The 113,618-nt window shown below is 60.9% G+C and carries 113 protein-coding genes (1 of these 113 running past the window's edge); 66 read left to right on the forward strand and 47 right to left on the reverse strand.

The features are described from left to right. Positions 1 to 83 precede the first annotated feature (83 nt). Positions 84 to 1,196 (reverse strand): YeeE/YedE family protein, encoded by a 1,113-nt coding sequence (locus tag LC298_RS15660; protein WP_131571132.1) that lies wholly within the window; start codon positions 1,194 to 1,196, stop codon positions 84 to 86. Between the two features lie 123 nt (positions 1,197 to 1,319). On the opposite strand from LC298_RS15660, the gene LC298_RS15665 reads away from it, so the two are divergent. Beyond that, positions 1,320 to 2,234, forward strand: coding sequence for an MBL fold metallo-hydrolase (locus LC298_RS15665; RefSeq protein ID WP_223385702.1), 915 nt, complete (start codon positions 1,320 to 1,322; stop codon positions 2,232 to 2,234). On the opposite strand, the gene LC298_RS15670 is transcribed toward LC298_RS15665, so the two are convergent. The 3 genes from LC298_RS15670 to LC298_RS15680 all read right to left on the reverse strand — a co-directional run bounded on the left by LC298_RS15670 (position 2,235) and on the right by LC298_RS15680 (position 4,159). Beyond that, a complete protein-coding gene (locus tag LC298_RS15670) occupies positions 2,235 to 3,332 on the reverse strand; it encodes a YeeE/YedE family protein (protein WP_131571126.1) in 1,098 nt (365 codons plus the stop codon). 48 nt (positions 3,333 to 3,380) lie between these two features. Continuing rightward, positions 3,381 to 3,728, reverse strand: coding sequence for an ArsR/SmtB family transcription factor (locus LC298_RS15675; RefSeq protein WP_131571123.1), 348 nt, complete (start codon positions 3,726 to 3,728; stop codon positions 3,381 to 3,383). A gap of 71 nt (positions 3,729 to 3,799) precedes the next feature. Further along, on the reverse strand, positions 3,800 to 4,159 hold the full coding sequence (locus LC298_RS15680; protein ID WP_131571120.1) for a thioredoxin domain-containing protein: 360 nt from the start codon (positions 4,157 to 4,159) through the stop codon (positions 3,800 to 3,802). Between the two features lie 101 nt (positions 4,160 to 4,260). Between LC298_RS15680 and LC298_RS15685 the strand changes: the two genes are divergently transcribed. From LC298_RS15685 to LC298_RS15725, 9 genes are all read left to right on the forward strand, one after another. Further along, a complete protein-coding gene (locus tag LC298_RS15685) occupies positions 4,261 to 4,995 on the forward strand; it encodes a cytochrome c biogenesis CcdA family protein (protein WP_131571117.1) in 735 nt (244 codons plus the stop codon). Between the two features lie 10 nt (positions 4,996 to 5,005). Further along, positions 5,006 to 5,590, forward strand: a complete 585-nt coding sequence (locus LC298_RS15690) for a thioredoxin family protein (protein WP_131571113.1) — start codon at positions 5,006 to 5,008, stop codon at positions 5,588 to 5,590. Positions 5,591 to 5,761: 171 nt separating this feature from the next. Further along, on the forward strand, positions 5,762 to 6,226 hold the full coding sequence (soxX, locus tag LC298_RS15695) for a sulfur oxidation c-type cytochrome SoxX (protein ID WP_131571110.1): 465 nt from the start codon (positions 5,762 to 5,764) through the stop codon (positions 6,224 to 6,226). Positions 6,227 to 6,251: 25 nt separating this feature from the next. Further along, positions 6,252 to 6,707, forward strand: coding sequence for a thiosulfate oxidation carrier protein SoxY (gene soxY / locus LC298_RS15700; protein ID WP_131571107.1), 456 nt, complete (start codon positions 6,252 to 6,254; stop codon positions 6,705 to 6,707). 21 nt (positions 6,708 to 6,728) lie between these two features. After that, complete coding sequence (gene soxZ, locus LC298_RS15705; RefSeq protein ID WP_131571104.1) at positions 6,729 to 7,055, forward strand: thiosulfate oxidation carrier complex protein SoxZ; 327 nt, start codon at positions 6,729 to 6,731, stop codon at positions 7,053 to 7,055. 81 nt (positions 7,056 to 7,136) lie between these two features. Continuing rightward, positions 7,137 to 7,970 carry a sulfur oxidation c-type cytochrome SoxA gene (soxA, locus tag LC298_RS15710; RefSeq protein WP_131571193.1) on the forward strand — a complete coding sequence of 278 codons (834 nt, stop codon included), beginning with the start codon at positions 7,137 to 7,139 and terminating at the stop codon, positions 7,968 to 7,970. 106 nt (positions 7,971 to 8,076) lie between these two features. Beyond that, a complete protein-coding gene (soxB, locus tag LC298_RS15715; RefSeq protein ID WP_131571101.1) occupies positions 8,077 to 9,771 on the forward strand; it encodes a thiosulfohydrolase SoxB in 1,695 nt (564 codons plus the stop codon). Between the two features lie 189 nt (positions 9,772 to 9,960). Continuing rightward, a complete protein-coding gene (gene soxC, locus LC298_RS15720) occupies positions 9,961 to 11,139 on the forward strand; it encodes a sulfite dehydrogenase (protein ID WP_244596605.1) in 1,179 nt (392 codons plus the stop codon). Continuing rightward, on the forward strand, positions 11,123 to 12,223 hold the full coding sequence (locus LC298_RS15725; RefSeq protein ID WP_131571095.1) for a c-type cytochrome: 1,101 nt from the start codon (positions 11,123 to 11,125) through the stop codon (positions 12,221 to 12,223). The genes soxC and LC298_RS15725 overlap by 17 nt, the downstream gene beginning before the upstream one ends. A gap of 16 nt (positions 12,224 to 12,239) precedes the next feature. On the opposite strand, the gene LC298_RS15730 is transcribed toward LC298_RS15725, so the two are convergent. The 10 genes from LC298_RS15730 to LC298_RS15775 form a co-directional block, all read right to left on the reverse strand. Continuing rightward, entirely contained in the window at positions 12,240 to 12,350 is a 111-nt protein-coding gene (locus LC298_RS15730; RefSeq protein WP_131571090.1) for a DUF2474 family protein, read from the reverse strand. Then, positions 12,350 to 13,354, reverse strand: coding sequence for a cytochrome d ubiquinol oxidase subunit II (cydB, locus tag LC298_RS15735; protein WP_131571087.1), 1,005 nt, complete (start codon positions 13,352 to 13,354; stop codon positions 12,350 to 12,352). The genes LC298_RS15730 and cydB overlap by 1 nt, the downstream gene beginning before the upstream one ends. A 9-nt stretch (positions 13,355 to 13,363) precedes the next feature. Continuing rightward, the gene (locus LC298_RS15740) at positions 13,364 to 14,770 is read right to left on the reverse strand and encodes a cytochrome ubiquinol oxidase subunit I (protein ID WP_131571084.1); all 1,407 of its coding nucleotides are present in this window, start codon (positions 14,768 to 14,770) and stop codon (positions 13,364 to 13,366) included. Between the two features lie 135 nt (positions 14,771 to 14,905). After that, complete coding sequence (locus tag LC298_RS15745) at positions 14,906 to 16,009, reverse strand: YeeE/YedE family protein (protein ID WP_131571081.1); 1,104 nt, start codon at positions 16,007 to 16,009, stop codon at positions 14,906 to 14,908. 148 nt (positions 16,010 to 16,157) lie between these two features. Further along, a complete protein-coding gene (locus LC298_RS15750) occupies positions 16,158 to 17,918 on the reverse strand; it encodes a SulP family inorganic anion transporter (RefSeq protein WP_131571078.1) in 1,761 nt (586 codons plus the stop codon). A 17-nt stretch (positions 17,919 to 17,935) separates the two neighbouring features. Further along, complete coding sequence (locus tag LC298_RS15755; RefSeq protein WP_131571075.1) at positions 17,936 to 18,346, reverse strand: protein tyrosine phosphatase family protein; 411 nt, start codon at positions 18,344 to 18,346, stop codon at positions 17,936 to 17,938. Positions 18,347 to 18,360: 14 nt separating this feature from the next. Next, complete coding sequence (locus LC298_RS15760; RefSeq protein ID WP_131571072.1) at positions 18,361 to 19,245, reverse strand: MBL fold metallo-hydrolase; 885 nt, start codon at positions 19,243 to 19,245, stop codon at positions 18,361 to 18,363. Positions 19,246 to 19,275: 30 nt separating this feature from the next. After that, a complete protein-coding gene (locus tag LC298_RS15765) occupies positions 19,276 to 19,710 on the reverse strand; it encodes a DUF6691 family protein (RefSeq protein WP_131571069.1) in 435 nt (144 codons plus the stop codon). Between the two features lie 2 nt (positions 19,711 to 19,712). Beyond that, complete coding sequence (locus LC298_RS15770) at positions 19,713 to 20,141, reverse strand: YeeE/YedE family protein (protein ID WP_131571067.1); 429 nt, start codon at positions 20,139 to 20,141, stop codon at positions 19,713 to 19,715. Between the two features lies 1 nt (position 20,142). Next, positions 20,143 to 20,364 carry a YgaP family membrane protein gene (locus LC298_RS15775; RefSeq protein ID WP_223385703.1) on the reverse strand — a complete coding sequence of 74 codons (222 nt, stop codon included), beginning with the start codon at positions 20,362 to 20,364 and terminating at the stop codon, positions 20,143 to 20,145. A 79-nt stretch (positions 20,365 to 20,443) separates the two neighbouring features. Between LC298_RS15775 and LC298_RS15780 the strand changes: the two genes are divergently transcribed. Beyond that, positions 20,444 to 20,740, forward strand: coding sequence for an ArsR/SmtB family transcription factor (locus LC298_RS15780; RefSeq protein ID WP_131571065.1), 297 nt, complete (start codon positions 20,444 to 20,446; stop codon positions 20,738 to 20,740). A gap of 9 nt (positions 20,741 to 20,749) precedes the next feature. Here LC298_RS15780 and pcaQ read toward each other — a convergent pair whose 3' ends face one another. Then, the gene (gene pcaQ / locus LC298_RS15785; protein ID WP_131571063.1) at positions 20,750 to 21,670 is read right to left on the reverse strand and encodes a pca operon transcription factor PcaQ; all 921 of its coding nucleotides are present in this window, start codon (positions 21,668 to 21,670) and stop codon (positions 20,750 to 20,752) included. Positions 21,671 to 21,753: 83 nt separating this feature from the next. Here pcaQ and pcaD point away from each other — a divergent pair, with 83 nt between their 5' ends. The 7 genes from pcaD to LC298_RS15820 all read left to right on the forward strand — a co-directional run bounded on the left by pcaD (position 21,754) and on the right by LC298_RS15820 (position 28,887). Then, positions 21,754 to 22,563: a 3-oxoadipate enol-lactonase gene (gene pcaD / locus LC298_RS15790; RefSeq protein ID WP_131571059.1), complete on the forward strand. Its 810-nt coding sequence runs from the start codon at positions 21,754 to 21,756 to the stop codon at positions 22,561 to 22,563. Continuing rightward, positions 22,556 to 22,972, forward strand: coding sequence for a 4-carboxymuconolactone decarboxylase (pcaC, locus tag LC298_RS15795; protein WP_131571056.1), 417 nt, complete (start codon positions 22,556 to 22,558; stop codon positions 22,970 to 22,972). Before pcaD ends, pcaC begins: the two co-directional genes overlap by 8 nt. Next, complete coding sequence (pcaH, locus tag LC298_RS15800; protein ID WP_131571053.1) at positions 22,969 to 23,700, forward strand: protocatechuate 3,4-dioxygenase subunit beta; 732 nt, start codon at positions 22,969 to 22,971, stop codon at positions 23,698 to 23,700. The genes pcaC and pcaH overlap by 4 nt, the downstream gene beginning before the upstream one ends. After that, complete coding sequence (gene pcaG / locus LC298_RS15805) at positions 23,700 to 24,314, forward strand: protocatechuate 3,4-dioxygenase subunit alpha (RefSeq protein WP_131571050.1); 615 nt, start codon at positions 23,700 to 23,702, stop codon at positions 24,312 to 24,314. Before pcaH ends, pcaG begins: the two co-directional genes overlap by 1 nt. 42 nt (positions 24,315 to 24,356) lie before the next feature. After that, entirely contained in the window at positions 24,357 to 25,439 is a 1,083-nt protein-coding gene (locus LC298_RS15810) for a 3-carboxy-cis,cis-muconate cycloisomerase (RefSeq protein ID WP_131571047.1), read from the forward strand. Then, positions 25,436 to 26,614: a 4-hydroxybenzoate 3-monooxygenase gene (gene pobA, locus LC298_RS15815; protein WP_131571044.1), complete on the forward strand. Its 1,179-nt coding sequence runs from the start codon at positions 25,436 to 25,438 to the stop codon at positions 26,612 to 26,614. The genes LC298_RS15810 and pobA overlap by 4 nt, the downstream gene beginning before the upstream one ends. Before the next feature lie 293 nt (positions 26,615 to 26,907). Next, positions 26,908 to 28,887 (forward strand): methyl-accepting chemotaxis protein, encoded by a 1,980-nt coding sequence (locus tag LC298_RS15820; RefSeq protein WP_131571041.1) that lies wholly within the window; start codon positions 26,908 to 26,910, stop codon positions 28,885 to 28,887. Positions 28,888 to 28,997: 110 nt separating this feature from the next. Here LC298_RS15820 and betA read toward each other — a convergent pair whose 3' ends face one another. From betA to betI, 3 genes are read right to left on the reverse strand one after another with little or no spacing between them, the layout of a single operon-like run. Continuing rightward, complete coding sequence (gene betA, locus LC298_RS15825) at positions 28,998 to 30,659, reverse strand: choline dehydrogenase (protein WP_131571036.1); 1,662 nt, start codon at positions 30,657 to 30,659, stop codon at positions 28,998 to 29,000. A 16-nt stretch (positions 30,660 to 30,675) separates the two neighbouring features. Next, entirely contained in the window at positions 30,676 to 32,139 is a 1,464-nt protein-coding gene (gene betB / locus LC298_RS15830) for a betaine-aldehyde dehydrogenase (protein WP_131571033.1), read from the reverse strand. A 28-nt stretch (positions 32,140 to 32,167) separates the two neighbouring features. Then, positions 32,168 to 32,767, reverse strand: a complete 600-nt coding sequence (gene betI / locus LC298_RS15835; protein ID WP_131571030.1) for a choline-binding transcriptional repressor BetI — start codon at positions 32,765 to 32,767, stop codon at positions 32,168 to 32,170. Positions 32,768 to 32,882: 115 nt separating this feature from the next. On the opposite strand from betI, the gene LC298_RS15840 reads away from it, so the two are divergent. From LC298_RS15840 to choV, 3 genes are all read left to right on the forward strand, one after another. Next, entirely contained in the window at positions 32,883 to 33,815 is a 933-nt protein-coding gene (locus tag LC298_RS15840) for a choline ABC transporter substrate-binding protein (protein WP_131571027.1), read from the forward strand. A 97-nt stretch (positions 33,816 to 33,912) separates the two neighbouring features. Next, positions 33,913 to 34,752: a choline ABC transporter permease subunit gene (gene choW, locus LC298_RS15845; protein ID WP_131571024.1), complete on the forward strand. Its 840-nt coding sequence runs from the start codon at positions 33,913 to 33,915 to the stop codon at positions 34,750 to 34,752. Continuing rightward, positions 34,752 to 35,786 (forward strand): choline ABC transporter ATP-binding protein, encoded by a 1,035-nt coding sequence (gene choV, locus LC298_RS15850; protein ID WP_131571021.1) that lies wholly within the window; start codon positions 34,752 to 34,754, stop codon positions 35,784 to 35,786. Before choW ends, choV begins: the two co-directional genes overlap by 1 nt. A 6-nt stretch (positions 35,787 to 35,792) precedes the next feature. Here choV and LC298_RS15855 read toward each other — a convergent pair whose 3' ends face one another. The 5 genes from LC298_RS15855 to LC298_RS15875 all read right to left on the reverse strand — a co-directional run bounded on the left by LC298_RS15855 (position 35,793) and on the right by LC298_RS15875 (position 41,462). After that, a complete protein-coding gene (locus LC298_RS15855) occupies positions 35,793 to 36,794 on the reverse strand; it encodes a dipeptide ABC transporter ATP-binding protein (protein ID WP_131571018.1) in 1,002 nt (333 codons plus the stop codon). Continuing rightward, positions 36,791 to 37,798, reverse strand: coding sequence for an ABC transporter ATP-binding protein (locus tag LC298_RS15860; RefSeq protein ID WP_131571015.1), 1,008 nt, complete (start codon positions 37,796 to 37,798; stop codon positions 36,791 to 36,793). Before LC298_RS15860 ends, LC298_RS15855 begins: the two co-directional genes overlap by 4 nt. A 4-nt stretch (positions 37,799 to 37,802) precedes the next feature. Beyond that, positions 37,803 to 38,669 carry an ABC transporter permease subunit gene (locus LC298_RS15865; protein ID WP_131571187.1) on the reverse strand — a complete coding sequence of 289 codons (867 nt, stop codon included), beginning with the start codon at positions 38,667 to 38,669 and terminating at the stop codon, positions 37,803 to 37,805. Between the two features lie 78 nt (positions 38,670 to 38,747). Then, positions 38,748 to 39,752, reverse strand: a complete 1,005-nt coding sequence (locus LC298_RS15870; protein ID WP_131571011.1) for an ABC transporter permease subunit — start codon at positions 39,750 to 39,752, stop codon at positions 38,748 to 38,750. Positions 39,753 to 39,863: 111 nt separating this feature from the next. Further along, on the reverse strand, positions 39,864 to 41,462 hold the full coding sequence (locus LC298_RS15875) for an ABC transporter substrate-binding protein (RefSeq protein WP_131571008.1): 1,599 nt from the start codon (positions 41,460 to 41,462) through the stop codon (positions 39,864 to 39,866). Positions 41,463 to 41,855: 393 nt separating this feature from the next. On the opposite strand from LC298_RS15875, the gene LC298_RS15880 reads away from it, so the two are divergent. The 12 genes from LC298_RS15880 to LC298_RS15930 all read left to right on the forward strand — a co-directional run bounded on the left by LC298_RS15880 (position 41,856) and on the right by LC298_RS15930 (position 52,467). Then, positions 41,856 to 42,455, forward strand: a complete 600-nt coding sequence (locus tag LC298_RS15880; protein WP_131571006.1) for a TorD/DmsD family molecular chaperone — start codon at positions 41,856 to 41,858, stop codon at positions 42,453 to 42,455. Positions 42,456 to 42,543: 88 nt separating this feature from the next. After that, on the forward strand, positions 42,544 to 42,741 hold the full coding sequence (locus LC298_RS15885) for a twin-arginine translocation signal domain-containing protein (protein ID WP_131571003.1): 198 nt from the start codon (positions 42,544 to 42,546) through the stop codon (positions 42,739 to 42,741). Between the two features lie 53 nt (positions 42,742 to 42,794). Further along, positions 42,795 to 45,713 carry a formate dehydrogenase subunit alpha gene (locus tag LC298_RS15890; protein ID WP_131571000.1) on the forward strand — a complete coding sequence of 973 codons (2,919 nt, stop codon included), beginning with the start codon at positions 42,795 to 42,797 and terminating at the stop codon, positions 45,711 to 45,713. Between the two features lie 16 nt (positions 45,714 to 45,729). Continuing rightward, entirely contained in the window at positions 45,730 to 46,326 is a 597-nt protein-coding gene (fdh3B, locus tag LC298_RS15895; protein ID WP_131570997.1) for a formate dehydrogenase FDH3 subunit beta, read from the forward strand. 141 nt (positions 46,327 to 46,467) lie between these two features. Next, the gene (locus LC298_RS15900) at positions 46,468 to 47,643 is read left to right on the forward strand and encodes a formate dehydrogenase subunit gamma (RefSeq protein ID WP_131570994.1); all 1,176 of its coding nucleotides are present in this window, start codon (positions 46,468 to 46,470) and stop codon (positions 47,641 to 47,643) included. A gap of 19 nt (positions 47,644 to 47,662) precedes the next feature. Then, complete coding sequence (locus LC298_RS15905) at positions 47,663 to 49,027, forward strand: c-type cytochrome (protein WP_131571184.1); 1,365 nt, start codon at positions 47,663 to 47,665, stop codon at positions 49,025 to 49,027. Between the two features lie 27 nt (positions 49,028 to 49,054). Next, positions 49,055 to 49,180, forward strand: coding sequence for a hypothetical protein (locus LC298_RS18070; protein WP_263289235.1), 126 nt, complete (start codon positions 49,055 to 49,057; stop codon positions 49,178 to 49,180). A gap of 23 nt (positions 49,181 to 49,203) precedes the next feature. Further along, positions 49,204 to 50,163 (forward strand): S1C family serine protease, encoded by a 960-nt coding sequence (locus LC298_RS15910; protein WP_158284803.1) that lies wholly within the window; start codon positions 49,204 to 49,206, stop codon positions 50,161 to 50,163. Further along, positions 50,156 to 50,347: a DUF6494 family protein gene (locus LC298_RS15915; protein WP_131570989.1), complete on the forward strand. Its 192-nt coding sequence runs from the start codon at positions 50,156 to 50,158 to the stop codon at positions 50,345 to 50,347. Before LC298_RS15910 ends, LC298_RS15915 begins: the two co-directional genes overlap by 8 nt. A 17-nt stretch (positions 50,348 to 50,364) precedes the next feature. Next, positions 50,365 to 51,114, forward strand: a complete 750-nt coding sequence (locus tag LC298_RS15920) for a biotin/lipoate--protein ligase family protein (protein WP_131570984.1) — start codon at positions 50,365 to 50,367, stop codon at positions 51,112 to 51,114. Beyond that, entirely contained in the window at positions 51,107 to 52,153 is a 1,047-nt protein-coding gene (locus LC298_RS15925) for a DUF6352 family protein (RefSeq protein WP_131570981.1), read from the forward strand. The genes LC298_RS15920 and LC298_RS15925 overlap by 8 nt, the downstream gene beginning before the upstream one ends. A 14-nt stretch (positions 52,154 to 52,167) precedes the next feature. Continuing rightward, positions 52,168 to 52,467: a hypothetical protein gene (locus LC298_RS15930; RefSeq protein WP_131570978.1), complete on the forward strand. Its 300-nt coding sequence runs from the start codon at positions 52,168 to 52,170 to the stop codon at positions 52,465 to 52,467. 3 nt (positions 52,468 to 52,470) lie between these two features. Here the strand turns inward: LC298_RS15930 and LC298_RS15935 are convergent, their stop codons facing one another. After that, on the reverse strand, positions 52,471 to 54,513 hold the full coding sequence (locus LC298_RS15935) for a 4Fe-4S dicluster domain-containing protein (protein WP_131570975.1): 2,043 nt from the start codon (positions 54,511 to 54,513) through the stop codon (positions 52,471 to 52,473). Positions 54,514 to 54,596: 83 nt separating this feature from the next. On the opposite strand from LC298_RS15935, the gene LC298_RS15940 reads away from it, so the two are divergent. Genes LC298_RS15940 through LC298_RS18220 form a run of 3 tightly spaced genes read left to right on the forward strand, consistent with a single transcriptional unit; the run spans position 54,597 to position 56,306 of the window. Further along, positions 54,597 to 55,142 carry a DUF3305 domain-containing protein gene (locus tag LC298_RS15940; protein ID WP_131570972.1) on the forward strand — a complete coding sequence of 182 codons (546 nt, stop codon included), beginning with the start codon at positions 54,597 to 54,599 and terminating at the stop codon, positions 55,140 to 55,142. Further along, positions 55,135 to 55,821 (forward strand): DUF3306 domain-containing protein, encoded by a 687-nt coding sequence (locus tag LC298_RS15945; protein WP_131570969.1) that lies wholly within the window; start codon positions 55,135 to 55,137, stop codon positions 55,819 to 55,821. Before LC298_RS15940 ends, LC298_RS15945 begins: the two co-directional genes overlap by 8 nt. Positions 55,822 to 55,877: 56 nt before the next feature. After that, positions 55,878 to 56,306, forward strand: coding sequence for a GFA family protein (locus LC298_RS18220; RefSeq protein WP_131570966.1), 429 nt, complete (start codon positions 55,878 to 55,880; stop codon positions 56,304 to 56,306). A gap of 131 nt (positions 56,307 to 56,437) precedes the next feature. On the opposite strand, the gene LC298_RS15955 is transcribed toward LC298_RS18220, so the two are convergent. Then, complete coding sequence (locus LC298_RS15955) at positions 56,438 to 56,734, reverse strand: DUF3144 domain-containing protein (RefSeq protein ID WP_131570962.1); 297 nt, start codon at positions 56,732 to 56,734, stop codon at positions 56,438 to 56,440. 114 nt (positions 56,735 to 56,848) lie between these two features. Here LC298_RS15955 and apbC point away from each other — a divergent pair, with 114 nt between their 5' ends. From apbC to LC298_RS15975, 4 genes are all read left to right on the forward strand, one after another. Further along, the gene (apbC, locus tag LC298_RS15960; protein WP_131570959.1) at positions 56,849 to 58,018 is read left to right on the forward strand and encodes an iron-sulfur cluster carrier protein ApbC; all 1,170 of its coding nucleotides are present in this window, start codon (positions 56,849 to 56,851) and stop codon (positions 58,016 to 58,018) included. Positions 58,019 to 58,927: 909 nt separating this feature from the next. Continuing rightward, entirely contained in the window at positions 58,928 to 59,635 is a 708-nt protein-coding gene (locus LC298_RS15965; RefSeq protein ID WP_131570956.1) for an ABC transporter permease, read from the forward strand. Beyond that, positions 59,628 to 60,374: an ATP-binding cassette domain-containing protein gene (locus LC298_RS15970; protein WP_131570953.1), complete on the forward strand. Its 747-nt coding sequence runs from the start codon at positions 59,628 to 59,630 to the stop codon at positions 60,372 to 60,374. Before LC298_RS15965 ends, LC298_RS15970 begins: the two co-directional genes overlap by 8 nt. A 19-nt stretch (positions 60,375 to 60,393) precedes the next feature. Next, on the forward strand, positions 60,394 to 61,227 hold the full coding sequence (locus LC298_RS15975) for an ABC transporter substrate-binding protein (protein ID WP_131570950.1): 834 nt from the start codon (positions 60,394 to 60,396) through the stop codon (positions 61,225 to 61,227). 6 nt (positions 61,228 to 61,233) lie between these two features. Here LC298_RS15975 and LC298_RS15980 read toward each other — a convergent pair whose 3' ends face one another. Beyond that, positions 61,234 to 62,118 (reverse strand): substrate-binding domain-containing protein, encoded by an 885-nt coding sequence (locus LC298_RS15980; protein ID WP_131570947.1) that lies wholly within the window; start codon positions 62,116 to 62,118, stop codon positions 61,234 to 61,236. A 153-nt stretch (positions 62,119 to 62,271) separates the two neighbouring features. Here LC298_RS15980 and LC298_RS15985 point away from each other — a divergent pair, with 153 nt between their 5' ends. After that, a complete protein-coding gene (locus tag LC298_RS15985; protein ID WP_131570944.1) occupies positions 62,272 to 62,508 on the forward strand; it encodes an Lrp/AsnC ligand binding domain-containing protein in 237 nt (78 codons plus the stop codon). 2 nt (positions 62,509 to 62,510) lie between these two features. Next, the gene (locus LC298_RS15990) at positions 62,511 to 63,329 is read left to right on the forward strand and encodes an alpha/beta hydrolase (RefSeq protein WP_131570942.1); all 819 of its coding nucleotides are present in this window, start codon (positions 62,511 to 62,513) and stop codon (positions 63,327 to 63,329) included. Here the strand turns inward: LC298_RS15990 and LC298_RS15995 are convergent. The 7 genes from LC298_RS15995 to LC298_RS16025 all read right to left on the reverse strand — a co-directional run bounded on the left by LC298_RS15995 (position 63,326) and on the right by LC298_RS16025 (position 71,086). Continuing rightward, positions 63,326 to 65,020: a mechanosensitive ion channel family protein gene (locus tag LC298_RS15995; protein WP_131570939.1), complete on the reverse strand. Its 1,695-nt coding sequence runs from the start codon at positions 65,018 to 65,020 to the stop codon at positions 63,326 to 63,328. The genes LC298_RS15990 and LC298_RS15995 overlap by 4 nt on opposite strands. Before the next feature lie 81 nt (positions 65,021 to 65,101). After that, complete coding sequence (locus LC298_RS16000) at positions 65,102 to 65,431, reverse strand: DUF2160 domain-containing protein (protein ID WP_131570937.1); 330 nt, start codon at positions 65,429 to 65,431, stop codon at positions 65,102 to 65,104. Continuing rightward, complete coding sequence (locus LC298_RS16005) at positions 65,428 to 66,228, reverse strand: carbohydrate ABC transporter permease (RefSeq protein WP_131570935.1); 801 nt, start codon at positions 66,226 to 66,228, stop codon at positions 65,428 to 65,430. Before LC298_RS16005 ends, LC298_RS16000 begins: the two co-directional genes overlap by 4 nt. Beyond that, positions 66,228 to 67,091, reverse strand: coding sequence for a carbohydrate ABC transporter permease (locus LC298_RS16010; protein ID WP_131570933.1), 864 nt, complete (start codon positions 67,089 to 67,091; stop codon positions 66,228 to 66,230). The genes LC298_RS16005 and LC298_RS16010 overlap by 1 nt, the downstream gene beginning before the upstream one ends. Next, a complete protein-coding gene (locus LC298_RS16015; protein WP_131570930.1) occupies positions 67,088 to 68,164 on the reverse strand; it encodes an ABC transporter ATP-binding protein in 1,077 nt (358 codons plus the stop codon). Before LC298_RS16015 ends, LC298_RS16010 begins: the two co-directional genes overlap by 4 nt. 1 nt (position 68,165) lies before the next feature. Beyond that, positions 68,166 to 69,173, reverse strand: coding sequence for an ABC transporter ATP-binding protein (locus LC298_RS16020; RefSeq protein ID WP_199223336.1), 1,008 nt, complete (start codon positions 69,171 to 69,173; stop codon positions 68,166 to 68,168). A gap of 176 nt (positions 69,174 to 69,349) precedes the next feature. Next, positions 69,350 to 71,086 carry an ABC transporter substrate-binding protein gene (locus LC298_RS16025; protein WP_131570925.1) on the reverse strand — a complete coding sequence of 579 codons (1,737 nt, stop codon included), beginning with the start codon at positions 71,084 to 71,086 and terminating at the stop codon, positions 69,350 to 69,352. Positions 71,087 to 71,241: 155 nt separating this feature from the next. Between LC298_RS16025 and LC298_RS16030 the strand changes: the two genes are divergently transcribed. Next, on the forward strand, positions 71,242 to 72,033 hold the full coding sequence (locus tag LC298_RS16030) for a DeoR/GlpR family DNA-binding transcription regulator (protein WP_131570923.1): 792 nt from the start codon (positions 71,242 to 71,244) through the stop codon (positions 72,031 to 72,033). Here LC298_RS16030 and paaZ read toward each other — a convergent pair. The 7 genes from paaZ to LC298_RS16065 all read right to left on the reverse strand — a co-directional run bounded on the left by paaZ (position 72,030) and on the right by LC298_RS16065 (position 78,773). Continuing rightward, positions 72,030 to 74,111 carry a phenylacetic acid degradation bifunctional protein PaaZ gene (gene paaZ / locus LC298_RS16035; protein ID WP_131570921.1) on the reverse strand — a complete coding sequence of 694 codons (2,082 nt, stop codon included), beginning with the start codon at positions 74,109 to 74,111 and terminating at the stop codon, positions 72,030 to 72,032. The two genes, LC298_RS16030 and paaZ, sit on opposite strands and share 4 nt — an antisense overlap. A gap of 16 nt (positions 74,112 to 74,127) precedes the next feature. Then, positions 74,128 to 75,201, reverse strand: coding sequence for a 1,2-phenylacetyl-CoA epoxidase subunit PaaE (gene paaE, locus LC298_RS16040; protein ID WP_131570919.1), 1,074 nt, complete (start codon positions 75,199 to 75,201; stop codon positions 74,128 to 74,130). A gap of 15 nt (positions 75,202 to 75,216) precedes the next feature. Continuing rightward, positions 75,217 to 75,720, reverse strand: a complete 504-nt coding sequence (paaD, locus tag LC298_RS16045; protein WP_199223335.1) for a 1,2-phenylacetyl-CoA epoxidase subunit PaaD — start codon at positions 75,718 to 75,720, stop codon at positions 75,217 to 75,219. Between the two features lie 5 nt (positions 75,721 to 75,725). Beyond that, a complete protein-coding gene (gene paaC / locus LC298_RS16050; protein ID WP_131570917.1) occupies positions 75,726 to 76,481 on the reverse strand; it encodes a 1,2-phenylacetyl-CoA epoxidase subunit PaaC in 756 nt (251 codons plus the stop codon). Beyond that, positions 76,481 to 76,765, reverse strand: a complete 285-nt coding sequence (paaB, locus tag LC298_RS16055) for a 1,2-phenylacetyl-CoA epoxidase subunit PaaB (protein WP_131570915.1) — start codon at positions 76,763 to 76,765, stop codon at positions 76,481 to 76,483. The genes paaC and paaB overlap by 1 nt, the downstream gene beginning before the upstream one ends. Before the next feature lie 11 nt (positions 76,766 to 76,776). Beyond that, positions 76,777 to 77,775, reverse strand: a complete 999-nt coding sequence (gene paaA / locus LC298_RS16060; protein ID WP_131570913.1) for a 1,2-phenylacetyl-CoA epoxidase subunit PaaA — start codon at positions 77,773 to 77,775, stop codon at positions 76,777 to 76,779. A 179-nt stretch (positions 77,776 to 77,954) separates the two neighbouring features. Beyond that, positions 77,955 to 78,773 (reverse strand): PaaX family transcriptional regulator C-terminal domain-containing protein, encoded by an 819-nt coding sequence (locus LC298_RS16065; RefSeq protein ID WP_158284802.1) that lies wholly within the window; start codon positions 78,771 to 78,773, stop codon positions 77,955 to 77,957. 226 nt (positions 78,774 to 78,999) lie between these two features. Here LC298_RS16065 and ppsA point away from each other — a divergent pair, with 226 nt between their 5' ends. Both ppsA and LC298_RS16075 read left to right on the forward strand, forming a co-directional pair. After that, the gene (gene ppsA, locus LC298_RS16070; RefSeq protein ID WP_199223334.1) at positions 79,000 to 81,390 is read left to right on the forward strand and encodes a phosphoenolpyruvate synthase; all 2,391 of its coding nucleotides are present in this window, start codon (positions 79,000 to 79,002) and stop codon (positions 81,388 to 81,390) included. Between the two features lie 126 nt (positions 81,391 to 81,516). Continuing rightward, positions 81,517 to 82,452 (forward strand): 1-phosphofructokinase family hexose kinase, encoded by a 936-nt coding sequence (locus LC298_RS16075; RefSeq protein ID WP_131570909.1) that lies wholly within the window; start codon positions 81,517 to 81,519, stop codon positions 82,450 to 82,452. A 4-nt stretch (positions 82,453 to 82,456) separates the two neighbouring features. Here the strand turns inward: LC298_RS16075 and LC298_RS16080 are convergent, their stop codons facing one another. Continuing rightward, complete coding sequence (locus tag LC298_RS16080; RefSeq protein ID WP_131570907.1) at positions 82,457 to 83,437, reverse strand: glucokinase; 981 nt, start codon at positions 83,435 to 83,437, stop codon at positions 82,457 to 82,459. A 120-nt stretch (positions 83,438 to 83,557) separates the two neighbouring features. On the opposite strand from LC298_RS16080, the gene LC298_RS16085 reads away from it, so the two are divergent. Beyond that, positions 83,558 to 84,232 carry a phosphoribosyltransferase gene (locus LC298_RS16085; RefSeq protein WP_131570905.1) on the forward strand — a complete coding sequence of 225 codons (675 nt, stop codon included), beginning with the start codon at positions 83,558 to 83,560 and terminating at the stop codon, positions 84,230 to 84,232. A gap of 24 nt (positions 84,233 to 84,256) precedes the next feature. Next, positions 84,257 to 85,300 (forward strand): sodium:calcium antiporter, encoded by a 1,044-nt coding sequence (locus LC298_RS16090; protein ID WP_131570903.1) that lies wholly within the window; start codon positions 84,257 to 84,259, stop codon positions 85,298 to 85,300. 8 nt (positions 85,301 to 85,308) lie between these two features. Here LC298_RS16090 and LC298_RS16095 read toward each other — a convergent pair whose 3' ends face one another. From LC298_RS16095 to LC298_RS16105, 3 genes are all read right to left on the reverse strand, one after another. Beyond that, a complete protein-coding gene (locus tag LC298_RS16095) occupies positions 85,309 to 88,065 on the reverse strand; it encodes a cation-translocating P-type ATPase (protein WP_199223333.1) in 2,757 nt (918 codons plus the stop codon). A 59-nt stretch (positions 88,066 to 88,124) separates the two neighbouring features. Beyond that, complete coding sequence (locus LC298_RS16100) at positions 88,125 to 88,961, reverse strand: universal stress protein (protein ID WP_131570901.1); 837 nt, start codon at positions 88,959 to 88,961, stop codon at positions 88,125 to 88,127. A gap of 120 nt (positions 88,962 to 89,081) precedes the next feature. Continuing rightward, a complete protein-coding gene (locus LC298_RS16105) occupies positions 89,082 to 92,537 on the reverse strand; it encodes an indolepyruvate ferredoxin oxidoreductase family protein (RefSeq protein WP_131570899.1) in 3,456 nt (1,151 codons plus the stop codon). Positions 92,538 to 92,692: 155 nt separating this feature from the next. Between LC298_RS16105 and LC298_RS16110 the strand changes: the two genes are divergently transcribed. The 4 genes from LC298_RS16110 (at position 92,693) to msrQ (ending at position 96,174) form a co-directional block, all read left to right on the forward strand. After that, positions 92,693 to 93,148, forward strand: a complete 456-nt coding sequence (locus LC298_RS16110; protein ID WP_131571172.1) for an Lrp/AsnC family transcriptional regulator — start codon at positions 92,693 to 92,695, stop codon at positions 93,146 to 93,148. A gap of 157 nt (positions 93,149 to 93,305) precedes the next feature. After that, on the forward strand, positions 93,306 to 94,508 hold the full coding sequence (pcaF, locus tag LC298_RS16115; protein ID WP_131570897.1) for a 3-oxoadipyl-CoA thiolase: 1,203 nt from the start codon (positions 93,306 to 93,308) through the stop codon (positions 94,506 to 94,508). A 105-nt stretch (positions 94,509 to 94,613) separates the two neighbouring features. Next, positions 94,614 to 95,564 (forward strand): protein-methionine-sulfoxide reductase catalytic subunit MsrP, encoded by a 951-nt coding sequence (msrP, locus tag LC298_RS16120; protein ID WP_223385704.1) that lies wholly within the window; start codon positions 94,614 to 94,616, stop codon positions 95,562 to 95,564. A 4-nt stretch (positions 95,565 to 95,568) separates the two neighbouring features. Beyond that, a complete protein-coding gene (gene msrQ, locus LC298_RS16125; RefSeq protein WP_131570893.1) occupies positions 95,569 to 96,174 on the forward strand; it encodes a protein-methionine-sulfoxide reductase heme-binding subunit MsrQ in 606 nt (201 codons plus the stop codon). Positions 96,175 to 96,182: 8 nt separating this feature from the next. Here msrQ and LC298_RS16130 read toward each other — a convergent pair whose 3' ends face one another. Continuing rightward, entirely contained in the window at positions 96,183 to 96,917 is a 735-nt protein-coding gene (locus LC298_RS16130) for an anti-sigma factor (protein WP_131570891.1), read from the reverse strand. A gap of 124 nt (positions 96,918 to 97,041) precedes the next feature. Here LC298_RS16130 and LC298_RS16135 point away from each other — a divergent pair, with 124 nt between their 5' ends. Further along, entirely contained in the window at positions 97,042 to 97,896 is an 855-nt protein-coding gene (locus tag LC298_RS16135; RefSeq protein WP_131570889.1) for an amidohydrolase family protein, read from the forward strand. A gap of 23 nt (positions 97,897 to 97,919) precedes the next feature. Here LC298_RS16135 and gntR read toward each other — a convergent pair whose 3' ends face one another. After that, a complete protein-coding gene (gntR, locus tag LC298_RS16140; protein WP_223385705.1) occupies positions 97,920 to 98,945 on the reverse strand; it encodes an HTH-type transcriptional regulator GntR in 1,026 nt (341 codons plus the stop codon). 143 nt (positions 98,946 to 99,088) lie between these two features. Here gntR and LC298_RS16145 point away from each other — a divergent pair, with 143 nt between their 5' ends. From LC298_RS16145 to LC298_RS16165, 5 genes are all read left to right on the forward strand, one after another. Then, a complete protein-coding gene (locus tag LC298_RS16145) occupies positions 99,089 to 99,307 on the forward strand; it encodes a hypothetical protein (RefSeq protein WP_131570884.1) in 219 nt (72 codons plus the stop codon). A 62-nt stretch (positions 99,308 to 99,369) separates the two neighbouring features. Further along, on the forward strand, positions 99,370 to 99,642 hold the full coding sequence (locus tag LC298_RS16150) for a hypothetical protein (RefSeq protein WP_131570882.1): 273 nt from the start codon (positions 99,370 to 99,372) through the stop codon (positions 99,640 to 99,642). Between the two features lie 38 nt (positions 99,643 to 99,680). Beyond that, complete coding sequence (locus tag LC298_RS16155) at positions 99,681 to 100,697, forward strand: TRAP transporter substrate-binding protein (RefSeq protein WP_131570880.1); 1,017 nt, start codon at positions 99,681 to 99,683, stop codon at positions 100,695 to 100,697. Positions 100,698 to 100,758: 61 nt separating this feature from the next. Continuing rightward, entirely contained in the window at positions 100,759 to 101,334 is a 576-nt protein-coding gene (locus LC298_RS16160) for a TRAP transporter small permease subunit (protein ID WP_199223331.1), read from the forward strand. After that, entirely contained in the window at positions 101,334 to 102,659 is a 1,326-nt protein-coding gene (locus LC298_RS16165; protein ID WP_428977568.1) for a TRAP transporter large permease, read from the forward strand. The genes LC298_RS16160 and LC298_RS16165 overlap by 1 nt, the downstream gene beginning before the upstream one ends. Positions 102,660 to 102,680: 21 nt before the next feature. Here LC298_RS16165 and LC298_RS16170 read toward each other — a convergent pair whose 3' ends face one another. After that, on the reverse strand, positions 102,681 to 103,919 hold the full coding sequence (locus LC298_RS16170; protein ID WP_131570878.1) for an acyl-CoA dehydrogenase: 1,239 nt from the start codon (positions 103,917 to 103,919) through the stop codon (positions 102,681 to 102,683). 156 nt (positions 103,920 to 104,075) lie between these two features. On the opposite strand from LC298_RS16170, the gene LC298_RS16175 reads away from it, so the two are divergent. The 9 genes from LC298_RS16175 to LC298_RS16215 all read left to right on the forward strand — a co-directional run. Further along, on the forward strand, positions 104,076 to 106,370 hold the full coding sequence (locus tag LC298_RS16175; protein ID WP_131570876.1) for a bifunctional salicylyl-CoA 5-hydroxylase/oxidoreductase: 2,295 nt from the start codon (positions 104,076 to 104,078) through the stop codon (positions 106,368 to 106,370). Then, the gene (locus LC298_RS16180; protein ID WP_131570874.1) at positions 106,370 to 107,125 is read left to right on the forward strand and encodes an SDR family NAD(P)-dependent oxidoreductase; all 756 of its coding nucleotides are present in this window, start codon (positions 106,370 to 106,372) and stop codon (positions 107,123 to 107,125) included. The genes LC298_RS16175 and LC298_RS16180 overlap by 1 nt, the downstream gene beginning before the upstream one ends. Further along, positions 107,122 to 107,604 (forward strand): MarR family winged helix-turn-helix transcriptional regulator, encoded by a 483-nt coding sequence (locus tag LC298_RS16185; RefSeq protein WP_131570871.1) that lies wholly within the window; start codon positions 107,122 to 107,124, stop codon positions 107,602 to 107,604. The genes LC298_RS16180 and LC298_RS16185 overlap by 4 nt, the downstream gene beginning before the upstream one ends. Beyond that, complete coding sequence (locus LC298_RS16190) at positions 107,601 to 108,398, forward strand: enoyl-CoA hydratase family protein (protein WP_131570869.1); 798 nt, start codon at positions 107,601 to 107,603, stop codon at positions 108,396 to 108,398. The genes LC298_RS16185 and LC298_RS16190 overlap by 4 nt, the downstream gene beginning before the upstream one ends. After that, on the forward strand, positions 108,398 to 109,561 hold the full coding sequence (locus LC298_RS16195) for an acyl-CoA dehydrogenase family protein (RefSeq protein WP_131570868.1): 1,164 nt from the start codon (positions 108,398 to 108,400) through the stop codon (positions 109,559 to 109,561). Before LC298_RS16190 ends, LC298_RS16195 begins: the two co-directional genes overlap by 1 nt. Continuing rightward, positions 109,554 to 110,375, forward strand: a complete 822-nt coding sequence (kynA, locus tag LC298_RS16200; protein WP_131570866.1) for a tryptophan 2,3-dioxygenase — start codon at positions 109,554 to 109,556, stop codon at positions 110,373 to 110,375. Before LC298_RS16195 ends, kynA begins: the two co-directional genes overlap by 8 nt. 4 nt (positions 110,376 to 110,379) lie before the next feature. Further along, entirely contained in the window at positions 110,380 to 112,002 is a 1,623-nt protein-coding gene (locus tag LC298_RS16205; RefSeq protein WP_131570864.1) for an AMP-binding protein, read from the forward strand. A gap of 99 nt (positions 112,003 to 112,101) precedes the next feature. Further along, a complete protein-coding gene (locus LC298_RS16210; RefSeq protein ID WP_131570862.1) occupies positions 112,102 to 113,241 on the forward strand; it encodes an ABC transporter substrate-binding protein in 1,140 nt (379 codons plus the stop codon). Between the two features lie 52 nt (positions 113,242 to 113,293). Further along, positions 113,294 to 113,618 carry the start of a branched-chain amino acid ABC transporter permease gene (locus tag LC298_RS16215; protein WP_131570859.1) on the forward strand. Its footprint extends 593 nt past the window's final position, so 325 of the gene's 918 nt are visible here — the first part of the coding sequence; the start codon lies at positions 113,294 to 113,296; its stop codon lies beyond the right edge, outside the window.

The raw sequence follows: 113,618 nt of genomic DNA on the forward strand, positions 1-113,618 counted from the left end.
CGACATCGCCCACCTCGCATCCGCCCTGTGCGACCTCTGGTCCCAGTGCGCCCTCGCAAGAGCCGTCGCGTAATAACCCGGCCCTATTGCGCCGGACGCATGTCTGCAATGTGAGCAGGGGTTGCCGGTTCTCTTTCTGGCCGGTCGACAAGCCAGTGAGTCAGGCAGGCTGCGATCCAGATCGCAAACAGCGCAACCCATGCGGTCAGCGCAAAGACCGACGCTCCGGTGACGCCAGCGCCGACGGCACATCCGCCGGCAAGCATCCCTCCGAAACCCATCATCGAAGCGCCCGCCAGATAGCGTCGCATCGAGCGCCCGTCGTGAAACCCTTCCAGTTTCAGTTGGCCGGTTAAGGCTGCGGCAGCGAACGCGCCGACGAATACCCCGGGAACTAGACCGACATCGAAGTCGAGCCCTCCTTCGCTTGGAGTCAAAAACAGCATCAAGGTGTCGGCGGACGGGCCGGTGAACGATAGCGATTCCACCTGCACCGGATCGAACGCCACGCCGCTCATTGTGCCAGTGAGGAACCATGCGGCTGGTATCATGAGGCCGACGCAGAACGCCGCGACTGTGACGCGGCCGCCGACCCGTCGCCACGTCGCAAGAATGAGTGCGACCAACGCGGCAGCCAGACTAAGCCGCAGTGCGGTGGCGCTATCGATGCCTGTCAATGCGAGCAGATCGTTTCCGCCAGTGGATGCAGTCGTCAGGGGGCGAGCTAGGGACTCCCGTACAGGAGCTAAGAACCCACGCAAGCTGGCCTGCGCGACGATCGCAAATACAAGGCCGGAAAGCAGCGCGCGCAGGTTTCCGGTGGCTGAAAGGACTAGAAGCCGACTGGCGCAGCCGCGCGCCAAGATCATGCCGCACCCGAACAGGAGACCACCCAGCGCCGCGCCGGAGAGGCTCTGCGGCGATGCAATTTGACGCGCCTCCTGGGTGGCGAGCAGCCCGCCGAACGAAAGCGCCTGGGTACCGGTAAGTGCTGTCGTGAATACAATTAGCCACACTGCGGTTTTCTCACCGATACGGCCATGTGCAAACTCCACTGTCGCGGCACGGAGGCAAAACCGGCTCTGCTGTGCGAATGCGCCGAACAGGGCGCCAATAAGCGCACCGCCAAGCACCAGCGTCCAGTCTTCGCCGACAATGTCGGCGGCTGTGGCAAGTCCAGTTGCAATCTTTTCCATAGGCATCCCCTTTAAGGAAGACTGGAGGCCAGTCAGCGGTTGGGCGTTGACCTTGGTCAAGCGAACGCGCATACATTCAAAAAAATGTATGTTTTGAGGAGATATGGCATGCGGGATGTGTCGGTGAAACGCCGCGTTATCCTGGCGGGGTTTGGGGCGACTGCGATCTTTCCCTTCGAGGCGTTTCTCGCCCGGCCTGCGGTGGCGGACGTGCAACTTGGATCGAAGACGCTGACGACAGTGAGCGACGGTAATCTCGTCTTGCCGCTCGAGTTTGCCTATCCGGCGGTTCCGCGCGGTCAGGTGGTCGCATTGCTGGAAGCAGCCGGAAGGCCGGTGGAGCGACTGGAGCCTCCCTGTAACGTGACGGTGCTGCGGGATGGCGACAAAGTCGTGTTGTTCGACGTCGGTTCGGGTCCGAACTTCATGCCAAGCGCGGGGAGGCTGATGGAGAACATGGACGTCGCCGGAATTTCGCCCGAGGAGGTGACGGATGTCGTCTTCACGCACGCCCATCCGGATCATATCTGGGGCCTGCTGGACGATTTTGACGACTTCGTATTTCCTCAGGCGGCGTACCACATCAATCGGGCCGAGTGGGACTATTGGCGTGCGGACGACACGCTAGAAAATACGCCGGAAGCGCGCCAATCGTTCGTGGTCGGAGCACGGAACCGATTTGATGCGCTGGACGGTGTCATCAATCTGTTCGATTACGGTGACGAGGTAATCTCGGGCGTGGAGGCAGTGGATACAGCAGGCCACACCCCGGGCCACACCTCCTTCGCGGTGCATGATGACAGCGATAGCGTCATGATCCTCGGCGACGCCGTGACTAATTCGGCAGTTTCGTTTCCGCATCCCGATTGGCCGTCGGGGTCGGACCAGGACGTTGAAATGGCGATCGCCGCACGGGTCGCCCTGCTCGACAGGCTGGCGACCGAGAAGTCGAAATTGATCGGCTTTCATCTCCCGAATGGAGGGATCGGCCGGGCGGAAAAGGCCGGAAAAGGCTACAGGTTTATCGGCGAATACTGACTATTCGGCCGGGTGACCCGCGCTTGCGTGCGAGCGCATGAAGGCGAAAGGCGAACCCTCCAGCAGATATGCAAGGCCGATGCGCGCCCCGAAAGCGATGCTTATCCACGCAAGGGGTGCCGACACGGCCATGACCGAAACCGCGCTCACGCCCTGGCCGATGGTGCAGCCGAGGGCGAAAATCCCGCCCGTTCCCATCAGGAATGCGCCGGTCAGATGGCGGCCAAGTTCGCGTGCGTCGTCACAGGCCTCCCAGCGCATGTCGTTCGAGGTCCATGCGCATGCCGCCGCACCGAGGAACACGCCGATGACGAGACCGACGCCGTAGTCGGGCAGGGCGCCGGTGACGGTGATGATCTGCAGCATCGTGTCCCCGAGCGGCGCCACGAACGAGCCTGCTTCAAGCTGGACCGGTTCCAAGAGCCGTTGAGCTGCCATGGAGGTGACCAGCCAACCGGCTGCTATGCCGGCGCCGATGACAGCTCCTGCGGCGATCTTCTCGCGATCCATCCGGAAGGCACGGTCGCGAAATACCCAATAGAGCATTGCGGCTGAGATGACTGCAGCGAGATAGGGGGTCAGTGCAAGGCCGGTGGCGCTGGAAAGCAGGGCGCCCAGCGATTGGCCGCCATAGGCCGAGAGGTCTATCGACAGAGGATCAAGCACCGCAACGCGCAAATGGCCGGTTACGCCTCGTTGTGCAGCCAGTGCCGCCAATGCGATTCCGGTGAGAACAACCAAGGCACGGAGATTTCCGCCGCCAAGTCTGATAACAGCCCCAAAGCCGCACGTGCCGACCAGCGCCATGCCGATGCCGAACATCACGCCGCCGATAATCACGCCAGCGATGGGTAGGGGTTCGGCCAGATAAAAACTTGAAGACACGTCAATCCAACCCACCACCTGCATAGCTTGCGACAGGATCAGGGCGACCGCTGCGGCGAGAATCCAGGCTCGCAAGCCCCGACTGTCACTCGCATACCAATGACGCTCGAGCGCTGCCATGGTGCAGAAGTGATTTCGTCGCGCGACAAAACCGATTACCGATCCGATTACCAGTGCGGCCGCCGGAAGCGACCATGGGCTATCTAGCAGCATCCGTTCCTCCCGCGCCTGCGGCGGCGCTTCCTGCATCCGGAGAGGGGTTCAGCCCTGTTGACGAACCGGCCTGCAGAACAATTCGTAAAGCGTCTCCACAACCGACGAGACTTCCTTGTCGGCGACGCTGTAATAGATCATGCGGCCGGCCCTGCGCGTCTCGACAAGCCTGTCAAACCGCAGCCGTGCCAGTTGTTGCGAAACGGCCGCCTGAGGCATCGACAGGATCTCTTCCAGTTCGGAAACCGATTTCTCTCCTTCGGAAAGGATGCACAAAATGAGCAGCCGCGTCTCGTGAGAAAGCGCTTTCAGCAGATCGCTCGCCATCCGGGCCTGGTTCATCAGGGCGTCTACGTCGGCGGTTCTCATGTCCCGGTCGAACTTTGGCAGCGGCATGAATCAGTTCCGGTTTCACATTTGGGACGGAAGCATATCGTCTGGGCGAGGCATTGCACAGATGTCGTTCATCAACTCGCCTTGTCGTCGAGCTTTGATAGCATGTCGCTAAGAAGGAACCAAAAGAACTCGTCGCCGGGGTAACCGCGTATGCGGCCAATTTCCTTGCCGTCGTCAACCAGAACGAAAGTCGGCGTGAACCGTTCGACGGGTATGTACGAAATGTCGACCGGGATCTCCTGTTGAATGTCGACTCGACGCAGCGGTGCCCGTTTTCCTTCCTCTGTGTTCGCATATGCGGGACCGATCTCCCGGTCCCACGCTTCGCACCAGATGCAGCCTCTCTGCTCGAACATGACTAATTCGGCAGCCGAAGCGGATGTCGCGAAGGCTGTGATGGCGAATATGCCCGCAATGAGAAGACGGAACATGATGAGGACCTTTGCTTCGCTCGGTTGACACGTCTACATATATAGCATTCTCTGAATATTTACAGTGTGCGTTCACCAGTTTGCTCAAGAAGAGGTGAGGCGTGTTCGATATCGGATTTGGCGCTGCGTTTCTGGCCGGCCTTTTGTCGTTCGTCTCGCCGTGTGTTCTGCCGATTGTTCCCCCCTATCTTGCCTATCTGGCGGGGATAAGCTTCGCAGAGCTGCGTGAAACGGAATTTGAATCGGCACGCTCACGCCGTGTGGTTCTCTCAGCAATCGCCTTCGTTGCGGGTTTTACCACGGTATTTGTCGCCCTCGGCGCCACGGCGAGTTTCATCGGGCAAGCGGTCGCGCAGTACTTTGATATCCTGTCGATCATCGCGGGCGCGACAATCCTGATCTTCGGGCTGCATTTTCTCGGAGTGTTCCGAATCGGTTTGCTCTATCGGGAGGCGCGGGCAGGGGTCGAGCGTAAGCCGGCTGATCTTGCTGGCGCCTACGTCATCGGCCTTGCTTTCGCTTTTGGCTGGACGCCTTGCGTTGGCCCCGTACTCGCCGCCGTCCTGTTCATCGCCGGTTCCGAGGACACCGTGTTTCGCGGTGCGGCGCTTCTGGCTGTATACTCCCTCGGAATTGGGCTTCCGTTTCTGGCTGCCGCGCTGTTTGCAAGCCGCTTCATCGGCTGGTCGCAGCGCTTCAAGCGCCATATGCCGGTTGTCGAGAAGAGTACTGGAGTGTTGCTGGTCATCACGGGCCTGCTGTTCATGACCGGCCAGATGTCGCGCATCGCGCAGTGGCTGCTCGACACCTTCCCGGCGTTTGCCACCATCGGATAGGAGGAACATCATGACACGCTTTGTATTTCTTCTGGCGCTGCTGCTCATCGGACCCGCAGTTTCCACCTCTGCCGCGACCATGGGTGATGACGGGCTGCACAAGCAGGACTGGTTCGCGCTGACGTTCCGGGATATCGCCGAGGACCTGGACACGGCCCAGGAGCAGGGCAAACGCCTCGTTCTCCTTTTCGAGCAGCGTGGCTGCGTCTACTGCAAAAAGCTGCACGAGGAGGTTCTGAGCGATCCGGAAATCGCCAAGTACGTCTCCGATAATTTCATGGTGGTGCAGTATAATCTGCACGGCGATGAGGAGGTGATTGACCTCGACGGAGAGGTGCTGACCGAGAAGACCGCTGCACGCAAATGGCGATTGCTGTTCACGCCGACCATTCTATTCCTTCCCGAAAGCGCCTCCGAAAGGAAGCCGGTTCACGAATCGGCGGTCGCGATCATGCCTGGTGCGTTCGGCAAGGGCACCTTCAAGGATTTGTTCAAATGGGTCCGCGACAAGGGATATGAGACCGATGAAAGTTTTCAGCAGTACCATGGACGCATGGGACAAAAGCGCGTGGAGGCCGGCGTGATACCGGATTAGCGGTCGGTTTCTGTGCGTCATGGACAAAATATTCAAAAAATCATATTTGTGCATTGATCGTTGCCGGCATTTTCGCTAGCGTTCAAATTAGGGTAGTTGTAGCGACACGACCCACGGGAGGAACGGCTGCAGTTGATCAATGCACCCGTTATGAGGAGGAAACGGTAGCCAATGAAGTTCACTATCAAATCAGGCCTGGCCAGCGCTCTGGTATTGTTGGCGTCGACGGCATTCGCCGCCAGCGTCGTCGCCCCCGGAGATGTGGCGATCGAAGACGGGGCTGTATCCAAATCCTTGACCGGCGCTCCCGGCGACGCAGCCGAGGGCCGCAAGACATTTGCGGACCGCAAGCTCGGCAATTGCCTTGCGTGCCATGCGGTCACTGACCAGAGCGAGCAATTGTTCCACGGCGAGGTAGGTCCGCCGCTTGATGGTGTCGGTGACCGATGGAGCGAGGCCGAGTTGCGGGCCATTCTTGTAAACTCGAAGGCGATCTTCTCGGAAGATACGATCATGCCGGGTTTCTACACTCTCGATGTGGGTGTGGATGTCCGGGAGGACCTCGTGGGAAAGACGATTTTGACGGCAGAGCAGGTTGAGGACGTGGTCGCTTATTTGATCACGCTGAAAGAGTAGTCCTCACATGAAGGAGAAACGGATTATGACACTGACAAGGCGTTCAATGCTGACGCTATCAGCCGGGGCGGCGGTCGTGACGGCATTCGGCCTGCGAGCCGGCCCCGCATTCGCATCAGCGGAAGATGCAATGGCAAAGATCACGGATTTTGCCGGCGGGACCGAGCCGCAGATGGGCACGATTTCGCTGACCGCCCCCGAGATTGCGGAAAACGGGAACACGGTGCCGGTATCGGTTTCGGTGGATAGCCCGATGACTGAGGAGGATCACGTTGCCTCGGTCGCCATCTACGCCGACGGCAATCCGAATCCGGAAGTGATCACCTTCAACTTTACCCCGATGAGCGGTGAGGCGTCGGCGACCACCCGCATGCGGCTCGCGAAAACGCAGAACGTGATTGCGGTCGCCAAGACCAGCACCGGCGCGGTCTTCATGGACAAGAAAGAGGTCAAGGTGACCATCGGCGGCTGCGGCGGCTGATCGAACCCGGAGATATAGGACATGGCAAAAGTAAAACCACGCGTGAAGGTGCCGAAATCCGCTGCTGCGGGCGACGTCATCACCATCAAGACGCTGATCAGCCACCCGATGGAGTCGGGGCAACGCAAGGATAAGGAAGGCAATCCCATTCCGCGCAAGATCATCAATTCGTTCACATGCGAATTTAACGGTCAGACGGTCTTTTCCTGCGACATCGAGCCAGCGATTTCGGCCAATCCATACCTGGAATTCACCGCCAAGGTGGACGAGGCGGGGACCTTCAAATTCACTTGGGTCGACGATGACGGTTCGGTCTATTCAGATGAACAAGAGATTGCGCTGAAATGAGTGAGGATGCCGGTCGCCCGCGGAGGGTCGGCCGGTAATCTCTCGGGAGGAAAAACATTGAAGACACTATTTTCTGTTTCAATGGCGGCGATCATGTCAGGCGGCATGTGGGCGTCCGTTGTTCTCGCGGGGCCATCGGACGACAAGTTGGTCATCGACGAGCAAATCGAGATGACCACGCGAACGGCCGCGCCGGAAGGTCACCCGCTGGATGAGGTGATTTCCGGGTGGCACTACCGAACTCCCGAAACTCGAGCGCTCGAGACCGACACGTTCCAGAACCCGGGCATGCTCGCTGTCGAGGAAGGCGCGCAGATTTGGGAGACCGTCGAGGGAACGGAGGGCAAGTCCTGTGCGACGTGTCACGGAGACGCATCGGAATCGATGGCTGGCGTGGGCGCCAACTATCCCAAATGGGATGAGGACTCGGGTAAGCCCATCAACATCGAATTGCAGATCAACAAGTGCCGCGTCGAGAATATGGGGGCCGAGCCCTACAAGTTCGACAAGGATGGCCAAAAACCGCTGACGGCTTTCATAAAGCATCAGTCGCTCGGCCAGCCGGTGGCGCTCGATCTCTCCCAGGGTGACATGCAGACATGGTGGGACAAGGGCAAGGACCTCTACTATCGGCGGACGGGCCAGCTTAATCTGTCATGTGCGACCTGCCACGAGGACTATAATGGCTACCGCATTCGCGCCGACCATCTGAGCCAGGGTAATGCCAACGGCTTCCCGACATATCGGCTCAAGCAGGGTGCTCTCGTCTCTATCCACAACCGGTTCCGCGGCTGTATCCGGGATACGCGTGCTGAATATCCCGCCGCCTTCTCCGACGACTTGATGGCGCTCGAGGTCTACGTGACCTGGCGTGGGTCCGGACTTTCCGTGGAAACTCCCGCCGTTCGCCAGTAGCAATGCGCGCCGGCCGGAACTCGATGTTCGGGTCGGCGCGATTTCAAACCGAAACGCCGCTAGCGGATTTGTCCGCTCGGCGAAGCTTTGTCCGGAGTTGATCGGCATGTTTTCACGCCGCGAGTTTTTGATGGCTTCCGTCGCCGCAACGGCGGTGATGGGTCCGGGTATCGCCGGAAACTGGTCACGGGCGGCCGCTCAGCAGGCAATGACGGAAGACGACCTTTTGTCTTTCGACGCCACGGGAAATGTGACGCTGGTGCATATCACCGACATCCATGCCCAGCTCAAGCCGATTTATTTTCGCGAGCCCTCGATAAACCTGGGCGTGGGTGAGGCTCAGGGCTTGCCTCCGCATGTCACCGGCGATGATTTTCTGAAGCTGTACAATATCGACCCGGGCACGCCGCATGCCTATGCGCTGACGTCGGTCGATTTCGTGGCGCTCGCCAAGGCATACGGCAAGATGGGCGGTCTCGACCGGGTCGCGACAGTTATTAAACGCATTCGTTCCGAGCGGGGCGAGGATAGTGTGCTGCTGCTCGATGGCGGTGATACCTGGCAAGGATCTTACACGGCCCAGCAGACGCTAGGCGGTGACATGGTGGAAGTCATGAACGCGCTGCGTCCGGACGCGATGACGGGCCACTGGGAATTTACCTACGGGGCCGACAGGGTGACGGAACTAGTCGAAAGCCTGCCGTTCCCGTTCCTGGGTAGCAATATCTATGATGCTGAATGGAACGAGCCTGCGTTTGAGCCGTACAAGATCTACGACAAGGGCGGAGTGCGCGTGGCCGTGGTCGGACAGGCCTTTCCCTACACGCCGATCGCCAATCCGCGCTGGATGTTCCCGAACTGGTCGTTTGGCATTCGCGAGGAGGACATTGCTGCCAACGTTGCCGCCGCGCGCGAGGACGGTGCCGATGTTGTCGTGCTGCTGTCCCACAATGGTTTCGATGTGGACCGCAAGCTGGCCTCGCGGGTCGACGGCATCGACGTGATCCTGACGGGACATACGCACGACGCATTGCCGGAACCGGTGATCATCGACGGCACGCTCGTTGTAGCATCGGGCTCGAACGGTAAGTTCCTGTCGCGTGTCGACCTCGATGTGCGCGACGGTGAGGTGAAGGGCTACGAATATCGCCTGATCCCGATCTTCTCGGACGTGATAACACCCGATGCCGAGATGAATGCCCTGATCGAGAAGGTTCGGGCGCCTTTCGCCGATGAGCTTGCCCGGGAAATCGGCCGTACCGACAGCCTTCTCTACCGGCGTGGAAACTTCAACGGCACATTTGACGATCTGATCTGCGACGCCCTGTTGGCCGAGAGGGATGCGGATATCGCGCTGTCGCCTGGATTCCGGTGGGGGACGAGTTTGCTGCCGGGACAGGCGATCACCGTCGAAGACTTGCACAATGCCACGGCAATGACATACCCGGCAGCCTATCGCTCGATGATGTCCGGGGCGCTGATCAAGGATATCCTGGAAGATGTCGCCGATAACCTGTTCAATTCCGATCCATACTACCAGCAGGGCGGCGACATGGTCCGTGTCGGCGGAATGGGTTACACGATCGACGTCAACGCGGCGATCGGATCGCGCATCTCCAGCATGACCCTGATGAAGACCGGCGAACTGGTCGATCCCGGCAAGGAATATGCCGTCGCCGGCTGGGCATCTGTCAACGAGGGTACCGAAGGGCCGGCGATCTGGGACGTTGTAGAGGGTTATCTTCGGAAAAATCCGGTCGTCCAGTTGGGCGAAAACCAATCAGTTCAGGTCATCGTTTAATTTGCCGCAGGTTGCAATCGACAGCCGGGATGTGACCTGATATATATAAAAAAATGAATATATATATGTACGATCCGGGAGGAACGTGTGAGCGGAAGAAACAACAAATCCAAATCGGGCGTCGACACCTCGCGGCGCGGTTTTCTGACGGCGGGACTCGCGGGCGGGGCCGCCTTGGCGGCGACCGGAATGGCGAGGGCGAACGGCGATCCCCTGATTACCGAGATCCAGGACTGGAACCGCTATCTCGGTGACGGCGTCGATGCTGCGCCCTACGGAATGCCCTCTGAATTTGAGGCGCATGTCGTCCGGCGCGACGTTCCTTGGCTGACGGCAGATCCGGTCTCATCGGTAAACTTCACGCCGTTGCATGAACTTGACGGAATCATAACACCGAACGGGCTCTGTTTCGAGCGCCACCATGGCGGCGTCGCGGAGATTGATCCGGCCGATCATCGGCTGATGATTCATGGCCTGGTCGAGCGTCCATTGGTGTTCACGATGCAGGACCTGATGCGGTTCCCCCGTGAGAATCGCATCTACTTCCTGGAGTGCGCCGCCAACTCCGGCATGGAGTGGCGCGGATCGCAGTTGAACGGCTGTCAGTTCACACATGGCATGGTGCATTGCGTCGTCTACACCGGGGTTCCGCTGAAATACCTCCTCGACGAAGCCGGTGTTAAGACGAGCGGTAAATGGCTGCTGGCGGAGGGTGCCGACGCTGCGGCGATGACTCGCTCGATTCCGATCGAAAAGGCATTGGAGGATTGCCTCGTCGCCTTCAAGATGAACGGTGAGGCCCTGCGTCCGGAGCAGGGTTATCCGGTACGGCTCGTGGTTCCCGGTTGGGAAGGCAATATGTGGATCAAATGGCTGCGCCGGCTTGAAGTTGGCGACGAGCCGTGGGGTCAGCGCGAGGAGACGTCGAAATACACCGACTTGCTGGCCAACGGGCAGGCGCGGCGCCACACATGGGCAATGGAGGTGAAATCGGTGATCACCAGCCCGAGCCCGCAGGCACCAATCGCCCACGGGCCGGGTCGGACGGTTATCACCGGTCTCGCGTGGTCCGGTAACGGCCGGATTGACCGGGTGGACGTCTCACTCGACGGTGGCCGCAACTGGCGGCCGGCGCGGATCGACGGTCCGAGTATTTCGAAGGCGTTGCACCGCTTTTATCTCGATATCGACTGGGATGGTTCGGAGATGCTGCTGCAATCTCGAGCGATGGACGAAACCGGCATGATCCAGCCGATGAAGGACGAGCTCCGAGCAGCCCGCGGCGAGAACTCGATCTATCACAACAACGGAATACAGACCTGGCATGTCAACGGCGATGGAGTGGCGGAAAATGTCGAAGTTTCTTAAGGCGGGGGTGGTTGTCGCGGCCGTCGTCGGGAGCGCCGTAATTGCCGATATTGCCGAATCCGCCGAGATTGCCGAGGGTGAGAAGGTGTTCCGCAAATGTGCGGCGTGCCACACGGTGGGCGAGGACGCCAAGAGCCGGGTCGGGCCGCATCTGAACGACCTGTTCGGGCGGACGGCGGGAACCGTCGACGGGTTCAAATATTCCGCCGCGATGGTGGCTGCCGGAGAAGGCGGATTGGCGTGGGACGAACAGTCCCTGACCCAGTTCCTGGTCAAGCCGCGGGAGGTGGTCTCCGGCACCAAGATGGCGTTTGCCGGGCTGCGCAAATCCGTCGACGTCGCCAACGTGCTCGCGTATCTGAAGACGTTCGATGCCGATATGGCCGCCACGGTCGCCACGGACGAAGCGCCGGAAGAGGCGAGTGCGGCGGCCGAAACGGAAGAAACGCCGGCGCAGCCGGCCGAACTGCCGAGCGCCGATCATGACGGGCCGATGAAACTCGGCAGGCTGGCGACCGAAGACGAGATCGCCGCATGGGACATCGACATCCGACCCGATGGCCTGGGGCTGCCGCCGGGACGCGGAACCGTCGCTCAAGGCGAGCCGATCTACACCGACAATTGCGCGGTCTGCCATGGTGATTTCGGCGAGGGGATCGGCCGCTGGCCAGTTCTTGCCGGCGGACAGGACACGCTCACCAACGAGCGTCCGATCAAGACGGTTGGTTCATACTGGCCGTATCTCTCCACCGTGTACGACTACATCCGCCGGGCGATGCCATTCGGCAATGCGCGCTCGCTGACGGACGACGAGGTCTATGCGCTGACGGCCTATGTGCTCTACCTGAACGACATCGTGGATGACGAGGAATTCGAGCTGTCACCCGACAACTTCACAGAGATCGGCATGCCGAACGAGGATAACTTCATACCCGACACCCGGCCTGCCGAAGAGCATTACGCCGAAAAGACCGAACCGTGCATGAGCGACTGCAAGCCGGGGCCGGTCAAGATCACCATGCGGGCGCAGGTTCTGGACGTCACGCCTGATGGCGATGAGGAAGGCGGCGGCGCCATTGACTGATTGAACGGGATCTCAATCAGTTGATCGCCAGCCGGATGAAATAGGCCACCGCCGCGACGCAGGCGACGCCGGCAAGCCAGAGCGCAATGAACCACGCGATCTGGCGTGTCCGCCTGGCGAGGGCCATCAGTGATAGCCTTCGTTGGGGTCGATCTTCCCGCGGAACACCCAATAGGCGTATGCGGTGTAGGCGAGGATGATTGGCAGGAGTATCCCCGCGCCGACCAGCGTGAATTTCAGGCTGGACTCGGGGGCGGCCGCCTCCCAGATCGTCAGATCCGGCGGAACGATGTGCGGGTAGAAACTTACGCCGATTCCGGCAAAGCCGAGAATGAACAACCCGAGCGAGGCCAGAAACGGTGTGTAGTCGGCCATGTTCCGCAAGCCTGCGAACAGTAGCCACGATGTGAGCAGCACCAGCAATGGAACGAACAGGCTGAAGGTGATGGTCGGCCAGGCGAACCATCGCTGGAAATAGACCGCGTCCAGAAACGGCGTCCAGAGACTGACAAGTCCCATGGCGACCAGTGTGCCGATGGCCAGATAGACTGAATAGCCGCGCATCCGCACCTGCAGGTGGCTCGTCGTCTTCATCATCAGCCATGTCGAGCCGAGCAGCGCATAGCCGATCGTGACGGCGATACCGACCAGGATCGAGAACGGGGTGAGCCAGTCCCACCATCCTCCAGCATAGGCCCGGTTTTCGATCTCGATGCCTTGCACGAGGGCGCCGAGCGCGATGCCCTGCATCAGGGCCGCGACAAGCGAGCCGCCGAAAAAGGCTCCGGTCCAGACCGGTTTCCAGCGCTTGGTGCGCCAACGATATTCGAAGGCGACGCCGCGGAATACGAGCGCCAGCAGCATCAGGACGATCGGCATGTAGAGCGCCGGCAGTACGACAGCGTAGGCGAGGGGGAATACGGCGAAGAGGCCACCGCCCCCGAGCACGAGCCAGGTCTCGTTGCCGTCCCAGACCGGGGCGACCGAGTTCATCATGACGTCGCGCTCGTGTTCGCTTTCAGCGAAGGGGAACAAGATGCCGATGCCGAGGTCGAAACCGTCAAGGACGACATATAGCAGGACGGCAAAAGCGATCAGGGCGGCCCAGATGAATGCGTAATCGAGTTCCATGATCGCCCCTTACTCAACCGAATCGAAATCGCGATCGGCCTGCTGGACCGGCGTGATCCCCGCCGTGCGAAGCGGGCCCTCGCGCAGGCTTGCGTCCTGTGTCTCCGGAGGCCGGCTCATCAGTCGCAGGATATAGAATGTGCCGGCACCGAAGACGAAGAAATAGACCACGACGAAGGCCAGCAAGGATGCTCCAACCGCCGGAGCATCAATCGGAGAGAGCGACTCGGAGGTCCGCAACATGCCGTAAACCGTGTAGGGCTGACGGCCTACCTCCGTCGTAATCCACCCAGCGAGCACGGCGACGAAACCGGCCGGCGTCATAACGAGCGCGGCTCGCTGCAGCCAGCGTGCCTCAAAAAGCGTTCCTCGAAAACGGGCGAGCAAGCTCCAGAGGCCGACGCCGAGCATCGCGAAACCAAGCCCGACCATGATCCGGAAGCTCCAGAACACGATCGCCACCGGCGGTTCCTGATCGTCCGGCACGGTGTCGAGGCCATCCAGCGGCGCGTTCAGGTCGTGCTTCAGGATCAGGCTCGATAGTTTAGGAATTTCAATCGCGTAGTCGATTTTCTTCTCGGATGGATTCGGGATGCCGAAGAGGATAAGTGGCGCTCCTTCCGGGTGGCTTTCGTAGTGCCCCTCCATCGCCATGATCTTTACCGGCTGGTGTTCCAGCGTATTCAGGCCGTGGAAGTCGCCTGCCGCAATCTGGATCGGTGCAACGATTGCCGCCATCCACATCGCCATTGAAAACATCGTGCGTACCGCCGGCGTGCCCCGGTCCCGCAGGAGATGCCATGCCGCGACACCGCCGACCACGAACGCGGTGGTCAGATAGGCCGCCAGCACCATGTGGACCAGACGATAGGGAAAGGACGGATTGAACACGATCGCAAGCCAGTCGGCCGGGATGAACTGTCCCGCGTCGTTAACCGAGAAGCCCGCCGGGGTCTGCATCCAGGAGTTGACCGAGAGGATCCAGGTCGCGGACATCAACGTTCCGAAGGCGACCATCGCCGTTGCAAACATGTGCAGACCATTGCCGACACGCTTGCGGCCAAACAACATGATCCCCAAGAACCCGGCCTCGAGGAAGAAGGCGGAGAGCACCTCATAGGCCATCAGCGGTCCGAGGACCGGGCCGGTGCGGTCCGAAAAGACGCTCCAGTTCGTACCAAACTGGTAGGACATGACGATCCCCGACACGACGCCCATTCCGAAGGCGACGGCGAAAATCTTCTTCCAGTAGTTGAAGAGCTCAAGATAGCGGTCGTGACGTTTCCAGAGCCACAGCGCGTTCAGAACGGCGAGGTAGCTCGCCAGACCGATCGAGAAAGCCGGAAAAACGATATGGAAGGATACCGTGAAGGCAAACTGGATCCGGGCGAGAATTTCGGCTGTCGGTTCCAACATCGGTCGCGAGACGTCCCTGTTTCACAGACAGATGTTATCCTCTCGCGCAAAATGGCAACCACCGGGGGCGAATTGTCGCAATATTGCGTAACAAGCGGCTCGTCTGGCCCTTGAAGGCGGTTGAGGATATTTGGATTACTCGGCGGGTGCCGCGGCTCCGTGGGAGGGCGCAACGACCTTCGATGGCCGGTAATCGACGAGCCGATCGGTTGCGATCGCGCCGCCGATCATCGCTGCAAGGGCGATGATGCCGGTGATTGCGAGGGCGGCGCCGCCGGTGAAGCCGGCGCCGATGGTGCAGCCTACCGCCAAAATGCCGCCAAAGCCCATCAGCGCGCTTCCGGCGACGTAACGGAGCCAATGAGGGGTGCCCGGCTCGGCGAAGGTGCGGACCTTGAAGGAGCGGAACAGAAGGGAGGCGACGAAGGCACCGAGGAGCGTGCCGCCGACAAGTCCGACATCCATCGAGAGCTGCGATTGGTCGCCGCCGCTGCCGATATAGTTCAGCGTGTTGGCGAGCGGCCGCATGAAGGAAAGACTGTCCGCCTGCACGGGTTCGAAGACCTGAAGCGAGAACTGGTAGCTGAGATACCAGCCGGCCGGGATAAGCGCGCCGATGACCAATCCGCCAAGAATGAACAGGAGGGGAAGACGGCGCATCGCGACCACCGCTATCGCCAGAATTACCAAGGCGGCTCCGACGACCAGGCCTGTATTTGCGCCGATTCCGCTCGCAACGGCGATGTCGTTCGTTCCAAGCGGGACGGTGGTCAGCAGCCCTCCGGCGGCGTTTCGCAGCGGAACGAGCGGTCCTTGATAGGTTGCCCAGGCGACCAGCGTAATGATTGCGATGGAAAGAACCGCCCGCAGATTCCCGGATGCGCCCAGAACGACAAGACGGCTCGCACATCCGCGCGCCAGCGCCATGCCGATACCGAACAGGCCGCCGCCGACGATCGCACCAGAAATGCTTTGCGCCGTGCCGAAGAACCGTGTGTCCTGCAGGTCGATGACGCCCGCGAAGACAAGCGCCTGCGTGCCGGTTACGGCGGTTGCAAAGGCGATCAGCCACAAGGGCAGCATCCGGCCGGCCTTTCCGCGCGAAATCTCCAGTGCCGCCGATCGCGTGCAGAAGCCGGTCCGCTCGGCGAAGCCGCCGAAGACGATTCCGAGGACTAGTCCGATCGCGGCGAATGTCGCCGGTTCGCCGATCGTCTCGATAAGCGGTACGAAGTTCATGTGCCTGTTCCGTCAGTTTGCCTGTCGATAGCAGACCAATTGACGCGTCGCGTGGCACAGCAATGTGCCCGACCCAGCTTGCAGGGAAAAAATTTCCGTGCGAACCGCCCCGTTCGTGGAAAATGAATCCAGTTGTTCGGTGGCGGGCCTATTCCGCGGAAACGGGAAGGGGCTCCGCCACGTTCTGGCGCTTGATGGCCGTCATTGCCTGATGCTGGCTCAGGAAGACCTTTCCCGTCAGGTGGTGGAAGAAATTCGAACGGCGCAGACGGTCCATGACCGGCCCCTTGATCTCGCTGAGATGGAACCGCACGTCGAGCGCCTTCAGACGGTCATTGATCGCTTCCAGCGATTCGAGGGCGCTCATGTCGATCTCGTTGACCGCCGGACACATCAGGATCACATCCGTCACGGCCGGACGGGCGGCGACCATGTCGTAGATCCGGTCCTCCAGATAACGCGCGTTGGCGAAGTAGAGGCTTTCGTCGACACGCACGGCAAGGATGTTTTCGTCCGTCATGACCTCGTGGCGTCGAACATTCCGGTAGTGTTCGGTTCCGGGGACCTGGCCGACGACAGCCATATGCGGTTTCGACGTCCGGTAAAGATGGATCAGAACCGAGAGCGCAACGCCGATGGTGACGCCGATCTCGACGCCGAGACCGAGCGTCGCAAGAATGGTGGCCGAGACGGCGGCGAAGTCCGCGCGGGAGTAGGTCCACGTCTTGCGCAGGATGGAAAAATCCACCAGCGACAGAACAGCGACGATGATGGTCGCCGCAAGCGTCGCCTGGGGCAGGTAGTAGAGCAGTGGCGTCAGGAACAGCGACGCCAGCAGCAGACCGATAGCGGTGAACGCGCCGGCGGCAGGGGTTGCGGCCCCGGCATCGAAATTGACGACCGATCGGGCAAATCCGCCCGTGACCGGGTAACCGCCTGAGAAGGCGCCGCCGATATTTGCCATGCCGAGCCCGATCAGTTCCTGATCCGGATCGATCCGCTGGCGCTTCTTGGCGGCGAGTGTCTGGGCAACGGACACGGATTCGACGAATCCGATGATGGAAATGAGAACGGCCGAGCCGATCAGGCTGGCCCAGAGATCAGGCGAAAACGACGGTGCGGTGAGAGGTGGTAAGCCTTGCGGCACGGTTCCAACGGTTTTCACGCCCATCTCGTCGAGCGAGAACAGCCAGGCGATCAGGGTCGTAATGGCGACGACCGCAACGGGCCCCGCCTTCGACAGCACGTCGGCAAGACGCGGCCCCAGCCCCCATGCGATCAACAGGGGCTTCAACCCCTTGCGGACCCAGAAGAGAGCGGCTGCCGCGGGGACGCCGATCGCGACTGTGATCCAGTTGATCTGCGACAGGTTTTCCCAGAGTGATGCGACCAGTTCGACGAGGGTGTGTCCACTCGCCGGAACACCGAGGATGTGTTTCAGCTGGCTGGCAGCGATGATGATACCGGACGCCGTGATGAAGCCGGCAATGACCGGATGGGAGAGGAAGTTGGCGAGAAACCCGAGACGGAAAAGCCCGAGCGCCACGAGGAAAGCACCGGACATGAATGCAAGCGTGATCGCGGCGGTGATGTATTCGGGCGTCCCCTGTTCGGCGAGGTTGCCAACCGCAGCCGCCGTCATGAGCGACACGACGGCGACCGGACCGACGGCCAGCGCCCGGCTCGTTCCGAAAATCGCGTAGAGGATGATCGGGGCGATCGAGGCGTAAATGCCCATCTCCGCCGGGAGGCCCGCCAGCAGCGCATAGGCAAGCGACTGCGGGATGAGCATGATCGTCACGATCACCGCCGCAAGCATGTCGCTGCCAAAGGTGGCACGGCCGTAATCCCGGCTCCACTCAAGAATGGGCAGGCGTTTCGCGACCGCGTTCCTCAGTCCGGTTTTCATGAATGGTTTTCTTGTGGCTAGGCGTTGTCGAGAAGGCCGGACATGTCGTATCCGGCGCGCGCAGTGCTCTCGCGCAGGCGGTCTTTCGGATCGCCTTCCATAAGCCTGGAGAGCGTCCACAGGGCAGTGGAACGGGTTCCGGTTCTGCAATATGCGAGGACGGGGCCGTCGCTCCTGCCGATCGCGTCGGCAAACTGACGGGCGGCGGCGGGGCCTAGCGTGGCCCCTGTCACCGGCAGGAAAACAGCTTCCATGCCGGCTTCCCGGGCCTGCTCGGCGATCTCCTCGAAGCGCGGCTGACCGGGCGCTTCGCCGTCCGGCCGGTTGCAGATGAGGGTGGTGAAACCGCGTCTTGCGATTTCACCGATTTCGCCGGGGGCGACCTGACCGGATACGGAGACCCTGTCGTCGAGGGGTTTGAGGTCCATGACGCGATCTCCGCTCACAGTCCGTTGACCGGAACCTTGAGCATCGGCTTCCCGTCCTTGTCGGTCGGAACCTCGCCGGCGCGCATGTTCACCTGGAGCGACGGGATAATCAGCTTGGGCATGGCCAGCGTGGCGTCGCGTTCGGTGCGCATCTTGACGAACTCTTCCTTCGTCTTGCCCGCGCCGACATGGATGTTGTGCGCCTTCTCGTCTCCGACCGTGGTCTCCCACTGGATGTCACGGCCGTTCGGCCCGTAGTCGTGGCACATGAACAGACGCATGTCGTCGGGCAGCGAAAGCACCTTCTGGATGGAATCGTACAATTCGCCGGCATCGCCGCCGGGGAAGTCGGCGCGCGCCGAGCCGCCGTCCGGCATGAACAGCGTGTCGCCGACGAATGCCGCGTCGCCGATCACATGGGTCATGCAGGCCGGCGTGTGGCCGGGCGTGTAGATGGCGAACGCCTCCAGATTGCCGATATTGTAGGTGTCGCCGTCCTTGAACAGGGCGTCGAACTGCGATCCGTCGCGCTGGAACTCGGTGCCTTCGTTGAAGACCTTCCCGAAGGTGTCCTGGACGACCATGATCTTGTCGCCGATGCCGATCTTGCCGCCGAGCTTATCCTGGATATAGGGCGCGGCGGACAGGTGGTCGGCGTGGACGTGGGTCTCGATGATCCACTCCAGCTTGAGACCGTTCGAGCGGACATACTCGATGAGTTCATCGGCATGGTCGTAGGTGATGCGGCCGGCGGCATAGTCGATGTCCATGACGGAATCGATGATCGCGCAGGCGTCGCTGGACGGATCCTTCACGCAGTAGCTGATGGTGTTGGTCGCCGGATCGAAGAACGCCTTCACGTCCGGCTTGACGTTCATGTTGACGGGATATTCCGACATGTCTCGTCTCCTTTGAAATGATCGTGAAATTTACGCAGCGGCCGGCTTCAGAATTGTCATCTGAAGCGTCCGCGCGATGACGATGCCGCCGATCATCGCAGCGACGAAGATGAACGTCTGCGAATAACCCAGGCCCAGCGCCGGTATGGCGCCGCCCGGGCAGAAACCGGCGATGCCCCAGCCGACGCCGAACAGCGCGGAGCCGCCGACGAGGCGTGCGTCGATGACCTTGCTGGTCGGGACAATGAACGACTTGTCAAGCAGCGGCGCGGCGCGCGCGCCGAAGACGAGCCGGTAGCCGATGGCCGTGGTCACGAGCGCGCCGCCCATGACGAAGATCAGGCTCGGGTCCCAGGTTCCGGCGATGTCGAAGAAGTTCAGGACCTTCGCCGGGTTGGCCATGCCGGAGATGGCGATGCCGACACCGAAAATCATGCCGATGAGAAGTGCTGAGAAGATACGCATGGTCAGATGCCTCCAAGGACGTGGCGAACCACGAACACGGTTACGAAGGTGGCGAGCATGAAGACAATCGTCGCCGTGATGGAGCGGGGCGAGAGGCGGGCCATGCCGCAGACGCCGTGGCCGCTGGTGCAGCCGGAGCCGAAGAAGACACCGATGCCGACAATCAGCCCGCCAAGGATCAGGGCGAATGTCGAGACCGGGACGGCGAAGGGAATTTCCCCGCCGGCGACGATATAGAGTGCGGGCGCAACGATCGCTCCCGCGAGAAATGCGGCGCGCCAGGGCCAGTCGCTCGAAAGCGGCGGGATGACACCGGCCAGGATGCCGGTCATGCCGGCGATGCGGCCATGGAATGCCATGAGCAGCGTGGCGGCGAGGCCGATCAGAACGCCGCCGCCAAGCGACAGGAGAGGGGTGAATTCAGTTTCCATTTCAGTCAACCTTGCATGTGCTGATGCCGAAGAGACGGTAGAGCGGGCATACGCGCAGGACTGCCGTCCCTATCAGGATAATACCGATCAGCGGGATGCCCCAGCGCATGACCGGATTTTCGAACACTAGAGTCGGGAAGATATAGGGAAGCGCCACGAGCAACGTCCCCGCAACGAGGCGGACGATGCGATCGAGCGTACCGACATTCGCGATTTTCAACACCGGGATTCTCCAGCTTGCGGTTCGATGGAGGCACACATATATTTGCGGTCACAAATATTCAAGAGATCGAATATAACAAATGATGGACATGACCGAACTTGAAGAGAAGGTCCTCGATGCGTCGCGCCTGCTGGAGATGATGGCGCATCATCAGCGCCTGCGAATCCTGTGCCTGCTCATGGAAGGAGAGCGCAGCGTACTGAGCCTGGCGGCCGCGACGGGACTGACCCAGCCGGCAATCTCTCATCATCTCAAAAAGCTGCGGGACGCCGATTTCGTAAAGACCCGACGGGACGCCCAAACAATCTACTATTCACTGCAGGGCGGGGAGGTCGAAGCGGTTCTCCGAACCCTTCACGGCCTCTACTGCGCCTGAGGAAATCCCTCACGCTTGCCGCGTGGCAATGCGCCGGACAATCGTGGCGAGGAGTTCGGCGCCAGGCGAAAGTTGCGCGTCCGCACGCACATTCAGACCTACGGAGCCGAGCGTCGACGCCGTATCGATCGCGAGCACCGAGAATTCGCCACTGGCGATTTCCGATGCGACAACCCCATGGGAAATGACCCAGATCGCGTCTTTCCGTCGGAGGAAGGCGCGGCCGAATGAATCCGAAACGGTCTCGATCGCGCGTTCAGGAAACGGCAGCCCCTGTTCGATGAACATGCGCTCGACGAAAGGCCGGATGATCGAAGCGCCGGTCGGCACCATTACCGGATATGCACGCAAATCCTCCGCGGTAATTCGGTTTCGTCCCGCCAGTGGGTGGCCGGCCCGGACGACGAAGACCACTTTCTCGCGATAGAGCGGTTCGAAGAGAAGCCCCTGCATCGTCTCGGGAGACGGCAGACGGCCGATCACCATGTCGAGTTCGCCGTTGCGCAACTGATTCAGCAGAATGCGGTTCTCGCCGGTTACGATCGACAGCCGGTTTTGCGTGCCACTTTCCAGATACTCGGCCACCGCATCCGGCATGATTGAGACGGACACGGTCGGAAGAGCCCCGACGCGGACCACCGGACCGTCGAGTTCGGTGAGCTGTTCGAGAGCCGTAAGACCGCGGCGCGCTGCTGCAAGACTACGCCCCGCATGCCGCAGGAAAACCTCGCCATGCGGCGTGATGCGGATCCCGCGCCCCTCCCTGGCGACAAGCGCCTTCCCGCAAATCGCCTCCAACTCCCGGATGGTGCGTGTCACTGAAGGCTGGGTGAGGTTCAAGCTCTCGGCCGCGCGGCTGACGCTGTTATGGCGGGCGACTTCCATCAACGTCTCCAGGTGTCTGAAGCGAATGCGTGAAATTTCGTTCATATCGTTTCCGCTATGAATCAGAGCCGAGAACTCATTATTAAGTCCCAACTGGATATGCGATACTTGCTATCGGAGGAAGGCTTTTGCAGTTCGTCAGCCTGAACGGCGTCACCATTCATTATCAGATCATCGGCGCTCCTGAAGGCAAGCCGCTGCTCGTGTTCGCCAATTCGCTTGGAACCGATTTCAGGATCTGGCGCGATGTCATCGTCCGGCTCGCCGGGGATTTTGCGATCGTGACTTATGACAAGCGCGGCCACGGACTGTCCGATATCGGTGAGACGCCCTATTCGATGGATGACCATGTGACCGATCTGGAGGCGCTGCTCGACCATCTCGGCGTGAGAAATGCAATTGTCTGCGGGTTGTCGGTGGGCGGGCTGATTGCGCAGGGCCTGTATGCCCGGCGGCGTGATCTCGTCCGAGCGCTCATTCTTTGCGACACGGCGCACAAGATCGGCACCGACGAACTCTGGAACGCCCGCATCCAAGCGGTGAGGGAAGGGGGGATCGAGGCGATCGCGGACGGCGTGCTGGAGCGCTGGTTCACCGCCAAGTTCCGTGCAGCCGACAATCCCGACTTCGCAGGCTATCGCAACATGCTGGTTCGCACGCCGGTCGATGGCTACGCGGCTACCTCCGTTGCGATCCGCGATACGGACTATACGGAGCAGGCCCGGCAGATCGGTGTTCCTGCAATCTGCATCGTCGGCGAGGACGACAAGGCGACGCCGCCCGACCTGATGCTCGAAACGGCGAAGCTCATTCCGGCCGCCCGCTACGAGGTCATTGCCAAGGCGGGACATCTGCCCTGCATCGAGCAACCGGAGATGCTGGTCGACATCATGCGCGCTTTCATCGCGGACATGGAACGGGGAGGGGCCGATGACTGATTCCGAGCATGAGTCAGATGGTCGTGAACGCGGCATGCAAACGCGCAGGGAGGTTCTTGGCTCGCCACATGTCGATGCGGCGATCGCAGCCACGACCGACTTCGACGAGGCTTTCCAGGCTCTGATCACCGAGGCAGCCTGGGGGAGGGTCTGGTCGCGACCCCAATGGCCGCGCCGTGACCGGTCGATTGTCACCCTGGCGCTGCTGGCCGCGCTGGGACACGACGAGGAACTGGCGATGCATATCCGGGCGACGGCGCGCACGGGCGCGAGCCGTGAAGACATATGCGAGGCATTTCTGCACGTGGCAATTTATGCCGGCGTGCCCGCCGCAAATCGCGCCTTCAAAATCGCGAAGAAAACCTTCGACGAGATGGATGGCAGCGACATCGGAAAGGCCTGGACATGACGCAGGACGCAGGGGCGTTCTTTCCGCGCGATCTGGCCTGGCATCCGAAGGCCTACGCGCCCGAATACAAGACGTCCGTGCTGCGCTCGCCTTCACGGGCGCTGGTGTCGCTGCCGAGCACGCTGGGCGATACGACGGGCCCCGTCTTCGGGCAGAACATGATCGGCGAACTCGACAACGACCTGATCCTGAACTTCGCCCGGCCCGGGGAACTGCCGATCGGCGAACGGATCATCCTGCACGGTCATGTCATCGACGAGAACGCGAAGCCGGTTCCCCGCACCCTGGTGGAGATCTGGCAGGCGAATTCAGGCGGGCGATACCGGCACAAGAAGGACGGTTACCTGGCGCCACTCGATCCGAACTTCGGCGGGTTCGGCCGCACTCTGACGGACGACGACGGACGCTTCCGGTTTCGCACGATCAAGCCCGGTCCGTATCCATGGCCTAACAATGCCAACGACTGGCGGCCTTCCCACATCCACTTCTCCGTGTTCGGTTCGGGCTTCGCGCAGCGGCTCATCAGCCAGCTCTATTTCGAGGGCGATCCGCATATCCGGCTCTGTCCCATCGTCAACACGATCAAGGATCCGGCGGCGATCGAACAACTCACAGCGAAGCTCGACATGAACAACACCATTCCGATGGATGCACGCGCTTACCGTCTCGATATTGTGCTACGCGGCCGGCGCTCGACGATGTTCGAGAATCGCCCGGAGGGGAACTGATGGTTCCGTTTCCCGGAAATCTGAAGGAAAGCCCGTCGCAGACAGCGGGCCCTTACGTCCATATCGGCTGTACACCGAACGCTGTCGGGATCGGCGGTCCTTACGGGGAGGATGCCGGCGCGCGACTGGTGAACGACAAAACAAAAGGGGACCGTATATCGATCACCGGACGTGTCATCGACGGCGCGAACGCACCCCTGCGCGATGCGATGATCGAGATATGGCAGGCGGATGCCGACGGGCTCTTCAACAGCCCGCTCGAGAAGCGCGGTGCCGCCGACACGAATTTCCGTGGTTGGGGGCGGCAGGCGGCGGACGGCGAGTCGGGCCAATTCCGGTTTGAGACAGTCATGCCGGGCCAAGTGCCATTCGCCGCCGATCGGATGCAGGCTCCGCATGCGCAGTTCTGGATCGTTGCGCGCGGTATCAATCTGGGCCTCCACACTCGCATGTATTTTCCCGACGAGGCGGACGCCAACGCGGCCGATCCAGTGCTGCAGCGGATCGAGCCGCGCTGGCGTGTCGCGACGCTGATCGCCTCGGGCGCACGGCCGAACTACACCTTCGACATCCGCCTGCAGGGCGAAAACGAGACCGTTTTCTTCGATGTCTAGGATCGCCTGTGCTCCCATTTGGCGAAGGGGCTAGTCCAGCAGATGTCCTATACGCCATTCAATGCGCCGATCCTCTCGGGCCTGCTGGGGGATGCCGAACTCACGCCGTTCTTCTCGGTGCGAGAGGACATCAATGCGATGGTCCGCTTCGAGAGCGCATGCGCTCTGTGCGAGGGGCGGCATGGCTTGATTCCGGAGGACGCAGCAACGGCGATTTTTGCGGCCTGCAAGACGTTTGCTCCTGACCTGCGCTCGATCGGCGAAGCAACTGCGCGCGACGGGGTCGCGGTTCCCGAGCTTGTCCGGCAGCTACGCGAGCATGTGGGTGAACCGCATGCCGGGTACGTCCACTACCGTGCCACGAGCCAGGATGTGGTCGACACGAGTTTCGTGCTCCGCATGGAGGACGCGATCGCCGTGATCGAGGACCGCCTGAAACTGGTCGATACTGCGCTCCATGGGCTTGAGAAGAAAAACCTCGGCCGCAGCCTCATGGCCCGGACACGGATGCAGCCGGCTTTGCCCATTGCTGCGGAAGACCGCATCCGCGCATGGAGAGCGCCGATCACCGGGCATCTGGCCACGCTCGATGATGTGAAGACCCGCTTGCTCGTGGTGCAGTTCGGAGGGCCGGTCGGCACATTGTCGGGTCCGAGTAACGACAATGCGGCGTTCGCGAGCGACCTTGCTGCGGAGCTCGGGCTCGGCAGGCGCGACACCTGCTGGCACACCGACCGTAGTTCCATCGTTGCATTTGCCAACTGGTTGTCACTGGTGACCGGGTCCCTTGGAAAGTTCGGTCGGGACATTGCCCTGATGGCACAGAGCGGCGCCAATGACATCACGCTGGCGGGCGGCGGCGTCTCCTCGGCGATGCCGCACAAGCAAAACCCGGTGAAGGCCGAGGTTCTGGTGTCGCTGGCGCACTTCAACGCGGTTCAGGTGTCGGGGATGCATCATGCGATGGTGCACGAGCAGGAACGCTCGGGGGCGGCATGGACGCTGGAATGGATGCTGATGCCGCCAATGGTGGTCGCAACCGGTGCGGCGTTGCGGAACTCCCGGTCATTGATCGACGACATAGAGCAGATCGGCGGTGCAGCCGTGAGCGACGGTTCGCAATGACGAAGCGACGCACCCAGGTCTGCATTATCGGGTCGGGCCCGTCCGGGCTGCTGCTTGGACAACTCCTGAACGGTATCGGCATCGAGGCGATCATTCTCGATCGTGTCAGCAAGGACTACATCCTCGGCAGGGTGCGGGCAGGCGTGCTCGAACCGGGGACCGTCGCCTTACTGGATCAAGCCGGAGTGGGAAAACGCCTGCATTCCGAAGGGCTTGTCCACGATGGTTTCGACATTGCTTTCGATGGCACCTTACACAATGTCAGCCTGAAGGAACTGACCGGCAAGAGCGTCACGGTCTACGGCCAGACGGAAGTGACCCGTGATCTCTTCGATGCGCGGGAGGCCTGCGGTCAGATCAGCATCCATGGCGTAGAGGATGTGCGGCCGACCGATTTCGGCGGAGCCACTCCCCATGTAACCTTCCTGAAGGACGGGGTTTCCCACCGGATCGATTGCGACTTCATCGCGGGATGCGACGGTTTCCATGGCGTTTCCCGTCATGCCGTGCCGGATGAGGCGATCCGCACGTTCGAGAAGCTCTATCCGTTCGGGTGGCTCGGGATTCTGGCCGACGTACCTCCCGTTCGGCATGAACTCGTGTATGCCAATCATCCGCGCGGCTTTGCGCTTTGCTCCATGCGCTCATGCGACCGCAGCCGCTATTACGTTCAGTGCTCGCTGGAGGACAGGGTAGAAAGCTGGTCCGACGATCGCTTCTGGGACGAGTTGCGGCGCCGCCTTCCCGATAGCGTCGCCGAGGCTGTCACGACCGGGCCGTCATTCGAAAAATCGATCGCGCCCCTTCGCTCATTCGTGTGCGAACCCATGCGTTTCGGGCGTCTGTTTCTTGTCGGCGACGCCGCCCACATCGTGCCGCCGACCGGCGCGAAAGGACTCAATCTCGCGGCGAGCGACGTTCATTATCTGTTTGAGGGGTTGCGCGAGTTCTATGCCGAGGGGTCGAGCGGCGCTCTGGACGCCTACTCGATGCGGGCTCTGGACCGGGTGTGGAAGGCCGTCCGGTTCTCCTGGTGGATGACGATCATGTTGCACCGGTTTCCGGAAACCAGCGAATTCGACCAGCGCATCCAGGAAGCCGAGCTTCATTACGTCATGGAATCGCCGGCCGGACGCGCGTCGCTGGCGGAGAACTACGTGGGACTGCCTTTCTGAAACTGCCTTCCCAAAACCAACCTATTTGACCTTGGGTTATAGCAAGATTTGGTAGTGCTGCTTAACCCTGTCTTATACTTTCAAATCTTAGCTGGCAGGTGAAGATACCAGGGCTGTGCGCCCGGTATATTTACCGACATGACGTCGTTTCCCCTTTGTTGCGTGTCCAACAATAACGACGGCCTCATGCTTTCACTTTTCTTTTCATTACTGTCCACGCGAACGGATTCGGCCTTGGGGGGCCGGAGAGGCCTCCGTCGCGCGTGGCGCAATGTTCCAACTGGAGGGGCTCGATGAATCTCTTTTCGCGATTTAGCCTGGTACGTGTGGTTACCGCGTCTACGGCGCTGATGCTCACACTCGCGCTGCTGACGGTATCGGCGGCAGTCTACATGATCATCTCGGCGCGGATCGCGGACGAGGCAGTCGCCCGCCAGGACGCAAGCCTTCGCGTCGCGGCGACCATTGTTGAGCGCGACATTCCGGGAACGGAAGTGACATGGGATGCCGACGGCAACGTCCAGAAGATCGTGATGGAGTCAATTCCAACGGCCTTCGAGCAGCACGACATGATCGACACGATCGGCCGTATGACAGGCGAGACCGCGACGGTTTTTGCTTGGGAAGAAGAGTCGAGGGACTTCTGGCGGCGCACCACCAACATCATCAAGCCGGACGGCAATCGCGCCGTCGGCACGCAGCTTGGCCAGAACGGCGCCGTCTACCCGGTCCTGACCGCCGGCAAGACCTTCCGCGGCGAAGCGGTGATCCTGGGCACGCCCTACTTCACCATTTACGAGCCGATCTATTCGCCGGCCGGCAAGATCATCGGCATACTCTATGCCGGCGTTGAGAAGTCCGTCATCACCGCCCTCGCAAAGGACATGACCACCGCCCTGGAGATCGCTTCGCTGCTGGTGCTCGTCGCCTCCGTGATCGGCATGGCGCTGCTGTCGCGGTCGATCCTGCGCCCGATCCCGCAATTGACGGAAACCGCGCAGCGCCTCGCCGACGGGGATGTCGAGCTTGAGGTGCCCCATACCGAGGCCCGCAACGAGATCGGCGGCCTGGCACGTGCGCTCGAAGTGTTCCGCGAGAACGCTCTCGCCAAGGCGGAGATCGAGCGCGAGGCCGAGGAAGCCCGCTCGATGACCGAGTCCGAGCGCCAGGATCGCGAGACCTCGCGCCGGGAGCGCGAGGAGCGCACCAACGCGGCCGTAACGGCGCTGGGCGAAGGTCTGCGCAAGCTGTCGGCGGGCGATCTGGCGGTCCAGATCGACACGCCCTTCATGGAGGGGCTGGATTCGCTGCGCACCGACTTCAATGCGTCGGTCGAGCACCTTCGCAAGGCGCTGAGCGACGTTCGCGACACGTCGGAAGCGATCGAGGGCGGTTCGGCGGAAATGCGCAGCGCGATCGACGAATTGTCGCGCCGTACCGAGCAGCAGGCCGCTTCGCTCGAGGAGACATCCGCCGCGATCGAGGAGATCACCGCGACGGTCACCAGTGCCGCCGAACGGGCGCGCGAGGCGAGCTCGAAGGTCGGTGCAACCAAGACCGACACCGAAGCCTCAAGCCAGATCGTCACCGACGCGGTTGCCGCGATGGGACAGATCGAGAAGGCTTCCTCGGAGATCGCCAAGATCATCGCGGTGATCGACGAGATCGCCTTCCAGACCAACCTGCTGGCGCTGAATGCCGGCGTCGAGGCGGCGCGCGCCGGGGAAGCCGGCAAGGGCTTTGCGGTTGTCGCGCAGGAAGTGCGCGAACTGGCGCAGCGCTCCGCCAACGCGGCAAAGGAGATCAAGGAACTGATCACCAAGTCGACGAACGAGGTCTCGGTCGGTGTGGAACTCGTCAACAAGACGGGCGAGGCGCTGCGCGGCATCTCCGAGAAGGTCATCGACGTGAACGAGAACATCCAGTCGATCGCCAAGGCCGCTTCCGAGCAGTCGACAGGCCTGAAGGAAATCTCGGTCGCGATAACACAGCTCGATGAGGTCACCCAGCGCAACGCCGCAATGGTCGAGGAAACCAATGCGCTCACCCACCGCCTCGGGGATGACTCGACCGGCCTGCAGACGCTGGTCGCCAAATTCTCGATGGGCGAGCGGACTACGCAGAAAATGAGCGCGCCGGCAGTTCGTGCCGCGGAGGGCAAGACCGACAAGCCGGTGTCGTCACCCGCACGGGCGATGGTCGGAAATGTCGCCCGCGCATTCGGCGGCAACACGGCCCTCGCGGCCAACAACGACGAGTGGGAAGACTTCTAGAAAACCGATTTCGTTACGCCACAGCACCACGGCGGAAAGCGGCCGGACAGGGGGAAACGCCGGTCCGGCCGTCTCTTTTTCCGAGGTAGGGGATCGGCGCCCTGGACGCCTCAGCGATCGGAGTCGCGCCAGCGCGGATTGATCCACGGTTCGGCGTTCTCGGGTGGCAGCGGCGTGCGGCCGAGAATGTGATCCGATGCCTTTTCGCCGACCATGATCGAAGGGCCGTTGAGATTGCCGTTGGTGATCCGCGGGAAGACCGAACTGTCGGCGAGGCGTAGACCCTCCACGCCGATCACCCGGCATTGCGGGTCGACCACGGCCATCGGGTCATCGGTGCGTCCCATCCGGGCCGTGCCGCACGGGTGGTAGGCGCTTTCCACATGAGCGCGGATGAAGTCGTTCAGCTCGTCGTCCGACTGGACGGTCGCGCCGGGCTGAATTTCCTTGCCGCGGTATTCGTCGAAGGCCTGCTGCCCGAAGATTTCCCGCGTCAGGCGGATGCAGTGGCGGAAATCGGCCCAGTCCTGCTCGTGGCTCATGTAATTGAACCGGATGGCCGGCGCCTCACGGGGATCGGCCGACTTCAGCGTGACCGAACCGCGCGAGGGCGAGCGCATTGGACCGACATGTGCCTGGAAGCCGTGGCCCTCGGCCGCTGCCTGTCCGTCGTAGCGCACGGCGATCGGGAGGAAATGATACTGGATGTCCGGATATTCGACGCCCGCCTTCGAACGCAGGAAGGCGGCACTCTCGAACTGGTTGGAGGCGCCGGGGCCGGTCTTGGTGAACAGCCACCTTGCGCCCACCCATGCCTTGCCGAACAGGTTCCAGTATTTGTAGAGCGTGATCGGCTTGATGCAGGCCTGCTGGATATAGAGTTCGAGATGATCCTGCAGGTTCTGGCCGACGCCGGGCCTGTCGGCGACGACGCCGATGCCGTGTTCCGCCAGATGCGGGGCAGGGCCGATCCCCGACAGCATCAGCAGTTGCGGGGTGTTGATCGAGGACGCGGCGATGACGACCTCGCGACGCGCCTGGACGATTTCCGTCCTGCCGCCGCGCTCGATCTCGACGCCGGTGGCGCGGTTTTCCTCGAACACGATGCGGTTGGCGAGCGCGCGCACGAGCCGGCAATTGTCGCGCTTCAGCGCCGGCTTGAGGTAGGCATTGGCAGTGGACCAGCGGCGGCCTTTCCAGACCGTTTGCTCCATCGGCCCGAATCCTTCCTGCTTCTCGCCGTTGTAGTCCGGGGTGAGCTCGAATCCGGCCTGCCCGCCGGCTTTCACGAAGGTGTCGAACAGAGGGTTTTCCCGCGTGCCGCGCGACACGTGAAGGGGCCCGTTTCTGCCGCGCCAGTCGGGATCGCCCCCGTGACCGCCCGAATGCCAGTTCTCCATGCGCTTGAAATACGGAAGCACGTCGGCGTAGGCCCAGCCCGCGGCGCCTTCGTCGGACCAGTGGTCGTAGTCACGGGCGTGACCGCGTACATAGACCATGCCGTTGATCGAGGAGGAGCCGCCGATCACCCGGCCGCGCGGACAGGCGAGTTGTCGTCCGTCGAGATGCGGCTCGGGTTCCGACTGGTAGCCCCAGTCGTAGCGCCTCATGTTCATCGGGTAGGAGAGGGCGCCCGGCATCTGAATGAAGGGTCCCGCATCGGTTCCACCCGCCTCGAGCACGATAACCGAGTGCCGGCCGTCTTCCGAGAGCCGGTAGGCCATGGCCGATCCGGCCGAACCCGATCCGATGATGATGAAATCGGCTTCCAAGGCGTGTTCCATTCTCTCAGTAGGGGCTGTCGACCGGGCCGAGCCCGACATAGACGCTCTTCACCTGGCTATAGCTGTCAATCGCAGCGGCCGCGTTTTCGCGGCCGAAGCCGGACGCCTTGACGCCGCCGAACGGCATGCCGGCGGGCGTCAGATTATAGGCGTTGATCCAGCAGGTTCCGGCCTGAAGGCGCGTTACGGCGCGATGTGCACGTGTTATGTCGCGCGTGAACACGCCGGCAGCGAGCCCGAACTCGGTGGCGTTCGCGCGGTCGATCACCTCGTCCTCGCTGTCGAAGTCGAGCACGGACATCACCGGTCCGAATATCTCCTCGCGGGCGATCGTCATGTCGTCGGTCACGCCGGAAAAGACGGTCGGCTCGATGAAACAACCGTCTTCGAAGCCTTGGATGTTCGGGACATTTCCGCCGATCTCGAGCGTTGCACCCTCCGTCCGTCCGGTCTCGATATAACCCATCACCTTGTCGCGCTGCGCCGATGAGACCAGCGGTCCCATCTGAACCGCCTCGTCCATCGGGTCGCCTATCACGATGGCGCGGGTGCGTTCGACCAGCCGCTCGACAAATTTATCGCGGATGCCGCGCTCGACGAAAACGCGTGTGCCGTTGGAGCATATCTGGCCGCTGGAATAGAAGTTGCCCAGCATCGCCCCGCCGATGGCGTCCTCGATGTCTGCGTCGCCGAAGACGATGAGCGGTGACTTCCCGCCGAGTTCCATCGTGACATGCCGCAATCCTTCGGCAGCGCCGGCATAGACCTTCCGGCCCGTGGGAACCGAGCCCGTGAGCGACACTTTGGCGACGCGCGGATCGGAAATGAGCTTGCCGCCGACGTCGCCGAGTCCCTGAATAACGTTGAACAGGCCAGCGGGGGCGCCCGCCTCCACGAGGATTTCCGCGAGCCTGAGCGCAGAGAGCGGCGTCATCTCCGAAGGCTTGAAGACCATGGCGTTACCGCAGGCAAGCGCCGGGGCGGCCTTCCAACTGGCAATCTGAATCGGATAGTTCCAGGCACCGATGCCGACGCAGACGCCGAGCGGTTCGCGGCGCGTATAGGCGAAGTCGCGGCCGAACTCCTTCGCCTCGCCGGAAATCGCGTCGGCCAGGCTGCCGAAATATTCAAGCGCGTCAGCGCCGGATGCGGCGTCGGCAACGAGCGTCTCCTGAAGGGGCTTGCCGGTATCGAAGGTCTCCAGTTCGGAAAGTTCGCGGTTGCGTTCGCGCATGATGTCCGCGGCGCGCCGAAGCACCCGTCCGCGTTCTACGCCAGCCAATGCTGCCCATTCACGTTGAGCTTCGACCGCGCTCGCAATCGCCTTCTCGATGATTGCATCGGTTGCGCCGTGCAGGGTGGCGATGGTCTCTCCCGTTGCCGGATAGAGCGTCGGGATCGGCGCTCCTTCCGGGTCATCCAAAGGTTTTCCGGCGACAAAATGACTCGCTGCGACTTCGACACGCATTGGCTTGATTGATTCCTGCTGTTTGTCCTCAGGCCGCGGCCCGCTGACGTTCCCGTATCAAGGTGAGGTCCAGATAGTCGAAGACCATTGCCCGGGTGACTGCTTCGCTCTGGGCTTTGCCCGGCAGGGCGTGGCGCAGATAAATGCCATCAATCAGCGCGCCAAGTCCGGCCGCGATCCTTTCGGCCGCTGGCTTGTTCACCAGTTTGACGAGACAGGAGACAAGATTGGTGTGCAGGCGCTTGCGGTAGATGCGGAGCAGCCGTGCGACGTCCGGAGAAGTTTGCGCCTGAACATAGAACAAGAGCCAAGCAGCGATAATATCGGGATCAAACTGCTCGTCGGAGAAACAAGCATTGATGATCGCGTCCAGGCGCTCACGGGGTGTGTCTGCGGTGGCCAGCCTGACGCGCGCTTCTTCCCCGAACAGGGTCAGGATCTGCCGCATTGCCGCAAGAAATATGCGGTCCTTCGACCCGAAATAATGGTGGGCCAGCGCCGATGACATGCCGGCGCGGCCGGCGATCTGGCTAACCGTCACATCAAGCGAACCGGTACGTCCGATTTCACGGATCGTCGCGTCAATCAACGCCGTCCGGCGTATCGGTTCCATGCCGTATTTGGGCATCGCCTCACATCAAAAAGCGCTTCAACGGTTGCATTTCCGAAAATATCGTTTTTTATTGACCCGTCAATCAAGAAAAAATCCGCGATTGGACGGATTACCGAACGGGAGTGACGGTATGACCTTTTTCAAGACCACCTTGACCAGCCTGGCCGCGCTCGCCGCGAGCACTGGTATTGCCTTTGCACAATGCGAAGAAGTGACCTTCTCGGACGTCGGCTGGACCGATATCACGGCGACGACCGCGGCAACCAAGACTGTACTGGAAGCGCTCGGCTATGAAGTCGACGTGAAGGTTCTGTCGGTGCCGGTGACATACGCCTCGATGAAGTCGGGCGATGTAGACGTGTTTCTCGGCAATTGGATGCCGACCATGGAAGGCGATATCGCTCCATACCGCGAGGATGGCAGCGTCGTCACTGTTCGCGAGAACCTCGAAGGCGCGAAATATACGCTGGCGGTCAACAAGGCGGCCGCCGATCTCGGCATTGCCGATTTTGCCGACATCGCCAAACACAAGGACGCGCTGGACGGCAAGATCTACGGCATCGAGCCCGGGAATGACGGCAACCGGCTGATCATCGACATGATCGAGTCCGACGCGTTCGGCCTGAAGGGCTTCGAAGTGGCGGAAAGTTCGGAGCAGGGCATGCTGGCGCAGGTCGACCGCGCGTCGAAGCGCGACGAGCCGATCGTCTTCCTGGGTTGGGAACCCCATCCGATGAACGCCAATTTCGAAATGAGCTACCTCACCGGTGGCGATGATTATTTCGGTCCGGATCTGGGCGGCGCGACGGTCTATACCAACACCCGCGCCGGCTTTGCCGAAGAATGCCCGAACGTCGGCGCGCTTCTCGGCAATCTCAAGTTCACGCTCGAGATGGAAAACGAGATCATGGGCGCGATCCTCAACGACGGCACTGATCAGGACGAGGCCGCCGCGGCCTGGCTCAAGGCCAATCCCGGTGTTCTCGATACGTGGCTCGATGGCGTGACCACCATCGACGGCGGGGACGCTATGGCTGCCGTCAAAGCCGACCTGGGTCTTTGATGACCGATTTGACGCCCCGGGCTCTTGCCCGGGGCGTATCGAGCGTCGGGGCGCGATACCCCTCATCTCCACGCCGCATATCTGAAGGATACCGGGCATGGATTGGCTGACCGACTCAAAAATTCCCGTTGGGCAGAGCGCCAAGGCGGTGTTCGAGTGGCTCCAGACCCATGCCGGGTGGTTTTTCGACGGCCTCGCCGCCGCCATGGAAATGCTGATCGAGGCGCTGCTCTGGATCATGCAGACGCCCCATCCGCTGGTGGTCGTCGCGGCGATTGTGGCGATCACTTACGGTCTCCAGCGCAACTGGAAGACCGCCGCCTTCGTTCTGGTCGGATTTCTGTTCATCCTCAACCAGGGCTACTGGGAGGAGACGACCGAGAGCCTGACGCTGGTGCTATCGGCTTGCGTCGTTTGCATGGCCGTCGGAGTTCCGATCGGCATCGCCTCCGCGCACCGGCCGAGACTCTATCAATTCATGCGGCCGGTTCTCGACCTCATGCAGACCTTGCCGACTTTCGTCTATCTCATTCCGGCAATTGTGTTTTTTGGCATCGGGATGGTGCCTGGCCTGATCGCGACCGTGATTTTCGTCCTGCCCGCGCCCATCCGCCTTACCCACCTCGGCGTTTCCTCGACGCCGCAGCCCTTGCTCGAGGCGGCAGACGCCTTCGGCGCGACGCCGACCCAGAAGCTGTGGCGGGTGGAACTGCCGTCGGCGCTTCCGCAGATCATGACCGGCCTGAACCAGACGATCATGCTGTCGCTGTCGATGGTGGTCATCGCGGCGCTTGTCGGGGCCGATGGCCTAGGCGTGCCGGTGGTCCGCGCATTGAACTCGGTCAACACGGCGCTGGGCTTCGAAAGTGGCTTCATCATCGTCGTCGTCGCCATCATGCTGGACCGCATGTTGCGAATCGAGCAGGGGAGCAAGTGATGGGCGACGCGGTCATCTTCGACAAGGTTTCCATCGTCTTCGGCCGCTCGCCGGAAGATGCCCTGCCGTTGATGGACGAGGGCAAGGACCGCGCGGAAATCCAGCAGAAGACCGATCAGATTCTCGGCGTTCACGACTGCGATCTGAAAGTCCGGTCCGGCGAGATACTTGTGCTTATGGGGCTTTCCGGATCTGGCAAGTCGACGCTTCTGCGCGCCGTCAACGGCCTGAACCACGTCGTCCGGGGCAGGGTCCTGGTCGATGGCGGCGACGCCATGGTCGACATCACAAATGCCGATGCGGCGACGCTGCGTTCGATACGGCGCAAACGCGTCTCCATGGTTTTCCAGCAATTCGGTCTGCTGCCGTGGCGGAACGTTCTGGACAATGTCGCATTCGGTCTTGAGCTGTCCGGTGCTCCACATGCCGAGCGGGAAAAAAAGGCGCGCGCGCAACTGGACATGGTCGGCCTGACCGACTGGGCCGGCCACAAGGTGTCGGAGCTGTCCGGGGGCATGCAGCAGCGCGTCGGGCTGGCGCGGGCGTTTGCCACAGAGGCGCCGATCCTCCTCATGGACGAACCGTTCTCGGCGCTTGATCCGCTGATCAGGACGAGGCTGCAGGACGAGTTGGTGGATCTTCAGAAAAACCTGAAGCGCACGATCATCTTCGTCAGCCACGATCTCGACGAGGCATTCAAGATCGGCGACCGCATCGCGATCATGGAAGGCGGGCGGATCGTGCAGTGCGGAACGCCGCAGGAGATCATTCGCAATCCAGCCAACGACTATGTCGCCGATTTCGTCGCGCATATGAACCCGCTGGGAGTGCTGTGTGCCGAAGACGTGATGCAGGATGGCCAGGCGCCCGAAGGCGCGCCCAAGGTCGAGCACGACACGAGCGTCGCCGAGATCATGGATCTTTGTCTCGAGAGCGGCGGCTCGCTTCAGGTCATGCGCGATGGCGCGCCCGTCGGCGTGATCACGGCACGCAGTATCCTGAGCGGCGTTGCCGGCAATCAGAAGGTGGCGTGAAGCGCGCTACTCGTTGCCGTCCCGCTCGACCGGAAAAAAACAGGCATGCGACTGCGGCCCGTCGGGCATCAGCGGCGGCTCCTCGCGGATGCACTTTTCCTGCGCCTTCCAGCAGCGCGGATTGAAGCTGCATCCGGCGGGCGGGTTGAGCGGGGAGGGCAGTTCGCCCGTCAGCGCGATACGCTTCTTCTCGCGCCCCGGATCGGCGACCGGGGTCGCCGACAGAAGCGCCGCCGTATAGGGATGGCGCGGAGAATTGAAGACAACCTCGGAGGGTCCGAATTCGACCGGCTTGCCGAGATACATCACCATGATCTCGTCGGCGAGATGCCGCACCACCGAAAGGTCGTGGCTGATGAACAGATAGGCCAGCCCGAGCTCTTCCTGCAGATCCATCAGGATGTTGAGCACCTGCGCCTGAATGGAGACGTCGAGCGCGGAAACCGGCTCGTCGAGCACGAGGATCTTCGGGTTCAGCATCAGCGCCCGGGCGATGGCGATGCGCTGGCGCTGGCCGCCGGAGAACATGTGCGGATAGCGTTCGTAATGCTCGCTGCGCAGGCCGACCCGCTCCATCATGGCGATGGCCTTGTCCTTGCGGACGGATGCGGTGTCGCGCGTGTTGATCTTCAGCGGCTCCTCCAGGATCGCGCCGATCTTCTGGCGCGGGTTGAGCGAGCCATAGGGGTTCTGGAAGACGATCTGTATCTTGCGGCGCAATTCCGCAGTGGAAGCGGTCACCGGCTCGCCGTCGATCAGCAACGTGCCGGAGGTCGGCTTCTCGATCATCGTCACGAGCCGGGCGAGGGTCGATTTTCCGCAGCCGGACTCGCCGACCACCGCCAGCGTCCTGCCGGTCTGCAGCCTGAAGCTCACACCGTCCAGCGCCCTGACGATTCCGGCCTGGCTGAAGAGCCCGCCGGATATGTCGTAGTAGCGGCGCAGATCGCGGGCCTCGACCACCGTTTCGCCGGCGTCGGCAACCTTCTCCAGGACCGGCGCGCTCATCGGGCACTCTCCAATTCCGGCACGCCGGGATGGCCGGTCGGCACACCCTCCTTCAGCGGGTAGTTGCACAGCGCGTATCCGAATTCCGGACCCTGGCGCTCGACCGTCTGCCGGCAGAGATCGGTGGCGAACCGGCAGCGGGGCGAGAACAGGCAACCGGCCGGCCGGTCTCCCTGACCGGGCACGACGCCGGGGATCGAAGGCAGCCGGCCATGGCGGGTTGCGCGCTCGGGAAGGGCCGAGAGAAGCGCTTGCGTGTAGGGATGATGCGGGTCGTCGAAGAGTTCGCGCACGCGCTGTTCCTCGACCTTTTGCCCCGCATACTGGACCTGCACCCGCTCGGCGGTTTCCGCCACGACTCCCATGTCATGGGTGATCAGGATGAGGCCCATGTCGTTCTTCTTCTGGAGACCGATCAGCAGATCGAGAATCTGCGCCTGAATGGTGACGTCGAGCGCGGTGGTCGGCTCGTCGGCGATCAGCAGTTTCGGGTTGCAGGCGAGCGCCATTGCGATCATCACGCGCTGACTCATCCCGCCTGACAATTGGTGCGGAAACTGGGAGAGGCGTTTTTCGGGGGCCGGGATGCCGACCAGCTTCAGCAGCTCGATCGAGCGTTCGCGGCGCTCGGCGCGGCCCATGCCGAGATGCACCCGCAGGGTTTCGCCGATCTGGAAGCCGACCGTGAAACAGGGATTGAGGCTCGACATCGGCTCCTGAAAGATCATCGCGATATCGCGGCCGATGATTTCGCGGCGCTGCCGGTCCGACATCGACAGAATGTCCCTTCCGTCGAAGCGCATCGTGTCGGCGGTCACCGTGGCGGTCCACGGCAGCAACCCCATCAGGGCCAGCATCGAGACGGATTTGCCCGAACCGGATTCGCCCACGATCGACAGGATTTCGCCCCGGTCGCAGACGAGCGACACCTCGTCCACCGCCCTGAACTCCCCGCCGGAGGTGGCGAACGTGACGGACAGGTTTTCGATTTCGAGGAGGGCCATCGGATCAGCTCTGCTTGAGTTTCGGGTCGAGCGCGTCACGCAGGCCGTCGCCCATCAGGTTGATGGCGAGCACGGTGACCAGAATGGCGAGGCCCGGGAACGTGACCACCCACGGTGCGCGCAGGATGAATTCCCGCGCCTCGGCCAGCATCGTGCCCCATTCCGGTGTCGGCGGCTGGGCGCCCATGCCGAGGAAGCCAAGCGCTGCGGCGTCGAGAATGGCGTTGGAGAAGGCCAGCGTCGCCTGCACGATCAGCGGCGCCAGGCAATTCGGCAGGATGGTCACGAACATCAGTCGCAGCTTGCTGGCCCCGGCGACCCGCGCCGAAATGACGTATTCGCGGTTGCGCTCGGAAAGAACCGAGGCCCGCGTCAGCCGCACGAAATGCGGCTGGAGGATGAGCGCGATGGCTATCATCGCATTCATGAGGCCAGGCCCGAGGATCGCCACAAGCACGAGTGCCAGGAGCAGCGAGGGAAATGCCAGGATAACATCCATCACACGCATGATGGCGGTGTCGATCCAGCCGCCGAAGAAACCGGCAATGAGACCGACCACTACGCCGACGGTGACTGAAAGCGTCACGACGACGACGCCGATGAACAGAGAAAACCGGGCGCCGTAGATCAGCCGCGAGAGGATGTCACGGCCGACTGCATCCGTGCCGAGCGCATAGGTCCATGAACCACCGTCGGCCCAGATCGGTGGGAGGAGCAGCGCGTCGCGGTTCTGCAGCGTCGGGCTGTGTGGCGCCAGAAGAGGCGCGAGAACGGCAATGAGGACCACGATCGTGAAAATGGCCAGACCGATCACGGCTCCGCGGTTCTGGCGGAAGTAGAACCAGAACTCCCTGAGCATGGCGCCACGCATCGCCCAGGCGGTCGTGGGGCCTGCGGGCTTGGTTCCTGCTGCTGCTTCTTGCGCTTCGATATGAACCACTGGATTGCCTTACTTTCGGATGCGCGGGTTGATGAGGCCGTAAAGAACGTCGACAAGCAGGTTGACGATCATGATGAGGCTGGCAATCAGCAGCAGTCCGCCCTGGACCACTGCGTAATCGCGCTTGAACACCGAATCGACCATCCACTTGCCGATGCCCGGCCAGGAGAAGATGGTTTCGGTGAGGATGGCGCCGGCAAGCAGGACGCCGACTTGCAGGCCGATGGTCGTCACCACCGGAATAAGGGCGTTTCTAAGGGCGTGAAGGCCGATTACCCGGCGCGGTGCGAGGCCCTTCGAACGCGCCGTGCGCACATAGTCTTCGCCCAACACTTCCAGCATCGCGGAGCGCGTCTGCCGGGCAATCACGGCAAGCGGGATGGTGGCGAGCACGACCGTAGGCAGGATCAAATGGCTGACGGCCGACTTGAAGGCCCCGGCCTGGCCAGAAAGAAGACTGTCGATCAGCATGAAACCCGTGACCGGCTCGAAATAATAGAGAAGCGAGATGCGCCCGGACACCGGCGTCCAGCCGAGCGTGCCGGAAAAGAAGATTATCAGCAGCAGCCCCCACCAGAAGATCGGCATGGAATAACCGGTAAGCGCTGCTCCCATAATGGTCTGGTCGAGCCATGAGCCGCGCTTGACGGCAGCCAGAACGCCAGCCGGTATTCCGATGCCGACCGCCAGGATGATGGCGCAGAGCGAAAGCTCGATCGTTGCCGGGAATAGCGTGAAAAACTCCTCAAGCACCGGCCTCTTGGTAACGATGGACTGCCCGAAATCACCTTGGAGGATGCCCCAGGCATAGTCGAAATACTGGACAAGGTATGGACGGTCGAACCCGTATACCGCCTGCAACTCCTGATACCGCTCGGCGCTCATTCCGCGCTCACCTGCGAGCAGCATGATGGGGTCGCCCGGCAGCAGGCGGATAAATGCGAAGGCCACAATGGAGACGCCGATGAACGTCGGGATCAGAAGGGCGACACGGTAAAGGAAAAAACGAAGCATCAGCTGGGCGATCTGCTTTCCGGGACGGTCAGAGGATCAGGCAATTGCCGGTAGCAATACCATAAAAAAACTGCCCGGGTCAGAAACCCGGGCAGTTGTCTTCCGCAAGAATTATTCGGCGATGTCGACGCCCTCGAAATTGTGACCGCCCAGCGGGTCCATCACGTAGCCTTCGACATTGTCGCGCATCGGCATGAAGACCACCGAGTGAGCGATGGTGGCCCATGGCGCCTCGCGCTTGAAGACCTCCTGCGCCTGCTTGTAGAGCGCGGCACGTTCTTCCTGTTCGCCGCTCTTGGCCTTCATGACGAGATCGTTGAACTCGTCGTTGCACCACTGCGCGCGGTTGGAGCCTCCCACAGCATCACAGCCGAGCAGCACCGCGAGGAAGTTGTCCGGATCGCCGTTGTCGCCGGTCCACCCGAGCAGCACCGCGCCGTCGCGATCCGTTGCCTTCGAACGCTCGAGATACTCGCCCCACTCGTAGGAGACGATCTCGACGTCCACGCCGATCTTGGCGAAGTCTTCCTGGATCAGTTCGGCCATGCGGCGGGCGTTCGGGTTGTACGGACGCTGAACCGGCATTGCCCAGACCTTCATCGACAGGTCGCTCACGCCGGCTTCCTCGAGCATCTTCTTGGCTGCTTCCGGATCGTACGGATCGTCCTCAATGGTGTCGTCGTAGGACCACATGGTCGGCGGGATCGGGTTCTTCGCCGCCTGACCGGCGCCCTGGAAGACCGCATCGAGAATAGCCTGCTTGTTGATCGCCATGTTGAGGGCCTTGCGGACCTCCGGCTTGTCGAAGGGCGCCTGCTGGGTGTTGTAGGCCAGATAGCCGACGTTCAGGCCTTCCTGCTGCATGACCTCAACGCCGTCCGCACTCTTCAGCGACTCCACGTCGGCCGGATTCGGATAAGGCATGACGTGGCACTCACCCGCCATCAGCTTTTGCTGGCGCACGGAGGCGTCGGTCGTGATCGCGAACACCAGATCATCGATCGCCTGCTTTCCTGCGTAATAGTCCGGGTGCGCCTTGTAGCGGATCACGGCGTCCGGCTGGTAGGCGACGAACTGGAATGGGCCAGTGCCGATCGGCTTCTGGTTCAGGTCGGACTCGTTGCCCGCTTCGGCCAGCTGATCGGCGTATTCCTTCGAGAAAATCGACGCGAAGTCCATGCCGAGATTGGCGACGAACGGAGCCTCCGGACGGCTCAGAACGAACTTTACCGTCATGTCGTCCACCTTCTCGATCGATTCGATCAGGTCAGGCATCGACATGCCGTTGAAATACTCCCAGCTCGCGCCTTCGACATAGGCGTTATAAGCGTTCTCGCTGTCCATCTGGCGCTCGAACGAGAAGATCACGTCGTCGGCGTTCAGGTCGCGCGTCGGGGTGAAATAGTCGGTCGAATGAAACTTGACGCCCGGACGAAGCTTGAAGGTGTACTCCAGACCGTCGTCCGACACTTCCCAGCTTTCGGCGAGATCCGGCACGACGTTCGTGGTGCCGGGCTCGAACTGTACGAGGCCGCTGTAGATCGGCTTCGATGAAGCGTCGAATGTCGTGCCTGCGGTATAGAGCGCCGGGTCGAAACCCTCAGGCGATCCCTCCGAGCAGTAGACCAACGTCTTAGCGTTTGCCGCCGCGGCGAATCCCATGCTCAGTACCGTTGCGGCGAGCAACGTCTTCACGATTCTCTTAGTCATGATTGCTCCTCTTTCATCATGATATGCCCACCAGCCTCAATCTCCCGATCGGCTCGAATGAACCCGGCTGGGGCAATCCCGCACGAATTGCGGGGGAAGAACGCAAAAAATCGCAAAACGCGTTGTTTGGCAACGTGATTCTGCCGTGCCGCTAGGGCAGGGGAAGCGACTTTCTGCGGATGGGGCGGGCTTGCCGGAGGGAGCGGCGGCCATTTTATCCACCAACTTTATAATACCTTAGTCGCATAGCTGCGGCGGGTCGAGCCGCGAACCCCCCGTGGATGGGCTTCTCGGCGAAAATCGGCCCTGATTACCTTCCGCGGCGCAACATGGAAAACTGTTGTCATTCAAGGGAGTTGGTGCTTCATTTTGGAGGTGGAGGAAGCAAAGAGTTTGAGCCAGAATCAAACCGTCAAGACGATCGCGGAAGCCGATCTCCTCAGAGCGAATGTGTACCGACTGCTGGCCAGGGCATTGTCCGCGCCGGCAGACGAGCAATTCCTCGGGGTGCTGCGCGGCATGTCAGGTGACGGCACCGATCTCGGAACGGCGTTCGACGCGCTTCGCGGCGCGGCGTCTGCGGCGACTGTTGCCGACGCCCAGGATGAGTATCAGGATCTCTTTATCGGCATCGGCCGCGGCGAGCTTGTTCCCTACGGGTCCTACTACCTCACCGGCTTCCTGAACGAGAAACCGCTTGCCAGGCTGCGCAACGACATGGCGCCGCTCGGAATCGCCCGGGCAGAAGACCGCAAGGAGCCGGAGGATCACGCCGGCGCGCTGTGCGAGATGATGGCGGGGCTGATCGACGGCTCTTTCGCCGGCCCCGCTTCTCTTGCGACGCAGAAGGATTTTTTTACCAAGCATCTGGGTTCATGGATGCCGCACTTCTTCCGCGATCTGGAAAAGGCGAAGAATGCGAAACTGTTGAAGCCGATCGGTTCTATCGGCCGCATATTCATGGAGATCGAGGACGCTGCATTCGAAATGTAGCGTGCTGATTCACTGCCGTGACCGGTGAAGGCGCCCGGCCGGTTAGAGTGAAGATTGAGAGAGCGGGCGCCATGGAAGGAGAAGCAGGATGACGGCCAAGGTCGACGAGACGAAAACCGATCGTCGCGGCTTTCTGAAGATTGCCGGGCTCGGCACTGTGACGGGTGGCGTGGCGCTTGTTGCGGGCAAGCAGGCTGAGGCGACCGAACTGGCGGTCGATGAAGCCGCATCGGGGTATTCCGAAACCGATCACGTGAAGTCATTTTACAAGACCGCGCGTTTCTGACGCCGGTTGCATGAAAGGTCGCATCGACATGCGACGACACAACGGAGACGAAAATGCTTAGAAAGAAGGCAAATGGGGTTGCGAGAGGCCCCCGGTTGTCATCTGCGCTTTCGGAGCTGGGAAATCAGGCGGTTGACCGCCGGACTTTTCTGAAACGCTCAGGTCTCGCCATTGGCGGGGCGGCGGCGATTTCATCCCTGTCGGGTGGAATGGTCCGCAGGGCCGAAGCTGCGGGAGCCGCCGGCGCCGGAAACATTGAGATCAAGAAGTCGGTTTGCACCCACTGTTCCGTCGGCTGCACCGTTATCGCGGAAGTTTCCAACGGCGTCTGGATCGGCCAGGAGCCGGGTTTCGATTCTCCGTTCAATCTCGGAGCGCATTGCGCCAAGGGCGCATCGGTGCGCGAGCACGCCCATGGCGAACGCCGCCTCAAGTACCCGATGAAGCTCGTCGGCGGAAAGTGGCAGCGGATCAGCTGGGACGAGGCGATCAACGAGGTCGGCGACAAGATGCTCGAGGTGCGCGAAACCTCGGGGCCTGATTCCGTCTACTGGCTGGGTTCGGCGAAGCATTCCAACGAGCAGGCCTATCTCATCCGCAAGCTGGCCGCCTATTGGGGCTCCAACAACGTCGACCACCAGGCGCGCATCTGTCACTCGACCACGGTCGCGGGTGTTGCCAACACCTGGGGTTACGGCGCGATGACGAACTCCTACAACGACATCCACAATTCGCGCGCGATCTTCCTGATCGGCGGCAACCCTGCCGAGGCGCATCCGGTGTCGCTGCTGCACCTATTGAAGGCGAAGGAGGAGAACAACGCGCCGCTGATCGTCTGCGACCCGCGCTTCACACGCACGGCGGCCCACGCCGACGAATATGTCCGGTTCCGGCCGGGCAGCGACGTTGCGCTCATCTGGGGCATCCTGCACCACATCTTCGCCAATGGCTGGGAAGACAAGGGGTTCATCAAGAGCCGTGTCTGGGGAATGGACCAGATTCGTGCCGAGGTGGCCGAGTGGACGCCGGAGAAGGTCGAGGACGTCACCGGCGTTCCGGGATCGCAGTTGAAGCGCGTTGCCCGCACGATGGCCGACAACCGGCCCGGCACCGTGATCTGGTGCATGGGCGGAACGCAGCACACCAACGGCAACAACAACACCCGCGCCTACTGCATCCTGCAGCTTGCGCTCGGCAACATGGGAACCGCCGGCGGCGGAACCAACATCTTCCGCGGCCATGACAACGTTCAGGGCGCCACCGACCTCGGCGTGCTCGCCGATACGCTTCCGGGCTATTACGGCCTGACGGCCGGCTCGTGGGCCCACTGGGCGCGCGTGTGGGAAGAAGACCTCGACTGGCTGAAGGGCCAGTTCGCGACGATGAAGGGCAAGGACGGCAAGAACAAGCCGATGATGAACGAGCGGGGCATTCCTGTCTCGCGCTGGATCGACGGCGTGCTCGAAGCCAAGGAAAACCTGGAACAGCCCGACAATACCCGCGTGATGGTGTTCTGGGGCCATGCGCCGAACTCGCAGACCCGCCTGCCGGAGATGCAGAAGGCGATGGGCATGCTCGACATGCTGGTCGTAATCGACCCGTATCCGACCATGTCCGCGGTGCTGCAGGACCGCACCGACGGCGTCTACCTCCTGCCGGCCTCGACCCAGTTCGAGACCTATGGCTCGGTGACGGCGTCGAACCGTTCGCTGCAGTGGCGTGAAAAGGTGGTGGAGCCGCTCTTCGAGTCGCTGCCCGACCACACGATCATGTACAAGTTTGCGGAAAAGTTCGGCTTTGCCGATCGCATGTTCCGCAACATCGCGGTCGAAAACGGCGAGCCTCTGGTGGAAGACCTGACGCGGGAGTTCAACCGCGGCATGTGGACCATCGGCTACACCGGCCAGTCGCCGGAACGCCTCAAGTCGCACATGGCCAACCAGCATACCTTCGACAAGACCACGCTTCGCGGCATTGGCGGAGAGCATGACGGGGAGTTCTACGGACTTCCGTGGCCGTGCTGGGGTACGGCGGAAATGGGGCACACGGGTTCGGCGAACCTGTATGATGTCTCCATTCCGGTGGCCGAGGGCGGCATGGGCTTCCGCGCCCGCTTCGGTGTCGAGCGCGACGGCGATAACCTTCTGGCCGAAGGTTCGTGGCCGGTCGGCTCGGAGATCGAGGACGGTTATCCCGAGTTCACCGTCGGCATGCTGCGCAGCCTCGGCTGGGATGGCGATCTGACCGACGAGGAAATGGCGGCCATCAAGAAGGTCGCCGGCTCCGACGAACAGGAGAAGATCGACAAGGTGAACTGGAAGGTCGACCTGTCAGGCGGCATCCAGCGCGTCGCGATCAAGCATGGCTGCGCGCCCTACGGCAACGCCAAGGCCCGTGCTGTCGTGTGGACCTTCCCGGATCCGGTGCCGATCCACCGCGAGCCGCTCTACACGCCGCGCCGCGATCTGGTGGCGGAATATCCGACTTACGAGGACAAGACCTTCTGGCGCGTGCCGACGGCGTACGCATCCATCCAGAAGAACGACTTCTCGAAGGATTTCCCGCTGATCATGACGTCCGGCCGGCTGGTCGAGTACGAGGGCGGAGGCGACGAGACGCGCTCCAACCCGTGGCTCGCCGAACTGCAGCAGGACATGTTCGTGGAGATCAACCCGATCGACGCGAACGACCTCGGAATCCGCGACAAGGAAGCCGTCTGGCTGCACAGTCCGGAAGGCGGAAAGATCAGGGTCAGTGCCATGGTCACCGAGCGTGTGGGCAGGGGAGTTGTGTTCACCCCGTTCCACTTCGGCGGTTATTTCCAAGGCAACGACCTGAGATCGAAATATCCCGACGGCGCCGATCCGTTTGTTCTCGGAGAGGCCTGTAACACCGCTCAAACCTACGGCTACGACTCGGTGACCCAGATGCAGGAAACCAAGACAACGCTGTGCCGCATCGAGCGGGCCTGATCAGGAGGAATAGAAAATGGCAAGAATGAAGTTCCTCTGCGACGCGGAACGCTGCATCGAGTGCAATGCCTGCGTCACCGCGTGCAAGAACGAGAATGAGGTTCCGTGGGGGGTCAACCGCCGGCGCGTCGTCACCATCAATGACGGCAAGCCGGGCGAGCGGTCGATCTCGGTCGCGTGCATGCACTGCTCCGACGCTCCGTGCGCAGCGGTGTGTCCCGTGGATTGCTTCTACACCACCGACGACGGTGTGGTGCTGCACTCCAAGGATCTGTGCATCGGCTGCGGCTACTGCTTCTATGCGTGTCCGTTCGGAGCGCCGCAGTATCCGCAGGCGTCGAATTTCGGATCGCGCGGCAAGATGGACAAGTGCACCTTCTGCGCCGGCGGACCGGAGGAAGACAACTCCGCAGCCGAGTTCCAGAAATACGGCCGCAACCGGCTCGCCGAGGGCAAGCTTCCGCTGTGTGCGGAAATGTGCTCGACCAAGGCTCTGTTGGCGGGCGACGGCGACGTCGTCTCGGCAATCTACCGCGAGCGCGTCGTCGCCCGTGGATTCGGTTCTGGTGCGTGGGGCTGGGGCACAGCCTATGACCAGAAAGTCGGGGGATAAGCGCTCGCCCTATTCCGGCAAGGCAAGACAAGCGGCCCGCGTGGCCGCTTGTCTTTCTGGTGCGCGCTTGGCGAACGCATGTTCCGCCGCGCGATCATTCCTTTTCTTCAGTTTCCCAGCACCCGTGAGGGAGATCTTTCCATGTCCCGCCTGAACGCCGTCCGCGACTTCAAGACCCGCGCCGCGTCACTGCTTCCGGTCCTTGCCTTGGCACTCCTTCTCGCCGGCTTTGCGCCTGCCGATGCGTTTGCGCAAAGCTCCGTGCGTCCGCCCGACACGGCGGTCTCCTCGGAAGCCGGGGGGCCGGTCGGCGGTTCCGTTCCCGGCGATGCGCTTGGCACGACCTCCGATGCCGAGGTCTGGAGGGCCGTACGGCAGGGCGTTTCCGGCACAGTGTCCATTCCCGACAGCAAGGCCGGCGTGCTGGTGCAGTCCGACGGTGAGGACTGGCGCCTCATGCGAAACGGACCGCTTTACGACTATCTCGGCCTCGCAATGATAGCCACGTTGATCCTGCTGGCGCTGTTTTTTGCGATCCGCGGCCGCATCCGTATCGAGCACGGTAAGGCCGGCGTGACGATCAAGCGGTTCTCACTCATCGAGCGCACGGCGCACTGGCTGATGGCACTCTCGTTCATCGTGCTGGCGTTGAGCGGCCTCAACATTTCCTTCGGGCGCGATCTGGTGATGCCGCTTATCGGTAAGGAGGCGTTTGGTCCGATGAGCGGCTTCCTCAAGTTCACGCACAATTACGTCGCCTTCGCCTTCCTGCTCGGATTGGCCGTGGCCTTCGTCTTGTGGGTCGTTCACAACATTCCCAACAGGCACGATCTCGTTTGGCTTGCCAAAGGTGGTGGCCTGTTCTCGAAGAACGTCCATCCGCCCTCCCGTAAATTCAATGCGGGCCAAAAGATCATCTTCTGGCTCGTAATGATCGGCGGCCTGTCTCTGGGGGTTTCCGGCTGGGCGCTGCTGTTCCCGTTCGAACATGCATTCTTCTCCGATACGTTCGCGGCGCTTTCCTCGATCGGCCTCGACGTTCCTGCCTGGCTCGGTCTGCCCGAGCCGCCTTATTCGGTCATCCAGGAGCAGCAGTACAACTCGCTCTGGCACGCCATCGTTGCTGTGGCCATGATCTGCCTGATCTTCGCTCACATCTACCTGGGCTCGGTCGGGATGGAAGGCGCATTCGATGCGATGGGCAATGGCGACGTCGACCTGAACTGGGCAAAAGAACACCATTCGATCTGGGTCGAGGAGACTTTGGACGAAGGTAAAGCGCCGAGGGGAACCACCCACGCGCAGCCGGCGGAATAGTCCGGCTGGTTTGAGCGCCATGCGCTTCGGATTGCTCGCGACCGTTCTGCTCCTGTCGGTGGCAACGCAGGCGACGGCCAACGATGTTGCGTGGCCCGAGCGGCTCGTCGGCCATGGGGGCCCGGTAAAGGCCGTCGCGGTCGCCTCCGATGGATCGACTGCGCTGACCGCCTCCTTCGATTATTCGGTCATCTACTGGAAACTGGATGGGGCATCTGGGCAAGTGGCGGCGCGGCTGATCGGTCACAATGCCGGCGTCAATGACGTTGCCTTCGTAACGGGCCAAGAAAAGGCCGTTTCAGTTGCCGATGATGGAGCGCTGGCAATATGGAACCTGAAGGACGGTACGCTTGATGCGCTGCTCGAGGATACGGGCGACAAGGTGATCGACGTCGCGGTCGACGAGGCGGGCCGATATGCGGCAGCGGCGAGATGGGACGGTACCGCCCGTATCTACGATATCGCGGCAATGCGCGAGACCGGGCGCGCGGAGGGGCATGACGGCAATGTCAACGCAGTCGCGTTTTCGCTCGACGGCGCGTCGCTCTTTACCGCATCATATGACGGGACGATCCGCAGTTGGCCGATTGCGGACGGCAGGATCACCGGGGAGGCGAGAGTCCTCCATTCCAACGGATGGGGCGTCAACGTTCTTGCGCCGTTGCCCGGCGCGTCGCTGTTGGCGTTTGGTTCGCTGGACGGGATGGTCGGGGTGATCGAACTGCAAAGCGGCCGGATGAGCGAACTCAAGAAAGCCGAACATCCGATCCTGTCGCTCGACGTTTCCAAGCGGGCAGGACTGCTTGCGGCAGGCACGGCCAATGGCGAGATTTTCGTCTTCGATATCGAGACCGGAACGATGGTCGAGGATTACCATGACAGTTACGGGCCGATCTGGGGTTTGTCATTCGTGCCCGAGGGGGACCGTCTCTACCGGGCGGGGCTGGATGATTTCGCGATCGGATGGCAGGTCGCCCCGCGCGAGCAATTCGAGAAGAACCAGTCGGAGTACCCGCGCCGTTTCGAGGCGCGCGATGTCAGCGATCCGGGCGAAGCAGAGTTCCTGCGCAAATGTTCGGTTTGCCATACATTGACGCCGGAGGACCAGAACCGGGCGGGACCGACGCTCTATGGCCTGTTCGGACGAAGGGCCGGAACGGTCGAGGGCTATGCCTATTCGGAAGCGCTTGTGCGATCTGATATCGTGTGGGATGCCGATACGGTGTCGCAGCTTTTCGATGACGGACCGGATGTGGTGACGCCGGGAACCAAGATGCCCGTGCAGCGTCTCAAGAGCGTAGAGCGTCGCGACGCGCTGGTGCGGTATCTGCGCGACGCAACGCGTCCAAAGTCCACCATCCCGCCGCCGGGCGAGCGCGGTTAGACCCATGATTCTGGAGATTACAGCACCATGAAAGCCTTCCTTCTCAGCATCGTCGTCATGCTGGTTGTCGCCTTGTCTGCAGCCTATCTCGTCGATGATTACGTCGCGCGCGACGCGGACACGGAATTCGTGAGCGACAACGTCCGTCTGTAATGAAAAAACCGCGGCAAAACAGGATGTTGACGTCAGGTCTTGCCGCTGTCGTCCTGCTGTCCGCAGCGGGATTCTCGCACGGGGCTGAATGGCGGAATGACATCGCCGACCGAGCCAAGCGGTCGGTGGTCGCCGTCATTCCCGTTTTGCCGCGTGATGCGGTCAACAATGATGAACCGGAAGGAACGGGGTTTCCCGTCCGGGACGGAAATACCATCCTGACCGCTGACCATGTGCTCGGTCCGGCCACGTCCGTCCGCCTGCGGCTTTCGGATCGCCGTATGATGGATGCGGAGATCGTCGTGCGCGATCCGGAGACGGACATGGCCCTGCTGCGCATCTCCGAACGCATCACGCCGCTTCTTCTCGACGGGAAAGTCACTCCTGGTGATGACGTCTGCGTTGCAGGCAACGCGTTCGGTCTCGGCATCAGCCTGACATGTGGAATCGTTTCCGCCACGGAAATTCGCGGAATCGGGTTCAACCGAATCGAGGATTTCGTGCAGACCGATGCTGCAGTAAATCCGGGGATGTCGGGCGGACCCCTGTTCTCTCGGGCTGGCCGGGTGGCCGGCATGGCCAGCGCGATTTTCACCAAGGAGCGGGATGGCAATCTCGGCGTGAACTTCGCGGCGTCGATCCGCATGATCGAGGCATTCCTGGCAGACGGACTCGATGGCTCGATCGACCGCCGCCCGCAGGGTTTGCTGCTGAGGGCTGAGGAAAATCGCGGCGAGAACGGCAGGATGAGGGCCAAGATCGTTCGCGTCGTCGCGGGTTCACCGGAGGAGGGCGGCGGATTGCGGCAGGGCGATTTTCTGATTGCGATCAACGGGCTTGCCGTCAAAGGGCAGGCGGACTACCTGTTTGCCACCATGCTGTTTCCGGCGCCCGACACGCTGATCTATACGATCGTGCGGGACGGCAAGACGCAGTCAATCCCGATAACAAGTCAAATGGAGGAGGAAATCCGCGATGAGTGAAGAAGCCTTCAACATGTCGCTCCGCAAGTTCCTTAAGCAAGTCGGCGTGACGTCGCAGCGCGAGATAGAGGAGATCGTGCGTTCCGGAAACGCCGGCGGCGGGAAGCTCAAGGTCAAGATGGTCCTCACCGCCGAAGGAACACCACTGAACCATGTGGTCGAGGGCAACATCGAACTGCCATAGGCGTTCTCAGCAATCCGATGACAACAGACGCACCCGAACTCCCGCCGGCGTTCAACGGCATGCTCGTGCCGCCGGACATTGCTCCCATTGGCGCCGCCGCCGAAGGCGTGGCCGCGGGGCGTCTTAGCGCGGGCGATGTGCTGTGGTCGGCGCGTGACGACCGCGCATCCGCTGCCTTCGTCCTCGAACCGGACGTCCCGTTGGAGCGGGCAGCCGAGATGCTTCCGGTTCTTATGGTCGCCATCGGGGATGCGCTCGGCGCGATCGGGCCGCCTAACCTTGCACTGACGTTTCGCTGGCCGGGGACCATTCTTGCCAACGGCGCGGTCGCAGGGGAGGTTCAGGCTTTCGTATGGCCGGGCCGTGCACCCGAGGAGATCCCGGACTTCCTGGTCGTCGCATTCGATATCGCGCTGACGGAATCGGCAGACGGTTCCGAGCCGGGCCATGATCTGGGGTCGACATATCTGCACGTCGAAGGCTGCGGCGATCTCGACCGGACGATGGTTATCGAGGCGGTTGCGCGGCACTTCCTGTCCTGGATCGACGGATGGCAGCAGGATGGATTCGGTGCGGCGCATGCCTCGTGGACCGGGCGGGCGCATGACCGGAATGCGGACGTGACGGTTGATTTTTCAGGGCGGCAGGTGCACGGCAAGTGGCTCGGGCTGGACGAGAATGGCGGCCTTCTCGTGAAAACCGCGAACGGCGGACAGACGCTGGCGCTGTATGAGACAATCGGGGAAAACGAGAAGGCCGATGCCTGAAATGCTGACAGAGGAAAAGCCGAAGTCACTTGTCTGGAAGTCCTCGGGCCTGCACCTGACGCACCGGCTTGCCAATGGCTGGCTTGCGGTGACGCCCGATATCATGCGCGCCTACTACACCCGGCCGGAAATTCACCCAATCGAGGAAAGCTGCCCGGCCGAGCATGCGCTGTTCGAGAAACTGATGGACGATCCGATGGCGGCAGTCGACGAGAGCGAGATTCTCGCCATCGCCGACGCTGATGCGGCCGACAATTACCGCCTCGTTCTCAATTACAGGGACCATCTGGTGTCGCACGGTTCCGTCGAGGCCGGTTACCGGGCGTTTTTCGTGGCGGGCGCGCCGACAGTGCCGCCGCTTTTCCTCGAGCAACTGGCGCACATGATCGTCTCGAACATCCTCGACGGCGAGACCGACCCTTTCACGGTTCGGGCCGCTGAACTCTTCTTTCGCGAGCAAAAGGCGACGACTACCGACGGGCAGCTGATGCTGGCGGATGCGGAAGTCGTCGAGATGTATTCGAGGGACGGCGGCATGGGCGGGCTCGGCGCGCTGCTGGCCGAGGCAGGCACGCCGCTGCGCGAAGTCTCGCTCGACGTCATGACCGAAGAGAATGCGCCGCAGTACTGGGCGCGGGCAGACCAGTTCAATTTCGCCATCGATTTCCGCTTCACCGAGCGGGCGCCGGATGCACTCGCCGGCGTGATCGGGCGCTGGATCGGGCATTTTTACGGAACGCCGGTGCGTGTCCAGGCGATGCAGTCCGTGCGGGACGAGCGCTGGTCCTGGCATGTGGGGCTCGACGCGACCGCCTCGGCGATTCTCAACGCGCTCTACGAGGGCAAGACCCTGGACGAAGCGATGCAGGAGCGCATGGTGGCGCTTTTCCGGGTCGAGTTCCTTGACCCTTCGAGGCTCGTGGAATCGATGCGCGGCAAGCCGGTCTATCTCGGCCTTGCGATGAACGACGACAATCTGATCCGGCTGAAACCGCAGAACCTGCTGGTCAATCTGCCGGTCGAAACCATACGGCAATAGGGGCAACGAGCATCATGTCAGCACAAACCAAATCCACCTCCAGCAACCTGCTCGGCCGCCTGCTCGCGGTGGCGATCGCCATTGTGCTGGCGCTTGCCGCCTACTGGCTTTGGCAGACCCAGGTGGACAACCGCCCCGCCGAGCCGCTCCAGCCCCGCACGCTAGAGGAGATCGGGACGCCGGATGCGGTTACGGAATGCATCGTTGACCGTGTCGGCGAGATCAACGCGCTCGTCGCCGACGGCCTGATGAGCGACGAGGCCGCCGAAATCTCGCGCCAGCGGGCCCGCTCGCTCTGCAGCCAGCAAAACTGACGATCAGTCGTCCGACAGGAAATCGTCGACGCTCAGTCCCGCTTTCCCGGCATTGAGGTAGTCGTCGGTCGTGCGTATGCGCGGACGCTTGGCGATCTCGAACGGGTCCGCGCCGCCTTCCGACAACGCGTCGAGCCGGCACTCCTCGCACATGTGGATGAGGGAGCTGCGTTCCTCGCTCTCGTACATCCAGTGCTTGCCGCTCAGCTTTTCGGCCAGGCGGTCGAGCATGCCCTTGGCCGCGAACGGCTTGCCGCAGCGCGTGCATTCGGCCGGCTCGTCCTCGTTCAGGGTGACAGGCTGCATCGCCGACGGCGAAAGATTGTAGCGCGCCTCCAGCGTGATCGCCGTCTCCGGGCAGGTCGCCGCGCAGATGCCGCACTGGACGCACGCGGTCTCGACGAAACGCAGCTGCGGCTTTTCCGGATTGTCGCGGATCGCATCGGCCGGGCAGGCGGACACGCAGGCCATGCAGAGCGTACAGGCGGCGGTGTCGACGTGGATCGTGCCATAGGGCGCCGAGGCGGGCAGCGGCAGGAGTTCGCCCTTCGCCTTGCCGTGCTTGGCGAGGACCGCGATCGCGGCAGTCGCGACTTCGCGCTTCCCGCCGACCGGCGTCGAAGCGACCCGGGCGATCTCTCTTGCCGGCTTCAACTCATGGAGCGTTGCCTCCACCGCGTCCGGGTCGGTCTCAAACAGCACCTCGAGCCTGCGGGCGCCGAGGCCGATTCCGTCGAGCAGCGCGGTGGTCAACGCGATTTCTTCGCCAAGCGCATGGTATTCCTCGGGCTTGCGCGGATCGCCGAGCACAAGGACATCGCGGAACCCCGCCGCCAGCGCCGAGACGATCGCATCGTGGCCGACGCCCGACGCCGAGTGGATCTCGAAGGGCAGCACATTCACCGGCAGGCCCTTGCCGAAGCGCGCCATGGCGTTGATCAGCGGCGCGCCATGGCTCGCATCGTGCAGCAGCAGGACCGGCGATTTTCCACCGGCGTCGAGATAGGCTGAAACCAGCGCCTGCAGCCGCGCGATCAGGGTGGCGCGCGCCGGATAGTCGTAGGAAACGGCGCCGGTCGGGCAGTGGGCGGAGCAGTTGCCGCATCCGCCGCAGATCCCGGCGTCGATCTCGACGATATCGCCGTTCGGCACGATCGCGCCGGGCGGGCAGTTGTCGAGGCATTTCGTGCAGCCGGTGATCTTCGAGCGTTCGTGGGCGCAGATCGAAGGGTCGTAGCGCACATAGATCGGCTTCTCGAACTCGCCGACATACTCGCCGGCGTCGATGACCGCGCGCAGCACGGCGGCCGGATCGCCGGGATCGGCGCGGAAATAGCCGTCGCGCCCCTCGGTGCGGGCAAACAGTGGCGCGGACCCGGTGATGTCGAAGATCACGCTGCAGGTCGACTTCGCGCCGTCTCGCGGCATCGCGAATTCGGGCTTTACGCGCGACGACGGCAGCATGCCGGCATAGCCGTCAATCGACACTTCGAACGCGCCGAGCGAACCCGTCGCGGTCGTGATCCTTCCCGCGAAGACGGGGAAGTCGAGCACTTCCGGCAGGAGCACCTCGTCATGGCCGCCAGTCAGCAGCAGCGTGACCGACAGCGACCGGTTCAAAAGCGCGGCCGCATCGAAGGCGGACTGGCCGTCACCCATGACCAGACAGAGCCCGTCGCTCTCGATCGTCCGCAGCCGGGCCGGCTGGCCGGTCACATTGGCGGCGGCGAGCAGCGCGGCGATCTTCGGCGATGCGGCCTTCCGGTCTTTCGTCCAGCCCGCGTTTTCGCGTATGTTGACGTAGTCCGGCACCGGAAGGCCTGATTCCTCGGCGATCTCCGAGAAAAGCGGACTTTCCTGGGTGCAGGCGACGCAGAGCGGGCGGCCCGACTGCAGGTGTTTCTCGTAGGAGGCGACCTCGCTGCGGCAGAGGCGGGAGTGGAACTCGACCGCGCCATAGCCGGCCTGTTTCGCGAGCAGTTCATGGTCGAGAACCATGGTTTTCTCGCAATCGCAAAGCAGGAGGGTTTTGTCCTTGGAATCCATCGGGTTACTCTTGTTGTTCGGCTGCGCTAACTTATTGTTCCAGACGCAGGTGGCAATGTTTTTCGGCCACCGGGAGAAAACATTTGGCCCGTGAGCTTTCCATCATTGTCGGCGTCCTTGCCGAGAAGCGCAAATCCGCCTCCCGGTGGGCGGACGATTACTGGATTCCGGTCGGCATAATGCCGGCTCCCAAGGGGTTCTCGGCGGGCGATGTGCTGTTCAGCGACGAGACCGTGACACGTTACTTCATGGGGACCTCCGAACTCAATTGCCACGCGGCGGAGACCGAGGCTTATGTGCACAATTTCAACAGCCGCACGCCGGCGCTTTATGTCGTCCTCAGCGCCGATTCGGAAGGGAATCATCCGCTGCCCTGGTTCGTCCAGTCTGTCACGGCCTCGCCCTACCATGCGCAGGATTTCGAGGACAGTGCCGAAGACATCGTGGAGCGCGTCGCCATGCCGCCGGAAATCGCCGCCGCAATTCGCGAATTCACGGACACGTATCACGTTGAAGAACCGTTCAAGAAGCGCCGCCGCGACAAGCTGAAGGTCGAGGACCAGAAATTCGGCAAGGAGCCGATCTTCATGGATCGCTCCCGCGCGCCCGGAGGCAAGCTCGATGGCTGAGGAACCTGTCAGGGAGCGCGGTTTTCTCGCGCGCTGGTCCCAGCGCAAGCGGGCCGCTGTCGAGGAAGACGTTCCCACAGAGACAGGGCCGGACGCATTGCCGGCCGATGACACCGAAACCGAAAAGCAGCCGGAGGCCGTCGATGAGGCGCTGGCCGCCGAGCTTGAGGAGAACAGGCTTGCGGCGGAGGCCGTCGACATCGACAGCCTTTCCTACGAGGACGACTTCAAGGTGTTTCTCAAGAGGGGCGTGCCGGAGGCGCTCAAGAAACAGGCGCTGCGCAAGCTTTGGCGGTCCAATCCCATTCTCGCCAATCTCGACGGACTGAACGATTACGACGACGATTTCGGCGATCCCTCGGCCAACGTCTACAAGTCGCTATGGGCGCTGGGACGAGGGTTCCTCAGCGAGGCCGAACAAAAGGCGCAATACGCGGCGGGCCGTTTGACCATGCCGGAGCCAAGCGAAGACGCTGCGGAGGCGTTGGCCGGGACCGGCGAACCAGAGCCGGACTTTGAAGCTCCGGCGGAGTCGCCTGAAGCCGAGGACAAATCAGACGGTCACCAGGCGGAGGAGGTTGCGGTCGCCGAAGCGGAAGAGGCGGCCCCTGATTCGGAGCAGGAAGAGGAAGACGCCGCGCCGCGCCGCGTTTCCATTCGCCGACGTCTCGAAGGTTAAGCTCAGGACCTATTAATCCGGGCAAACCAGATACAATTCGGAGTTTGAGGTCACCTATGTCCGATATATCCGGCCGTTGCCTTTGCGGTGCATTGACTTGGAGTTCGAGCGGTCCAATTTTGTGGAGCGCCCTTTGTCATTGTGAAGATTGCCGCCGCGCGGCATCATCTGATTATGTAAGCTGGTTTGGCGTCTTGCGTTCAACCGTGTCTTGGTCGGGTCCCCGAAAATTTTATCGGTCTTCGCCAAAAGTCATGCGCAGTTTCTGCGGCCAATGCGGAGCTCCCGCCTCTTTCGAATCAGAGATTTTCCCAGACGAAACGCATCTGTATGCGGCAACACTTGATAAGCCCAATTTATACCGGCCTACAGCACACTTCTTCTGGTCGGAGCATCTCCCATGGGTGACAGTTCGTGATGATCTACCTAAGCACCAAAAGGGCCTCCAGCACGCGGCACAGTCTGGAAAGGATCTGCTGAAATAGTTCCCTTTACAGTGCGATCGGATTCACGATGGTGAGGAGGATCGCGCATGTCACGTTGTTTAGGGTCAGCAATCAATCTCGCCGCAACGATCATCTTTTCGATATGAGTCCTGATCCAGGGAAAGGGCCGTTCAGACCGAAGGGTCCGCAAGGTGATTGCGTAGCATCTCCTTATAGTTACCCGCCATTTCTTCGATGAATTTTTCCTGGTCGTCGACCTCCACGACATTCTTCGCGACGAAGGCATTGTAGCGCGCGGCCGCGAACAGGAACGCCATGTGGATTTCCGAGGCGAGCGTGGTCTTGTTCTCCCGGTTGGCAACGTCGATGAACTTGTCGGCCATCTTGAGGAAGGCAGTGGTGTCGAGTGTCGCCGCACCTTCCGCGCGCGCGGCGCGCCGTTCTTTTCTGTTTGGTGGTGTGGCCAAGCCGCGCTCCCCGATTTATCAGTCCCAATCGTCGTCTGCGACAGGGTTACCCCATTGGATGTGCATATCAAATGGCCTATCTGCAAAGACAAATGGAATTTGAAGGAAATGACCGTGGCAATCGACAAGGCGCTTATCGTTGAGCAGCTCAAGCGGGTGAAGGGCCCCGATCTCACCGGAAACATCGTCGATCTGGGATTGGTGTCGGAGATCGTCATCGCGGGACCGAAGGTTTTCTTTTCGGTCACCGTCCCGGCCGACCGCGCCGAAGACCTCGAACCTTTACGCGAGGCGGCCGAGAGGGCCGCCATGACTGTGGAAGGTGTCGAGAAGGCCTCGGTCGTGCTCACCGCCGCGAAGGAAGGCGGTTCGCCGGATCGTCCGGTGCGGCCGGCTCCCAAGCGAAGCCAGGCCGATGCGGTTCCGCCGCCAATGGCGGCGCACGCACGCGGTCAGGCATCCGGGCAGCCGAAGAAACCTGCCGGCGTGCCCGGCATCAACGCCATTATTGCGGTGGCGTCCGGCAAGGGCGGTGTCGGCAAGTCCACGACATCGGTAAATCTGGCGCTGGCCCTGCAAGGTCTCGGTCTGAAAGTCGGTATTCTCGACGCCGATATCTACGGCCCGTCCATGCCGCGCCTGCTGCGCATTTCCGGCCGGCCGCAGACAGTGTCCGGCCGGATCCTGAAGCCGATGGAAGGCTACGGCCTGAAGGTCATGTCGATGGGCTTTCTCGTCGACGAGGAAACGCCGATGATCTGGCGCGGACCGATGGTGATTTCGGCATTGAACCAGATGCTTTCCGAGGTCGAATGGGGCGAACTCGACGTGCTCGTGGTCGATATGCCGCCCGGCACCGGCGATGCGCAGCTGACGATGGCGCAAAATGTGCCGCTTGCCGGAGCTATCATCGTGTCGACGCCGCAGGATTTGGCGCTGATAGATGCCCGCAAGGGTCTCAACATGTTCCGCAAGGTCGAGGTTCCGCTTCTCGGCATCGTGGAAAACATGAGCTACTTCATCTGCGACAAGTGCGGCGAACGGCACGATATATTCGGCCATGGCGGCGCGAAGAAGGAAGCCGAGCGGATAGGGGTTCCGTTCCTCGGCGAAGTGCCGCTGACGATGGACATTCGCGAGAAGTCGGATGACGGAACGCCGATCGTCGTCTCCGATCCGGACAGTCCGCACGCCGCCGTCTACCGGTCTATCGCGGAGAAAGTGCAGGACAGGTTAAAGGAAGAGCGAGCCATGATGCCGGCGCCGAGCATCGTCTTCGACTAGCCTGCAGCATCTCTCTGCCGTCGGGCAGGGGCTCTCCGAGTCCGCCTTGGCCTTCTCGTGCCGGCCTCCCGAAGGGAGAAGGATTCCGGGACGTTGATAAGTTTTTGCCCGGGTTTCTCTAACCCTTTGTTCGGTCTCGTTATTTTATTTTTTCCGCCTGGTTTCCATCCACACCTCTGAAACTTCCCGCATACTTGCCGGACGTTCCTCCACGGGAAGCCGGGTTCATGGACCGGATGGCCAGGCGGAGGGATGCGGTGCCGGCTGGGGCGTGCGGTTCACGCCTGGCAAGAGCTTACGGCCGGGCCCTAGCCTTCAGCTTTTCGGCCGGTCCCACGGGACCGCGAGCCGTGGCCGGGAGGCGGGTGAGCAACCGGCTGGCGGTCGATCCGATCGCACCAAACCTATTCACAGAAGCGTGACGACGACCGCCCGCTTCCCATGAATGTTTCAATGGCCAGACTGGAGACAGGGCGTGGCAAGAAAGAGGCACGCCCGCAAGGGGCCCATCAGCGAGGGCGTAGCCCGAAGCTTAAGGATGGGACAGAAGACTCGGCCCATCAGCGACGAATGAAATGAGGAGCTTAAAGGTGGGACAAAGAACCGGCGTGGCAACGGAGAGGCATGTGTCGATACCTAAATCCCGGCCGCAGCCAAACCCAAGATCGTCATCCTCGGGCTTGACCCGAGGATCCATGGACCAAAGGCGCGGTTCAGCCGTGGATCCTCGGGTCAAGCCCGAGGATGACGGGGGGCGGGCATCAACGCGAAGCGGAGTAACGCTTAACGATGGGGCGGACCAACCGGGCGGAATTCTCTCAAGCAAATCCACCGATCAGGACGCGGACTGTCTTGTGCGCGGAGTCACGATGTGCAAAATTTACGTTCTGAGGAGTCAACACGTAAAAAATGCAGGATTTTGCAGAAGCCTTCACGGTCGCATTCGGCCTGGTCGGAGCGCTCGATGCCGATCTGGTCGAGATCGTCGTGCTTTCGCTCCGCGTCAGCCTGGCCGCGATGGTGGTGTCGTGCGTCATCGGATTGCCGCTCGGCGGCTGGCTGGCGATCTCGAGGTTTCGCGGGCGAGGGGTCATGCTGGTGGTCGTCAACGCCCTGATGGGCCTGCCGCCGGTGGTCGTCGGCCTGATGGTTTACTTGAATTTCTCTCGCGCCGGGCCGTTTGGCTGGCTTGGCCTCCTTTATACCCCGACCGCCATGATTGTCGCCCAGACGATTTTGATCACGCCGATCATCGCCGCGTTGTCGAGGCAGGTGCTGGAGGATCTGAACACCGAATATGCGGAACAACTGCGTTCGCTGAACGTAACGGGTTTCAGGGTCGTCCGGACGCTGGTGTGGGATGCCCGCTTTCCGCTGTTGACCGTCGCGCTTGCCGGTTTTGGCCGCGCGGTCGCGGAAGTCGGCGCCGTGATCATCGTCGGCGGCAATATCGACCACCTGACGCGGGTCATGACCACCGCGATCGCGCTTGAGACCTCAAAGGGCGATCTGCCGATGGCTCTGGCGCTGGGCATCGTGCTGCTGCTGATCGCGCTCGGGGTGAACGCGCTCGTCATGAGCCTGCGGGCAACGGCCGCGCGGTACGCCTATGCTTAGGGCGGTGATCGACCCTCCGGCCCCTGCTGCCCCCGAAGGGGCGGCATCCACTCGGCTGCGGACGCGCAACATCGTCCTGAAGATCGACGGCAAATCCGTGCTCGACGGTGTCACGCTCGATTTCGATCCGGACAGGCTCACCGTCATCATGGGCCCGAACGGAGCCGGCAAGAGCCTGCTGCTGCGCATCCTGCACGGTCTCCTGAAGCCCACTGGCGGTGAAGTGAGTTGGGGAGGCGGCCCTGCCGGACCGCCACGCCAGGCCATGGTTTTCCAGAAGCCGGTTCTCCTGCGCAGGTCGGTTGCCGCCAATATCGATTATGTGCTGCCGAAATCCGAATGTCGCGACGGCGAGGAGTGCGCCGGGCTCCTTGCGCGCGTCGGTCTTGCGCACAAGGCGCGGCAGGCGGCGCGTCTTCTCTCCGGGGGAGAGCAGCAGCGACTGGCGCTGGCAAGGGCGCTCGCCACCAAACCCGAGGCCTTGTTCCTCGATGAGCCGACCGCCAGCCTCGATCCGCCGTCCGTCCTCATGATCGAGCAACTGGTGAAAGAGATACAGAGCACGGGAACCAAGGTGCTGTTCGTGACCCATGACGTCGCACAGGCCCGCCGGCTGGCCGACGACGTGGTCTTCCTGCATCGCGGATGTGTGACGGATCACGCACCCGCCGCAGATTTCTTCGGCGGAGCCTGTTCGCCGGTTGCCGCCGATTTTCTGGCCGGCAAGATTGTCATCTGAAAGAACTCGGGGAGAAGGGATGAAAAAAGTCATTTCAGCAATGCTTGCGTCGCTGGGACTGGCGTGGGCTTTTCACAGTCAGGCGCCGGCCGCCGACAGGGCCATTCTCGTCCAGTCGACGACATCGACGGCGAATTCCGGTCTCTACGATCACATCCTGCCGATCTTCACGGAGGCCACCGGCATCGCGGTGAACGTAGTCGCGGTCGGAACCGGTCAGGCGATCAAGAACGCGCAAAACTGCGATGCGGACGTCCTCCTCGTTCACGCCAAGCCGGCGGAAGAGAAATTCGTCGCGGACGGCTATGGCGTGAAGCGCTTCGATCTCATGTACAACGACTTTATCGTTGTTGGTCCCAAGGACGATCCGGCCGACATCTCCGGAATGTCCGACGTTGGCTCAGCGCTCAAGAAGATCGCCGAAAGCGGATCTGTCTTTGCGTCGCGCGGGGACGATTCCGGTACCTACAAGGCGGAACTCGGACTTTGGAAGTCCGCTGCCGTGAACCCTGCTGCGGCGTCCGGCGCATGGTACAGGGAGACTGGATCGGGTATGGGCGCGACCCTGAATGCCGCCGTCGGCATGGGCGCCTATACTCTGGCCGACCGCGCGACCTGGATCAGTTTCGGCAACAAGGGTGACTTCGAGATCATGGTCGAGGGCGACAACCAGCTCTTCAACCAGTACGGCGTCATCCTCGTGAACGGAGATGTCTGCCCGAACGTGAAATCCGCCGAGGGAAAGAAGTTCGTCGACTGGCTGCGGTCGAAGGACGGTCAGACGGCAATCGCCGAATTCACCGTCGGCGGCCAGCAACTGTTTTTCCCCAATGCCGGAGACGGCGCGACGTAAGTCCGCTCAGTCCGCCGATCCGGCATTGAAATGCACGGTTGCGAAGCCCGAGAAATCGTAACCGGCAAGCGCTGCGGTCTTCTGTTGGAAGGCCACGCTCCGGCAAAACGCCAGAAACCGCTGAAACGGCGGCTCGAACCAGTGTGGCCGGCTGACGAGCAGGTCGAATCGTTCCTCGACGATGGGGACGAAGGGCAGTCCGTGCTGGTCGGCGACATGGCGGAGGCCGAAAGTGACGTCTGCCGCGCCATCCTGAACCGCCATCGCAGCATCGACCTCGGTTCGCGAGACGATGGATGCGTCTTCCTCACCGACGGAAACACCAGCCCTTTCGAGCAGATGGCAAAGCAGTCGCTGGGTCCCGGACATCGGCTGACGCCAGGCGATCCGGCGGCCACCCATATCCTCGAGGTTCTTGATCGCAGGGGCCGCTTCCGGATTGGCGATCAGTCCGCGTTCGCGCCGCGCCCATTCAACGAGCACCGCATCGGCATGTTTGAAGCGCTGTGCGACCAGCGGAATATTCCATTCCCCGCTGTCCGGCTCGAAAACGTGCAACCCCGCTGCAATCCCTTCACCGCCTTCGAAACGATCCAGCCCGTCGCCGCTGCCGTCGAAATAGGTCGCGATCCCACAGCCGGATTCGCGCAGCGCCCAGTCCAGGACCGGATCGTGGCTCCCGAGCAGAACCGGCGGCCGTGCCGTCGGATTTACCGTCTCGGGTACGGTGCTGCTCTGCTCGATCCATTGCTCGATTGCCTCGCGCGGAAACAGCAGTTTGCCGGTCGCCTTGGTGAAGGGCACCTTGGCGGAATTGACGAGGTCATAGACCTTGCGTTCCTTGATGCGCAACAACTCGGCGAGTTCGCGCGTGGTCAGAAAATCGGGCATTCATCCGTCCCGGTTGAATCTCGCCTGATGTTGCACAGCATGATCCGCGCGGCAATCCGGTCATGGGGATGCATCCTGCGGCAAAGCTTGAACTCGGGCATATTTTCATTAGGACTGAGGGCGTTCACCCCTGCCAGCCATGAGGTCCCATCGATGAACTGCGTTTTCGTGCAACTGCGGTGCATGCCGGGACAGACCTACAAGGTTGCGGAGAAGCTTTACGACCGCGAGATCGCATCGGAGCTTTACTCCACGAGTGGCGACTTCGATCTATTGATGAAGCTCTACATTCCGGAAGAAGAGGATGTCGGCAAGTTCATCAACGACAACATCCTCGACATAGACGGAATTTCCCGGTCTCTTACGACGCTCACATTCAGGGCATTCTGACGATGCCGCTCTTCCGTGTGGAGGACTGGGACGACGCCTATGCCAATGGCGCCAACATCCCGGGCGGAGACCGCTGGCCGGATGCATGGGTGCAGCCTGCCGCCGATTTTCGTGATCGTCTGGCCGACAAGATCCTTGATCTTCGCTACGGCGAGAACTCGCGGGAGGTCATGGACCTGTTCCGTCCCGCAGGCACCTCCAGAGGCCTGATGGTCTTTGTGCATGGCGGATTCTGGCTCCGGCTGGACAAATCCTACTGGTCGCACCTGGCGGGCGGAGCGGTGGCCCGCGGCTGGACGGTTGCCATGCCGTCCTATCCGCTTTGTCCGGAAGTTCGCGTGCGCGACATAGCGCGTTCGATCGCCCGGGCGGTTGAAGCAGCTGCGTCAGAGGTTGACGGGCCGATCCGTCTTTCGGGTCATTCCGCCGGCGGTCACCTGGTGACGCGGCTCGTCAGCGAGGGGACGGCCCTGGAGGCCTCCGTTCTCGGCCGTGTCGAGAGGATTGTTTCGATCTCCGGCGTGCACGATCTCCGGCCGCTGCTGCGCACGGCGATGAACGAGACAATCGGCCTCGACGCGGAGGAAGCCGCCGCGGAGAGCCCCGCGCTGCTGAAACCGGTTCGCGACATTTCGGTGATCTGCTGGGTTGGTGCAAACGAACGCTCCGAATTCGTCCGCCAGAATTCGCTGCTCGCCAATGTCTGGCGCGGCCTCGGCCTGGCCACCGAAGCGGTGGAGGAGCCGGACCGGCACCATTTCGACGTCATCGACGGGCTGGCCGAGCCGGACTCTCCGATTGCGAGCACACTACTGGATTAACTCTCGGAAGCTATCTGCGGCGCTTTGCCGTTCGCGCCCTGAAGCCGCAGACTAGGCCACCATTCTGGCTTGTTTTCGCGAATCCAGTCGCCCATCTTCTCGCTCAGCCTCACATGCATCAGCCATGCGTCCGTCGGATTGGACGCGGTTGCGTAAAAGCTGATCTTCTGGGTCGTCTGCGAATACTCTTCGACCGTGACCCTGAGCATTTCGTCGGGCATTACGTCCTCGTCCTCCTTTGTCAGATTTTCGAAGACCTCACGAAGGATTTGAGGTTCGGCCGAAAGATCGAGTTCGAGCGTGAATGTCCGGGTCGATTTGGCGTCGATCATCGTCCAGTTCTCGAAGGGCTGGGAGATGAAGTGCTTAACCGGCACGATAAGCCGCCGTTGGTCCCAGCAACGCAGCGTGATGTAGGTGTAGTAGATCGACTCCACATATGCCCAGCGGCCTTCATACTGAACCGCGTCCCCGATCCGGATCGGCTTGGCGATGGCGATCTGGAGGCTGGCGAGGATGTTTCCCAACACGGTCTGACCTGCGATCCCCAGCACAACCGTAGCGACACCGGCGGATGCAAGAAGCGAAAGGCCAATGTTATCGAACAGGTTCAGGTTGATGAGGATAAGCAGGATGCTGATGACGACCGCGGTCAGCAGGACATAACGGCGCAATGCATAGATGTTCGTATAGAGATGGCGCCGCTCCGAGTCCTCCTCGGCATCGATTTCCCCAACGTACCGCTCGGTGACTACCTCCAGTGTCGCGTCAATGGCGTTGAGCACGGCGAACGTGATGCTGAAGATTATTGTTGCTAGGAGCAGAGGAGACAGAACCGTCGAGATCAGGCTCGAAAAGGTGAAGAGCGTCTGGGAGGCGTACTGAAGCACGATCGCCGAGATCGCCAGGGCGAGCGGGGCCCGCGTCCGGTCCGCCGCCCGGTTGATCCACGGAATTGAAACCCTTGTGCCGATGGCCCCCACCGCGCGGCTCACGACAAAATAGATGCCTGCGCCGACGAGGAGAACGAGCGGAAGCGCGAAGATCTCCCAGAGACGCAGCCCGTCCGCAATCTCGCCCGTCAGGCCGGGCGGGATGTTGCGCTCGATCCATCCAGGGCCAAACCGTCGGTGCAGCCGCGGTATCTCCTTGACCGTCTGGTCCGCGAATACCCAGACCGGGTCGCCATCATTGGGCTTGACCCGGTTGAGCCGGATGACAACAGGTCTTTGTTCCGTTCGCAACTCCGCCAAGGAGATGCTCCGGCGCGACTTGCCGGCGAAGGGATGACTTTCCGGCAGGTCGTCATCGATCGCGTCGGGCCGGTCCGGAAGGTCTCCCCAGTCAATGACGACGCGGCGTTGTATAACCTCTGCCAGCATTCGCGCGAGACGTGCACCACGCTCCGCCTGAAGCTGTACGTCGACCCCGCTGAGATTCAGCGTATGCGCCGCGTCGCGGTATCGTCCCGAAGTTGTCAACCTAAGAAAACTGTCGACGGTGTCCCTCGGTGTCTGCAGAGCAACCGCGTCGGGGCGGTCGCCCAATCCCGGATTGAGTGCTTCGATTTCGAAAGCGAGGACCGGATCGCCTTCCGGCTGTGCGGTTGTGACGGCAGTCAGGACCAAGGAAAGCGTCAGTGCGACGCCAAACAAGAGAACTGTTCCTCGAAGCGAAAGCGCGAAAGTCACCACATAGCTCTCCTGCAGGGACGGACGATCGCGCGGAGTTCCGAGGCTGACGCGCGACCGTTTTCAACGCAGATAGCCTACCTAGGCGTATCTGAAAACGAAAACGGTCCAGATTGCGCAGAACGCCAGCGGCCACCAGAGCGGCGTCCCGAAAAAGAACAACCATGCGATGAAGATGAACGCGCTTCCGAGAAGGGAAATGAACAGGCGGTCGCCGCGCGTGGTGTCGATTGCAAATATCCCGCGGCGCGGGGCTCCGCCTGGCGCGTAGAACTCCCAGACACCCATCGCGGCAATGCTAAGAAAGATGAACAGGAAGAAGGCGATTGTCGCACGTGTCCAGGCCATCCAGGAGCCAAGCGGCTCCGTCCACCATTGAACGCTGAAAAGAACGGCGTCTTCCACAGTCATACCCTCCCCAGGGCGAAGCCCTTGGCGATGTAGTTTCGCACGAAGTAAATAACAATCGCACCGGGTATGATCGTCAGGGTTCCGGCCGCTGCGAGCAGACCCAGTTCGTATCCGGAAGACGATGCGGTCTTGGTCATAGTCGCCGCGATGGGTTTCGCCGCCACAGCGGTGAGTGTTTTCGCGAGGAGCAATTCGACCCACGAGAACATGAAGCAGAAGAAGGCTGCGACGCCGATGCCCGCCGCGATGGTGGGGATAAAGATTTTCACGAAGAAAGCCGGGAACGAATACCCGTCCACATAGGCCGTCTCGTCCAGTTGCTTCGGAACACCGGACATGAAGCCTTCGAGGATCCAGACCGCCAATGGAATATTGAACAGGGTGTGTGCAAGCGCGACCGCGAGATGGGTGTCGAAGATGCCAATTGCCGAGTAGAGCTGGAAGAAGGGCAGGGCGAACACTGCGGCAGGCGCCATGCGGTTGGTAAGCAGCCAGAAGAACAGGTGCTTGTCGCCGAGAAACCGGTAACGCGAGAAGGCATAGGCGGCGGGCAAGGCGACCGCGACCGACAGAACGGTATTGATCGTCACGTAAATGATCGAATTGACGTAGCCCATGTACCAGGTCGGATCAGTGAAGATCGTCCGGTAATTATCGAGCGTCACGCTCTGCGGCCAAAGAGTGAACGAGCCCAGGATTTCGTTTGTCGTCTTGAACGACATGCTGACCAGCCAGTAGATCGGCAGCATCAGGAAGATGATGTAAATGGTAGGGATAACCCACGAGAAGCGCTTCATCACTGGTCCTCGTTTCGCGTCATGACGGTGTAGAAAATCCAGCTCATCAGCAAGATCACCAGGAAGTAGACGAGAGACATTGCTGCAGCCGGACCGAGATCGAACTGGCCGAGCGCGATCTTCACCAGGTCGATCGAAAGCAGCGTCGTCGAATTGCCCGGGCCTCCTCCTGTTAGCACCGACGGTTCGGTATAGATGTTGAAAGAGTCCATGAAGCGCAGGAGGATCGCGATCGTGAGCACGCGCTTCATTTTCGGCAACTGGATGTAGCGGAAAATCGACCAACTGCTGGCCCCGTCAATCTTGGCGGCCTGATAGTAGGCGTCGGGGATGGAGACCAGGCCTGCATAGGCAAGCAGCACGACGAGCGACGTCCAGTGCCACACATCCATCAATATCAGCGTGAACCAGGCATCGCCCGGCTGACGCGTATAATTGTAGTCGAACCCCATGACGTTCAGTGTCTTGCCGAGCAGCCCGATTTCCGGGAGGCCGAAGATGTTCCACATCGCGCCGACGACGTTCCAGGGGATCAGCAGCGGCATCGCCATCAGAACAAGACAAACCGAAACCCAGGGTCCCTTGCGCGGCATGGCCAACGCAATGATCACACCGAGTGGAACCTCGATTGCCAGAATGGTGAAGGTGAAGGTGAGCTGTCGACCCAGTGAAGCGTGAAACCGGCTCGATGTGAGAACTTCTTCGAACCAGGCGATGCCCGCCCAGAAGAAGATGTTGTCGCCGAAGGTCTCCTGAACCGAATAGTTCACCACGGTCATCAGCGGGACGATTGCATTGAAGGCAACCAGCACCAGGACCGGAAGGACGAAGAACCAGGCCTTTTGGTTGACAGTCTTGTTCATGACGCCGCATTCCTCCCGCACAACCAGCCATCGCGGTACAATCGGGTGCTTGAGGGATCGAACGCGATCCTGGCGTTCTCCGCCGGAATTTCCGTTCCTTCGCGCACAAGCATCTTCAGTCTCGAGGCGCCACACTCAATGTCGGCAACGCTGAAGCGGCCGGCGTCGCTCACGCGTGTGACGCGGGCGTCTAGACCGTCGGGAGCGAAAGTGACGTATTCCGGTCGGACACCAAGTTCGGCTTGGCCTGGCGACACGCCCGCTGCATTTACAGCTTCGATTCTGCGGCCGGCAAAAATCGCCTCGCCGTTTTCGACAGTACAAGGCAGGACATTCATGCCAGGCGAGCCGATGAAGTGCCCGACAAACGTATGCTGCGGTACTTCGAAAAGTTCCTCCGGCGTCCCGATCTGCACGACTTCGCCGACATTCATTACGACCACCTTGTCGGCAAAGGTCAGCGCCTCGGTCTGATCGTGGGTGACGTAGATCATCGTGTTGCTGACACGGTGATGCAATTCTTTAAGCTTCGAGCGGAGCTGGAACTTCAGGTGCGGATCGATGACCGTGAGCGGCTCGTCGAACAGGATCGCGTTGACGTCCTCACGTACCAAGCCGCGTCCGAGCGAGATTTTCTGTTTTCCGTCGGCCGTGAGCCCCGAGGCCCTCTTGGACAGGGTCGCGGAAAGATCCGTCATCTCGGCGACTTCCTCGACCCGTTTGCGTACGATGTCCTCAGCCACTCCGCGATTGCGGAGCGGGAAAGCCAGATTATCGTAGACAGTCATCGTGTCGTAAACGACCGGGAACTGGAACACCTGCGCGATGTGCCTCTGTTCAGGAGGGAGCGCAGTTACTTCCACATCATCGAATAAAACAGCACCGTGCGATGGTGTGAGCAGGCCAGAAATAATGTTTAAAAGTGTGGTCTTCCCGCATCCCGAGGGTCCGAGAAGGGCATAGGCTCCCCCATCGTCCCACTCCAGGTTGAGCTCCTTCAGTGCCCAATCCGCATCAGATGAGGGATTGGGCATGTAGCTGTGGGCGAGACCGGAAAGATTGATTTTGGCCATGTCAGTGCTCTGTGTGCCCGCCGCCCGCGGCGACGAGTTTTCCGTTGGTGTCGAAATAGAAGCACCGCGAGACATCGGCGTAGAGGACGGCACGCTCTCCAGCGTCAAACGGGTGCACACCGTGCGAGAGCGAAACCCAGGAATCGCCGTAAGCATCGAAATGGATCATGCTTTCCGAACCACTGAGTTCAGCCACCTTTACAGTGCCCTCGATGGCGACCGCCTCAGGGTCTCTCGTAATCGGCGAAATGTGATGAGGCCGGATGCCGATTGTGTAGGCTCCATCGGGAAGTCCGGCGGGCGCCGTCCAAGTGACGTTCTCATTCATCAGAATGCGCCCCTCGGTTTTGCGGACGTTCGCGGTGTTGATCGGCGGTTCGGAGAAGACCATAGCGCTGGTGAGGTCGCGGGGATGGCGGTAAATCTTTCCGGTCGCGCCAAAATCGGTGACGCGTCCTTCGTACAAAGCTGCGGTCTTGCCGCCGAAAAGCAGTGCCTCGGATGGTTCTGTCGTGGCGTATACGACCACGCAATTGCGCTGGCCGAAGATGCGGGGAAGTTCGTCGCGCAACTCCTCCCGTAGTTTGAAGTCGAGATTCGCCAACGGTTCGTCGAGCAGGATCAGGTCTGAGTCCTTGACCATCGCACGAGCCATTGCAGTGCGCTGCTGTTGGCCACCGGAAAGTTCGGAGGGGCGGCGATCGAGCATTGCGGAGATTTTCATGAGTTCGGCCATCGCGCCGACACGTTTTTTTATCTCGTCCTCCGAATGGCGCGCCACGCGTAAAGGGGATGCGATGTTATCGAAGACGGTCATGTTCGGATAGTTGATGAACTGCTGATAAACCATTGACACGTTGCGCTTTTGTACCGGTCTTCCGGTCACATTCACGTCGTCGAACCAGATTTCGCCGGTGGTCGGTTTCTCAAGTCCGGCCATGAGCTGCATGAGGGTGGTCTTGCCAGCGAGGGTGGTGCCGAGGAGGGTATTGAAGCTACCGCGTTCCAATACAAGATCGGTGGGATAAACATGCGTTTCCCCGGCAACTCGTTTCCCAACCTGTTTCAACTCAAGCGCCATCAATGCCCCCAACCGGCCGGTCGTCCAACTATAACAGATGTTTTGGATCGCGTTCGCCCGGCGCAAGGCTGCGCCGGGCATGATTTATAGCGTACTGGCTGCGATTACTGGTTCCAGCGCGCAACGAGGTCGTCGTAGTTGACGGTCTCGCCTTGGGGTTTTTCGTTGTCGAGCTTGGCCTTCGGGCCGTCCGGTTTGCCAAGCCATTCGGAGGGGTCCTTCGGTTCGTTCAGCCGAGGGCCACAGCCGCCATAGACATTGCCGGCCTCATCCGCGCGCTGCATGCGCGCCATAGTGATATCCATCTCTTCAGCGAGACGGTCCATGGCTTCCTGAGGCGTGAAGGCCCCCGAATTCACGTCGCCGATCTGCTGCCACCAGATCTGGGCGAGCTTCGGATAGTCGGGGACGTTGATCCCTGTCGGCGACCAGCGCACTCGGTCCGGCGAGCGATAGAACTCGACCAGGCCGCCGAGCTTCGGCGCGCGCTCCGTGAAGCTTTCGTGGCGAACAGTGGAATCCCGGATGAAGGTCAGCCCGACATGGGACTTCTTCGTATCGACGGTTTTCGACGTGACGAACTGAGCGTAGAGCCAAGCCGCCTTTGCCCGATCGACAGGGGTCGATTTCAGAATTGTCCAAGATCCGACGTCCTGATAGCCGACCTTCTGGCCTTCCTCCCAATAGGGACCATGCGGGGAGGGTGCCATCCGCCACAGGGGATTGCCTTCATCGTCAACGGTATTGTTGCCAGCGGACTTCGGGGCCACCATGTCGGCGGTAAAGGCCGTGTACCAAAAGATCTGCTGAGCGACGTTGCCTTGGCTCAAGGCGGGCAAAGACTGGTAGAAGTCATAGTCCGCGGCTCCGGGAGGCGCATAGTTGCGCAGCCATTCGTCCCATTTGCGTATGGCGTATACCGATGCGGGGCCGTTGGTTTCGCCACCACGAGAAACGCTTGCGCCGGCGGGGTTGCACGACCCCTCTTCCATGCGGATTCCCCACTCGTCGATCGGGATGCCGTTCGGCTCGCCCTGGGAGCCGGTACCAGCCATCGAAAGCCATGCGTCGGTCATCCGCCAGCCGAGGTCCGGAGCACGCTTGCCGTAGTCCATATGACCATAGATGCGCGTACCGTCGATCTCCTTCACGTCGTTGGAGAAGAATTCGGCGATATCTTCGTAGGCCGACCAGTTGACCGGAACGCCGAGCTCGTAGCCGTACTTCTCCTTGAATGCGGACTTCAGATCTTCGCGGTCAAACCAGTCCTTGCGAAACCAGTAGAGGTTCGCAAACTGCTGGTCGGGCAGTTGATAGAGATCGCCGTCAGGTCCGGTGGTGAACTGTGTGCCCATGAAGTCTTCAAGATCAAGGGTCGGCGAAGTCACGTCGGATCCTTCGCCTGCCATCCAGTCGGTCAGATTGTAGGCAAGCTGGAGACGCGAGTGGGTCCCGATGAGGTCGGAGTCGTTGACATAAGCGTCGTAAAGGTTGCGACCGGTCTGCATCTGGGTCTGAACAGCCTGAACAACTTCCCCTTCGCCGAGAATCTGGTGATTCACCTTGATGCCGGTGATTTCCTCGAACGCTTTCGTCAGCGTCTTGGACTCATAATCATGCGTCGGAATCCCTTCGGAAAGAACGTTGATCTCCATACCCTGGAACGGCTGAGCAGCGTTGATGAACCACTCCATCTCCGCCTTCTGCTCATCCATTGAAAGCACGGAGGGTTGGAACTCCTCGTTGATCCACTTTTCCGCCTCTTCCATTCCGGCGAAAGCCGGGAATGCAGCGGCGTTCAAGGCAACGGCGGCGGCCGATGCCATCAAAATCTTCTTCATGATGTTTCCTCCACTGGATGCTCCGCCATATCGCCGATACGGCTCAATCGAGCGGCCTTTAGAGAATTACGAAAAAAAGCGAAAGTCAATAGGTACGTTATTGAAAAAAGCGAAAATAAGCGCAAATATGGATGCCATTTCCGGGAGGATGGACGATGCAAACCCTACCACCGAGGCAAATGGATATTCTCGACATTGCGCGCCGCGAGGGGCGCGTGGATGTCGAGTCGCTCGCAACAAGTTTCGGGGTCACGCCTCAGACGATTCGCAAGGATCTGAACGACCTCTGTGACATGGAGAAACTGAGCCGGGTGCATGGCGGAGCCGTGTTCCCGTCGAGTACAGTCAATCTCGCCTATCAGGCGCGCCGGGAGATCGCTGCGTCAGAGAAGGCGCGGATAGCCGAGGCCGTGGCGGAACTCATTCCGGACAATGCATCGCTTATCCTGAATATCGGCACCACCATCGAGCAGGTCGCCTATGCGCTGAAGCGGCACCGGGGCCTGATGGTCATAACCAACAATTTGAACGTAGCGATGATCCTGGCTGAAGCCGACGGCATCGAGGTGGTGATCTCAGGCGGAATGGTGCGCAAAACCGACGGCGGAATCGTCGGCGCCGCAGCCGTCGACCTTATCCGTCAATTCAAAGTCGACTATGCGATCATCGGAGCATCGGCAATCGACGAGGACGGCGCGCTTCTCGATTTCGATTATCGCGAGGTTCGCGTCGCGCAGGCGATTCTCGGTCAGGCGCGCCGGTCCATCCTCGTCGCGGATCATACGAAGTTCGAGCGTCGGGCGCCTGTCCAAATCGGCAAGCTGAGCGATCTCGACGTTTTCGTCACGGACGAGCAACCAATGCCGGAGATCGTCGAAATATGCCGTAATGCCGATGTCGAATTGATTACGACTGGCGGAGAGGAGGTCGAAGCCGCAGCGGGTTAGACCGGCCGCTCCTTTGCAACCAGCGTGAGCACGTCATAGCTCGCGACCAGATCGTTGTCCTGATTGGTTATGACGCAGTCCCAACGTACTTCGCCATATTCCTCGGTTTCGCGCGGGCTGATTTCCTTGCACGTCAGGATTACCTGCATACTGTCGCCGGGGTAGACGGGGGTCATGAAACGCAGATTGTCCACTCCGTAATTTGCCAGGACCGGTCCTGACGCGGGGTCGACAAAGAGCCCGGCCGCAAACGACACTATCAGATAGCCATGGGCAACACGGCCATCAAAGAACGGATTGGCCTTTGCGGCCTGTTCGTCCATGTGGGCGTAAAAGGTGTCGCCGGTAAAGTCGGCGAAGTGCTCGATGTCTTCGAGCGTGACTTTCCGCGCGCCTGTGACCAGTTGATCGCCGATCTTGAGTTCGGCAAGCGATTTGCGGAAGGGATGAATCTCCTCCGAATTGCCCTGCGCCCCATCGATCCACCGCCCGGCAATTTCGGCCAACATATCGGGCGAGCCCTGCATGGCGGTCCTTTGCATGTAGTGTTTGACGCTGCGGATTCCCCCGAGTTCCTCGCCGCCGCCGGCGCGGCCCGGCCCGCCATGCACCAGAACGGGGAGGGGCGAGCCGTGACCGGTCGAGGTCTTCGCGTTGGCGCGATTGGCGATCAAGATGCGGCCGTGCCAGGGAGCGAGTGAACCGACGATCTTGCGGGCGACGCCGGGATCGTTGGTAAAGAGGGACGAAACCAGACTGCCACGGCCGCGCACCGCGAGAGCCGCGGCCTCTTCCGGCTCATCATAGGGCATGACAGTCGCGACAGGACCGAACGCCTCCACATCATGGACCAATGACCACTCCATTGGCTTGTCGCAAAAAAGAAGAGTCGGTTCGACGAATGCTCCGGCATCCCAATCGATGTTTGCGGACTGGGCCACGTTCCGCCCACCCGAAACCACTTCCGCCTCTTGAGACAAAAGTGCGACCCTGGAGCGGATTTCCTTCCGCTGCTCGAGACTCGCAAGCGGGCCGAGGCGGGTCTCCTCATCAGAGGGGAGCCCGATCTTCGCTCTGGCGAGCCTGTCTTTCAGTGCTTTGACGAGTGCCTCAGAGCGTTCACGAGGAACGATGACCCGGCGTATTGCCGTACACTTCTGCCCTGCCTTGACGGTCATTTCGCGTACAATCTCGCGTACGCACAGTTCAAACTCCTCGCTTCCCGGGTCACTATCCGGCCCCAGAATGGCGCAATTCAGGCTGTCGGCCTCCATGGTGAAGCGGACAGAGTTTTCGATTACCGCAGGATGCGTTTTTAGTTTTCGTCCGGTCGAAGCCGAACCGGTGAATGTGACCACATCCTGTGGCGTCAGATGGTCGAGCAGGTCGCCGACCGAGCCGCAAACCAGTTGCAGTGTGCCATTGGGCAATATTCCGGAGTCGATCATTCGCCTGACCATCAACTCGGTCAAATAAGCGGTCTGACTGGCGGGCTTGACGATGGCCGGCATGCCGGCAAGCCATGTCGGCGCAAGTTTTTCGAGCATGCCCCAGCAAGGGAAGTTGAAGGCGTTGATGTGAACGGCAACGCCTTCAAGCGGGTTCATCACATGGACCCCGCTGAATGAATTATCTTTGGAAAGAGGTTCGACGGGGCCATCGACGAGCATGTGCGTGTTCGGGAGTTCACGGCGGCCTTTCGAGCCGTATGACAGCATCGTTCCTATCCCGCCCTCAATGTCGATCCACCCATCCTGTCGCGTCGCTCCGGTGGCGTAGGAAAGAGCATAGAACTCATTCTTCCGCTCCATAAGCCATAGACCCATCTGCTTGAGCATGAGGGCGCGCTGGTGGAAGGTCATGGCTCGCAGTGCGGGTCCTCCTACAGCGCGCCCGAAGTCCAACGCTCCGGCCATGTCGAATCCGGTGGCGTCGATCATGGCAACGGGAGCGCCCGTCGCGGCATCGCGCAAAAGCCGGGCTTCGCCGCTTCCTTTCAGCCACTCGCCGCCGAGATAGCTCTCGAGCGGGCGCGGGGTCACCTGTTCGCCGGAGCGCTGGTGCGTTTGAACGTTCATCTAGGCGCTCTACAACTCAGTGGTGATCGTAATCGACGACGATTCGATCCGTGATCGGATGGCTCTGGCAGGTCAGCACATATCCCGCTCGAACCTCGTAGTCTTCCAGAGCGTGGTTAGCATCCATTTCGACTTCCCCTTCTGTGACTCTTGCCCGGCAGGTGCAGCAAACGCCCGCACGGCAGGAGTAGGGCGCATCGAAGCCGGCGGCGCTTGCCGCTTCAAGCACGGTCTGGCCCGCGACCACGTCGATCTCGCGTGTCGTGCCGTCCAGCGTGACGACAGCCTTCGTCGTAACGCCCGCATGGATGGGATCGATAGGGGCGCGTTTCGCGGCGCGACCGGACTGGGTGGCGTTGAACAACTCAAACTTGATGCTGTCCGCCGGCATGCCGTGCGCCTTCAGCGAAGCAGACACCGTTTTCATCATATCTTCCGGCCCGCAAATGAATGCCATGTCGGCTGTCGAAACGTCGATCCAGCTCTTAAACAGCATTTCGCATTTTCCCGCATCGATACGCCCGGTGAAAAGGTCGATCTCCTGGGCATCGTTCTTGAGAATGTGAATGATGTTGAACCGACCAAGATACGTATTCTTGAGGTCCTGCAATTCCTCCCGGAACATGATGGAATGGATCGAGCGATTGCCGTAGACGAGCGTAAACCGGGAAAGCGGCTCGCGGGCCAGAACCGTCTTGAGGATGCTGAGGACCGGAGTGATCCCGCTGCCGATGGCAAATCCGAGATAATGTTTCTCGCGGGCAGGCTCGATTGGCGCAAAAAAGCGGCCCATTGGCGGCATCGCTTCTACTACGTCGCCGGGCTTGAGGTCCTCGTTTGCCCAGGTTGAGAACGCACCGCCATCAACCTTCTTGATTCCAACACGGAGAATGCCCTCATCCTTCCCCGCGCAGATCGAATAGGATCGACGTAATTCCTCGCCGTCGAACTGCTTTCGCAAAGTCAGATACTGGCCTTGGGTGAAATCGAATGCGTTCGCAGCATCCTCTGTCGGAGCAAGCGTTACAGCTACCGCGTCGCGGGTTTCATGCTTCACGTCGGTTACGCGGAGTTCGTAGAACTTCGCCATCTCATACCTCGGATCTCAGATGCATTTGAAATAGTCGAACGGTTCGAGACACTCTGTGCAGCGATAGCTCGCCTTGCACGGCGTCGAACCGAACTGGCTGATCCGCTCGGTGGTCTTCGAACCGCAACGCGGACATTCGACAACGCGGCCCAGCAATGCGCCATAGCTTCCGTGTTCGCCGTCTTTTGGCGGTGGTGCGATGCCGAATTTCTGCAGATTTCGCCGCCCTTTCTCGGAGATCCAGTCGGTCGTCCAGGCTGGCGACAACTGTCGTTCGAGGACCAGCTTGTCGATGCCATTGGCGCGCAAATGCTGTTGGATATCGAGATTGATGACAGCAGTTGCCGGACACCCGGAGTAGGTCGGCGTCACTTTCAGGTGCAACGTGTCGCCTTTCCAGAGCGCATCGCGAATGACGCCAAGGTCGACCAGTGAAATGACCGGAATTTCGGGATCCGGAATTTGGTCGAGCCAGGCCCAGATCTGATCCAGCGTCGGCCGTTCCATAACAGCGGTCATGACGATCACCAGGTTGCGCCGGGGTGCGCCCGGTGTGTGACCTGCATTTCAGCAAGCAAGAATCCGAGATGTTCCGTGTGGACACCCGCCTTGCCGCCCTTGTGCGCATACTCCCGCTCGGGCCTCACCAGCGTTGCGGCCGAGAGCACGCCGTCGACGTGTGTCTTCCATTCCCCCTCCAGCGACGAGGGTAGGGGGATAATCCCCCGGTCCGACAACTCGCGATCAGTCTCGTCGTCGGTGAAAAGTTCGCCGGTGTAGGGCCAGAGAATATCGACGGCGTGCTGCATTCGCCGATGGCTCTCCTCGGTCCCGTCACCGAGACGGACGACAAGGTCGGTGGAACGTTCGACGTGGTAGGCGACCTCCTTGGAGGCCTTCTCCGCGATCTCCGAAACGCGCTGGTCGGACGACTCTTGCAGCGAGATCAACATCAGCCGATGCCAGGCATCAAACAGGAATTGCCGCGTGATCGTTACCGCGAAATCCTCATTCGGTCGTTCGACTAGCAGATAATTGCGAAACTCGTGCGCCTCACGCAGGAACGCCAGATCGTCTTCGGTTCTGCCTTTCCCTTCGACTTCGCCAGCGCGCGACAGCCACATCCGTGTGTGCCCGATTAGATCGAGCGCGGTATTGGCAAGAGCGATATCCTCTTCCAGCGCGGGGGCATGGCCACACCATTCGGAGACGCGGTGTCCCAGCACGAGCGTGGTGTCCCCTATGCGGGTGAGAAACTCGAAGAGTGCTTTGTCAGCCATCACATATGTCCGGCTTCATCGGGAATGTCAAAAAAGGAGGGATGCCGATAAATCTTCGAGTCGGCGGGGTCGAACAGCGGACCCTTTTCGGAGGGCGAACTGGCCGTGATCTCAGATGACCGCACCACCCAGATCGAGACGCCTTCCTTGCGTCGCGTGTAGACGTCCCGCGCATTGCGTATCGCCATTTCCGCGTCCGGCGCATGCAAGCTTCCGACGTGGCGGTGGTTCAGCCCGTGCTGACCGCGAATGAAAACTTCCCAGAGAGGCCACTCGCTGCTCATTGACATCTACCTTACTCTGCTGCGGCGAGCGTCGTGCGCCTCGCGTGTTTTCTGGCATGCGCCATCAACCCTTCGCGGACCCAAGCGCCGTCGTCCCAAGCCTTCACGCGCGCGCCGAGACGCTCTTCATTGCAGGGTCCATTGCCGCTGATGACCTGGAAGAACTCATCCCAGTCCGGCTCGCCAAAGTCGTAGCTGCCACGTTCTTGGTTCCACTTCAGGTCGGGATCGGGAACCTTAAGGTCGAGAAAATCGGCCTGTGGAACCGTCTGATCGACGAATTTCTGGCGCAACTCGTCATTGGTGTCCTGCTTGATCTTCCACGCCATGGACTGCGCGGAATGCACGCTGTCGCCATCTGCCGGCCCGAACATCATCAGTGACGGCCACCACCATCGTTCGAGCGCATCCTGGGCCATTTTCTGTTGCGCCTCGGTGCCTTTGCAAAGCTTCATCATGATGTCGAAGCCTTGACGCTGGTGAAAGCTTTCTTCCTTGCATATGCGGATCATTGCGCGCGAGTAGGGCCCGAAGCTGCAACGCTGCAGCGGCACCTGGTTCATGATCGCGGCACCATCCACAAGCCATCCGATCGCGCCGATGTCGGCCCAGCTGAGGGTCGGATAATTGAAGATCGAGGAGTATTTCGCGCGACCCGAGTGAAGCTGCTCGAACATCTCGTCGCGCGAAATACCAAGCGTTTCGGCGGCACAATAGAGATAGAGCCCATGACCAGCCTCGTCCTGAACCTTGGCGAGCAGGATCGCCTTGCGCTCGAGGGTGGGCGCACGCGTGATCCAATTGCCCTCGGGCAACTGGCCAACAATCTCCGAGTGGGCGTGCTGGCTTATCTGGCGGATAAGCGTCTTGCGATAGCCTTCCGGCATCCATTCCTTCGGCTCGATCTTCTCGCCTCGATCGATGCGCCCCTGGAACGCCCGTTCTTGAGGGTCCATTTCGCCAAGAGACTTCAGGCGCTTTTCGTCAGTCTTCACAAGCTGTGCATACATCGGGCAGCGCTCTCGGTTGAGGTTCGTGTAACGATAATCGCAGCACCGCTGGCCGGCCCTGGTCAAACGACCAAACCAGCTTAGACGCACAAATGGCGTTCAACTAGGCTAACAATTAAAGCATCACACGTCAATCAAAAATATGGAAACTCTGTGATGTTTGGTTGTCTGGAGAGATTTCAGATACCGCCGATCCGCTGTTCTACGATCACGCGGTCAACGGTCAGCAACCCTTCCGGCCCACGCAGTTGTGCATCCAGAAACGGCTCAACCGCCCGGGACAGCGCAGCATAGAGAATGGTGAATTTTTCCCGGGCCTTTGTTCCGATCCATTCGCCGTCCAGTGCTTCGGCAGGAAGCGCAGGATCTTTCAGCGCAGCCTTCCGGAATGCGTGGACAAGCAAAAGGCGAAGGGCGACGGCGTCCCATTCGGAAGCTTCCGGGCAGGTGAGTGCGCCGAAGAGGTTTATAAAGGTGGCGTATTCTGCCTCGAGCTGTTTGAGCGGCCAGTGCGCTTTGCCGAACTCGCGCAGAGCGCCGGCATGGCCGGAGTGCTCCAATTCGGCGCGGAAAACAAGCTTTGCCGAAAGCGCGGCCCCCAAGGTCGACCGCGCACGGGCGGCCGCGGTCTCCGATGCGATGAATGTGCCCGAGCCGAGATGTGCAAAACCGTAGCCACTCAACATCTCCGCATCTCCTTCAGCGGCGATGACCCAGTCAGCGGCGGCGCCTTCTTCGAGGCCGTAGATACGCCTTGCCGCATCATCGAATTCGCGCCGGGCGGCTTGCGTCAATCCATAGTAGCTCCGCCGGCCGTGACGTTCGCCCTCCAGCCTTCCGGACGCGACAAGCCTTGAGACAGCGGTACGAACAAGCGTCTCGCTGATGCCAACCCGCTCACAGATCTCGATGATGTTTCCGGTCCAAAGCGGCCCCTCGCGGGGTACCACCGCGTCGCCATACAGCGTGACGATAAACGAGCCCGCGTTCAGATTCATCCTCGATGCAATATCCAGCGGTCGCATTTCGTTTTTTGGTTCTCGCGGCGCATTTTCGGCGCGCGATATTTACGAGATGTCGCGGCTCCCCGCAAACGGGTCTCTTCGCTTGATGTCGGTCAACGCGCCGATACGTCACCGATGTTTCACTCCCGCATCAAAGCCGGATGCTGGAGAGAACACTCCTCGATCTCCGGTTGGGACGCTTTCAACGGGAACAACCATCATGCCGCAGTCAGCAAATGTCATCTGGTTGGACGAGGCCGGCCGCACCGATGTGCCAAGGGTGGGTGGAAAGAACGCCTCCCTCGGCGAGATGATCAATACGCTCGGTGCCAAGGGCATCAGCGTTCCCATGGGCTTTGCCACGACGTCGGCTGCCTATTGGTGGTTTCTGCAGGCGAACGATCTGGAAAGCGCGATCCGTGTCGCAATTGGCCACTATGTCGACGGCAACGTGTCGCTTGCCGAGACGGGCAGGGCCGTGCGTTCGCTCGTTCTGAAAGCGAGTTGGCCGGATGAACTGGCGATGGAGATTGCATCCTTCTATCGGACACTCTGCGAGAATTCCGGCAAAGAAGATGTCGCCGTCCGCTCGAGTGCGACCGCGGAGGACCTGCCGGACGCAAGTTTCGCAGGCCAGCAGGAGACCTATCTCAATGTGAGGGGGGAACGTGAACTGCTCGCAGCCTGCAAGCGGTGCTTTGCCTCGCTTTTCACCGATCGCGCCATCAGCTACCGGCAGGTTAAAGGCTTCGATCACATGAAGGTTGCGCTTTCGATAGGCGTGCAACCGATGGTGCGGGCGGACAGAGGCGGGTCCGGCGTGATGTTCTCTATCGATACAGAGACCGGTTTCAACAAGGTCGCTGTGATCAACGCCGCATGGGGGCTGGGCGAGAACGTCGTGCAGGGCGCGGTCGATCCAGACGAGTATGTTGTATTCAAGCCTCTGTTGAGCGACGTGGCTCTCTCGCCGATCATCGAAAAGAGGCTTGGCGGCAAGGAGATCAAGATGATCTACCAGGAGGGCGAGGCGAAGACCCGCAACGTACCCACCTCGAAGATCGAGCGTTCGTCCTTCGTCCTCGACGATGAAGATATTCTGACGCTCGGGCGCTGGGCCGTGGTCATTGAAGAGCACTACGGTTGTCCAATGGACATCGAATGGGCGAAGGACGGAGACACCGGTGGTCTTTTCGTGGTTCAGGCCCGACCCGAAACGGTTCAGGTGGGACGAGATCTCTCCGTTCTGAAGTCCTACGAGATCAGGTCACGGGGGGCCGTCCTGGCAAAAGGCCTGAGCATTGGCGATTCTGTGATCACCGGTCGGGTCTGCCTCATTGAAAGCCCCGAACAGATCGAGGATTTCGTCGATGGCAGCATTCTTGTGACCGGAACGACTGATCCCGATTGGGTGCCCATCATGAAGCGTGCAATCGGTATCATCACCGATCATGGCGGTCGTACCTCACATGCGGCGATCGTCAGTCGTGAGCTCGGGCTTCCGGCGATCGTAGGATCTCACGACGCGACACAGCGTTTGCATAGCGAGCAGGAGATCACGTTGTCCTGCGCGGAGGGTGACGAAGGTTTTATCTATGAAGGTGCTGCGGAATATGATGTCAAAGAGGTTTCGTTGCGGAATCTGCCCGAGACTGAGACCCAGATCCTTCTCAATCTCGCCAATCCGTCTGCAGCCTTCCGCTGGTGGCAGATCCCGGCGGACGGAGTCGGTCTGGCACGGATGGAGTTCGTCATCAGCAACCACATCAAGGTTCATCCGATGGCGCTCGTCGAGTTCGATCGCGTCCAAGATGATGACACTCGCCGGAAAATCGAGAGCTTGACGAGTGGCTATGGCGACAAGACCGAGTATTTTGTCGACAAGCTTTCACGCGGCCTCGCCCGCCTCGCGGCGGTAGTGCATCCAAAGCCGGTGATCGTGCGCATGAGCGATTTCAAAACGAACGAATATGCCGGGCTGCTCGGCGGAGAGACGTTCGAGCCAGAGGAGGAGAATCCGATGATCGGATTCCGTGGCGCTTCGCGCTACTACTCGCCCTCTTACCGCGCCGGATTCGCGCTCGAGTGCCGTGCCATTGAAAGGCTTCGTAACACGTTGGGATTTGACAACGTGGTCGTCATGATCCCGTTCTGCCGATCGGTCGCCGAAGCAGATCGAGTCCTTTCTGTCATGGCTGAGAATGGTTTGGAGCGTGGCGTCGACGATTTGAGGGTTTACGTGATGTGCGAAATCCCCTCGAACGTCATACTCGCCAAGGACTTTGCTTCACGGTTCGATGGTTTTTCGATCGGTTCGAACGACCTGACGCAACTTACGCTCGGCATTGACCGGGACTCCGATCTTTTATCGGATTTGTTCGACGAACAGGATGAAGCGGTAAAGTGGATGATTTCCAATGTGATCCAGGAGGCGCATTTGGCTGGCGCCAAAGTCGGTCTGTGCGGTCAGGCGCCAAGCGACCATCCAGAGTTCGCCGGCTTTCTGGTCGACCAGGGGATCGACACGATTTCTGTGACTCCGGACAGCTTTCTGGCAGTCAAGCGAGAGGTCGCGGCTGCCGAGAGAGCACATTCGGAAAGCGCCGCATAGAAGCAGCTAGCGGTATCGGGCGCTTCCCGGCTTGTCCGCAGGAGCGGAGCCCAAGTACATTAGCTCGCTTCAGTCCCATTCAGGTGCGGCCGATCGGGCCGGTCGGCCAAGAGGAAGTTCCAAAGAATGAGCAACGTTCTTGCGATAGCACTCAATCCGGCAATCGATGTTGCTTGCGACGCGCACAATGTAAGGCCCACCTTCAAGACGAGGACATGGAACCAGAGACATTTCGCGGGGGGCGGGGGCACGAACGTTGCGCGTGTCATCTCTGAACTGGGAGGCGCTCCCGAACTGCTTTACCTTTCCGGTGGAGAGACCGGATCCTTGTTCGAACACTGTCTCTCGCGGCATTCCATACGTTCGCACCGCTTCGAAATCGAAGGTTCGACCCGCATTGCGTTGATGGTGCATGAGGAAAATACGGGGTTCGAGTACCGCTTCGTGCCTGATGGGCCGCGGGTTGAAGGGGCTGAAATTGAGCCCGTCCATGCATTTGTTGAAAACCACCATGCCGATTATGTGGTCGCGAGCGGGAGCCTCCCCAGGGGCGCGCCGGCCGATACTTATTGCCGAATGGCGGATTCGGTTCATCGCCGGGGTGGCCGACTGGTACTCGACACCTCGGGAGATGCCCTCAAGATCACGTTGGACCAATCCCACGTGTTTCTGCTGAAACCGAGCATGAGGGAACTCGAAAGGCTCGTCGGCGAGGAACTTGACCAAGCGGGTGCGGGTGACGCGGCAGCTTCTCTCATCAAACGCGGCGCAGCAGAAAACGTGGTAGTTTCCATGGGGCAGCAGGGTGCGATTTTCGTTAACTCGGATGGTGTGGTTCGCGTCCCATCGATCCGCGTTCGGGAAAAATCGGCGGTAGGCGCCGGTGACAGCTTCGTGGGTGCAATGGTGTGGTCGCTGATGGAGGGCCGTTCAGTCCTTGATGCGTTTCGGTTTGGCGTGGCGGCCGGATCGGCGGCGGTCATGACGCCAGGAACGGAATTGTGCAGGCGCGCCGATGTTTTACGTCTTTTTCAGGAGAATTTCGGAAAGCAGTCTCTGTGACATTTCAAACAGACAGGGAATGCATGGGAAATCGGTCCGAGAGGGCAAGCGCGACGCCCCGGAGGCCTACGTCGTAACTGAGGATTGCATGAACGGGAAGATCCGTCAGGTAGTTTGATCTGCCTCCGCTACCGTGCAAGCGCTTTAGAAATCCCGGTTTCGCAAGGGCCGGCAGTATTTTGGGTACGATGCCTCCGGCCAGGTAGATGCCGCCGCTGGCGCCCACGGTGAGTGCCACGTCGCCGGCGTAGCGCGCGAAAATGGATATGAAGCAATCGAGGGTCTCGACCGCACTTTCGTCCTCTTCTTCCGCCGCCTTGATAATTTCGATTGCAGGTATCGCCTCACCACCGCGTCCTGTCAGACGGTTGCGAACACGGTAGATGGTTTCCAGTCCGCGCCCCGAAAGGACCTCGTGGAGGGGCGCATCGTCGTAGGCAGCCGCGACCTCGTCCCTGATCGCGAGTTCCCATTCGTCCGTCGCGCCGAATGATGCATCTCCCAGAAAGCCGGGAATTGATTTCCAGCCGCGACCGGCGGGTGAAAGCGTCGCGCAACCAAATCCGCTGCCGGGTCCGAGGACAAGTCTTACGCCACGCTCATCGCGATCCCCACCGGCGATCTCATGCAGGTCATGTTTCTTGAGATAGGGCAGGGCAAGCGCAAGTGCTTCGAAGTCGTTCAAAAAATGGATGTGAGGAGTGCCACAGACGTCGGCAATATCAGAGCGCGCAAAGGTCCAGGGCGCGCGTGACAGGCGAATAGTTTCGCCGGACACACTGCCCGCGATTGCGAAACCTGCAGTGGGGGGACGGGTCGGAACTGAAGCAAGATAGTGACGGACGGCATCTTGCAACGAGTCGAACATCTTCGTTTCGAAAACCGCAAAATGCTCGACCGAAAGTTCGTCGATATCACTGATCGCAAAACGGGCGTGCGTTCCGCCTATATCGCCGATTAGAGCCTTGCGCTTCGCGGTCTGCATTTGATCCTCCACAATGCTGCTTTCTGTCGAATACAAACACGGCTGCAGGCTCGTCGGGTTGATCGCAATCAATGTTGGGCGTCCAATGCTCGTGCACTGAGTGCATTTTGGGGAGGGCGGATGATGATCTTCGAGGACCGCGCCGACGCGGGACGGCAATTGGCCGAGAAACTCGCGAAGCTGGAATTGCAAGATCCGGTCATTGTCGCTCTGCCACGAGGGGGCGTGCCTGTAGCTGCCGTGATAGCTCGTGCGTTGCATGCGGATCTGGACGTAATGATGGTGCGTAAAGTCGGCGCTCCAGGCCAACCCGAATTGGCGGTTGGCGCGATTTCCCGGCGCAAACGCACACACATCTCCGTCAACGATGACATTGTGGAGGAACTGGGCCTCTCCCACGAAGATGTAGCCAGACTGGCGAGTCGCCAAGAATCGTTGCTGGATCGACGCCAGAAGCTCTATTTCGGTGATCGGGAGCCAACGGCCTTCGCGAACCGAAACGTCGTGATTGTTGACGATGGGGTCGCCACCGGCGCTACCCTGAGTGCGGCCTTGGAGATGACACGATGGGAACACCCGACGCGAGTTGTCGTTGCTGTGCCAGTGGGGCCGGCTGATACGATCCGCCGTTTGAATAAGGAGGCCGATCAGGTCGTGTGCCTTGCAGAACCCGAACCGTTTCTCTCCGTCGGCACATATTATCGTGATTTCTCCCAGGTGGGAGACGAAGAGGTTCTTGCTGCCTTAAGTGCATTTTCGAACAATTCAAAAGGCGATCATGCGAGAGGTGGCTGATAGGCGCGCGAGGGACCGGGTGAAATGCTGCCTGACATGGGTCTGTTTTCGACTGCTGTGATTTTCGCTACGGCCGGCGCCTTGGTCTGGCTCAGTGGCAGTCGCTTGGTGGTCTACGCCGACGAGATTGCGGACCGCTTGCGGATTGGCCGCGCCATGATGGGCTTCATATTTCTTGCGGCTGCGACTTCACTACCCGAGATTGTTACGACGGGGATCGCATCAGCGTCGGGTTCTTCATCTCTTGCTCTCGGCAACCTCTTCGGCGGAATCACGCTGCAGTTCGTAATTCTGGCGATCGCTGACGGGTTTGTCCGACGCGGGCCGATTACCTCATGTCCCCGAAAAACGACCGCCGTACTCGAAGGAACCATCTTAGCCTTATTACTGGCGCTGCTGCTTTCAGTTCTAGCGCTTGGCGAACGCGAGTACGCGTGGAACATGGGAGCGGGCGCCTTTCTGCTGGGGTTGTTGTATGTCGCAGCCGTGGCTGTCTTGCGCCGGCATGATGAAGATGATCCATGGACCCCTGTCCAGGTTCCCGAGCCCGGGGACACGGAAAGCGAGAGCATTTTCGTGAGCAGTTTTCCCGATCTTTCTACAGCAACGCTAAATCTTCGATTTCTCCTGTTCGGGGCCGCGATATTGGGGGCAGGGGCGGTGACTATCGCTACGGCCGAACGGTTGGCAAGCCAGACAGGGCTGGGCACCGGTTTAGTCGGCGTGACCCTGCTGGCCGGGGTGACGTCGCTCCCGGAACTAAGCACTACGATCGCCGCAGTGCGGCTCGGTGCATACACCCTCGCAATCTCCAACATTTTTGGAAGCAATCTGCTGATGCTGGCGCTGGTCTGGCCAGCTGATATTCTCTTCACCGGCGGTCCGATCCTCAATGAATTTGAACTGGTTCATGAACTCGCCCTGATTTCGGGGCTGCTAGTCACGCTGGTGTATGTCGCGGGCGTGGTCTTGCGCAGCAGACGCCAAGTGCTGGGCTTTGGATATGACTCGCTCTGCGTCCTAGGAATTTTCGGCGTGACGCTCGCACTATACACGGCGCGAAGTTGAGTTTCTGGCTACGCCTTTCCGACCGTGCGATATCGGCGAAACCGGATAATTGCGATGCTCACCTCGCGGAAAACAACAGGCACAAAGCTCAGGATCACTGCCGTCAACCAGACCTCGGATGGCAGCGAAACGAGTTGCAACGCAGCGGCGATTGCCGGTTGCAGATTGGCCACCAAAAGGATCCCGATACAAAGCGCTATTGCCAGCCACACGTAGGTGTTTCGCGTGACCATGCTGGTCAAAAAGCGCTCACGCCAGTTGCGCATGTTGAAAACGTGCCAGAGTTGGGCCAAGGCGAGCGTGTGGAAGCACATCGTCGTGACGGCGCTGCCTTGCAGATCGAAGACCGTCAGGGCGAGGCCGAGCGCGGTTAGCGTAACCGCAGCGATACTTGCGCCATGCGTGACGATCGCAATCCATTGAGGCCGGGCCAGAATGGGCTCGATCGGGGGCCGCGGCGGGCGTGATAGGACGTCGCGATCAGCCTCCACCGTCCCCAGAGCGAATGCCGGGAACACGTCTGTCACGAGATTAAGAAAAAGGATCTGCAGTGGCAGCAAGGGAAGGGGAAGCCCGCTGAAAACCGCAAGTCCGACGACAAGGATCTCGCTTAAGTTGCATGAAAGTAAATAGGTCGTGAAGCGGCGAATGTTCGTGTAGATGAGACGCCCTTCGCGCACGGCGTGGATGATTGTCGAAAATGCATCGTCGCGCAGGATGAGATCGGCCGCTTCGCGCGCCACTTGCGTCCCGCGAAGTCCCATTGCGATCCCGATATCAGCCTTTCTCAACGCCGGCGCGTCGTTCACGCCATCTCCTGTCATAGCGACCACTTCGCCCGCTTGCTGGTGCAACTCGATTAGATCCAGCTTCTGTTCCGGATCGACACGTGCGAATATGCGTTTCTCGCGTAGCGAAGCCTTGTCTTTCTCGGGCAGGGAGGAAATCGCGCCGAGTTCGCGTCCCTCGACGGTTAGGTCAGAAGGCGACGATAGGCCTACGGCCTCGGAGATATGTTGAGCTGTCGCGGCATGATCTCCAGTGACCATGATCACCGTAATGCCAGCGCGCCGGGCATCGGCTACTGCGGCACGAATGTCCGCACGGGGCGGATCCTGGAATCCGATGACACCGTACAGGGTGAGATCCTCGTAGGCGGCGGCATTAGATTGATCGACGGTCTTTCCAGCAACTGCGAGCAGGCGTAGACCTTGGCGTGCAAGCGCATCGCAGGCAGTGATCCAATGTTCGCGGAGCTCCTTGTCGAAATGCCGGACGCAAGAGCCTTGTTGAACGCTGCTTATCCGCTCCAGAACTGCTTCCGGTGCGCCCTTGACGGCAACAAGATACTTTCCGTTTTGCACATGAACGGTCGCCATCATACGCATCGTCGTGTCGAATGCGTGTTCTGTAATTTCCGGCATTTTCTCGAGCAGCAGAACACGCTCCATCCCTGCCGCTTTACCAAGTTCGAGGAGCGCGACTTCCATCGGGTCGCCGATCGACGCAGTGTGTTCATCGCCAAGCGATGCGTTGTTGCAGAGGACGGCGGTCCGGATAAGCGCGTGCGTATCTTCACTTGCTTCTGGATGAAATAAGCGTCCGTCGAGGAGGAACTGGCGGTTGTGCCGGGAGAATTTGATTTCTCCCGACGATGTCACGAACCGGTCTACGTGCATGCGGTTCTCGGTGATCGTCCCGGTCTTGTCGGTGAGGATGACGGTGGTGGCACCGAGCGTCTCCACGGACGAAAGTTGTTCGATCAGCGCATTGTATTTGGCCATGCGAAGCATGCCACGGGCGAGGGCGAGTGTTGCGACGACCGGAAGGCCCTCTGGAATGGCCGCGACAGCAAGCGCTACGGCTGATTTCAGCATCAGCGCCACGTCCTGGCCGGAAGCGACTCCCCCTGCACCGACCAGGGCCGTCACACTCAGAGTGAGCCAGATCAGATGGCGGCTAAGGAGAGCGAGTTGGCGTTCGAGCGGCGACCGTTCCGGTTCAGCCTCATCGACGAGACGCGTGATGCGGCCAAGCTCCGAATTCATGCCCGTGCCCGTGACCATCGCCTCGCCGGTGCCGCGAGTGATGGCGCATCCTTTGAACAGCATAGATGTCCTATCGGCGAGGCTGGCGTCGCGCTCGACGGGATCTATCCCCTTTCCGACCGGCAACGACTCTCCGGTCAGCGCCGATTCGTCGGCAGCGAGATTTGCCGAACTGATGATGCGCATGTCGGCGGCAACGAGGTCTCCCGCATCCAGAACGGCGATGTCTCCGGGCACCAGTTCTTCCGCGGGGAGGGCAACGACGTTGCCGTTGCGTTTCACGAGTGCGGACCGGGTGGACAGCCCACGGAGCGCCTCCATTGAACGGACCGCACGCAATTCTGTCGTGAAGCCGATTACGCCATTTAGAAGAAGGACTGCCCCGATCGCCACGAACTCGACTCTCTCTCCGAGAAGCAGGGCCAGGGCAGCCGCGGCAACCAGAAGAAAGACAATGGGGCTGTTGAACTGACCGAGCAGAATCCAGATGAGACTGGCGCGGCGCCGGTGGCGGAGAAGGTTCGGGCCATGTTTTTGCAGGCGTTCTGCCGCATCCCCATCGGTCAGGCCCTTGGCGGCGTCGACACCATAGGCCGCCAGAACCTCCTTGGTTGAAGCGCTGTGAGGGGCATCCAGCACCATCTCAGGGGATACATCCCACGCAGTGAAAACACTGTGGTGGGCCGGATTACTTTCACCGGTCTTCGTGTCGGTCATCTTTGCCCAATGGTATCTCGTCGGCTCGTCGTTAGAGCGTCCAGGTATGTGCTCTTCTATCAGTGGGCCATAATGATCGGGAATCTGTCGTTGGCCACGAGATCGCGGGTTATGCCCCCAAATAGGAACTCACGCAGGCGGGAGTGGCCATATGCGCCGGCCACAATCAATTCGGCAGAGATATCGTTCGCGTGTCTTAGCAATACTTCCGAAACCGCCGTGCCTGCGGATGGAAGCCTGTCGACCCTCACATCTATACCGTATCGCGCCAGATATGATGCGATGTCGTTTCCCGGTTCCTCCCCCTGATCGAACTCTCCAGCCACCGGGTCGACCATGGTTACGTGGACGCGGTTCGTACGGGTGAGCGTGTCAAGCGAGAGGTGGACTGCACGTGCCGCCTCCTTGGTGGCATTCCAGGCGATCATTACCGTCGATGGTGAGAGCGTGACTTTTGCTTCAGCGGGCATGAGCAGGAACGGTCGCGCGCTGTGGTAGATGAAGCCTTCCAGGGCTTTTCCCGCCAAGCGTTGATCGAGGCCACTTGCAGGCATCGCCAGCCCGAGATCCGAATAGCGCGCCCGGTCACCAACAACCGTGGCAATTTGCCCTTCGTCGCAATAATAGGAACACACATCACCAGAAACGGAGGATTTAGCGAGCATCGCCTCTACCCGCTCACCTTGCTCTGTGGTGGCCTTCTTTCCGGCTTCCCGCTCTTCGGCCCAAGTGTCGGCCGGTATGGCACCATAAGCGGTGGTACTCGCCGCAATCGCGATTCCTATAACCGCGACCGACAAATGGCAGTTGTTGGCACTGGCAAGTTCGATGGGCCGGGTGAGTCTTTGTAACGGCTGATCTGCGCCGATGACTGTAAGCAGCGTCTTGGGGGTCATAATGATGCTCCTTGGCCGAACCACTGTCTTCACGCGGGAAGCATCATTGTACGCCGAATTGCGGAAGCGCGTTGACCCCGATCAACAGGACATCGGCAGCCGCATCAGGCTTGCGCGCAGCTATGTTCGTAGGTTTTCGAATGCGACCAAGGCATTCTTCATTCTCTCCCGAACCTTGGCGGCCGCTTCGTCCTTTACCGGGCCGTATCCGCGGATTTCCATTATCATCGCGGCGATCGCGGCCGCATCAGCGTTATTTTCAGGTGTAAGTTCCTGGACCAGTCGGTCAATCGTCGCCTCGAATTCGACGATCAATTGGCGCTCCATGCGGCGTTCGGCGGTATAGCCGAACGGATCAAAGAGCGTGCCGCGAAGGCCCTTCATTCCGGCCAGCACTTTCATTGGGGTGCGGACCCATCCCCCGAACTCTCTCTTGCGCGGCCGCCCGCGAGCCTCCGTTCCTCCGGGCAGAAACGGTGGTGCAAGATGATGACGCACGGAGAATTCACCCTCGAACCGCTTGCCAAGGCTTTCGATGAATCCGGTTTGCGTATGAAGCCGGGCGACCTCATATTCATCCTTGTAGGACATCAGCTTAAACAGGCTGCGGGCCACCGCGTCGGTGAGTGCGCCGCCCTTGCCGATTTCGGCCAGTTCACGCGTCCGCACCTTTTCGACGACGGCGCGGTACTTTTTCGCCCAAGCGGTATTCTGGTATTCGGCAAGGAATTCTTCGCGTCGCGCGATCACATCGTCCAGACTCGCATCCGATTTCAGCTCCGGCTCCATCAGACCGGCAAGCGCGGCAGGATCGTGGGCGGCGATACGGCCCCAGGCGAAAGCGGCCTTGTTCTTTTCCACGGCAACGTCGTTCAGCTCAATGGCACGGAGGATTGCATCCGCCCCGACCGGGACAAGACCCTGCTGCCACGCCGCGCCTAGCATCAAGATGTTCGCGAAGACGGCATCACCAAGAACTGTTTCGGCGGCGCCGTTCGCGTCGAGCGATGTCACGTTCTCCGCGCCGACGACATCAGTAATCCTGCCAATCCGGACGCCCGATTTGAGATCGGCATCACGGTTACGGGTGAAATCCCCCGTCGGCATCTGGGCGGAATTGACGACCACGCGTGTCTTGCCAGCAACGTAGGTTGCTGATGCCTTCGGCGACGAACTGACGACCAGATCGCACCCAATCACCGCATCCGCCGAACCGTTCTCGATCCTGACCTGATTAATTGCCGCCTCGCTTGCACCGATCCTCAAGTAGCTCAGGACTGGCCCGAATTTCTGCGCGAAACCCATGAAGTCCAAGACTGATGATCCCTTGCCCTCGAGGTGTGCGGCCATCGCGATGATCTGACCGACGGTAACCACCCCCGTACCTCCGACGCCTGTTACCAACAGATCGTACGGCTCATCGAGGGCGGGAAGCCCGGGAAAAGGCAGCCCGGCGCTTAACCGGAGGAACAGCGCCGTCGCGTCGGCGGAAGGCGTCTTCTTTAGTGCTGCGCCTTCAACAGTCACGAAGGATGGGCAGAAGCCGTTCAGGCAGGAGAAATCCTTGTTGCAGGAATTCAGATTGATCTGGCGTTTGCGACCGAATGGAGTTTCCTTCGGCTCGACCGACAGGCAATTGGACTCGACAGAGCAATCGCCGCACCCCTCGCAAACGAGTTCGTTAATGACGGCGAAACGTTTCGGGTCGTTCAGCTTGCCGCGTTTGCGCAACCGGCGCTTTTCAGTGGCGCAAGTCTGCTGGTAGATGAGGACAGTGACGCCGGAGATATTGCGCAACTCCCGCTGGATGGCGTCCAGTTTGTTGCGATGATCGATCGAGACGTTCGGCGGGAAATCGGCCCGCTTAAAGCTTTCGGGGTGATCCGAGACGACCGCGATACGCGAGACGCCTTCGGCGCGGACTTCCTGGGCGATTGCTTCTACCGACAAGGGGCCGTCGACGGCTTGTCCGCCGGTCATAGCCACCGCGTCGTTGAAAAGGATCTTGTAGGTGATGTTGGTATTCGCCGCGATTGCCTGCCGGATCGCCATCAAACCCGAGTGATGATACGTGCCTTCGCCGAGATTCTGGAAGATGTGCTTGCCTCCATTGAACATCGAGCGGGCGCTCCAGTTCACTCCTTCGCCGCCCATCTGGATGAGCGACGAGGTTTCCCGGTCCATCCAACTCGCCATGAAATGGCATCCGATGCCGGCGAGCGCCTTGCTGCCTTCCGGAACCTTCGTAGATGTAGAATGGGGACAGCCCGAGCAGAAATAGGGTGTGCGCGTCGCTCCCGCGACGGTGATCGGTTCTGAGGGCCGGGCGATGTGCTCGGCACGCGCCTGAAGATCAAGGCCAGGGAACACCGCGTCGAGACGCGTGGCTACAATTCCGGCAAGCTGGATGGGGGAGAGTTCGCCGGTCCACGGGATCAGGCGATGGCCATTTTCGTCACGCTTCCCGACCATGCGTTCGGGCTTGCGGCCCGGATTGTCGTAGAAATACTCCTTGAGCTGGCTTTCGATGATGCCGCGCTTCTCCTCGACGACGAGCAGTTCGCGCTTGTTCTCGGCAAACATCAGCGCTGCGCGATGCTCCAGCGGCCAGACCATGCCGACCTTGTAAACGTCGACGCCGATCTCGCGTGCCCGGCCTTCATCTAAGCCGAGAAGCCTCAGTGCTTCCATCAAATCGAGATGGCCCTTGCCGGTGGTAACGATACCGTATGAGGCTCGTTGATTGTTGAAGACAGCGCGGTCGATCGGGTTCGCGTGGGCGAAGGCGAGGGTTGCCTCTTTCTTCGCCTCCATGCGGTCCTCGATCTGCGGACCGGGAAGGTCTGGCCACCGGTAATGGAGGCCCGACACGGGCGGGGTGTAATCCGGAACCTCGAAATGCCTGAAAGGTTTGAGTTCAAAACTCATCGCCGATTCCACGGTTTCCGAGATCGCCTTGAAGCCGACCCACATGCCGGAGAAGCGTGAGAGTGCGTAGCCATACTCTCCAAAAGTCAGTAGTTCTTCGACATTTGCCGGATTGAGCGTCGGCATGAAGAACGTCATGAAGGCGACGTCGGACTGGTGCGGCATCGAGGACGAGACACATCCGTGGTCGTCGCCGGCAACAACGAGGACGCCTCCTGTGGGCGAGGAGCCGTAGGCGTTGCCATGCTTGAGCGCATCGCCGGCGCGGTCAACGCCAGGTCCCTTGCCGTACCACATGCCGAAAACACCCTGGACCGTCCGGTCGGGATCGGTTTCGACCTGTTGGCTGCCCAGCATGGCGGTTGCCGCGAGATCCTCGTTGATCGCCGGGAGGAACCGGATTTCGTGTTCTTCGATGAGAGAGCTGACGCGGAAGAATTCCTGGTCGACCCCGCCGAGAGGCGATCCGCGGTAACCCGATACGAACCCTGCTGTATCGAGGCCCGCCGCGCGATCCCGCCGCCGCTGGTCGAGAACGATACGCACCAGCGCCTGGGTCCCCGTCAGAAAAACGCGGCCCGAACTGCGCGCGTATCGATCCGACAGTTCGTAACCGTCAAGGCTGGCGATATTCTGATGAAGTCCCATTCCGTGGCTCCTCCATTCAGCAAGCATAGCCTGTAACGACCGGAATTTATTGCCATACATTCTTATCCATGGCGATCTTTTGGGAGGTTGTTCCGAAATTCACGTTATAGTGGTACAGCTTCACGAAAATCTGTCGGATGGTGGAATTGACGCAAATGATTAGCGATGCGGACAGATCGATCCTCAAGCAACTGCAGACCAATTGCAGGCTGACAAACCAGCAACTCGCCGCGGAGACGAACATGTCTGCGTCCGCTTGTTGGAGACGGGTTCAGTCGCTGGAGAATTTGGGGGTTATCGGAGCATATGTTGCGCGGATTGATCCGCGCAAAGCAGGACTCGATTTCATGGCGCTCGTGCATGTGTCCTTGTCACGCCACGAGGCGTCCGCGGTTCGAGCATTCGTTCGGTCTGTGCTCGATCAGCCGGAAGTGCTTCAGTGTTTCGCCACGACCGGCGAGTCGGATTACATTCTACGGGTCGTGACCAGGGACATGAGCGCGTATCACGAGTTCCTGAACCGCTTCCTGTTCCAGCAATCCGTCGTTGTGCAGGTGAATACGAGTGTGGTCATGCATGTCGAGAAAGACAGTTGCGCGCTTCCGCTGTGACTGGCTTAACATCCTCCTTCCTTTGCTATGGCGGTTGTGGCGGTTGCATTTCGACCGGGATTGGGGCAGGGCCGCGAAACCTGAGCTTGTGCCTACGCGTATAGCCGCCGATTGCGGATAACGGGTCGGGAACGACAATCAGAGAGGTAGCTCCAAATTGCCAGAAGCATTCATCTGCGACTACATCCGAACACCTATCGGGCGGTTCGGCGGGGCGCTTTCTTCGGTGCGGACTGACGATCTGGGCGCCGTGCCTTTGAAGGCACTGCAACAACGCAACCAAAGCATGGATTGGGAAGCCGTCGAGGAAGTCTTTTACGGTTGCGCCAACCAGGCCGGCGAAGACAACCGCAATGTTGCCCGGATGAGCCTGCTTCTAGCGGGCCTGCCGGTAGCCGTGCCGGGGACTACGATCAATCGGCTCTGTGGCTCTGGTATGGACGCGGTCATCTGCGCCGCGCGGGCAATCCGGGCCGGCGAAATGGACCTTGCCATTAGCGGCGGCGTGGAGAGCATGAGCCGCGCGCCTTTCGTGATGCCGAAGGCAGACACCGCGTTTTCCCGCAATGCGGAAATTTACGACACCACCATCGGCTGGCGCTTTGTGAATCCGGTGTTGAAGAAGCAATATGGCGTCGATTCTATGCCAGAGACCGGCGAAAATGTTGCCGAGGACTTTACGGTCAGCCGCGCGGATCAGGATGCATTCGCCCTGCGTAGCCAGGAGAGGGCTGCGGCGGCCCAGTCCAGGGGACGGCTCGCAAGGGAGATTGTCCCCGTCGAGATTCCACAACGCAAGGGCGAGGCAATCTTCGTTGATCAAGATGAACACCCGCGTGCGACTAGCCTCGACAAACTCGCCGGATTGCCCACACCCTTTCGCCGGGAGGGGACGGTTACGGCCGGCAATGCGTCCGGCGTGAACGACGGAGCGGCTGCGCTCATAATCGCGTCCGAGGCTGCCGCCAAGGCGCATGGACTGACGCCTATCGCGCGCATTCTTGGCGGCGCGACAGTAGGCGTCGAGCCTCGCATAATGGGGATCGGGCCGGCGCCGGCGACCTTGAAGTTATGCGATCGCCTTGGGCTGAAGCCGAAAGATTTTGGAGTAATCGAGTTAAACGAAGCGTTTGCCAGCCAAGGTATCGCCGTGCTGCGGGCGCTAGGAATTTCGGAGCAAGCAGAACACATCAATCGCAATGGCGGCGCCATCGCGCTTGGGCATCCCTTGGGTATGTCGGGGGCCCGAATCACCGGGACGGCCGCGTTGGAGATGCATGAGAATGGCGCCGTTCGTGCGCTTGCGACAATGTGCGTAGGTGTCGGGCAGGGTATTGCGGTCGCACTGGAGCGGGTATGAAACCGTTCACCAAGGCGTGATCGGGCTCACCCATCATTTGAAGGCCATGGTCCGGGGCGAAGTGTAGATTGCGCCGCAAACACCGTGCTTCCGATGGAGACTGTCTTGTCCGGCTACAAATATCCGATTCCTCGATCATCCGAGATAACACCCAGGGCGGCGATTCTCGATCGCCGTCGTTTCATCGCAGGCATGTCGGGCTTGGCGCTTGCTGCCGCGGTCCCAACTCCCGGGAAAAGCGCCACCCGCGAGAAGCTGGATGCCATAGCGAGTCCGCTGTCGACAGACGAGGAACCCAATTCCTACGATGACGTCACGAGTTACAACAATTACTATGAGTTCGGGACAGGTAAATCCGATCCAGCGAAACACGCCCATGAGCTGACGACACGACCTTGGGCGATCAAGGTCGGAGGACTGGTCAACAATCCGGGGGAAATCGGGATCGAGGACCTGCTGTCCGCGTACACGCTGGAAGACCGCATCTACCGGCTTCGCTGCGTGGAGGCGTGGTCGATGGTGATCCCGTGGGTAGGCATTCCTCTCGCCGACATTATCGACAAGTTTGATGTGCAGGGCAGCGCGAAATATTTGGCGTTCGAAACATTGGTGCGGCCCGAGGAAATGCGTGGGCAGCGCTCGACCTTTCCCATCCTGCCATGGCCCTATGCGGAGGGCCTGCGTCTCGACGAAGCCAGGCATCCGCTGTCCATTCTGGCGGTGGGACTTCACGGGGAGGTCATGCCGAACCAGAATGGGGCCCCGGTGCGTCTGGTCGTGCCATGGAAATACGGCTTCAAGAGCATCAAGTCGATCGTCTCGATGCGGTTTACTGAGGAAGAGCCGACATCGACATGGAATGTTCAGAACCCGAGGGAATACGGCTTCTATTCCAACGTCAATCCAAATGTTGATCACCCCCGCTGGAGCCAGGCGACCGAGCGGCGGATCGGCGGGGGGCTGTTCGCTAAGCGGATAGAGACGCAGATGTTCAATGGATATGGCGAGCAGGTGGCCTCCCTCTACGACGGCATGGACCTGACGAAGTTCTACTGACGCAATGGCGCAATCCCGCTACTGGACGCTGATGCCGGAATGGCTCGTTTACCCGATTGCGCTGCTCCCCGCGGCACATCTTCTCTGGGGGGCCGTGAGTAATACGCTTGGCCCCGATCCGCTCAAGGTGTTGGAGAACGGACTTGGCGAGTGGGCGTTGCGGGTTTTGATCGCGGGGCTCGCGATCACGCCGATAATGCGGTTTTTGCGGATAAACCTGATCAAGTACCGCCGCGCGATCGGTCTCGTCGCGTTCATTTACGTGATCCTCCACCTGAGCGTCTATCTGGTGCTCGACAAGCAACTCGACTGGGCGGCGATCGGGGCCGATATCGTCAAGCGGCCTTACATCACAATCGGGATGGCGGCCTTCGTGATGCTCGTTCCGCTCGCGGCGACGTCGAACAAATGGTCGGTCCGCAAACTCGGCAGCGCAGCCTGGCGCAGACTGCACCGACTGGTCTACGTCATCGCGGTTTTCGGCGCGATCCATTATCTCCTGCTGGTCAAGGCGTGGCCGCCCGAGCCAATCATCTATCTGCTGATCATTGTTGCGCTGCTGGCGGTCAGGCTGGTGCGGCCGCAACGAAGACTGCGAACCGCCTCGTAGGGGCGCACTCAGCGCAAGGCCTGAAGCGCCTCCTCCTCCTGTCGGGCCGTCAGAGGCGCCCCCGCGTGGGTGATGCGACGAAACTCGCCGAGGACGCTCAGCGAAGACGGTGACGCGTCGCCGTTCTCTTCCGCCGAGACGATCGCGAAACGCACTTCCCAGCGATTGTCCAGATTACAGGCCACGGCGACGACAGAGGATCCGGACGCCGCCACATAGGAAAATTCGCGGCACAAAGCTTCGTCCTGCCCACGATAGCTGGCTATCATTCGGAGGCGGTCGCCATTCGTCAGAAAGCGGTCGTCGCCGCTCGGAACCGTTTCCAGGGCATCGAGAATGACCGGATGTTCCAGGGCGGCCACCTGAAGCCTGGTGCCGCCGGGAGGAACGACCGCCGCCGCGAAATAGCCGGCCGTACCGAGGAACAGTATGAGCAAGGCGACGAAGATAAGGCGCGGGGGAATGGCGTGAGCCTTGCCCCGAGGCGACGGCCAGCGGGAGCGGTTCGAGCGAAGAGGCGAGGTGGTGCGCTCAGCCGCGAAGGCGCGGACGCGCTCTTTCAGCGCTTCCGGCGACTCGGCGGGTTGCCTCGCGTCTGCGGACACAGGCGATTTTCCTATCTCGGCGAACGCGGCGACCCGTTGTCCGATGACGGGATCGATTTCCATCGCCCGCTCGACCAGATGCTCCGTTTCCGAATCGAGCGTCCCGTCCACGTACGCCTTCAGCGTTTCGTCACTCAACTTTCCGTAATGTATGGCGTGTCGTCCCGGTCATGCAAGGATAATACGCGTGATTGTATTTGGCTCCAGATATCGCCGACGTTATGGAGACGGAGTCACACTCTAGAAAGAGAGGGAGGACGACGTGCCGGATTTTCCGATTATCGACACGCATCTTCACATCTGGAACACGGATGCACTTGACTACCCGTGGCTGGAGGAGGCGCCGAAGATCAACAGGTCGTTTCTGCTGGAAGACTTCGATGCGGCCACCGCCGGAGTGGATGTCGAAGCGATGGTCTTTCTGCAATGCGAGGCGCATCCGTCGCAGGCATACGATGAGGCCGCCTGGGTTGCCTCGGAAGCGAGACGCGATCCGCGTATTCGCGCAATGGTGCCATGGGCACCGGTCGAGAAGGGCAAGGCCGTTGCAAATGAACTCGAGGGTCTGGGCGAGTTCGACATTCTGCGCGGCGTCCGGCGAATCATCCAGTTCGAACCGGATCTCGAATTTTGCCTTCGTCCTGATTTCATCGAGGGGGTTCACACAGTCGGCCAGTTCGGTTTGACCTTCGACATTTGCATCGACTACCGGCAGATGGCCAACGCGATCCTGTTCGCGCGGCAGTGTCCGGACGTCGCCATGGTGCTCGATCACATCGGAAAACCCAACATCAAAGACGGCGAGATCGAGCCCTGGGCGTCTCAAATGCATGAGTTGGCGAAGCTCCCCAACGTCTGGTGCAAACTCTCGGGTGTCGCGACGGAGGCGGATCACGAGAGCTGGACGCGTGAGGATCTGAATCCCTTCATTTCAACGGCTGTGGAAGCTTTCGGGTTCGAACGTCTCATGTTCGGGGGGGACTGGCCGGTTTCGACGCAGGCGATCGCCTATCCCCAGTGGATCGAGACGATCGAATGGGCGATCGCGGGTCTCTCGGATTCGGACGCGCGCAAACTGTTTCGCGATAATGCGAAGGGATTTTACCGGATCGACTGAACCCGGCAGCTCGGGAAACGGCTTCACGAGCCTAGGCGAGGGCCGCGACGCGCAGTGCTTCGGCGCGAAATAACGTCGAAGCCGAGATCAATTATCTTGCTGGCCTCCGCATCGGGGTTTTCGATTTGACGAACCAGCATTTCGATGCTGCGCCTTCCCATCTCATGGCGGTGGGTACGAACGCTCGTAACCGGCGGTTCGGCAACGGCCATCATTTCGAGATCATTGAACCCGCAGATCATCAGCTCTTCGGGGATTGCCATGTGCCGACGCTGGGCCTCGAACAGGATGCCGAGCGCCAGGTCGTCATTGTTGCAAAGCACCGCGTCTATCTCGGGTTGTTGTGAAATGAGGTTAGCGAAGAGGCTCGCACCCAGCGTAACCGTCGACGGTTCCGGTGTCGTGATCAGGCGCTCGCGAGAGAACACACCGGCACGCTCACAGGTGTCCTTGAAACCCGCAAAGCGGCGCTGCGTTCGCGGGTCCATTCTCGCGCCGACGAAGGCAGGAAAGCGGCTGCCGGCGTCGATGAGATGGGTCGTGGCTGCAGCCGCCGCGTCATAGTGGGAAAAACCGATCATCATGTCGATCGGGTTCGGGCCGGTCTCCATGATCTGCACGATCGGACACGTCGCGGATTGCAGCATCGTTCGTGCGGTTTTCGACTGGTCGATGCCCGTGATGACGAGGCCGGCGGGCTTCTGGCTAAGGAATACCTTTAACAGGTCCTCCTCCATCAGCGGCGAATAACGGGTGTTGCCCAACTGCAGGTCGAATGTGGTTGGCTCGATTGCCTCATACATACCGCGCATGACATCGGAGAAGACATTGTTGGTCACAGACGGGATCAAAACCCCGATGACGTTGGTTCGGCCCGACGCCAGAGCGCGCGCGGCGGGATCGGGGACGTAGCCCAAATCAGCGATGGCCTTCTTGATCTTTCGCTGAAGGGTCTTTGAGACTTTCTCCGGACTGCGGAGCGCGCGCGAAACGGTGATCGCGCTGACACCGACTTTCGCCGCCACATCAGCCAAGGTTACCTTCCGCACGCTGCCTCCCAAACGTTCTGGACTTCCGTTTTCACCCATACAACAACGCCATTGACACATGCTAGCGCTAACATTTATGACAGCGCTAACATTCCGCTGTTCTGCGGGGAGGGGGCAAAGCGATGCTGCACGGGAGGGCGGTCTTGATAATGGGCGTTTGCGGGTCCGGAAAATCGACGGTGGCGATGGCCCTGGCCGATCGGGTTCGCGGGCAGTTCGTCGAGGCGGACGATTATCATCCCTCCTCCAACATCGATCAAATGAAACGCGGTCGTCCGCTCAATGACGACATGCGGTGGGGCTGGCTGGACGCAGTCGGAGGCGCGGTGGCCTCGCGTGTGCGCCAGGTGGATCGCCAGTAATTTTCGCATGTTCTGCGCTGAAACATGCGTACCGGGAGCGGCTTCGTGCGCATCTCGGAACGATGGGAATTGTGTTTCTCCATGGTTCGGCCGAGGTGATCGAAGAACGTCTGGCGCTGCGTACCGATCATTTCGCTGCGGCAGATCTGCTGCCAAGCCAGTTGGGTGATCTGCAGCCGCCCACAGTCGAAGAAGGCGCGTTTTGCCAAATCGACATCACGCCGGACATGCAGACAGTCGTGTCCAAAGCCGAGGATTTCGTCCGGCAGCTTGTTGCTGGCGCCGGACGTTCACGGGACGCAGATGCTCCCGTAACAATGCAGCGACAATCCTGAACATGAGAGTCAATTCAAGGAGGAGTGACGAAATGCTAATGTCGTTTACCAAGGTCGCGCTTGCGGCGATCGCCACAACGGCGATTACCGCATCCGCATTTGCCGCGGAATTCAATTTCAAGTTCCAGTCGAGCGACCCGGCGGGCAACCCCAACTTCGAACTGCAGCAGGGCTGGACCAAATCGCTTTCGGAGAAGACCGATGGCCGTGTCGAGATTGAATTGCTTCCCGTCGGAAGCATCGTCGAGCATCGCGAAACACAGGATGCCATCGCCGCCGGAATTCTCGACGGTCACATCACGGATACCTCGTATTTCGCGGGCAAGGACGCCGCGTTCGGCCTAATTGCAAATCCGGTGGGTGCCTGGTCCGATCCGCAGCAGATGTTCGACTTCATGTCGGAAGGTGGCGGGAATGAGCTGATGAACGACCTTCTGGAGCCTTACGGCCTGCACTTTATCGGCGCGACCACACCAGGTCTCGAGGCCTTCGTCTCCAAGGTGCCGCTCGATGGGGTGGACGACCTCAAAGGCCTGAAGATGCGCGCGCCAGAGGGGCTCGTGCAGCAGGTGTTCGCGGCAGCCGGGGCCGCGCCGGTCAATTTGCCGGGCTCGGAAGTCTTCACGTCGCTCGACAAGGGCGTGATCGATGCGGCCGATTATACGGTCTTCTCGACCAACCAGGCTCAGGGGCTGAACGATATCGCGCCGCACCCGATCTATCCGGGCTTCCACTCCATGCCGTTGGTGGAGATCTCCATGAACAAGGCGAAGTGGGACGAGTTGCCCGAGGATATCCAGAATGCCTTCACCGAGAGCGTGAAGGAATTCGCGCAGAGCCAGGTTTCAGCGCTTGCGGCGAGGGACAAGGAAGCCGTGGAAGCGGCCAAGGCCGGCGGCGAGATCACCGTGCATGACTGGTCGGATGAGGAGCGGGCAAAATTCCGCTCTATTGCAACCGGCGAATGGGAAAAGGTGGCCGAGAAGTCGCCGAATGCCCAGAAGGTCTATGACGTGCTGACCACCTACCTGAAGGAAAACGGGCTGGTTCAATAACTTCGAAGCGACTTGAATCCGGATGCGGCGCTTCGGCGCCGCATCTCACATGGAGGGGGACATGGCAGCAGAACACCAGACGGAAACCGAGATGCGCGCGGATCGCGGTCCCATCCCGGAGGCGGGGTTGCTCGGGAAGTTCGTCGACCGGCTCGGACTTATCTTCGCGGCGGGGATCGTTCTGGCCATGCTCATCCTCATCCAGGAAGTCGTGCTGCGCTATGTCTTCAACGCGCCAACGATCTGGGCGCACGAAACGACCGTCTTCCTGTGCGCGGTCGCCTTTGTGTTCGGCGGGCTCTATTGCACGGCCCGGGACAGTCACATCCGAGTGGTTCTCATCTATGACAGCGTCGGACCAGCGGTGCGCCGCCGTCTGAATGTCGTCATCTCCATCGTGTGCGCGATAGCATCGGCGTTCTTTGCGTGGGCGACGTGGCTGTTGGTCGAACGGTCGATTTTCAGGCCGGACGGCACCGTCCATTTCGAGACATCGGGAAGCGCGTGGGATCCGGCCTATCCGGCCTATTTGAAACTGTTCCTTCTTGCCGTGCTCTCAGTGATGGCGGTGCAATTCATCGTTCTCGCTGTGAACTACGGCCGCGCAGCGCGAGGTCCCTCCGGGGATACCAACTGATGGAGGTGCTCGATTTCCTCTTCAATATGAAGAGCATGGGTATCGAAGCCGGCACGCTGCTCATGTTCGGCATGCTGCTCGCTCTGCTTCTCGTCGGCATTCCCCTGGCCTATGTGACGCTGCTCGTTGCGCTGATCTTTGCGGTCGGATGGTTCGGACCGATGGCCGTGCCGTTGATCACCAGCCGCGTCTATTCATTCGTATCGTCCTTCGTTTTCGTTTCGGTTCCGATGTTCGTGCTTATGGCGGCCATTCTCGACCGTTCCGGTATCGCACGCGATCTGTTCGACGCGATGCGGCTCGTCGGCGGACGATTGCGTGGCGGCATCGCCGTTCAAACGATCTTCGTTGCCGTCATTCTCGCGGCAATGAGCGGCATTATCGGTGGCGAGGTCGTGCTTCTCGGCCTGATCGCCCTGCCTCAAATGCTGCGGCTCGGCTATGATCGCAGTCTGGCGATCGGCGTCGTCTGCGCCGGCGGGGCGCTGGGAACGATGGTCCCGCCGTCGATCGTGCTGATCATCTACGGACTGACGGCGAATGTATCGATCGGCGACCTGTTCACATCCGCCTTCTTTCCGGGCCTGATGCTGGCGAGCTTCTACGTCGCCTATGTTCTCATCCGCGCGTATCTGAATCCGGAAATGGCGCCCGTCCCCGAGCCGGACGGTATTCCGCTTTCGCAGAAGCTGGGCAAGCTCAAGGGGCTGATCCTGCCGATTCTCGTCGTGATCATGGTGCTCGGATCGATCTACGGCGGCGTTGCGTCAGTGACCGAAGCCTCCGCGGTTGGCGTGGCCGGCGTGATCTTGTCGACGGTGGTCCGGGGAGAGTTTTCAGTCAAACTGCTGAAGGATGCGGCGCTTCAGACACTGTCGACCTGCGGCATGATCGTGTGGATCGGGATCGGCGCCAGCGCGCTCGTCGGCGTGTTCAACCTGATGGGCGGGATCAATTTCGTGTCCGACCTGATCACCGGCATCTCCACGAACCCGACAATCGTGCTGTTGTTCATGATGCTGATCCTGTTCGTGCTCGGGATGTTTCTCGACTGGGTGGGCATCGCTCTGCTGACGATGCCGATCTTCGTGCCGATCGTCGTCAAGCTGGGCTACGATCCAGTGTGGTTCGGCGTGCTGTTCTGCATGAACATGCAGGTTTCGTTCCTGTCTCCACCGTTCGGACCGGCAGCATTCTACCTGAAGAGCGTGGCCCCGCCCGGCATCAGCCTGGCTGACATCTTCAAGGCACTGCTGCCGTTCATCTGCCTGCAGGTGCTGGCCGTGGCTCTGCTGATCGCGTTTCCGGGCATCACAGGCAGATAGCGCCCGCGCAATGCCGGCCCGTCAGGCGAAGGCCTGCAGACCGGTCTGTCCGCGCCCGAGGATCAGGGCGTGCACATCGTGCGTGCCCTCGTAGGTGTTGACCGCCTCGAGGTTCATGACGTGGCGGATCACGCCGTATTCGTCGCTGACGCCGTTGCCGCCATGCATGTCGCGGGACGCGCGGGCGATATCCAGCGCCTTGCCGCAATTGTTGCGCTTCATGAGGCTGATCAGTTCGGCAGGCGCGGTATGATCGTCCATCATGCGGCCGAGCCGCACGCAGCCCTGAAGGCCGAGCGCGATTTCGGTCTGCATGTCGGCCAGTTTTTTCTGGATGAGCTGCGTTGCAGCAAGGGGCTTGCCGAACTGCTTGCGGTCCATCGTATAGCTGCGCGCAGCATGCCAGCACGCCTCGGCCGCACCCATCGCGCCCCACGAGATGCCGTAACGGGCGCGGTTGAGACAACCGAAGGGCCCCGCAAGCCCCGCGACGTGGGGCAGGAGGTTGTCTTCAGGAACGAATACCTCGTCCATCTGGATCATGCCGGTTGTCGAAGCGCGAAGGGAGAACTTGCCCTCGATCTTCGGGGCGGCCAGACCTTTCATGCCCTTTTCGAGAATGAACCCCTTGATCTTCCCGTCATGGGCCTCCGACTTCGCCCAGATCACGAAGACGTCGGCAATCGGGGAATTGGTGATCCAGTTCTTGGCGCCGGAGAGCAGGAAGCCGCCGTCGACACTCTTCGCCCGGGTGACCATCGATCCGGGATCGGACCCGTGGTCGGGTTCGGTTAGCCCGAAACAGCCGACCCACTCACCGCTCGCCAGTTTCGGAAGGTATTTGAGGCGTTGCCGTTCGGTACCGTAGGCGAAGATCGGATGCATGACGAGCGAAGACTGCACGGACATGGCCGATCTGTAGCCGCTGTCGATCCGCTCGACCTCCCGAGCGACGAGGCCGTAGGAGACGTAGTTAGCGCCGACGCCGCCATAGGCTTCCGGAATGGTCGAGCCAAGGAGCCCCTGTTCGCCCATCTCGGACATGATTTCACGATGGAAGATTTCCTGGCGATTGGCCTCAATGACGCGCGGCGCCAGCTTGTCCTGACAATAGGCGTGCGCGGCATCGCGGATCATCCGCTCTTCCTCGCCGAGCTGTTCTTCGAGCAGGAACGGATCGTCCCAGATAAGGGGTGCCGGTTTCGCGCGGGCCTCTTCGGGGGTTGCGGGGCTTGTGCGATCGACAGCGTTGTTCAACATTGACACGGACCTCCCTCGGTGACGGCCCATCGATAGGGCGTCTTTGCGGAAGCTTCAACCACAAAAATTTTATGCTTGAAATATAGCGGCGTTCTGCGTAGTTTTTCCGGCAGGCGCTTAAACGCACTTCGGTGCGCGCGCTTTTTGGGAGGAAACATGCGCATCGCGTGCCTGGGGGGCGGACCCGCCGGCCTTTATTTCGGGATATCCATGAAGCTGCGCCGGCCGGACGCCGAGATCGTCGTGATCGAGCGCAACAAGCCCGACGATACATTCGGCTGGGGGGTCGTCCTGTCCGACGAGACGCTCGACAATCTCGCCGTCAACGACCGGGCAAGCGCCGACGCCATTCGCGAGCATTTCGCGTACTGGGACGACATCGCGGTGCACTATCGCGGCGAGCGCATCGTCTCGACCGGACACGGATTTTGCGGCATCGGACGGATGCGGCTGCTGGCCCTGCTGCAAGCGCGGGCGCGCGAGCTCGGCGTGGAACTGCGTTTCGAGACCGAGGTTGAAAGCGCGGCCCGCTACGCCGACGAATTCGACCTGGTGGTCGCGTCAGACGGCCTGAATTCCAAGACGCGCACCGAATTCGCCGACGCGTTCAAGCCGGATATCGACGTCCGGGCCTGCAAGTTCGTCTGGCTCGGCACGCGTCAGAAGTTCGACGATGCGTTCACCTTTATCTTCGAAGAGACCGACAAGGGCTGGGTCTGGGCGCATGCCTACCAGTTCGACGATGACACAGCGACGTTCATCGTGGAAACCGACGAGGCGACGTGGAAGGCCTACGGTTTCGGCGAGATGTCGCAGGAGGAGTCGATTGCCGTCTGCGAGGAGATTTTCAAGGATCACCTCGGCGGGCACTCGCTGATGACCAACGCCAGGCATATTCGCGGCTCGGCCTGGATCAACTTTCCGCGCGTGCTTTGCGAAAACTGGAGCCACAAGAATATCGTCCTGATGGGCGATGCCGCGGCTTCGGCGCATTTCTCGATCGGCTCGGGAACGAAACTGGCGCTCGAGAGCGCGATCGCGCTTGCCGAGTATGTTCACACCGAACCGTCGCTCGAAGCCGCATTCGCAAAATACGAGGACGAGCGGCGGCTCGAAGTTCTGCGGCTTCAGTCCGCCGCCCGAAATTCGCTCGAATGGTTCGAGGACATTCACCGGTATCTGAATCTCGATCCCGTGCAGTTCAATTACTCGCTGCTCACGCGCTCGCAACGCATCAGTCATGAAAACCTCCGCCTGCGCGACCCCGAATGGTTGGGCTCGGCCGAGAAGTGGTTCCAGGAAAGAGCCGGCGTCAGTACCAACGCACCCACACGCGCTCCGATGTTCGCACCGTTCAAACTGCGCGACATGGAGGTGAAGAACCGCGTCGTGGTCTCGCCCATGGCGCAGTACAAGGCGGTCGACGGCTGCCCCACCGACTGGCACCTGATTCACTATGGAGAACGCGCCAAAGGCGGCGCGGGTCTCGTCTATACCGAGATGACTTGCGTATCGCGGGAAGGGCGGATCACGCCCGGCTGTACGGGCCTTTATTCCAGCGCTCACGAGGCAGCCTGGAAACGCCTTACGGCCTTTGTGCACTCGGAAACGAGCGCAAAGATCTGCTGCCAGATCGGGCATTCCGGCCGCAAGGGCTCGACCCAGCTTGGCTGGGAGACAATGGATGCGCCGCTCAAATACGGGAATTGGGCCACGATGTCGGCCTCGGCGATCGCCTGGTCGGACGACATCCCGGCACCGCGCGAAATGACGCGCGCAGAGATGGATGCGGTTCGAGACCAGTTCGTGGCCGCAGCGGAGATGGCCGAGCGGTGCGGCTTCGACATGATCGAACTGCATGCGGCCCATGGTTATCTGATTTCGTCGTTCATCTCGCCGCTGTCGAACCAGCGCAGTGACGAATACGGCGGAAGTCTCGATAACCGGATGCGTTACCCGCTCGAGGTGTTCTCCGCCATGCGTGCCGCCTGGCCTGCTGAAAAGCCGATGTCGGTGCGTATTTCCGCGTCCGATTGGGCCGGTGACGATGGCGTGACCCCGCCCGAGGCGGTCGAGATCGCCCGCCTGTTCGAAGAAGCGGGGGCCGATATCATCGATGTATCGGCAGGACAGACATCGGTTCGGGCGAAGCCTGTTTACGGGCGGATGTTTCAAACACCGTTTTCCGACCGCATTCGCAATGAGGCAGGCATCAGGACGATGGCGGTGGGTAACATCTACGAGCCCGATCACGTCAATTCCATACTGATGGCAGGCCGGGCCGACCTGGTATGTCTCGCGCGGCCGCATCTCGCCGACCCGTACTGGACGCTCCGCGCCGGCGCGGCGATCGGCGACCGTCACGAGGAGTGGCCGCTGCCGTATTTGCCAGGCCGCGATCAGGCCTGGCGGCTCGCCGATCGCGAGGCGGAAACGGCGGGGCGGATCTGATGCAACTTCAGGACAAGCACGCAATCGTGACGGGTGGCGGAAGCGGCGTCGGCGCGGCAATCGCCACATTGTTCGCCGAGGCGGGCGCGCGGGTCACCGTAATGGGCCGCCGTGAGGAACCCTTGCGCGCGCTGGCTGCGCAGGAGCGTATATCATGGCAGGTCTGTGATGTGACCGATAGCGAGGCTGTTGTGTCGGCCTTTGATGCGGCGCGCGCGCAGAACGGTACGCTCGACATCGTTATCGCCAATGCCGGCGAGGCCGTCAGTAAGCCATTTGTGAAAATGGTCTCATCCGATCTGGATGCGGCTCTTTCCGTGAACCTTGTCGGGACGTTCAACTGCTTCAAGGCCGCGCTAGCTGACATGAGCACAGCAGGGTGGGGCCGGTTGATAGCGATTGCGTCGATCGCTGGCCTGAAGGGCTACCCATATGTTTCCGGATACTGCGCCGCGAAACACGGTGTCGTCGGGCTGACTCGGGGACTTGCGGTCGAACTCGGCAAATCGGGAATTACGGTGAATGCGATCTGTCCCGGTTTCATCGAAACGCCCATGCTGGAGCGGTCAATAGCCAATATCGTGTCGAAGACCGGCAAGAGTCAGGAAGAAGCTTCCAATTTGCTCAAATCGGGAAATCCGCAAGGGCGATTCATTCAACCGGTGGAGGTAGCGGAAGCCGCGCTCTGGCTGTGCTCCGAAGGTGCGCGCTCGGTCAATGGCCACGCGCTCTCCGTCTCGGGGGGAGAAATATGACGCGAGAAGCGACCATGGCCGCGGACGAGGCACCGTCAAAAGCGCGATTGCGGCTTTGGCTGCGGCTGCTCAAGGTGACGCGCAAAGTTGAAGGTCGGCTGAGGGAGCGTCTGCGCACCGAGTTCGCGACGACGCTGCCGAGGTTCGACGTGATGTCCGCGCTCAATCGCCATGACCAGGGCCTGAAGATGAGCGAGCTGTCCGGTGTCCTGAAGGTATCGAATGGCAACGTGACCGGCATCGTCGACCGACTCGTGGAGGAGGGGCTCGTGATCCGGGGGGCGGTTGAAGGAGACCGGCGCGCGAATCTTGTGCGGCTGACCCGGAAGGGGCACGAACATTTCGCGGTGCAGGCACGCGAGCACGAAGCCTGGATCGACGAGATGCTTGCGGACATGCCCGCGAATGAGAGCGAAAATCTCGCCCATCGTCTCGACGCGCTCGTTCAGGCCCTCGAAGAGCCGGAGAGCAAGAAATGAAAAGCCCGAAACACTTCCTGCTAGAGATCGATGAGGGGGTCGCAACAGTCCGGCTGGATCGTCCGGAGCGGAAGAATCCGCTCACGTTCGAGAGCTATGACGAACTTGGCCGCTGGTTTCGTGGTCTTGCCCACGAGGATCACATCAACGCGGTGGTGTTCGCCTCGAATGGCGGCAACTTCTCTTCAGGTGGCGATGTGCACGACATCATCGGTCCGCTGACCGCTATGTCGATGAAGGACCTGCTGCGGTTCACGCGCATGACGGGCGAACTCGTCAAGGCGATGATAAATTGCGGCAAGCCGATTATTGCCGCTGTCGACGGCGTTTGCGTCGGTGCCGGAGCGATTATCGCCATGGCTTCCGATCTGCGGATCGCGACACCGGAGGCGAAGACCGCCTTTCTGTTCACCCGGGTCGGGCTGGCGGGCTGCGATATGGGCGCATGTGCGATCCTGCCCCGGATCATAGGACAGGGCCGCGCAGCGGAACTGCTCTATACCGGCCGCGCGATGAATGCGCAGGAAGGCGAGACGTGGGGGTTCTTCAACCGCCTCGTCCCACAGGAGGAGTTGCGGGCGAACGCCATGGAACTCGCCAAGCGCATCGCCGCCGGTCCCAATTTCGCGCACATGATGACGAAGACCATGCTGGCGCAGGAGTGGTCGATGTCCATCGAACAGGCGATCGAGGCGGAGGCTCAGGCGCAAGCGATCTGCATGAAGACAGGCGATTTCCTCCGGGCCTACGAGGCCTTCGTCGCCAAAGAAAAACCCGTGTTCGGGGGCAATTGATGGCCGACAGGAGCTTTCATGGCTGGCCGTTCTTCGAGCGCCGGCATCGCGAACTGGTCGCGGACGTGGACGCGTGGGCGTCCGCTAACCTGTCGGCGATCGACCATGCCGACACCGATACGGCATGCCGGGCACTTGTCGGAATGCTGGGGAAGGGGGGATGGCTAAAATACAGCGCGGTTGCGCCCGATGATGAAAGCGCAACGCTCGACGTACGGTCGCTTTGCCTGATCCGCGAAACACTGGCGCGGCATGACGGCCTTGCCGATTTTGCGTTTGCCATGCAGGGGCTCGGCACCGGCGCGCTCTCGCTTTTCGGAACACCGGCCCAGAAATCGGAGTGGTTGACGAAGACGCGGGCTGGCGAGGCGATCTCCGCCTTCGCACTGACCGAGCCGCAATCCGGTTCGGATGTCGCCAATTCGACCATGAGCGCGACGCAGGAAGGCGATACCCTCATCCTCAATGGTGAGAAGACCTGGATTTCGAACGGCGGAATCGCCGATGTCTATACGGTATTCGCTCGAACAGGCGAAGGACCGGGCGCGAGGGGTCTCTCGGCGTTTGTCGTGCCCGCGGGAATTCCCGGATTCGAGATTGCCGAGAGGCTCGAAACCATCGCGCCGCATCCGCTGGCGCGCCTGCGGTTCTCCGATTGCCGTATTCCCAAATCGGCGCTGATCGGGGAGCGCGGACAGGGCTTCAAGATCGCCATGGCGGTGCTCGACGTTTTCCGTTCGACGGTTGCCGCCGCGGCGCTCGGCTTTGCCCGCCGCGCGATGGACGTGTCGATCGCGCGGGTGTCGGAGCGCAAGGTGCAGGGCGCACCGCTAGCCGATTACCAGATGGTGCAGGGGCACATCGCGGACATGGCCGTTGACATCGATGCGGCCGCGCTGCTCGTTCATCGCGCCGCGTGGACGAAAGACAGCGGCGCCCCCCGTGTCACGCGCGAAGCGGCCATGGCAAAACTGTTCGCTACCGAGCAGGCCCAGAAGGTGATCGACATGGCAGTGCAACTGCACGGCGGCGACGGCGTGCGCCACGGTCATGTCGTGGAACGCCTTTATCGGGAGATCCGCGCGCTGCGCATCTATGAAGGCGCCTCCGATGTGCAGAAGGTCGTGATCGCCCGTCAGGTGATGGGAGCGCATCATGTCTGACACCGACGGTGCACGGACCGACTTCCGGGAAACGATGTCGTACGGCGACTATCTGCACCTCGATGCCGTGCTCAACGCCCAGACGCCGCTCAGCGAAGCGCCCGATGAAATGCTGTTCATCGTGCAGCATCAGACCTCCGAATTGTGGATGCGGCTGATGATCCACGAACTCAACGGCGCACGCGAGGCGATCGCGGGCGATCACCTACCGGAAGCCTTCAAACTGCTGGCGCGCGTCAGCCGGATCATGGAGCAGTTGAACAGCGCGTGGGACGTGCTGCGGACCATGACGCCCTCGGATTACACGCGGTTTCGCGAAGCGCTCGGCATGTCGTCCGGCTTCCAGTCCTTTCAGTATCGGATGATCGAATTCATTCTCGGGAACCGCAACGTCGCGATGATAGAGCCGCATGCGCACAGGCCTTCGGATGTAGCGGCGCTCGAACGGGAACTGGACCGACCCAGCCTTTATGTGGAAGCGCTTCGCCTCGCTGCGAGGCGCGGAATGAAAGTCCCGCCGAAAGTCCTCGATGTGGCCAGCCGCGAGCCTCACCGGGCCGTGGAAGCGGTGACGCAGATGTGGGCCGAGGTTTATCGGGACACGGCCACGCACTGGACGCTCTACGAACTGGCCGAAAAACTCGTCGACCTGGAAGATTACTTCCGTCGCTGGCGTTTCAATCACGTCACGACTGTCGAACGGGTGATCGGCTTCAAGAGAGGCACAGGGGGCACTGCCGGCGTGAGCTATCTTCGCAAGATGCTCGAAGTCGAGCTTTTCCCGGAGCTTTGGGCTGTCAGGACGGAGTTGTAAGAGGATGGAAAAGCTCGGCCCGTCAGCGCATATCGACACCTTTTCAAGGGACAACCTCCCGCCTGTCGAACAGTGGCCCGATCTGCTGATCGACCGGTTTGAGTATCCGGAACGACTCAATGCCGGGGTCGAACTGACCGACCGCCTTGTCGAAAAGGGGTTCGGCGATCACACCGCGTTGATCGGCAATGGCCGGCGCCGAACCTACAAGGAACTCGCCGACTGGACCAACCGGCTGGCGCACGCCCTAGTGGACGATCTTGGCGTGAAGCCGGGCAACCGGATACTCATCAGGTCCGCGAACAATCCGGCCATGGTTGCCTGCTGGCTTGCAGCCACCAAGGCCGGCGCCGTGGTCGTGAACACGATGCCCATGTTGCGCGCCGGCGAACTTGCGAAGATCGTCGACAAGGCGGAAATCTCGCACGCGCTTTGCGACACGCGACTGATGGACGAGATGACCTCCTGTGCGAAGGGCAGCGCCTTTCTGAAGACCGTGGCCGGTTTCGACGGGACGTCCAATCATGACGCCGAGCTGGATCGGCTGGCGCTTGAAAAGCCGGTCAACTTCGAGGCAGTCGACACCGGCCGGGACGATGTCGCACTGCTGGGTTTCACATCCGGCACGACCGGCTCGCCAAAGGCAACGATGCATTTCCACCGCGATCTGCTGATCATTGCCGATGGTTATGCGAAGGAAGTCCTCCGCGTGACGCCGGACGATGTCTTCGTCGGTTCGCCACCGCTGGCCTTTACCTTCGGGCTCGGTGGACTGGCGATCTTCCCCTTGCGGTTCGGCGCGGCCGCGACACTGCTTGAAAACGCATCCCCACCCAACATGATCGAGATCATCGAGAAGTACAACGCGACCATCTGTTTCACCGCGCCCACTGCCTATCGGGCAATGCTGGCGGCGATGGATGCGGGGGCCAACCTGTCGTCGCTTCGCGCGGCCGTTTCGGCGGGCGAGACCTTGCCCGCACCTGTCTATGAGGAGTGGATGCGAAAAACCGGGAAGCCGATGCTGGACGGAATCGGCTCGACCGAGATGCTGCACATTTTCGTCTCCAACCGGTTCGACGATCACCGGCCTGCCTGCACCGGGAAGCCGGTGACCGGATACGAAGCCAAAATAATCGGCGAGGACGGGGGTGTACTGCCTCCGGGCGAGGTCGGGCGGCTGGCCGTGCGCGGCCCGACGGGCTGCCGCTATCTCTCGGACGAGCGGCAGAAAAACTATGTTCTCGATGGCTGGAACATCACCGGCGACGCTTTTTCGATGGACGCGGACGGATATTTCCATTTCGCGGCGCGCAACGACGACATGATTATCTCGTCCGGCTACAACATCGCCGGTCCGGAGGTCGAGGCGGCGCTGCTGTCGCACGACGCCGTTGCCGAATGCGCCGTGATCGGCTTCCCTGACGAGCAGCGCGGCGCGATCGTGCAGGCGCACATCGTTCTGAGGCACGGCAACAATGCGTCGGACGCGCTGGCGAAAGCGCTGCAGGAGCACGTGAAGAACACCATCGCGCCGTTCAAATATCCGCGCTCGGTCGTGTTCTGCGACGCGCTGCCGAAAACGCAGACCGGCAAGATCCAGCGGTTCCGGTTGAAGGATTCATGATGCCGGGAGGAGTTTTCCGATATTGCAGTTCCGTTGTGGGCAAGTGGCGCCAACTCCGATACGTTCTAACTGATTGAGTCCAAACAGGGAGGTAACTCGATGAATAAACTTGGAAAAATCGCACTGGCCGGGGTGGCCGCACTGTGGGCGGGAACCGCGCTCGCCGATGGCGTCAAGGTGGGAATGATTACCACACTGTCCGGTGGAGGAGCCGGTCTCGGGATTGACGTTCGGGATGGGTTCCTGCTCGCCGTCAAGCAGTCCGGAAACAGCGATATCGAGGTCGTGGTCGAGGACGACCAGCGCAAGCCGGAGATCGCGGTTCAACTGGCCGACAAGATGATCCAGTCCGAGAAGGTCGACGTCCTCACGGGCATCATCTGGTCCAATCTGGCGATGGCCGTGGTGCCCTCGGCAACGGCGCAGGGAAAATTCTACCTGTCGCCCAATGCCGGCCCGTCGCAGCTTGCCGGCGAGGGCTGTCACGAGAATTACTTCAACGTCGCGTGGCAGAACGACAATCTGCATGAAGGCGCCGGAGCGTACGCCAAGGACGCCGGCTTCAAGAACACGTTCATTCTCGCGCCGAACTATCCGGCTGGCACGGACGCGCTCGCCGGTTACAAGAGGTTCTACGAGGGCGAACTGGCCGGCGAGGTCTATACCAAGCTCGGGCAGACCGATTACGCGGCCGAGATCGCGCAAATCCGTGCGTCGGGGGCAGACAGCGTGTTCTTCTTCCTGCCGGGCGGAATGGGGATTTCGTTCCTGAAGCAGTATTCCGACAGCGGTATCGACCTGCCAGTGGTTGGGCCGGCATTCAGTTTCGACCAGGGTATTCTGCAGGCCGTCGGGGATGCGGCGCTCGGCATCAAGAACACCTCCCAGTGGTCGAAGGATATCGACAATCCCGCCAACAACGCTTTCGTCGAAAGCTTTCAGGCCGAATATGGCCGCCTGCCGTCGCTCTACGCCAGCCAGGGATTCGATACCGCCAATCTGCTGCTCAGCGCGATGGGCAAGGCCGATATCGATGATGCCGACGCTTTCCGCGCCGCATTGAAAGAGGCCGATTTCGACAGCGTCCGGGGCGATTTCGAATTCGGCCCGAACAATCATCCGATTCAGGACATCTACGTGCGCGAAGTCATTAAGGAAGGCGACGTGCTGACGAACAAGATCGTCGGCGTTGCGCTCGAGGATCGCGGCGACGCCTACGCCGAGAAGTGCAAGATGTGACCAGCGTTCGGTCCGGGCGGCTCAGCGGCCGCCCGGTCCACGGGCAAAATCAATGACAATCATTCTTTTGATAGAGCAGGTCCTTAACGGGCTTCAGTTCGGTGTGATGCTGTTTCTCATGGCCGCCGGATTGACGCTCGTGTTCGGTGTGATGGGATTGATCAATCTCGCCCATGGCTCTCTCTACATGGTCGGTGCGTTCGCCGCCGCTGCAGTGGCAGGCGCGACGGGCTCTTTTCTGCTCGCGATGGCGGCGGCCCTGGGCGCTGCGGCGATTGCCGGCGTCATCGTCGAGATGCTGGTCATTCGCCGGCTTTACGACCGGGACCATCTCGATCAGGTTCTGGCGACCTTTGCGCTGATCCTGATCTTCTCCG

This window comes from Oricola cellulosilytica, from assembly GCF_019966575.1.
Classification (GTDB): Bacteria; Pseudomonadota; Alphaproteobacteria; order Rhizobiales; family Rhizobiaceae; genus Oricola; species Oricola cellulosilytica.

Bases quoted from the DNA above. Each gene is read 5' to 3' on its own strand.
- LC298_RS15690 (WP_131571113.1), top strand. From the start codon at position 5,006: ATGACACGCTTTGTATTTCTTCTGGCGCTGCTGCTCATCGGACCCGCA.
- LC298_RS15765 (WP_131571069.1), bottom strand. From the start codon at position 19,710: ATGCGTATCTTCTCAGCACTTCTCATCGGCATGATTTTCGGTGTCGGC.
- LC298_RS15680 (WP_131571120.1), bottom strand. From the start codon at position 4,159: ATGTTCCGTCTTCTCATTGCGGGCATATTCGCCATCACAGCCTTCGCG.
- LC298_RS16210 (WP_131570862.1), top strand. From the start codon at position 112,102: ATGAATAAACTTGGAAAAATCGCACTGGCCGGGGTGGCCGCACTGTGG.
- LC298_RS18070 (WP_263289235.1), top strand. From the start codon at position 49,055: ATGAAAGCCTTCCTTCTCAGCATCGTCGTCATGCTGGTTGTCGCCTTG.
- LC298_RS16080 (WP_131570907.1), bottom strand. From the start codon at position 83,437: ATGCAGACCGCGAAGCGCAAGGCTCTAATCGGCGATATAGGCGGAACG.
- pcaC (WP_131571056.1), top strand. From the start codon at position 22,556: ATGACTGATTCCGAGCATGAGTCAGATGGTCGTGAACGCGGCATGCAA.
- LC298_RS16005 (WP_131570935.1), bottom strand. From the start codon at position 66,228: ATGAAGCGCTTCTCGTGGGTTATCCCTACCATTTACATCATCTTCCTG.
- LC298_RS15810 (WP_131571047.1), top strand. From the start codon at position 24,357: ATGTCCTATACGCCATTCAATGCGCCGATCCTCTCGGGCCTGCTGGGG.
- LC298_RS16100 (WP_131570901.1), bottom strand. From the start codon at position 88,961: ATGACCCCCAAGACGCTGCTTACAGTCATCGGCGCAGATCAGCCGTTA.
- LC298_RS15905 (WP_131571184.1), top strand. From the start codon at position 47,663: ATGCGCTTCGGATTGCTCGCGACCGTTCTGCTCCTGTCGGTGGCAACG.
- LC298_RS16090 (WP_131570903.1), top strand. From the start codon at position 84,257: ATGCTGCCTGACATGGGTCTGTTTTCGACTGCTGTGATTTTCGCTACG.
- LC298_RS15725 (WP_131571095.1), top strand. From the start codon at position 11,123: ATGTCGAAGTTTCTTAAGGCGGGGGTGGTTGTCGCGGCCGTCGTCGGG.
- paaC (WP_131570917.1), bottom strand. From the start codon at position 76,481: ATGGCTGACAAAGCACTCTTCGAGTTTCTCACCCGCATAGGGGACACC.
- msrQ (WP_131570893.1), top strand. From the start codon at position 95,569: ATGGCGCAATCCCGCTACTGGACGCTGATGCCGGAATGGCTCGTTTAC.
- pcaQ (WP_131571063.1), bottom strand. From the start codon at position 21,670: ATGAACGAAATTTCACGCATTCGCTTCAGACACCTGGAGACGTTGATG.
- paaB (WP_131570915.1), bottom strand. From the start codon at position 76,765: ATGAGCAGCGAGTGGCCTCTCTGGGAAGTTTTCATTCGCGGTCAGCAC.
- LC298_RS15925 (WP_131570981.1), top strand. From the start codon at position 51,107: ATGCCTGAAATGCTGACAGAGGAAAAGCCGAAGTCACTTGTCTGGAAG.
- LC298_RS15755 (WP_131571075.1), bottom strand. From the start codon at position 18,346: ATGGACCTCAAACCCCTCGACGACAGGGTCTCCGTATCCGGTCAGGTC.
- LC298_RS15855 (WP_131571018.1), bottom strand. From the start codon at position 36,794: ATGAGCGCGCCGGTCCTGGAGAAGGTTGCCGACGCCGGCGAAACGGTG.
- LC298_RS16105 (WP_131570899.1), bottom strand. From the start codon at position 92,537: ATGGGACTTCATCAGAATATCGCCAGCCTTGACGGTTACGAACTGTCG.
- LC298_RS15670 (WP_131571126.1), bottom strand. From the start codon at position 3,332: ATGCTGCTAGATAGCCCATGGTCGCTTCCGGCGGCCGCACTGGTAATC.
- soxX (WP_131571110.1), top strand. From the start codon at position 5,762: ATGAAGTTCACTATCAAATCAGGCCTGGCCAGCGCTCTGGTATTGTTG.
- LC298_RS15660 (WP_131571132.1), bottom strand. From the start codon at position 1,196: ATGGAAAAGATTGCAACTGGACTTGCCACAGCCGCCGACATTGTCGGC.
- betB (WP_131571033.1), bottom strand. From the start codon at position 32,139: ATGCGTGTCGAAGTCGCAGCGAGTCATTTTGTCGCCGGAAAACCTTTG.
- choV (WP_131571021.1), top strand. From the start codon at position 34,752: ATGGGCGACGCGGTCATCTTCGACAAGGTTTCCATCGTCTTCGGCCGC.
- paaA (WP_131570913.1), bottom strand. From the start codon at position 77,775: ATGTATGCACAGCTTGTGAAGACTGACGAAAAGCGCCTGAAGTCTCTT.
- LC298_RS16030 (WP_131570923.1), top strand. From the start codon at position 71,242: ATGCAAACCCTACCACCGAGGCAAATGGATATTCTCGACATTGCGCGC.
- LC298_RS16065 (WP_158284802.1), bottom strand. From the start codon at position 78,773: ATGAATCTGAACGCGGGCTCGTTTATCGTCACGCTGTATGGCGACGCG.
- LC298_RS15965 (WP_131570956.1), top strand. From the start codon at position 58,928: ATGCAGGATTTTGCAGAAGCCTTCACGGTCGCATTCGGCCTGGTCGGA.
- LC298_RS16205 (WP_131570864.1), top strand. From the start codon at position 110,380: ATGGAAAAGCTCGGCCCGTCAGCGCATATCGACACCTTTTCAAGGGAC.
- LC298_RS18220 (WP_131570966.1), top strand. From the start codon at position 55,878: ATGTCCGATATATCCGGCCGTTGCCTTTGCGGTGCATTGACTTGGAGT.
- LC298_RS15915 (WP_131570989.1), top strand. From the start codon at position 50,156: ATGAGTGAAGAAGCCTTCAACATGTCGCTCCGCAAGTTCCTTAAGCAA.
- LC298_RS15770 (WP_131571067.1), bottom strand. From the start codon at position 20,141: ATGGAAACTGAATTCACCCCTCTCCTGTCGCTTGGCGGCGGCGTTCTG.
- LC298_RS16180 (WP_131570874.1), top strand. From the start codon at position 106,370: ATGCAACTTCAGGACAAGCACGCAATCGTGACGGGTGGCGGAAGCGGC.
- LC298_RS16025 (WP_131570925.1), bottom strand. From the start codon at position 71,086: ATGAAGAAGATTTTGATGGCATCGGCCGCCGCCGTTGCCTTGAACGCC.
- paaZ (WP_131570921.1), bottom strand. From the start codon at position 74,111: ATGAACGTTCAAACGCACCAGCGCTCCGGCGAACAGGTGACCCCGCGC.
- LC298_RS15675 (WP_131571123.1), bottom strand. From the start codon at position 3,728: ATGCCGCTGCCAAAGTTCGACCGGGACATGAGAACCGCCGACGTAGAC.
- LC298_RS15985 (WP_131570944.1), top strand. From the start codon at position 62,272: ATGAACTGCGTTTTCGTGCAACTGCGGTGCATGCCGGGACAGACCTAC.
- choW (WP_131571024.1), top strand. From the start codon at position 33,913: ATGGATTGGCTGACCGACTCAAAAATTCCCGTTGGGCAGAGCGCCAAG.
- pcaG (WP_131571050.1), top strand. From the start codon at position 23,700: ATGGTTCCGTTTCCCGGAAATCTGAAGGAAAGCCCGTCGCAGACAGCG.
- LC298_RS15740 (WP_131571084.1), bottom strand. From the start codon at position 14,770: ATGTTGGAACCGACAGCCGAAATTCTCGCCCGGATCCAGTTTGCCTTC.
- paaE (WP_131570919.1), bottom strand. From the start codon at position 75,201: ATGGCGAAGTTCTACGAACTCCGCGTAACCGACGTGAAGCATGAAACC.
- LC298_RS16085 (WP_131570905.1), top strand. From the start codon at position 83,558: ATGATGATCTTCGAGGACCGCGCCGACGCGGGACGGCAATTGGCCGAG.
- paaD (WP_199223335.1), bottom strand. From the start codon at position 75,720: ATGACCGCTGTTATGGAACGGCCGACGCTGGATCAGATCTGGGCCTGG.
- LC298_RS15980 (WP_131570947.1), bottom strand. From the start codon at position 62,118: ATGCCCGATTTTCTGACCACGCGCGAACTCGCCGAGTTGTTGCGCATC.
- soxC (WP_244596605.1), top strand. From the start codon at position 9,961: ATGGCGAGGGCGAACGGCGATCCCCTGATTACCGAGATCCAGGACTGG.
- LC298_RS15860 (WP_131571015.1), bottom strand. From the start codon at position 37,798: ATGGCCCTCCTCGAAATCGAAAACCTGTCCGTCACGTTCGCCACCTCC.
- LC298_RS15945 (WP_131570969.1), top strand. From the start codon at position 55,135: ATGGCTGAGGAACCTGTCAGGGAGCGCGGTTTTCTCGCGCGCTGGTCC.
- LC298_RS15935 (WP_131570975.1), bottom strand. From the start codon at position 54,513: ATGGATTCCAAGGACAAAACCCTCCTGCTTTGCGATTGCGAGAAAACC.
- LC298_RS16110 (WP_131571172.1), top strand. From the start codon at position 92,693: ATGATTAGCGATGCGGACAGATCGATCCTCAAGCAACTGCAGACCAAT.
- soxA (WP_131571193.1), top strand. From the start codon at position 7,137: ATGGCGGCGATCATGTCAGGCGGCATGTGGGCGTCCGTTGTTCTCGCG.
- LC298_RS15900 (WP_131570994.1), top strand. From the start codon at position 46,468: ATGTCCCGCCTGAACGCCGTCCGCGACTTCAAGACCCGCGCCGCGTCA.
- LC298_RS16155 (WP_131570880.1), top strand. From the start codon at position 99,681: ATGTCGTTTACCAAGGTCGCGCTTGCGGCGATCGCCACAACGGCGATT.
- soxZ (WP_131571104.1), top strand. From the start codon at position 6,729: ATGGCAAAAGTAAAACCACGCGTGAAGGTGCCGAAATCCGCTGCTGCG.
- LC298_RS15780 (WP_131571065.1), top strand. From the start codon at position 20,444: ATGATGGACATGACCGAACTTGAAGAGAAGGTCCTCGATGCGTCGCGC.
- LC298_RS16175 (WP_131570876.1), top strand. From the start codon at position 104,076: ATGCGCATCGCGTGCCTGGGGGGCGGACCCGCCGGCCTTTATTTCGGG.
- LC298_RS16160 (WP_199223331.1), top strand. From the start codon at position 100,759: ATGGCAGCAGAACACCAGACGGAAACCGAGATGCGCGCGGATCGCGGT.
- LC298_RS15970 (WP_131570953.1), top strand. From the start codon at position 59,628: ATGCTTAGGGCGGTGATCGACCCTCCGGCCCCTGCTGCCCCCGAAGGG.
- LC298_RS16000 (WP_131570937.1), bottom strand. From the start codon at position 65,431: ATGACTGTGGAAGACGCCGTTCTTTTCAGCGTTCAATGGTGGACGGAG.
- betI (WP_131571030.1), bottom strand. From the start codon at position 32,767: ATGCCCAAATACGGCATGGAACCGATACGCCGGACGGCGTTGATTGAC.
- LC298_RS16165 (WP_428977568.1), top strand. From the start codon at position 101,334: ATGGAGGTGCTCGATTTCCTCTTCAATATGAAGAGCATGGGTATCGAA.
- LC298_RS15920 (WP_131570984.1), top strand. From the start codon at position 50,365: ATGACAACAGACGCACCCGAACTCCCGCCGGCGTTCAACGGCATGCTC.
- LC298_RS15865 (WP_131571187.1), bottom strand. From the start codon at position 38,669: ATGCGTGGCGCCATGCTCAGGGAGTTCTGGTTCTACTTCCGCCAGAAC.
- LC298_RS15840 (WP_131571027.1), top strand. From the start codon at position 32,883: ATGACCTTTTTCAAGACCACCTTGACCAGCCTGGCCGCGCTCGCCGCG.
- LC298_RS16195 (WP_131570868.1), top strand. From the start codon at position 108,398: ATGGCCGACAGGAGCTTTCATGGCTGGCCGTTCTTCGAGCGCCGGCAT.
- LC298_RS15870 (WP_131571011.1), bottom strand. From the start codon at position 39,752: ATGCTTCGTTTTTTCCTTTACCGTGTCGCCCTTCTGATCCCGACGTTC.
- pcaH (WP_131571053.1), top strand. From the start codon at position 22,969: ATGACGCAGGACGCAGGGGCGTTCTTTCCGCGCGATCTGGCCTGGCAT.
- LC298_RS15750 (WP_131571078.1), bottom strand. From the start codon at position 17,918: ATGAAAACCGGACTGAGGAACGCGGTCGCGAAACGCCTGCCCATTCTT.
- LC298_RS15930 (WP_131570978.1), top strand. From the start codon at position 52,168: ATGTCAGCACAAACCAAATCCACCTCCAGCAACCTGCTCGGCCGCCTG.
- ppsA (WP_199223334.1), top strand. From the start codon at position 79,000: ATGCCGCAGTCAGCAAATGTCATCTGGTTGGACGAGGCCGGCCGCACC.
- LC298_RS16095 (WP_199223333.1), bottom strand. From the start codon at position 88,065: ATGACCGACACGAAGACCGGTGAAAGTAATCCGGCCCACCACAGTGTT.
- LC298_RS16075 (WP_131570909.1), top strand. From the start codon at position 81,517: ATGAGCAACGTTCTTGCGATAGCACTCAATCCGGCAATCGATGTTGCT.
- kynA (WP_131570866.1), top strand. From the start codon at position 109,554: ATGTCTGACACCGACGGTGCACGGACCGACTTCCGGGAAACGATGTCG.
- LC298_RS15990 (WP_131570942.1), top strand. From the start codon at position 62,511: ATGCCGCTCTTCCGTGTGGAGGACTGGGACGACGCCTATGCCAATGGC.
- LC298_RS16015 (WP_131570930.1), bottom strand. From the start codon at position 68,164: ATGGCCAAAATCAATCTTTCCGGTCTCGCCCACAGCTACATGCCCAAT.
- fdh3B (WP_131570997.1), top strand. From the start codon at position 45,730: ATGGCAAGAATGAAGTTCCTCTGCGACGCGGAACGCTGCATCGAGTGC.
- soxB (WP_131571101.1), top strand. From the start codon at position 8,077: ATGTTTTCACGCCGCGAGTTTTTGATGGCTTCCGTCGCCGCAACGGCG.
- LC298_RS15820 (WP_131571041.1), top strand. From the start codon at position 26,908: ATGAATCTCTTTTCGCGATTTAGCCTGGTACGTGTGGTTACCGCGTCT.
- LC298_RS16170 (WP_131570878.1), bottom strand. From the start codon at position 103,919: ATGTTGAACAACGCTGTCGATCGCACAAGCCCCGCAACCCCCGAAGAG.
- LC298_RS16010 (WP_131570933.1), bottom strand. From the start codon at position 67,091: ATGAACAAGACTGTCAACCAAAAGGCCTGGTTCTTCGTCCTTCCGGTC.
- LC298_RS15890 (WP_131571000.1), top strand. From the start codon at position 42,795: ATGCTTAGAAAGAAGGCAAATGGGGTTGCGAGAGGCCCCCGGTTGTCA.
- LC298_RS16185 (WP_131570871.1), top strand. From the start codon at position 107,122: ATGACGCGAGAAGCGACCATGGCCGCGGACGAGGCACCGTCAAAAGCG.
- LC298_RS15760 (WP_131571072.1), bottom strand. From the start codon at position 19,245: ATGTCGGAATATCCCGTCAACATGAACGTCAAGCCGGACGTGAAGGCG.
- LC298_RS15745 (WP_131571081.1), bottom strand. From the start codon at position 16,009: ATGAACTTCGTACCGCTTATCGAGACGATCGGCGAACCGGCGACATTC.
- soxY (WP_131571107.1), top strand. From the start codon at position 6,252: ATGACACTGACAAGGCGTTCAATGCTGACGCTATCAGCCGGGGCGGCG.
- LC298_RS16190 (WP_131570869.1), top strand. From the start codon at position 107,601: ATGAAAAGCCCGAAACACTTCCTGCTAGAGATCGATGAGGGGGTCGCA.
- LC298_RS15885 (WP_131571003.1), top strand. From the start codon at position 42,544: ATGACGGCCAAGGTCGACGAGACGAAAACCGATCGTCGCGGCTTTCTG.
- LC298_RS15910 (WP_158284803.1), top strand. From the start codon at position 49,204: ATGTTGACGTCAGGTCTTGCCGCTGTCGTCCTGCTGTCCGCAGCGGGA.
- LC298_RS15875 (WP_131571008.1), bottom strand. From the start codon at position 41,462: ATGACTAAGAGAATCGTGAAGACGTTGCTCGCCGCAACGGTACTGAGC.
- cydB (WP_131571087.1), bottom strand. From the start codon at position 13,354: ATGGAACTCGATTACGCATTCATCTGGGCCGCCCTGATCGCTTTTGCC.
- LC298_RS15730 (WP_131571090.1), bottom strand. From the start codon at position 12,350: ATGGCCCTCGCCAGGCGGACACGCCAGATCGCGTGGTTCATTGCGCTC.
- LC298_RS15975 (WP_131570950.1), top strand. From the start codon at position 60,394: ATGAAAAAAGTCATTTCAGCAATGCTTGCGTCGCTGGGACTGGCGTGG.
- LC298_RS16150 (WP_131570882.1), top strand. From the start codon at position 99,370: ATGGGAATTGTGTTTCTCCATGGTTCGGCCGAGGTGATCGAAGAACGT.
- pobA (WP_131571044.1), top strand. From the start codon at position 25,436: ATGACGAAGCGACGCACCCAGGTCTGCATTATCGGGTCGGGCCCGTCC.